General features: G+C 56.9%; 96 protein-coding genes, 2 tRNA genes, 4 pseudogenes and 1 other annotated feature (2 of these 103 running past the window's edge). Of the genes and pseudogenes, 51 read left to right on the top strand and 51 right to left on the bottom strand.

The features are described 5' to 3' along the window. The 3 genes from ACR2TX_RS16570 to ACR2TX_RS16560 form a co-directional block, all read left to right on the top strand. A protein-coding gene (locus ACR2TX_RS16570; RefSeq protein WP_434130192.1) for a lytic transglycosylase domain-containing protein crosses the window boundary here: on the top strand, positions 1-56 show its final stretch. It extends 1,390 nt beyond the left edge of the window; 56 of the gene's 1,446 nt are visible here — the last part of the coding sequence; its start codon lies off the left edge, out of view; the stop codon is at positions 54-56. A 783-nt stretch (positions 57-839) separates the two neighbouring features. Continuing rightward, the gene (locus ACR2TX_RS16565; protein WP_077730145.1) at positions 840-1,109 is read left to right on the top strand and encodes an RNA recognition motif domain-containing protein; all 270 of its coding nucleotides are present in this window, start codon (positions 840-842) and stop codon (positions 1,107-1,109) included. A 177-nt stretch (positions 1,110-1,286) separates the two neighbouring features. Beyond that, a complete protein-coding gene (locus ACR2TX_RS16560) occupies positions 1,287-1,607 on the top strand; it encodes an RNA recognition motif domain-containing protein (RefSeq protein ID WP_077730144.1) in 321 nt (106 codons plus the stop codon). 156 nt (positions 1,608-1,763) lie between these two features. Here ACR2TX_RS16560 and ACR2TX_RS16555 read toward each other — a convergent pair whose 3' ends face one another. Continuing rightward, on the bottom strand, positions 1,764-2,783 hold the full coding sequence (locus ACR2TX_RS16555; RefSeq protein WP_434130190.1) for a serine/threonine protein kinase: 1,020 nt from the start codon (positions 2,781-2,783) through the stop codon (positions 1,764-1,766). A 95-nt stretch (positions 2,784-2,878) separates the two neighbouring features. On the opposite strand from ACR2TX_RS16555, the gene ACR2TX_RS16550 reads away from it, so the two are divergent. Continuing rightward, positions 2,879-3,544, top strand: a complete 666-nt coding sequence (locus tag ACR2TX_RS16550) for a YceH family protein (RefSeq protein ID WP_434112444.1) — start codon at positions 2,879-2,881, stop codon at positions 3,542-3,544. 17 nt (positions 3,545-3,561) lie between these two features. On the opposite strand, the gene arfB is transcribed toward ACR2TX_RS16550, so the two are convergent. The 3 genes from arfB to ACR2TX_RS16535 are packed head-to-tail and all read right to left on the bottom strand — an operon-like array spanning position 3,562 to position 4,602. Continuing rightward, positions 3,562-3,975, bottom strand: a complete 414-nt coding sequence (gene arfB, locus ACR2TX_RS16545) for an alternative ribosome rescue aminoacyl-tRNA hydrolase ArfB (protein ID WP_133717297.1) — start codon at positions 3,973-3,975, stop codon at positions 3,562-3,564. Between the two features lie 6 nt (positions 3,976-3,981). After that, positions 3,982-4,188: a SlyX family protein gene (locus tag ACR2TX_RS16540; RefSeq protein ID WP_077730141.1), complete on the bottom strand. Its 207-nt coding sequence runs from the start codon at positions 4,186-4,188 to the stop codon at positions 3,982-3,984. 36 nt (positions 4,189-4,224) lie between these two features. Continuing rightward, the gene (locus ACR2TX_RS16535; RefSeq protein ID WP_434130188.1) at positions 4,225-4,602 is read right to left on the bottom strand and encodes a YajD family HNH nuclease; all 378 of its coding nucleotides are present in this window, start codon (positions 4,600-4,602) and stop codon (positions 4,225-4,227) included. Between the two features lie 50 nt (positions 4,603-4,652). Between ACR2TX_RS16535 and ACR2TX_RS16530 the strand changes: the two genes are divergently transcribed. The 4 genes from ACR2TX_RS16530 to fae all read left to right on the top strand — a co-directional run bounded on the left by ACR2TX_RS16530 (position 4,653) and on the right by fae (position 8,471). Further along, positions 4,653-7,169 carry a YdbH domain-containing protein gene (locus ACR2TX_RS16530; RefSeq protein ID WP_434130186.1) on the top strand — a complete coding sequence of 839 codons (2,517 nt, stop codon included), beginning with the start codon at positions 4,653-4,655 and terminating at the stop codon, positions 7,167-7,169. 87 nt (positions 7,170-7,256) lie between these two features. Continuing rightward, complete coding sequence (locus ACR2TX_RS16525; protein ID WP_077730199.1) at positions 7,257-7,454, top strand: YnbE family lipoprotein; 198 nt, start codon at positions 7,257-7,259, stop codon at positions 7,452-7,454. A gap of 18 nt (positions 7,455-7,472) precedes the next feature. After that, the gene (locus tag ACR2TX_RS16520; protein WP_205781147.1) at positions 7,473-7,829 is read left to right on the top strand and encodes a YdbL family protein; all 357 of its coding nucleotides are present in this window, start codon (positions 7,473-7,475) and stop codon (positions 7,827-7,829) included. A 105-nt stretch (positions 7,830-7,934) separates the two neighbouring features. Continuing rightward, complete coding sequence (gene fae / locus ACR2TX_RS16515; RefSeq protein ID WP_077730137.1) at positions 7,935-8,471, top strand: formaldehyde-activating enzyme; 537 nt, start codon at positions 7,935-7,937, stop codon at positions 8,469-8,471. Between the two features lie 732 nt (positions 8,472-9,203). Here fae and ACR2TX_RS16510 read toward each other — a convergent pair. Together ACR2TX_RS16510 and ACR2TX_RS16505 are read right to left on the bottom strand one after the other, a co-directional pair. Beyond that, positions 9,204-10,409 (bottom strand): exo-beta-N-acetylmuramidase NamZ family protein, encoded by a 1,206-nt coding sequence (locus ACR2TX_RS16510; protein WP_086135581.1) that lies wholly within the window; start codon positions 10,407-10,409, stop codon positions 9,204-9,206. A gap of 22 nt (positions 10,410-10,431) precedes the next feature. Next, positions 10,432-10,983 (bottom strand): DOMON-like domain-containing protein, encoded by a 552-nt coding sequence (locus ACR2TX_RS16505; RefSeq protein WP_434130183.1) that lies wholly within the window; start codon positions 10,981-10,983, stop codon positions 10,432-10,434. Positions 10,984-11,280: 297 nt separating this feature from the next. On the opposite strand from ACR2TX_RS16505, the gene ACR2TX_RS16500 reads away from it, so the two are divergent. From ACR2TX_RS16500 to ACR2TX_RS16490, 3 genes are all read left to right on the top strand, one after another. Next, positions 11,281-12,426: a PAS domain-containing sensor histidine kinase gene (locus tag ACR2TX_RS16500; protein ID WP_347257623.1), complete on the top strand. Its 1,146-nt coding sequence runs from the start codon at positions 11,281-11,283 to the stop codon at positions 12,424-12,426. Further along, positions 12,426-12,869, top strand: a complete 444-nt coding sequence (locus ACR2TX_RS16495) for a response regulator (RefSeq protein ID WP_077730133.1) — start codon at positions 12,426-12,428, stop codon at positions 12,867-12,869. The genes ACR2TX_RS16500 and ACR2TX_RS16495 overlap by 1 nt, the downstream gene beginning before the upstream one ends. A gap of 307 nt (positions 12,870-13,176) precedes the next feature. Further along, the gene (locus ACR2TX_RS16490; RefSeq protein WP_133717303.1) at positions 13,177-17,085 is read left to right on the top strand and encodes an EAL domain-containing protein; all 3,909 of its coding nucleotides are present in this window, start codon (positions 13,177-13,179) and stop codon (positions 17,083-17,085) included. 83 nt (positions 17,086-17,168) lie between these two features. On the opposite strand, the gene lnt is transcribed toward ACR2TX_RS16490, so the two are convergent. The 11 genes from lnt to ACR2TX_RS16435 form a co-directional block, all read right to left on the bottom strand. Then, positions 17,169-18,665, bottom strand: a complete 1,497-nt coding sequence (gene lnt / locus ACR2TX_RS16485) for an apolipoprotein N-acyltransferase (RefSeq protein WP_434130180.1) — start codon at positions 18,663-18,665, stop codon at positions 17,169-17,171. A 13-nt stretch (positions 18,666-18,678) separates the two neighbouring features. Further along, complete coding sequence (locus tag ACR2TX_RS16480) at positions 18,679-19,545, bottom strand: HlyC/CorC family transporter (RefSeq protein ID WP_077730130.1); 867 nt, start codon at positions 19,543-19,545, stop codon at positions 18,679-18,681. Beyond that, the gene (gene ybeY / locus ACR2TX_RS16475; protein WP_077730129.1) at positions 19,542-19,997 is read right to left on the bottom strand and encodes an rRNA maturation RNase YbeY; all 456 of its coding nucleotides are present in this window, start codon (positions 19,995-19,997) and stop codon (positions 19,542-19,544) included. The genes ACR2TX_RS16480 and ybeY overlap by 4 nt, the downstream gene beginning before the upstream one ends. 236 nt (positions 19,998-20,233) lie before the next feature. After that, complete coding sequence (locus ACR2TX_RS16470) at positions 20,234-21,211, bottom strand: PhoH family protein (RefSeq protein WP_086135619.1); 978 nt, start codon at positions 21,209-21,211, stop codon at positions 20,234-20,236. A gap of 13 nt (positions 21,212-21,224) precedes the next feature. Further along, entirely contained in the window at positions 21,225-22,598 is a 1,374-nt protein-coding gene (miaB, locus tag ACR2TX_RS16465) for a tRNA (N6-isopentenyl adenosine(37)-C2)-methylthiotransferase MiaB (protein ID WP_434130177.1), read from the bottom strand. Positions 22,599-22,714: 116 nt separating this feature from the next. After that, positions 22,715-23,254 carry a hypothetical protein gene (locus ACR2TX_RS16460; RefSeq protein ID WP_077730127.1) on the bottom strand — a complete coding sequence of 180 codons (540 nt, stop codon included), beginning with the start codon at positions 23,252-23,254 and terminating at the stop codon, positions 22,715-22,717. A 133-nt stretch (positions 23,255-23,387) separates the two neighbouring features. Continuing rightward, positions 23,388-24,593: a glycolate oxidase subunit GlcF gene (gene glcF / locus ACR2TX_RS16455; protein ID WP_077730126.1), complete on the bottom strand. Its 1,206-nt coding sequence runs from the start codon at positions 24,591-24,593 to the stop codon at positions 23,388-23,390. Then, complete coding sequence (glcE, locus tag ACR2TX_RS16450) at positions 24,593-25,654, bottom strand: glycolate oxidase subunit GlcE (RefSeq protein ID WP_434112422.1); 1,062 nt, start codon at positions 25,652-25,654, stop codon at positions 24,593-24,595. The genes glcF and glcE overlap by 1 nt, the downstream gene beginning before the upstream one ends. Further along, the gene (locus ACR2TX_RS16445; RefSeq protein WP_434130175.1) at positions 25,654-27,150 is read right to left on the bottom strand and encodes an FAD-linked oxidase C-terminal domain-containing protein; all 1,497 of its coding nucleotides are present in this window, start codon (positions 27,148-27,150) and stop codon (positions 25,654-25,656) included. The genes glcE and ACR2TX_RS16445 overlap by 1 nt, the downstream gene beginning before the upstream one ends. Positions 27,151-27,153: 3 nt before the next feature. Continuing rightward, on the bottom strand, positions 27,154-27,861 hold the full coding sequence (locus ACR2TX_RS16440; RefSeq protein WP_077730123.1) for a rhomboid family intramembrane serine protease: 708 nt from the start codon (positions 27,859-27,861) through the stop codon (positions 27,154-27,156). 45 nt (positions 27,862-27,906) lie between these two features. Next, positions 27,907-28,785, bottom strand: a complete 879-nt coding sequence (locus ACR2TX_RS16435) for a hypothetical protein (protein WP_077730122.1) — start codon at positions 28,783-28,785, stop codon at positions 27,907-27,909. Between the two features lie 327 nt (positions 28,786-29,112). On the opposite strand from ACR2TX_RS16435, the gene soxC reads away from it, so the two are divergent. From soxC to ACR2TX_RS16420, 3 genes are all read left to right on the top strand, one after another. Then, positions 29,113-30,390 (top strand): sulfite dehydrogenase, encoded by a 1,278-nt coding sequence (gene soxC, locus ACR2TX_RS16430; protein ID WP_434130172.1) that lies wholly within the window; start codon positions 29,113-29,115, stop codon positions 30,388-30,390. Then, on the top strand, positions 30,383-30,937 hold the full coding sequence (locus tag ACR2TX_RS16425; RefSeq protein WP_240507135.1) for a c-type cytochrome: 555 nt from the start codon (positions 30,383-30,385) through the stop codon (positions 30,935-30,937). Before soxC ends, ACR2TX_RS16425 begins: the two co-directional genes overlap by 8 nt. Positions 30,938-31,272: 335 nt before the next feature. After that, positions 31,273-31,458 (top strand): hypothetical protein, encoded by a 186-nt coding sequence (locus tag ACR2TX_RS16420; RefSeq protein WP_077730119.1) that lies wholly within the window; start codon positions 31,273-31,275, stop codon positions 31,456-31,458. Between the two features lie 176 nt (positions 31,459-31,634). Here the strand turns inward: ACR2TX_RS16420 and ACR2TX_RS16415 are convergent, their stop codons facing one another. Genes ACR2TX_RS16415 through ACR2TX_RS16385 form a run of 7 tightly spaced genes read right to left on the bottom strand, consistent with a single transcriptional unit; the run spans position 31,635 to position 38,451 of the window. Continuing rightward, positions 31,635-32,549 carry a metal ABC transporter substrate-binding protein gene (locus ACR2TX_RS16415; protein WP_434130169.1) on the bottom strand — a complete coding sequence of 305 codons (915 nt, stop codon included), beginning with the start codon at positions 32,547-32,549 and terminating at the stop codon, positions 31,635-31,637. Positions 32,550-32,560: 11 nt separating this feature from the next. Beyond that, complete coding sequence (locus tag ACR2TX_RS16410; protein WP_434130167.1) at positions 32,561-33,721, bottom strand: ABC transporter permease; 1,161 nt, start codon at positions 33,719-33,721, stop codon at positions 32,561-32,563. Positions 33,722-33,725: 4 nt separating this feature from the next. Next, positions 33,726-34,382, bottom strand: a complete 657-nt coding sequence (locus tag ACR2TX_RS16405) for an ABC transporter ATP-binding protein (protein WP_434130165.1) — start codon at positions 34,380-34,382, stop codon at positions 33,726-33,728. After that, positions 34,382-36,130: a hypothetical protein gene (locus ACR2TX_RS16400; RefSeq protein ID WP_434130163.1), complete on the bottom strand. Its 1,749-nt coding sequence runs from the start codon at positions 36,128-36,130 to the stop codon at positions 34,382-34,384. The genes ACR2TX_RS16405 and ACR2TX_RS16400 overlap by 1 nt, the downstream gene beginning before the upstream one ends. Beyond that, positions 36,127-36,837: a hypothetical protein gene (locus ACR2TX_RS16395; RefSeq protein ID WP_156881024.1), complete on the bottom strand. Its 711-nt coding sequence runs from the start codon at positions 36,835-36,837 to the stop codon at positions 36,127-36,129. Before ACR2TX_RS16395 ends, ACR2TX_RS16400 begins: the two co-directional genes overlap by 4 nt. Before the next feature lie 13 nt (positions 36,838-36,850). Continuing rightward, positions 36,851-37,228 (bottom strand): copper resistance CopC family protein, encoded by a 378-nt coding sequence (locus ACR2TX_RS16390; RefSeq protein ID WP_434130161.1) that lies wholly within the window; start codon positions 37,226-37,228, stop codon positions 36,851-36,853. Further along, positions 37,225-38,451, bottom strand: coding sequence for a sialidase family protein (locus ACR2TX_RS16385; RefSeq protein WP_434130159.1), 1,227 nt, complete (start codon positions 38,449-38,451; stop codon positions 37,225-37,227). The genes ACR2TX_RS16390 and ACR2TX_RS16385 overlap by 4 nt, the downstream gene beginning before the upstream one ends. A 994-nt stretch (positions 38,452-39,445) precedes the next feature. On the opposite strand from ACR2TX_RS16385, the gene ACR2TX_RS16380 reads away from it, so the two are divergent. The 4 genes from ACR2TX_RS16380 to ACR2TX_RS16365 all read left to right on the top strand — a co-directional run bounded on the left by ACR2TX_RS16380 (position 39,446) and on the right by ACR2TX_RS16365 (position 43,979). Further along, positions 39,446-39,829 carry a hypothetical protein gene (locus tag ACR2TX_RS16380; RefSeq protein ID WP_077730113.1) on the top strand — a complete coding sequence of 128 codons (384 nt, stop codon included), beginning with the start codon at positions 39,446-39,448 and terminating at the stop codon, positions 39,827-39,829. 55 nt (positions 39,830-39,884) lie between these two features. After that, positions 39,885-40,022: a hypothetical protein gene (locus ACR2TX_RS16375; protein ID WP_156881026.1), complete on the top strand. Its 138-nt coding sequence runs from the start codon at positions 39,885-39,887 to the stop codon at positions 40,020-40,022. A gap of 545 nt (positions 40,023-40,567) precedes the next feature. Then, positions 40,568-42,673, top strand: coding sequence for a TonB-dependent receptor (locus ACR2TX_RS16370; RefSeq protein ID WP_434130156.1), 2,106 nt, complete (start codon positions 40,568-40,570; stop codon positions 42,671-42,673). A 223-nt stretch (positions 42,674-42,896) separates the two neighbouring features. Then, complete coding sequence (locus ACR2TX_RS16365; protein WP_434130154.1) at positions 42,897-43,979, top strand: dipeptide epimerase; 1,083 nt, start codon at positions 42,897-42,899, stop codon at positions 43,977-43,979. Positions 43,980-44,372: 393 nt separating this feature from the next. On the opposite strand, the gene ACR2TX_RS16360 is transcribed toward ACR2TX_RS16365, so the two are convergent. Then, on the bottom strand, positions 44,373-44,696 hold the full coding sequence (locus ACR2TX_RS16360) for a hypothetical protein (protein ID WP_434130152.1): 324 nt from the start codon (positions 44,694-44,696) through the stop codon (positions 44,373-44,375). 389 nt (positions 44,697-45,085) lie between these two features. Here ACR2TX_RS16360 and ACR2TX_RS16355 point away from each other — a divergent pair, with 389 nt between their 5' ends. The 15 genes from ACR2TX_RS16355 (at position 45,086) to ACR2TX_RS16285 (ending at position 64,871) form a co-directional block, all read left to right on the top strand. Continuing rightward, positions 45,086-48,376 carry a VanZ family protein gene (locus ACR2TX_RS16355; RefSeq protein ID WP_434130150.1) on the top strand — a complete coding sequence of 1,097 codons (3,291 nt, stop codon included), beginning with the start codon at positions 45,086-45,088 and terminating at the stop codon, positions 48,374-48,376. A gap of 183 nt (positions 48,377-48,559) precedes the next feature. Continuing rightward, a complete protein-coding gene (locus ACR2TX_RS16350) occupies positions 48,560-49,192 on the top strand; it encodes a hypothetical protein (RefSeq protein ID WP_434130148.1) in 633 nt (210 codons plus the stop codon). A 552-nt stretch (positions 49,193-49,744) separates the two neighbouring features. Beyond that, positions 49,745-51,343, top strand: coding sequence for an acyl-CoA ligase (AMP-forming), exosortase A system-associated (locus ACR2TX_RS16345; protein WP_434130146.1), 1,599 nt, complete (start codon positions 49,745-49,747; stop codon positions 51,341-51,343). After that, complete coding sequence (locus ACR2TX_RS16340) at positions 51,336-52,571, top strand: pyridoxal-dependent decarboxylase, exosortase A system-associated (RefSeq protein WP_156881032.1); 1,236 nt, start codon at positions 51,336-51,338, stop codon at positions 52,569-52,571. Before ACR2TX_RS16345 ends, ACR2TX_RS16340 begins: the two co-directional genes overlap by 8 nt. Positions 52,572-52,664: 93 nt before the next feature. Next, on the top strand, positions 52,665-54,002 hold the full coding sequence (locus ACR2TX_RS16335) for a putative O-glycosylation ligase, exosortase A system-associated (RefSeq protein ID WP_077730106.1): 1,338 nt from the start codon (positions 52,665-52,667) through the stop codon (positions 54,000-54,002). A gap of 430 nt (positions 54,003-54,432) precedes the next feature. After that, positions 54,433-54,678, top strand: a complete 246-nt coding sequence (locus ACR2TX_RS16330; RefSeq protein WP_077730104.1) for an acyl carrier protein — start codon at positions 54,433-54,435, stop codon at positions 54,676-54,678. Next, complete coding sequence (locus tag ACR2TX_RS16325) at positions 54,675-55,514, top strand: hydrolase 2, exosortase A system-associated (RefSeq protein WP_434112404.1); 840 nt, start codon at positions 54,675-54,677, stop codon at positions 55,512-55,514. The genes ACR2TX_RS16330 and ACR2TX_RS16325 overlap by 4 nt, the downstream gene beginning before the upstream one ends. 14 nt (positions 55,515-55,528) lie before the next feature. Further along, on the top strand, positions 55,529-56,407 hold the full coding sequence (locus tag ACR2TX_RS16320; protein WP_434130144.1) for a hydrolase 1, exosortase A system-associated: 879 nt from the start codon (positions 55,529-55,531) through the stop codon (positions 56,405-56,407). Then, on the top strand, positions 56,391-57,638 hold the full coding sequence (locus tag ACR2TX_RS16315; RefSeq protein ID WP_434130142.1) for an acyltransferase family protein: 1,248 nt from the start codon (positions 56,391-56,393) through the stop codon (positions 57,636-57,638). The genes ACR2TX_RS16320 and ACR2TX_RS16315 overlap by 17 nt, the downstream gene beginning before the upstream one ends. A gap of 170 nt (positions 57,639-57,808) precedes the next feature. Further along, on the top strand, positions 57,809-59,254 hold the full coding sequence (locus ACR2TX_RS16310) for a lipopolysaccharide biosynthesis protein (RefSeq protein ID WP_434130140.1): 1,446 nt from the start codon (positions 57,809-57,811) through the stop codon (positions 59,252-59,254). Continuing rightward, entirely contained in the window at positions 59,251-59,988 is a 738-nt protein-coding gene (locus ACR2TX_RS16305; RefSeq protein ID WP_434130138.1) for a class I SAM-dependent methyltransferase, read from the top strand. The genes ACR2TX_RS16310 and ACR2TX_RS16305 overlap by 4 nt, the downstream gene beginning before the upstream one ends. Positions 59,989-60,036: 48 nt before the next feature. Then, positions 60,037-61,338, top strand: coding sequence for a hypothetical protein (locus tag ACR2TX_RS16300; RefSeq protein ID WP_434130136.1), 1,302 nt, complete (start codon positions 60,037-60,039; stop codon positions 61,336-61,338). Next, on the top strand, positions 61,335-62,270 hold the full coding sequence (locus tag ACR2TX_RS16295) for a glycosyltransferase family 2 protein (RefSeq protein WP_434130134.1): 936 nt from the start codon (positions 61,335-61,337) through the stop codon (positions 62,268-62,270). The genes ACR2TX_RS16300 and ACR2TX_RS16295 overlap by 4 nt, the downstream gene beginning before the upstream one ends. Positions 62,271-62,275: 5 nt before the next feature. Beyond that, the gene (locus tag ACR2TX_RS16290; protein ID WP_434130132.1) at positions 62,276-63,130 is read left to right on the top strand and encodes a sulfotransferase domain-containing protein; all 855 of its coding nucleotides are present in this window, start codon (positions 62,276-62,278) and stop codon (positions 63,128-63,130) included. Positions 63,131-63,137: 7 nt separating this feature from the next. Then, positions 63,138-64,871, top strand: a complete 1,734-nt coding sequence (locus ACR2TX_RS16285) for an ATP-grasp domain-containing protein (RefSeq protein WP_434112388.1) — start codon at positions 63,138-63,140, stop codon at positions 64,869-64,871. 2 nt (positions 64,872-64,873) lie between these two features. Here the strand turns inward: ACR2TX_RS16285 and ACR2TX_RS16280 are convergent, their stop codons facing one another. Continuing rightward, complete coding sequence (locus ACR2TX_RS16280) at positions 64,874-65,851, bottom strand: glycosyltransferase family 2 protein (protein WP_434130130.1); 978 nt, start codon at positions 65,849-65,851, stop codon at positions 64,874-64,876. Positions 65,852-66,183: 332 nt separating this feature from the next. Between ACR2TX_RS16280 and ACR2TX_RS16275 the strand changes: the two genes are divergently transcribed. Next, entirely contained in the window at positions 66,184-66,903 is a 720-nt protein-coding gene (locus tag ACR2TX_RS16275; protein ID WP_434130128.1) for a tetratricopeptide repeat protein, read from the top strand. A 698-nt stretch (positions 66,904-67,601) separates the two neighbouring features. On the opposite strand, the gene ACR2TX_RS16270 is transcribed toward ACR2TX_RS16275, so the two are convergent. From ACR2TX_RS16270 to ACR2TX_RS16190, 17 genes and pseudogenes are all read right to left on the bottom strand, one after another. Continuing rightward, the gene (locus ACR2TX_RS16270; protein WP_434130126.1) at positions 67,602-68,762 is read right to left on the bottom strand and encodes a glycosyltransferase family 4 protein; all 1,161 of its coding nucleotides are present in this window, start codon (positions 68,760-68,762) and stop codon (positions 67,602-67,604) included. Continuing rightward, positions 68,763-69,719, bottom strand: coding sequence for a polysaccharide deacetylase family protein (locus tag ACR2TX_RS16265; protein WP_434112384.1), 957 nt, complete (start codon positions 69,717-69,719; stop codon positions 68,763-68,765). It lies immediately after the preceding gene. A gap of 16 nt (positions 69,720-69,735) precedes the next feature. Next, the gene (locus tag ACR2TX_RS16260) at positions 69,736-71,571 is read right to left on the bottom strand and encodes an asparagine synthetase B family protein (protein ID WP_434112382.1); all 1,836 of its coding nucleotides are present in this window, start codon (positions 71,569-71,571) and stop codon (positions 69,736-69,738) included. A gap of 2 nt (positions 71,572-71,573) precedes the next feature. Beyond that, positions 71,574-72,785, bottom strand: coding sequence for a TIGR04063 family PEP-CTERM/XrtA system glycosyltransferase (locus ACR2TX_RS16255; RefSeq protein ID WP_133717336.1), 1,212 nt, complete (start codon positions 72,783-72,785; stop codon positions 71,574-71,576). Positions 72,786-72,806: 21 nt separating this feature from the next. Beyond that, positions 72,807-74,699, bottom strand: a complete 1,893-nt coding sequence (locus ACR2TX_RS16250; RefSeq protein ID WP_434130124.1) for an XrtA/PEP-CTERM system amidotransferase — start codon at positions 74,697-74,699, stop codon at positions 72,807-72,809. Between the two features lie 12 nt (positions 74,700-74,711). Beyond that, a complete protein-coding gene (locus ACR2TX_RS16245) occupies positions 74,712-75,854 on the bottom strand; it encodes a TIGR03088 family PEP-CTERM/XrtA system glycosyltransferase (RefSeq protein WP_434130122.1) in 1,143 nt (380 codons plus the stop codon). Between the two features lie 4 nt (positions 75,855-75,858). After that, positions 75,859-77,436, bottom strand: coding sequence for an exosortase A (gene xrtA / locus ACR2TX_RS16240; protein WP_434130121.1), 1,578 nt, complete (start codon positions 77,434-77,436; stop codon positions 75,859-75,861). Further along, positions 77,433-78,629 carry a TIGR03087 family PEP-CTERM/XrtA system glycosyltransferase gene (locus tag ACR2TX_RS16235; RefSeq protein WP_434130120.1) on the bottom strand — a complete coding sequence of 399 codons (1,197 nt, stop codon included), beginning with the start codon at positions 78,627-78,629 and terminating at the stop codon, positions 77,433-77,435. Before ACR2TX_RS16235 ends, xrtA begins: the two co-directional genes overlap by 4 nt. Positions 78,630-78,646: 17 nt before the next feature. Next, complete coding sequence (locus ACR2TX_RS16230) at positions 78,647-79,669, bottom strand: FemAB family XrtA/PEP-CTERM system-associated protein (protein ID WP_434130118.1); 1,023 nt, start codon at positions 79,667-79,669, stop codon at positions 78,647-78,649. Between the two features lie 18 nt (positions 79,670-79,687). Next, a complete protein-coding gene (locus tag ACR2TX_RS16225) occupies positions 79,688-80,515 on the bottom strand; it encodes an XrtA system polysaccharide deacetylase (RefSeq protein ID WP_434132491.1) in 828 nt (275 codons plus the stop codon). Between the two features lie 132 nt (positions 80,516-80,647). Then, entirely contained in the window at positions 80,648-81,697 is a 1,050-nt protein-coding gene (locus ACR2TX_RS16220) for an XrtA/PEP-CTERM system-associated ATPase (protein ID WP_434130116.1), read from the bottom strand. Positions 81,698-82,088: 391 nt separating this feature from the next. Then, positions 82,089-82,610 (bottom strand): annotated as a pseudogene (locus ACR2TX_RS16215) (pentapeptide repeat-containing protein); the annotation flags it as partial. Positions 82,611-82,816: 206 nt separating this feature from the next. After that, positions 82,817-83,692, bottom strand: a pseudogene (locus ACR2TX_RS16210) (TIGR03016 family PEP-CTERM system-associated outer membrane protein); the annotation flags it as partial. Between the two features lie 10 nt (positions 83,693-83,702). Beyond that, positions 83,703-84,620 (bottom strand): XrtA-associated tyrosine autokinase, encoded by a 918-nt coding sequence (locus ACR2TX_RS16205; protein WP_077732354.1) that lies wholly within the window; start codon positions 84,618-84,620, stop codon positions 83,703-83,705. Positions 84,621-84,634: 14 nt separating this feature from the next. Further along, positions 84,635-86,185, bottom strand: a complete 1,551-nt coding sequence (locus ACR2TX_RS16200) for an XrtA system polysaccharide chain length determinant (RefSeq protein WP_156881046.1) — start codon at positions 86,183-86,185, stop codon at positions 84,635-84,637. Between the two features lie 26 nt (positions 86,186-86,211). Then, on the bottom strand, positions 86,212-86,817 hold the full coding sequence (locus ACR2TX_RS16195) for an XrtA/PEP-CTERM system exopolysaccharide export protein (protein ID WP_077732352.1): 606 nt from the start codon (positions 86,815-86,817) through the stop codon (positions 86,212-86,214). Positions 86,818-87,179: 362 nt separating this feature from the next. After that, positions 87,180-88,337, bottom strand: a complete 1,158-nt coding sequence (locus ACR2TX_RS16190) for an aminotransferase class I/II-fold pyridoxal phosphate-dependent enzyme (RefSeq protein ID WP_077732351.1) — start codon at positions 88,335-88,337, stop codon at positions 87,180-87,182. Between the two features lie 134 nt (positions 88,338-88,471). Between ACR2TX_RS16190 and dksA the strand changes: the two genes are divergently transcribed. From dksA to ACR2TX_RS16140, 10 genes are all read left to right on the top strand, one after another. Next, a complete protein-coding gene (gene dksA / locus ACR2TX_RS16185) occupies positions 88,472-88,912 on the top strand; it encodes an RNA polymerase-binding protein DksA (protein WP_077732350.1) in 441 nt (146 codons plus the stop codon). A 3-nt stretch (positions 88,913-88,915) separates the two neighbouring features. Then, positions 88,916-89,872, top strand: a complete 957-nt coding sequence (gene gluQRS, locus ACR2TX_RS16180) for a tRNA glutamyl-Q(34) synthetase GluQRS (RefSeq protein WP_434130113.1) — start codon at positions 88,916-88,918, stop codon at positions 89,870-89,872. A gap of 170 nt (positions 89,873-90,042) precedes the next feature. After that, positions 90,043-90,624 (top strand): electron transport complex subunit RsxA, encoded by a 582-nt coding sequence (gene rsxA / locus ACR2TX_RS16175; RefSeq protein ID WP_077732349.1) that lies wholly within the window; start codon positions 90,043-90,045, stop codon positions 90,622-90,624. Positions 90,625-90,637: 13 nt separating this feature from the next. Continuing rightward, positions 90,638-91,177, top strand: a complete 540-nt coding sequence (rsxB, locus tag ACR2TX_RS16170) for an electron transport complex subunit RsxB (protein ID WP_077732348.1) — start codon at positions 90,638-90,640, stop codon at positions 91,175-91,177. Beyond that, entirely contained in the window at positions 91,174-92,856 is a 1,683-nt protein-coding gene (gene rsxC / locus ACR2TX_RS16165) for an electron transport complex subunit RsxC (protein WP_434130110.1), read from the top strand. The genes rsxB and rsxC overlap by 4 nt, the downstream gene beginning before the upstream one ends. A 60-nt stretch (positions 92,857-92,916) precedes the next feature. Beyond that, complete coding sequence (rsxD, locus tag ACR2TX_RS16160) at positions 92,917-93,948, top strand: electron transport complex subunit RsxD (RefSeq protein ID WP_434130108.1); 1,032 nt, start codon at positions 92,917-92,919, stop codon at positions 93,946-93,948. Continuing rightward, the gene (gene rsxG, locus ACR2TX_RS16155) at positions 93,945-94,589 is read left to right on the top strand and encodes an electron transport complex subunit RsxG (protein ID WP_077732346.1); all 645 of its coding nucleotides are present in this window, start codon (positions 93,945-93,947) and stop codon (positions 94,587-94,589) included. The genes rsxD and rsxG overlap by 4 nt, the downstream gene beginning before the upstream one ends. After that, positions 94,586-95,299, top strand: a complete 714-nt coding sequence (locus ACR2TX_RS16150) for an electron transport complex subunit E (protein WP_077732345.1) — start codon at positions 94,586-94,588, stop codon at positions 95,297-95,299. Before rsxG ends, ACR2TX_RS16150 begins: the two co-directional genes overlap by 4 nt. Continuing rightward, positions 95,296-95,952: an endonuclease III gene (gene nth, locus ACR2TX_RS16145; protein WP_086135637.1), complete on the top strand. Its 657-nt coding sequence runs from the start codon at positions 95,296-95,298 to the stop codon at positions 95,950-95,952. The genes ACR2TX_RS16150 and nth overlap by 4 nt, the downstream gene beginning before the upstream one ends. A 78-nt stretch (positions 95,953-96,030) precedes the next feature. Then, a tRNA-Phe gene (locus ACR2TX_RS16140) sits at positions 96,031-96,106 on the top strand. 421 nt (positions 96,107-96,527) lie between these two features. Here the strand turns inward: ACR2TX_RS16140 and ACR2TX_RS16135 are convergent. From ACR2TX_RS16135 to ACR2TX_RS16125, 3 genes are all read right to left on the bottom strand, one after another. After that, complete coding sequence (locus ACR2TX_RS16135) at positions 96,528-97,577, bottom strand: hypothetical protein (protein ID WP_139841175.1); 1,050 nt, start codon at positions 97,575-97,577, stop codon at positions 96,528-96,530. Positions 97,578-98,362: 785 nt separating this feature from the next. Next, a complete protein-coding gene (locus tag ACR2TX_RS16130; RefSeq protein ID WP_143735288.1) occupies positions 98,363-98,623 on the bottom strand; it encodes a hypothetical protein in 261 nt (86 codons plus the stop codon). Positions 98,624-98,886: 263 nt separating this feature from the next. Next, the gene (locus tag ACR2TX_RS16125) at positions 98,887-100,383 is read right to left on the bottom strand and encodes a multicopper oxidase family protein (RefSeq protein ID WP_434112357.1); all 1,497 of its coding nucleotides are present in this window, start codon (positions 100,381-100,383) and stop codon (positions 98,887-98,889) included. A gap of 692 nt (positions 100,384-101,075) precedes the next feature. On the opposite strand from ACR2TX_RS16125, the gene ACR2TX_RS16120 reads away from it, so the two are divergent. The 5 genes and pseudogenes from ACR2TX_RS16120 (at position 101,076) to ACR2TX_RS16100 (ending at position 107,057) form a co-directional block, all read left to right on the top strand. Continuing rightward, on the top strand, positions 101,076-102,491 hold the full coding sequence (locus ACR2TX_RS16120) for an L-serine ammonia-lyase (RefSeq protein WP_077732339.1): 1,416 nt from the start codon (positions 101,076-101,078) through the stop codon (positions 102,489-102,491). A gap of 306 nt (positions 102,492-102,797) precedes the next feature. Then, on the top strand, positions 102,798-103,931 hold the full coding sequence (locus ACR2TX_RS16115) for an aminotransferase class V-fold PLP-dependent enzyme (RefSeq protein WP_077732338.1): 1,134 nt from the start codon (positions 102,798-102,800) through the stop codon (positions 103,929-103,931). A gap of 524 nt (positions 103,932-104,455) precedes the next feature. Further along, on the top strand, positions 104,456-104,740 hold the full coding sequence (locus tag ACR2TX_RS16110) for a hypothetical protein (RefSeq protein ID WP_086135632.1): 285 nt from the start codon (positions 104,456-104,458) through the stop codon (positions 104,738-104,740). Then, positions 104,737-106,137, top strand: coding sequence for an efflux transporter outer membrane subunit (locus tag ACR2TX_RS16105; protein ID WP_434130105.1), 1,401 nt, complete (start codon positions 104,737-104,739; stop codon positions 106,135-106,137). Before ACR2TX_RS16110 ends, ACR2TX_RS16105 begins: the two co-directional genes overlap by 4 nt. Before the next feature lie 212 nt (positions 106,138-106,349). Next, positions 106,350-107,057: pseudogene (locus ACR2TX_RS16100) on the top strand (IS6 family transposase). Positions 107,058-107,735: 678 nt separating this feature from the next. On the opposite strand, the gene ACR2TX_RS16095 reads toward ACR2TX_RS16100, so the two are convergent. Then, positions 107,736-108,041 carry a hypothetical protein gene (locus ACR2TX_RS16095; RefSeq protein ID WP_077732335.1) on the bottom strand — a complete coding sequence of 102 codons (306 nt, stop codon included), beginning with the start codon at positions 108,039-108,041 and terminating at the stop codon, positions 107,736-107,738. Positions 108,042-108,420: 379 nt separating this feature from the next. On the opposite strand from ACR2TX_RS16095, the gene ACR2TX_RS16090 reads away from it, so the two are divergent. Then, positions 108,421-110,100: a hypothetical protein gene (locus ACR2TX_RS16090; protein ID WP_434130103.1), complete on the top strand. Its 1,680-nt coding sequence runs from the start codon at positions 108,421-108,423 to the stop codon at positions 110,098-110,100. 72 nt (positions 110,101-110,172) lie between these two features. Next, positions 110,173-111,404, top strand: a pseudogene (locus ACR2TX_RS16085) (IS3 family transposase). Further along, positions 110,451-110,570, top strand: a sequence feature (AL1L pseudoknot). (Overlaps the previous pseudogene by 120 nt.) A 223-nt stretch (positions 111,405-111,627) precedes the next feature. On the opposite strand, the gene ACR2TX_RS16080 reads toward ACR2TX_RS16085, so the two are convergent. The 4 genes from ACR2TX_RS16080 to ACR2TX_RS16065 form a co-directional block, all read right to left on the bottom strand. Beyond that, positions 111,628-111,704, bottom strand: a tRNA-Arg gene (locus tag ACR2TX_RS16080). 21 nt (positions 111,705-111,725) lie between these two features. Further along, entirely contained in the window at positions 111,726-113,735 is a 2,010-nt protein-coding gene (rep, locus tag ACR2TX_RS16075; RefSeq protein WP_434130101.1) for a DNA helicase Rep, read from the bottom strand. Further along, a complete protein-coding gene (locus ACR2TX_RS16070) occupies positions 113,735-115,252 on the bottom strand; it encodes a YifB family Mg chelatase-like AAA ATPase (RefSeq protein WP_434130098.1) in 1,518 nt (505 codons plus the stop codon). The genes rep and ACR2TX_RS16070 overlap by 1 nt, the downstream gene beginning before the upstream one ends. A 20-nt stretch (positions 115,253-115,272) precedes the next feature. Beyond that, positions 115,273-115,343 carry the 3' end of an accessory factor UbiK family protein gene (locus ACR2TX_RS16065; RefSeq protein WP_077732357.1) on the bottom strand. 181 nt of this gene lie beyond the right edge of the window, so 71 of the gene's 252 nt are visible here — the last part of the coding sequence; its start codon lies off the right edge, out of view; its stop codon occupies positions 115,273-115,275.

Raw genomic sequence — 115,343 nt, 5'->3', positions numbered from 1 at the left:
TAAGCCCCAAGAACGGCAACTACAAGCTGGCAAAAACTCAGGCGTTCGCTCGGTGAAAAAAGCGGACGGTTGTGGTTGATCGAAAGGTTAAAGTGGTACTTGCCATACCGCCGTGCTGTCGATGTTCCATGTTCGAATACGTTTTCTACGATCGGACTAGCTTCTTTGACGAAATTGGAGTAGGCTGCACATAGTTTGTCGCGGCGCAAGACCGGTCTTCGCCACGAGGATACGGAATTTTCCTTTCAGTCAATGCCTTAACGGCACCTGCTAGTCCCCGCCTCCTCCCGCAAACCGCACGCGGTGCGTCCTTCGGGTCCGCCCTGTGGTCACAGCAACAGTGCTCGTGCTCGACCGGTGCCACGCTCGTCGTGGCAGGCAAGAGCCAGGAAAGTTCGAATGCCCTTTGAGTCTCTCAGCCTATCCAACATCCCGTCACGCATTGTCGCCGATCAAGCCCACACGGCTCCCACGCCGATCCAATCGCAGACCATTCCAGCCGTACTAAATGGAGGTGATTTGCTAACCGAAGCCCAGACGGGTATCGGCGGCAGAATACGTACGTCGCATAGGCCGTACCGGCTCGAACAACGATGCAGCATCGCCGGTCTTTCGACACGAAACTTTACAGCTGAAAAACATCGAGCAGCTGCTTGGCCGCAAACTTCCCGCTCTTCCTTCACCGGAAGGCTATACACCGCAAACAGTCGGAAATCCTGGTCCACAGATTACCCGGCTGATGCGGCAATCAACGCCGAGGCGCGGATCGATCGGTCCATGCCCTCGGATCATTCAACCATGACGCCGCCTATCTTGGTTGCGCCCACAGGAGACAATCCATGCTGAGAATTTATGCCGGAAATCTGCCGGCCGATACTACCGAACGGGAGTTCAACGAACTTTTTGCGGAATACGGCCGGGTACGCTCGATCGAACTGGCTCGCGACATTTTTTCCGGTCGTTGCCGCGGCTTCGGCTTCGTCGAGATGGAGGGCCACGAAGCGCGCGCGGCAATCGCCGGACTGAATGGCCGCAACTTGAGGGGCAACAGTCTTCGGGTTAATCAGGAGCGTCCCCGCGAGCGGAGCGGCCGCGGCCGGCGACGTTAAGTACCGGGCGAGTGAACCGGACTAATATACGAAAGCTTTCGTGTCCAGCACGAACTTTTACCTACAGAATCCTTTCCAGAAAAGGTGTTTATTAATAGACCCAGCGCACCCGCGATTACGGGCTCGATCTGTGTTTATTAAGTGTTTTTTGTTTGTTTTCCTATCGAGGAATTTTTGATGAGTACGAAATTGTATGTCGGCAACCTGAGCTACAGCATTGACAACAGCGAGCTGGAGCAACTCTTCGCCCCACATGGTACGGTGCAGTCCGCGAACGTGATCATGGATCGCGAAACCGGCCGCTCCAAAGGCTTCGGCTTCGTAGAAATGGGTACCGATCAACAGGCCCGAGCCGCAATCAGCGCCCTGCATGGCAAAGAGGTCGGTGGACGTAGCCTCACCGTTAACGAGGCCCGCCCCCGCGAAGAAAGATCCGGCGGCGGTTTCGGTGGCGGCCGACGCAGCGGCGGATTCGGCGGCGGCGGACACCGCTATTGATATTCGCTAAACCGGCGGCAGAGCCCCGCCTCGGCGCCGGTTAGAATCCGTTCCGGCCTCTCCGAACTCGGAAAGGCCGGAACGACTTACCCGCTAAGTCACTCTTCGGACAGCACCTGCGATCGCAGGGCGCCATTCTTCATCGTTTGCCCGTTTTCATGCCGGGCAAAGCGGTGGTACGTCCATTGCGGCAATCTGTTCGCGCAGTTCAAGTATCCGGTCGTGCCAGTAACGCGGCGTATTGAACCACGGAAATGCGATCGGGAAAGCGGGGTCATCCCAGCGTCTTGCGATCCATGCGGTGTAGTGAATCAGCCGCAGGGTGCGCAGCGCTTCGATTAAATGCAGCTCGCGGGTATCGAACTCGAAAAAACTTTGGTAACCGGAGAGCAAAGGACTCAATTGCTGCGTCATCTCCGTACTGTCTCCCGACAACAGCATCCACAAATCCTGGATCGCAGGCCCCATGCGGCTGTCGTCGAAATCGACGAAATGCGGACCATCGTCCGCCCACAACATATTTCCGGGATAGCAATCTCCGTGCAGCCGCAGCGTGCGCACGGAACCCGCGCGCTCGAAACAGCGTCTCACGCCCGCTAGCGCTTGATTCGCCGCTTCCCGATAAGCGTCGACGATGTCCGCCGGAATCACGCCGTGAGACAGCAGATAATCTCTGGGCTCTTCGCCGAAACTGGCGATATCCAGGGCAGGACGGTGCCGATACGGCTTGAGCGAACCGACAGCATGAATACGGCCGATTAGCCGCCCCATTCGCATCAATGCGGCGTGGTCGTTGAATTCCGGAGCATATCCGCCTTGGGTCGGAAACACGGCGAAGCGAAAGCCGCCGAACTCGTGCAATGTCGAGCCTCCGGCACCCGGCAAGGCCGGCACGACCGGCAATTCGGACTCCGCAAGCTCCCGAACGAAGGCATGTTCTTCGAGAATGGCGGCTTTGCTCCACCGTCCGGGTCGGTAGAATTTCACGACCACCGGCGATCCGTCTTCCATGCCGACCCGATAAACACGGTTCTCGTAGCTGTGGAGCGCCAACAGGCTGCCGTCGCTGTGAAAGCCTGCGCTGTCCAATGCGTTCATGACGCAATCGGGTGTTAAGGACGAAAAGGGATGGACGTCTGTGACCGTATTCATGAACGCCATTCTACAGGTTGCCATCCTCGTCTCTCCCAAAAAGCGCAATCTAAGATTAGATTTTTGATTATCCTTGAGCCGGCAACGCTCCGCACTTCAAACTCTACGTATAAACCCTAATGAAAATTAAGCTCACGCCTTATGAAGCCCGCGTCATCGGTTGTTTGATCGAGAAGGAAATCACCACCCCCGAACAATATCCCCTATCGCTCAACGCCCTGACCAATGCGTGCAATCAGAAAAGCAATCGCGATCCGGTGCTCGATCTCGACGAAGCGACGGTGCAGCAGATAGTCGATGGACTCGTAAAGAAATACCTCGTCAGTGCCGGCAGCGGATTCGGCAATCGAGTCACCAAATACCAGCACCGGTTCTGCAATGCGGAATTCGGCGATCTGAAGCTCTCCAAGCAAGAGACTGGTATCGCCTGCGAGTTGCTACTTCGTGGGCCGCAAACGCCGGGCGAATTACGCACCCGGACCGAGCGCCTATGCAAGTTCGGCAACGTGCAGGAGGTCGAGAACACGCTGGCCAAGCTGATGAATCGGGAAGAGCCTCTGATCGCGAGATTGCCGCGCGAGCCGGGAAAGCGCGAATCCAGGTTCATGCATTTGTTTTTTGGCGAAGACCAGCTAACGGCGAACAGCGAGGATACGGAAAGAGAGCTTGAGCTTTCGGTTTCCGAGCGCGAACGGCTGGATCGCCTGGAGCGATTGGTCGATGAATTGAAGACAGACGTGAATCGGCTCGAATCGAAATTGGCCTCGCTCACGCGTGGGTCATAGGATCGGCATCGCCCGCCCTACTCGGCTGGTTTGCGTCTCGATGCCTTGAGTCGTCCGTGTTTATTCTTGCTGTCCAACCGCCTTTTCTGAGAGCTTCTGGTCGGGCGAGTCGATTTTCGCGTCTTGCGGGTGGCCGCGGCGCTTTTTATCAGCGAAATCAGCCGCGCAAGCGCATCCTCCCGATTCTGTTCCTGGCTTCGAAACTGCTGAGCCTTGATAATGACGAAGCCTTCGCTCGAAACGCGCTGATCTTTCAGCGTCAGCAGTTTTTCCTTATACATTTCGGGCAAGGACGATGCCCTGATATCGAAGCGCAAATGAATGGCCGTCGACACCTTGTTAACGTTCTGCCCGCCCGCTCCCTGGGCACGCGTGGGGTTGAGTTCCACTTCGGAGAGCGAAAGGCAGACCTGGTTCGAAATTTTCAACACGGCATTTCAATAGTGGGGCGGTTTCTCATCCACGATCTTGCCCAGCTCGGCAGCTGCCGCCAACTGCCCGATGCGGTCGATGAGAAGCTTGCAAGTCGCCTCCAGTTGATCGATCTGTTTTTGCTGTTCGCACACGACGTTATTCAATGCCTGAATCGTATCTTCCTGATAGGCGAGTTTGGTTTCCAAGTCTACCAAGCGTTCTTCGATCATGCTTCGACCTTCGAGATGGAAAACGCGGATTAGGCCTCATGATTCCTGCTTTTTCAACAGGGCATCGAGGTTGGCGAACGGCTTGAAGGTGATGCTCGCATTCTGCCGTTCTTCTCCGCTCGATTGCCCTGCGTTCAAATAACGGGAATGTTCGTTATCGTGGCAGTAGATGCAAAGCAGTTCCCAATTGCTTCCGTCCGGCGGATTATTGTCGTGATTATGATCTCTATGATGGACCGTAAGCTCGCTGAGATTTTCGCGTGAAAACTCACGGGCGCAACGCCCGCAAACCCAAGGGTATAGTTTCAGAGCCTGCTCCCGATAGCCGCGTTCCCGCTCCTCCCGGTTACGCCGGGCTTCGGCAACGACCTGATCGAGCCTATTGCTATCGGACCCGGTTTTCATGACGGTCATGATTCGCCCTCCGATCGTTCATAGCCAAGTTTGATTCAAGAATACACCCGATGTTCGCGATGAAAGCAACCGGTCCCGCGGCTCAAAAACGGCGCTATTTCGTCCTGCTGGCCGGCATGCTGGCGCTCATCACGATATATTGGGCGGTCCCCGCAGTCATTGCGGAATTTCTTCGATACCGACTCGCCCTGGCCGGGTTTACTCGGATCGACGTCAATTCCGGACGCCCGTCCTGGGATGAACTGCGCTTCGACACCATTCAAATGAGCCGCCGTTCCGGAAACCGGGCGCTTACCCTGCGCGCGACGGGATTGAAGGCTCGCTATCGACCCTTGGAATTGCTGTCGGGGCGGCTTGTCAGCATTCGGATCGCAAGAGCAGAGGTCGAAAGCAGCTTTGTCGATAGCCAGGTGCCGGCTCAACATGATGCCGGCAAAAACATCGCACCTACCGCTTTCGCACCGAATCATTGGCTGTCCCGTTTGCCGGCGGATGAACTGTCTCTCGAGCGCTTAGACCTATATTTCCGAACTCCAGCAGGCGGTAATTACACGGCGCACGCGACGGCCCAGATCCGAAACGGACAGGGGACACTGACCGGAGAAATCCGTCCGGCGGAGGAACAAGCGTTCACGTTCTCGGCACATGCCGCCGTGAGCGGCGAGTTCGAACTGGATATCCGGCCTGCCGAAACTTCGGCACCTCCGGTCCTTCATGTCGCCAACCGTGCCGACGAAACCGAAAAAGGCCGCCTGAACATAGCCGGCTCGGCTCGGGCAAGGCTGGACGCCGTCAACGGTTTGCTGCGGCCTTGGTTCGGACCCGACCAAAAACTCCCGTTGCTGGCGGGCAGCGTCGAAAGCCGCTGGCAAGGCGCCGTTCCGGTTGAGGGCAAAACATGGGAAGGCGTGAAGATCAGCAGCGATCATCATCTCGAGATCAGGATCGAACCGTCGAGCGGCGCCATCCGAACCGCCGCGTCCAGCATCGAAGCTAGCGCTTGGATCGAAGGGAGCCGAATCCGTTGGCGCATCGGGGATAAATCGGAGTTGTCGGCGCGCATCAAGAGTCCGATGAACTCTCCGGCTGAGCCCATGGTCGCGATGACTTTCCCGAAAGGCCTGGCTGGCCTCGTCGAAATAGCACCGGAGAATCTGACGTTTAACTTCACGCCCGAATTTCCGATACATCTTGCCCCAGTCGACTGGAATGGCATCTCATCCTCCGGAATCGATGTCGAACTCGCCAATGGAGCGAAACTCCACTACGGCACGGAACCCACCCGATGGGACTTCGAGCCTTTTACGCTCTTGACCCGGCCGGCAGCCCTAACTGCGCCGAAGGGCGCGATCGAGGCCGATGCGCTCAGCTTCGAGGTCGCCGAGCTCGGTGGCGGAAACGCCGGTTGGAAAGCTAGAGGCGATCTGCGCATTAAGGGCCTCAAACCGAAATTTCAGGGCAAGCCCTTACCCGCCGGCGACATACTGATCAAATTCCAGGGAGATTCGAAGCAGCTTGATCTCCAGAGTACTGCAACGCTTTCCCAGGGAAAATTGCTCCTTAACGGTCGGGCACGCCACCGATTCGCCAGCGGCCAAGGATCGGCGCAGTTCGAACTGGCACCTGTCGTTTTCGGTGAATCCGGCTTCACGCTGAGCCGATTGCTGGAACCCTGGCCTTTTCCCATCGACTTCCATGGGGGCCGTATCCACGGCTTCGGGGGCAGCTCCTGGAGGCGGTCGGCCAAGCATGGCGCCGGCGAAACGCTGCGGTTCGAAAACGAGGTCACCGTCGACGCAAACGGTCTGGCCGGCCGATTCAAAACAATCCGGTTTGAAGGCTTGGACGCCCATCTCGTCCTGTCTGACCGAGACGGTTTACGAACCGTCGATCCCGCTCGAGTCAGTGTCGAACACCTGGATTCGGGAGTTTCAGTCACCCACCTGGACATGAAAGCGGCGGTTACGAGTTACGCCGGAAGCGCCGGCCCGATAATCGACCTAAGGCAGTTTGGCGCCAATATCCTCGGCGGAACGATCCATGCCATTCCCGTTCGATGGGATACCGTCCATCCGGGGACCCCGGTGACCCTTACGCTAAAAGGGTTGTCCCTGAGTCAAATCATCGCGCTTGAAAGACACCAAGGCGTGGAAGGTTCGGGCCTCCTCGACGGACGGCTGCCCTTGGAAATCACCAATACCCACGTTGCGCTCCGCGGGGGCGAGCTTGAGGCGCGTCCGCCCGGAGGCTGGATTCGCTATCGGCCGACGGAACAAGTCAAAGCGATGGCGAAAGACAATTTGAGCCTACAGTTCGTGAATCAGGCCCTGAGCAACCTCCAGTACAACACACTGAAGGCCAAGGCCGACAGCACCCCAAAAGGCGACTTGACGCTACGGGTCGAACTGAAGGGGCACAACCCGGATTGGCAGTCCGGCCGGCCTATACATCTCAATCTAAACCTCCAGGAAAACATCTTGATGCTCCTGCGCAGCCTGAGCGTCGCCGACGATTTGACCGACCGCATGAACCAGCAAATCCAGGAGCATTACCGGAAAATACATTAGACGGAATCGATAAGGCGGCTAGATCTCGGGAAATCCCGATGCTATCCTCAGCCGCTCTTTTCGGCCTCGATACAGAAAACAACAATGATGCGAGACACTTTTTTTGCAAAGGTCTCTTCTGTCGCCGTGATGGCGCTCTTGGCAGCATGTACCCCTCGAGTCGAGTTGGCTGCGCCGCAGGAGCCCATCACCATCAATCTCAACGTCAAGATCGATCACGAAGTCCGGGTCAAAGTCGAAAAAGACTTGGAAGAGATTCTCTCGAAAGAGAGCGGACTGTTCTGATTCGAACGAGGATTTGCCATGTCCAAATATTTTCCTTTGCGTGGGGTCATTGCTCCCTTATTGGCGTTGCTGCTAGGCATGGTCGGCTGGCCGTCGCAGAGTTGGGCGATCGGTCTCGACGAGGCGAAGAGGCAAGGTTTGGTGGGCGAACAGCCTAACGGTTATCTTGAGGCGGTCGTGCCCAATCCGCCCGCGGATGTCAGGGCTCTCATCGCGGATATCAACGCAAAGCGCCGCCAGAAATACGAACAGGTCGCCAAAACCAACGGCACCAGTTTAAATGTTGTCGAGACATTGGCCGGGAAAACGGCGATCGAGAAAACTCCGCCGGGTCAGTACGTCAGATCGCCATCGGGGCGCTGGATTAAGAAATAGAGTGACGACGGTCCGAAAATATTCCGGCGGCGTCGGGATCGCGCACACCTTCGGTTCCCTACCCCGGATATCGACTTTTTCAAAAAACAATTAAGGAGACAGACCATGTCCGACAAGATCATCTTCAAGACCGGCGAAGCCACCGTACTCGCCGCCGAGGGACAATATACCGACGCCATGCCGGAAATTCTGATCGGCGATGTGAACGGCCCGGTCGGACAAGCCTTCGCCAACATGATGGGGCAGACCGCGGGCCATACCCGCATGTTCGCGATCAGAGCCTGCAATCAGCAGGTGCGCCCGGCCACCCTGATGGTGCCGAAAGTCACCATGAAAAGCAGCGCTTACGTCAACCTGTTCGGCGGCGTGGTTCAGTCGGCCACGGCGGATGCCGTGCTGGATTGCGTGATCGAAGGCATCATTCCTCGCGATCAGGTCAATGACCTCTGCATCATCAGCCTGGTCTGGATCGATCCCGAGTGCGCCAAAGATCCCAATCTGGACGAAAAGGACCTGTACCGCACCAATTACGAGGCGACCAAGCTGGCCATCAAGCGAGCGCTCAACGACGAACCGTCGATCGACGAACTGATAGCCAACCGCCATACGATAAAGCACGATATGTACGATCCGGAAGCTTAGAGTCATTTGGCCGAATCGAAACAAAAACGCCGGCTTCCTGCCGGCATTTTTTTCTCTTCTAAGCGCGTTTCAGGAGCATTCAGCCGGCTTTCGTTTATTCAACCGTATATCACGCGATGCTCCGCGGCAAAGGCGGACGATTCGTCTTTTCTCACGATGAGGGCAGAGCCGTTTTCCAAAAACTCGCTGCCGATGGCGTTTCCTGTTTCGGCCGCTGGATTCACGTTTACTGCGGTTGGCGGTCGGTGAACATTCCCTCAACCTGCACATCTTGCTCGACAAACGGCTTCTGCCATGCAGCCTCGGACCCGTAAAAATCTTTGACGCGCTCTTCAAAAAAACGAGGCCAAAGGAGCCCTTTATCCGACCGGAAATGTTTCACAATAGTGATATCTGACCGGCTTCTCACACTAAAACAAGGCGTTAGATACGTAAAATTCCCTGACGCCGCAAACGGGAAAGCTGAGATGGAAATTGCATCATTTCCGTTACAAATAATGGGCCCACGGCATGAACCGCTCCCGTCAGCTCGTTTTGCTCTATCTCGCAAAGCTAGATGATACGGCGCCTGCGAGCTATCAATAAGAATTTACGTGCTATTGCCCGAGGTCCAAAAGCCGCAAAAACAAACATGTTACGGTAAAGAAACAAAGACTTGGACCGAGGACCATTTGAAACGTCGGCTGTTTTTGGCCGTATCCCCAAAACGGAAGAATACCGGCTGGAAACTGATCACCGATACAGCAGTACCTCTTCCCGCTCTTCCTGCCATGAGCGTTCATCCGGCAATGTCAGCGCATCGAGATCGCGCGGAGCGGCATCGGCGTCGTCCACCCATTGGCGCAGCAGTTCGCTACCGTTAATCAGATCGATGGCGAGACGATCGTATTCGTACTCGTAAGGAAAATCGCGCCAGAGATCGTAGTCCGGCCAGAGATTGCGAATCGCTTTGAATGCCAGTGCCTGCAGGCGCCAGGGCCGAAATCCTTGATGATCGTAGGCGCCGTCCTCGACGTGAATCTGCACGCCTTCGCATAGCTTTCCGGCATGCTTGTGGAACGTCGGTTCGAACCAGCAGACGCGCAGCCGACAGCCTTGCAGCCAGCCCGGAGCCAGCGCCCGCATCTCGGCGACGATCCGGTTCGCGTCCAGATCGGGCGCGCCGAAAAGTTCCAAGGGACGGGTGGTGCCGCGGCCCTCGGACAAGGTCGTGCCTTCCAGCATGACCGTGCCGGCGTAGCAGCGCGCCATCCATAGATTCGGCGCGTTAGGGCTGGGATTGATCCAGGTGCGTTCGCCCAGCGGCCAACCGTAGCCCGGCGCATTCGCCGGGTCCCAGCCTTCCATCGTCACCACGTGGTAATCCACGTCGAGGCGCAGGCTCTCCACGAACCAGCGGCCCAACTCGCCCAGCGTAAGTCCATGCCGCATGGGAAGCGCGCCGGCCCCCACGAAACTCTCCCAACCGGCTCGCAATCGCAGCCCCTCGATCGGACGGCCCGCCGGATTCGGCCGGTCCAGCACCCAGACTGTCTTGCCTTTCTTGGCCGCCTCCTCCAGTACGTATCGCAAAGTCGTGATGAAGGTATAAATTCGGCAGCCGAGATCCTGCAGATCGACCAGCAGCACGTCGAAGCTGTCCATCATGGCGTCGGTCGGGCGCCGGACTTCGCCGTATAGGCTGAAGACCGGAATGCCGTGCGCTGGATCGGTGTAATCCGGCGACTCGACCATATTGTCCTGCTTGTCGCCGCGCAGACCGTGCTGAGGTCCGAAAGCGGCCGCGAGCTTGATGCCGTCGAGCGCGGCCAGCGCGTCCAAGGAATGAACCAGATCGGCGGTGACGGAGGCTGGATGAGCGAGCAAGGCCACACGGCGGCCCCGGAGCGGCTTGCGAAGATCCGGGCTGTCGAGCAGCCGGTCGATGCCAAACTTCATCGATGTCTCCTTGTGGCAAATCTCAGTTGTTGCCGGCGGAATCGAGCCTGAGCGCGAAACCGTCCGGGTGATGGAAATCCGGCTGGCCCGGCGGGTGCTTGAACGCCCAATACGATAGCCTACCGTCCTGCTCTTCGATCACGGCAGACAATGCCAGGCTCAGGGTTGCGTTCTCGATCTCGGTCGATAGACCGTTCAGGTCGATCATTGCATTCAGCCCAAGCCGATAGGCATCGAGCGTCAGGGAAATTTTCGGAGGTGGGGCTTGTCTAACGACCGACATGCCGTCTCGATAAGACTCAAAATGATAGACGGCCCATTCGCTCGACGGCGCGAAATTGAATTCATAATACCCTTCGCGGTGCATCAGAAATGCCTCGAAGCAAGTATGCCGCCAAAGGCCGTCGGTGCGTCGTGCAACCCGAGGGCGCGGAATATGCAGACCCGCCACATCCCCTTCGACCGTATACTCGAGGGCGAGCACCCCATCCGATGTCTTCTGCACACGCACCGTGAAACGGCGGATGAGCTCGCAGGGCGTGGACGGGTGACTATTCAACGGAATCGTTTGCATGGGAGGATTATATCCCGAGCCGACCGGGAGCCCGTACAAACCGCGCCGATTGAAGGTCCATGGCTATCCAGTACCGGCTAACCGGATCGACGATTGTCACGGAGCGTATGCGGGTAATGACTTTTTTACACCTAAAAAGGGGATTTTTTCAGATGACAAACGGTCTACGAACCAATAGCGGAACCGAGTACTGAGAACAGCGTTCGTTCGCCGCCTTGGACAGCGGACGAAGTCCGACCAGGAACACCATTATCTGCTTGAGGCATGTCGTCACTAATCGAGTCCGATAACAATCCGATGACAACGGGCTGCCCGTCCGGCGCGATCACCGGAACCGAGAGCTTCCGGGAATTACTGGAAACGGCGCCGGACGCTATAGTCATCGTCGACCGCGGTGGCCGGATCGCATTCGTAAACTCGCAAACCGAGAAATTGTTCGGCTACGACCGCAGCGAACTGCTCGGCCGCAACGTCGATATTCTGATGCCCGATCGTTTCCGCGGCGAACAGGCCGGGCGCAGCAATCCTTTTTTGGACGAATCGGGGGTTCGGCCGATCGATGCCGCATTTGACCTACACGGCCTGCGCCGGGACGGCTCCGAGTTCCCGGCCGATATCGGGCTCAGCGCGCTCGAATCCGAAAACGGCATCCTCGTTATCGCCTCAATCCGAGACATCACGGAGCGCAAGCATTTTGACGAGTCCCTGCGCGAGAAGATTCTCGAATTGGAACGGGCCAATCTGGCCAAGGACCATTTTCTGGCCGGCATGTCCCATGAACTGCGCACGCCGCTCAATGCCATCATCGGCTTCACCGGCACCATGCTGATGAGGCTGCCGGGGCCTCTCACCGCGGCACAGGAAAAACAGCTCCGGATCATTCAGACCAGCGCCAAGCATCTGCTGTCGCTGATCAATGATTTGCTGGACCTCGCCAAGATCGAATCGGGCAAAGTCAAATCCAATCCGGAACCCTTTGTGTGCCAGGAGGCGATTCGGGAGGTCGCCGAAACCCTGCGTCCGATGGCGGAACAAAAAGGCCTCGGACTCGAGATCGAGCTTCCGCGGGACGACATCGTCATCGAAACCGATCGGCGCGCGTTCGTACAAATCCTAATCAATCTCGCGAACAACGCCGTCAAGTTCACCTCACAGGGCAAGATATCGATCGAGTTGAGCCGGCGCCATGAAAACGGCAACACGATGGTCGACGTCAGCGTGCTGGACACCGGCATCGGGATCAAACCGGAAGACCAAGCCAAGCTGTTTCGGGCGTTTACCCAAGTGAACGCCGCCGCCAACCGTCCCTCCGAAGGCACCGGACTGGGCTTGTACCTTTGCCAAAAGCTGGCTTCCCTAATCGGCGGACACATCGATGTACGGAGCGAATACGGTGCCGGCAGTACATTCACCCTAAGCTTGCCGTCAAAGACATCTGGCTGATGCCGGCGCGTATACTCCTCATCGAGGACAATCCCGACAGCATGGATCTAATGGCCTATCTGCTGGAAGCGTATGGGCATGTCACGCTTGCCGCCCGCGACGGCGAAGCGGGTGTGGAGATCGCCCGCCGGGAGCTGCCCGATCTTATTATTTGCGACATCCAGCTGCCCAAGCTGGACGGCTATGGCGTGATTCGGGAACTCAGACGCCGTACCGACCTCCGGAACATTCCCGTGGTGGCAGTTACCGCTTTCGCCATGGCAGGCGATTGCGACGCTCTGCTTGCTGCCGGGTTCGACGGCTATCTCTCCAAACCCATCGAGCCGGAGTCTTTCGTCGGGCAACTGGAACGTTTCTTGCCGAACTATTTGCGTTCCAACTCGCTGGGGTTCGATTTTGACCGACCTGAAGATGCCCAACATGAACGACCGGAGCATTCCTAGAGCGGCCAGAGCCGCGCCAGTCATTCTCATCGCCGCCTGGGCGCCTGGTGCCAAGGCACGGGAACTCATGCCGAGCCAGGGCGTCAACCGCTTGAAACCAATTAATCAGGCCCCTAAATACCCTCCTGGCGTTTACTGGCCATCGCCCGGGCCGGTACACGCCCGGCCTGGGCTCACGCGGCTTGTCGCCGCACCGGGGCGTCCTTGCCCCGAAATAACTCGGCCTACATTTATGGGCCGGGTTAATAAACCCATCGAACCGCTGACTTGCTGAAAATGATCGAGCATTGTCTGGACGGAGCCCGGTATGGCTAAGATTCTGATCGTTGACGACCGCCCCCTAAACCGAGAGTTTCTGGTAACGCTCCTCGGCTACGGCGGCCATCGCCTGCTCGAGGCTTCGGACGGCGCGGAAGCTCTGGACCTCGTCCGAGCCGAGCATCCCGATCTGGTTATCACCGATATCTTGATGCCGGCTATCGACGGATACGAACTGGTAAACCGTCTCCGCGCCGAACCGTCGCTCGCGGATACCCGCGTGATCTTTTACACCGCAACCTACCGCACGCCGGAAGCGCGAAGCTTGGCCGAGGCCTGCGGAGTGACCGCCGTGTTGGCCAAACCCTCCTCGCCCGAGGAAATTCTCGGCGTCGTACAAAACGTGCTCGGGCTGCCCGCGATAGAACCCGACCGTCTGCCCGAGACGGCGACTCAGCGCGGTACGGAGTCGCTCGGCGACATAACCGGCCAACTCACAGGCTACTTCTCCGATATCGAGACGATCCGCCAGTCGGTAGCGCGGATCATCGAGTCCGCACCGGCGGCAGTCGGAGAGCCCGAGTTACGCGACATTGCCGCACGCTTCTCGATGTCCCTGACTCGTCTGCAGGAGATCAGTCTCAGGCTCGCCACGCTCATCGAGTTGGGACTGGAACTTACCTCGGTCCGCGATCCGGAACGGCTGCTCGAGACCTTTTGCCGGGCAGCCCACGACGTCTGTGCCGCCCAATATGCCGTCGTCGGCTTGCTGGAGGAGGACGAGGTACACCTGTGCCGGGTCTACACTCGCGGCATGGAAGACCTAACGATAGATCTTTCGAACTCGTTGCCGCCCAAAAGCGGAATTTTGGCCCGTTTGCTGACCGAACGCCGTCCACTGCGCGTTGCCGGATTGAGCGGCGATCCCGAGGTCTTGGGTCTGCCCGCCGCACACCCGCCGGTCTATTCCCTCCTCGGTTTGCCGATTGCATCCTCGAGCCGACTCTATGGCTGGGTTTATGTCGCCAATAAGGTGGGAGCGGCGGAATTCGACGAAATCGATGAGGATATCGCCGCTACCGTAACGGCCCAGGTGGCGACCGCTTATGAAAATCTCGGATTCTACGACGAATTGCAGCGCCGGGCCGTGGCCTTGCAGCTCGAAATCACCGAACGTAAGCAGGCTCAGGAGTCGTTGCGCAAAACCTTGCGTGCGCGCGCCGTGATGGCCGAATGCAACCACGCGTTGATTCATGCCCGGGAGGAGCACGACCTGTTCGATCAGATGTGCCAAACCATGGTCGAAGCGGGCCACTATCCGATGGCTTGGATCGGCGTGGTCCGCGACGAAGAACACAGAACGCTGGTCCCGGTCGCCCACGCAGGTTGCGAAGTCGGGTGCCTTCAAGAATGGCGATTCACCAAGATGGACACGGACAGCTGTTGCACGCCCGTCGGCAGGGCGATCCGCAGCGGAAGAACGGTTGTCGTGCCGGACCTGGCGATCATTCGGGAATGGCCCGGTTGGCGGGAAAACGTTCTCTCGCGGGGCTATCGCTCCGTCATCGCCCTCCCCCTCAAAACCGACTCCCATACATTTGGCGCCTTAAGCATTTACGACAACGTGCCGGGCGCGTTCGGTCCCGATGAACAGGCCCTGATGGAAGAGCTGGCGGACGATATCGCATACGGCATAGCCAACCTCCGAACCCAAGCAGCCCGCGATCGCGCGGAACGGCGTCTGACGACGCAATACGAAGTAGCCCGGATTTTGGCCGAGTCGGCAACGGTAGCGGAAGCGAGCCCAAAGATTCTGCAAGTGATTTGCGAGACTCTGAACTGGGATGTGGATGTGGGGGCGCTATGGGTGGTGGACGACAGGGCGAAAGTGGCGCGCTGCGCGGGCCTCTGGCGCAGGGACGGTTCCGATACCGAGGAATTCGCAGCGTCCAGCCGGTCGATGAGTTTTGCGCCCGGAGCAGGACTGCCGGGACGCATCTGGATGTCCGCAAAGTCCATCTGGATTGCGGATCTCTCACGGGACCCCAGCTTCTTGCGAGCCTCACTCGCCGGAAATGCCGGGCTCCGCGCCGCATTCGGCTTTCCGATACGCTTCGAGGGCCGGGTGCTCGGAGCCATCGAGTTTTTCAGCCGGGAAATCCGCAAACCCAAGGAAGATTTGATGAACATGTTCACCGCGATCGGCAGCCAAATCGGCCTGTTCGTGGAACGTAAACGTACCGAGGAAGAACTCAAGATTTCCGAAGAAAAACTGAGCAGCATCCTCGGCTCGATAGACAATATCGTTTGGTCTCTCTCGCCGACGACCGGCGAAACGCTTTACGTCAACGCCGCGGCGGAGAAAGTTTGGGGCCGGCCCGTCGCTGACTTCATGAAGAACAAGGACCTCTGGCTGCAAAGCGTCCATCCCGATGACCGGGAGCGGATGCAGAAAACCCTGGGAGAGCTATTGGAGACGGGTACGTTGACCGCGGAATACCGTATTCTGCGTCCGGACGGCGAAATACGCTGGCTGGAAGACCGGGTCAAGGTCATTTACGACAAGGCCGGAAACCCTATGCGTCTCGACGGCGTCGCAAGTGACATTACCGAGCGAAAGAAATATGAGGCCAGCATCGAGTACCTGGCGACCCACGATGCCCTGACTCATTTACCCAACCGCACCCTGCTCGCCGACCGCCTGTCCCAGGCGCTGGCCCATGCCAAGCGCACCGAGCGGCCTTTAGCCTTGCTGTTTCTCGATCTGGACCGGTTCAAGGATGTCAACGATAGCTTCGGCCACGCGCTCGGCGACGCCTTGCTACAGGCCGTCGCCGAGCGTCTCCAGGCGTCCGTCCGCGAGGGCGATACGGTAGCCAGGCAAGGCGGCGACGAATTCCTCATCTTGCTCTCGGATCTCGAAAGAATGGAAGACATCGAGTTCGTAGCCGTCAAGATCTTGCGGGCTATCGCCAAACCTTTCCTGATCGAGGGACGCGAACTGTTCATGAGCGGCAGCATCGGAGCGAGCGTTTATCCCGCCGACGGCGAAGACATGGAGACGCTGCTCAAGCATGCGGACACGGCGATGTACCGAACCAAGGAGGAAGGCGGCAGCGGTTTCAGGCTTTATGCCCGCGAAATGAGCCAGCGCGCGATCGAACGCATCAAAATGGAAAGCGCGTTGCGGCGGGCTTTGGAACAGCAGCAATTCGAGCTCTTTTATCAGCCCAAGGTCGAACTCAGGGGCGGAAGGATCATCGGCTCGGAAGCGCTGATCCGGTGGCGCCATCCGGACTTAGGCTTGGTGTTGCCTTCCCGGTTTATCCCCATGGCCGAGGAAACCGGTTTAATCCACGCGATCGGCTCTTGGGCTCTGAAAACCGCATGTTTGCAGAGCAAAGCCTGGCAGGATGCGGGACTGTCGCCGTTCGACGTCGCCGTCAATCTTTCGGCTAAGCAATTGAAACGCGGAAATCTCGTCAAACTGGTCAACCAGACGCTACGGGAAACCGGACTGGAAGGCCGCTATCTGGAACTGGAATTGACCGAAACCATGGTCATGCACGATCCCGAGCGTTTCATTCCGATTTTGGAGGAATTGAAAGAGTTGGGCGTAAAGCTTTCGGTGGACGATTTCGGAACGGGCTATTCCAGCCTGAGTTATCTCAAGCGGCTACCGTTCGACCGGCTGAAAATAGACCAGTCCTTCGTCCGCGACATCGCAACCGACACCAATGACGCCGTGATCGTGCAGACCGTCATCTCGCTGGGCCACACCCTTGGTCTCAAGGTCATCGCGGAGGGCGTGGAAACCCTGGAACAATTGACTTTCCTCTGCCGGCACAGGTGCGACGACATGCAGGGTTATTATTCGAGCCGTCCGGTCACGGCGGAGCAATTCGGCCGTCTGCTGCGCGAGAACCGAAGGCTGCCATTGCCGTCGATCGCGGCGTAGGGCGTCATGGGATAGGCGCGGATCAACAAGCCTTTGCCGACGAACGCCTAACCAACCCGTGATGTCGGGAAAGGATTCCCGACCTACTCGGCTGACGAATCCGTCTGTAGGATGCGCCGACGACGCCAAGCGGCGAAACTCAAGCCCGTTACCAGAACCACGACGACCGGCCAGTCGCCCCACCGCGCGTAAGGCGTGCTGCCGTCGATGGGCGTGATCGTCCCGGTCACCTGAGTACGCTGAAACAAAGGCGCGGCGACATCGATTTTGCCCTTAGGGCTGATAATCGCGGTTATACCGGTGTTGGTGGCGCGCAGCATGTAACGTCCGGTTTCGAGCGCCCTCATCCGTGCCATCTGCACATGTTGGTGGGGTGCGATAGAGTCGCCGAACCAGGCGTCGTTCGTAACGTTCACGAGATACGCCGCCTGAGGTAGAACGGCCAGCGACTCCTGGCCGAAGATGTCCTCATAGCAGATCGAGGCTGCCAGAGGATGCCCCGCAGCGACCAGAGCCGCTTGGCCGCCGTTTCCGCTGGCGAAATCGGACAGAGGAATTTCCAGAATGTCCAGTATGAAACCCAGCACCGGCCGCAGCGGCAGATATTCTCCGAAAGGTACCAAATGCCGTTTGAAATAGATCCCCGGCGTTTCCCCCAGCGCAACGACCGCATTGAAATAGCGGTCTTGGGTTTGATCGTAAAACGGTACGCCGATCAGGAGATCGGTACCCCGCGCCGCCGCTTCCGTCTCCAGATCGGCAAGAAAGGTCTCCTTGACCTGATGGTAAAACGCCGGAATGGCGGTTTCCGGCCAAACGACTAGCCGCGAACCCCACGATTTCCGCGTCATCTCGGTGTACATTTGCAGCGTTTCCCGCTGGAATTCGGGCTGCCATTTCATGTCTTGAGGCACGTTACCCTGGAGCAAGGTCACCTTGAACGGCTCACCCGCAGGCTGCGTCCAGGAAACGCCGCTCAGCACCCTACCCATGCCGAGCACTAAGACGATCGCAACGGCTATGAGGGTCCGCGGTTTGCGCGCCGAGTGAAATGCCGCGAGGACTCCTCCCGCCACGAAGGCCACCACCCAGCCGATACCGTAGACCCCGAGGACGGGGCCGTAGGCGGCCAACGGGGTGTCGATTTGGCTGTAGCCGACTTGCAGCCACGGAAACCCTGTCAGGAACCAGCCTCGTACCCATTCCCCCAAAATCCAAACGGCCGGGAAAACGATGAGCGATTGATAGATCCGGCTTCCGATGAAAAAGCGACGCGAAAGCCAACCTGCCAGTGCCGGATAAAGCGCCAGGAAGGCCGTGAACACGAAGGTCAGCGCTGCGGCCTCCAGCGGACTGGCGCCGCCGTAATCGTGCATGCTGACGTAAACCCAGGAAACGCCCAGGCCGAATTGTCCCAAGCCGAATAGATAGCCGCGCAAAAACGCCCTCCCCGGCGAGACGTTCAGCCAGCTTGCGAACAAGAGAAATAAGCCGATGACGGCAAGAATGGGATAGTCGAACGGGGCAAACGCCAGCGGCAACAATAGACCGCCGATCAGAGCCAGGATGTCGTAAAACACGGTCAGAATCTTATCAATCCACGCGAGCGCTAGTCTCGGATTGACTTTCGGGCTGGGGCAGAAGGATCAGCTTCAGTAAGTGCACGCGGCGACTGTCGGCCCGCAGCACGATGAAGCGGAAGCGATCGATCTCCACTTTCTCGCCCCTCTTGGGGACATGGCCGAGTTGGTGAACGATCAGCCCCCCGATGGTATCGAATTCATCGTCGTTGAAGTCGACGTAAAAGTAATCGTTGAACTCGTCGATCGGCGTCAGAGCCTTCAACGTATATTCGCGATCGTTCTTCCTGAAAATGTATTCCTCTTCGCCGAAATCGTGCTCGTCCTCGATCTCTCCGACGATCTGTTCCAAGACGTCCTCGATCGTCACCAAACCGGCCGCAGCGCCGTACTCGTCGACCACGATAGCCATGTGACTGCGGGTCGTACGGAATTCTTTGAGCAGCACGTTGAGTCGTTTGCTTTCCGGGACGAATTGGGCGGGACGCATGATTTCCTTTACCCGCTTCGTCTTGTCCTTGAGGCTGTGAATCAAAAGGTCCTTCACCAGGAGAATGCCGACCACTTCGGTACGATCCTCTCCAATGACGGGATAGCGGGAATGGGCGGACTCGGCCACCAACGGAAATATCGTCTCCAGTTCCGCATCCTGCGAAACCACGACCATTTGGGCTCTGGGAATCATGATGTCACGGACCTTGAGTTCCGAGACTTGCATGACCCCTTCGATCATCGAAAGCGCTTCCAGCTCGATCAGATTCCGCTTCTGAGCAGCGCGCAACAATTCCAATAAATCCTCGCGGTCCTCGGGCTCACCCGTGAAGAAAAGGCCTAGTCGTTCGAGCCAACTTCGATGCTCGCCCGTTTGCTCCTCGTTCATGACGTGATGATCTCCTCATAGGGATTGGGAAATCCTAGATCATTGAGAATAGCGATCTCTTCCGCCTCCATGACGGCGGCGTCGCTTTCCGAGATGTGATCATAACCTTGCAGGTGCAGCACACCGTGCACCACCATATGCGCCCAGTGGGCTTCGAGTGTTTTGCCTTGCTCGCGCGCTTCGCGCTCGACGACGGCGGCACAGATGACGAGATCGCCCAGCAACTGATTGGGAACGCCTTCCGGCACTTCAAAAGGAAAACTGAGAATATTCGTCGGTCCGGCCTTGTGCCGGTAATGCTCGTTCAATTCGGCGCTTTCCGTCTCGTCCACAATCCGTATGACTAACTCGGCATCCTCCCGTTTCGCCGCCGCGCTCGCCCAGTGCAGAAATTTTCCGTCTTCCGGGACCCACTGCCGCACTGTGGCGTGCTGGACTTCGACGCTTATCATCCTAGAAACGGCAGTTGGACGCGCGCGAGTGTGCGGCGGACGGGCCGGATGGCAAGGCGCGACGCCGCCGTGGGGCCGTCCCCCACAAGAAGGAGCAACGCCGCCAGGCGGCCCGTCCGCCGTGCAATCGCGCGCGTAGTGGTTTCACCGAACAGGTGAGATCGGTACACGGTTGGACACTTATAATTCATTGGACTTTTCTGATGCATCGAAGCGGTCAACTGCCGTTTCTAGGATCATGCTGATCGATCGGTCACATTCGCTCGCTCGTAGGCCTCGTAAGCGGCGACGATACGTTGCACCAGAGGATGGCGCACGACGTCCTGAGACGTAAAGAAGGTAAAGCTGATGCCTTCGACATCGCGCAAGACCTCCAAGACATGTCTTAGCCCCGATTCCTTGTTGCGTGGCAGGTCGATCTGGGTAATGTCGCCGGTGATCACGGCCTTGGAACCGAACCCCACCCGGGTCAGAAACATCTTGATCTGCTCGACGGTCGTGTTCTGCGCCTCGTCCAGGATGATGAACGACTCGTTCAAGGTGCGTCCGCGCATGAACGCGAGAGGCGCCACCTCGATCACGTTGCGCTCGATGAGCTTGGCCACCCGCTCGAAACCCAGCATTTCGTAGAGAGCGTCGTACAAGGGCCGCAAATAAGGATCCACCTTTTGCGCCATGTCGCCCGGCAAGAAGCCCAACTTCTCGCCGGCTTCGACCGCCGGACGCGCGAGAATCAGGCGCCTGACTTCGTCCCGTTCCAAGGCGGCAACGGCACAAGCCACGGCCAGATAGGTCTTGCCCGTTCCGGCGGGGCCGACGCCGAAGTTGATATCGTGGCTCTGGATATTCTTGAGATAACGCTGCTGATTGGCGCCTTTCGGCTTGATCGCGCCACGCTTGGTTCGGATGGCGAGCGGTTCGACCTCGTCGCCGGCACTTTCCAGCATGGCGGCGATATTGGAGTCCTGCAAGGACAGATGGACGCGCTCGGGCGTCATCACCTCGTGCGAGGTCGCATCGAACAGGCTTTGAAGCACTTTGTACGCGGCCTGCACCGGTTTGCCGGAGCCTATGATTTCGAACTGATTGCCGCGGTTGGCGATCTCCACGCCCAGCCGTCTTTCGATCTGGCGCAGATGTTCATCGAATTGGCCACACAAACTGGCCAGCCGCTCGTTGTCGGCGGGTTCTAAAGTGAGATGCAAGGAGTTCAGATGATTAAGCAAGTTATGCGGTGAGACCGCTGGTCTCGTGGGTTGAAAAATCGGGAGCCGAGGTGTTTACCCATCTGCCCCGCAGCGAGTTGGGCAGTGCTTCGACGATCAGGACATCCAGAAATTGACCGGTTAGCTTCGACGGGCCCGAGAAATTGACTACCCGGTTGTTCTCGGTACGTCCGCTCAGTTGAGCGTAATCCTTTTTCGAAAGGCCCTCGACCAATATACGCTGCACCGTATTGACCATGCCGAGGGAAATTTCCGCCGACATTTCGTTGATTCTCGTCTGCAACCGGGCCAAGCGTTCCTTTTTCACCGTCATGGGCACATCGTCTGTCATTTCGGCCGCCGGCGTACCGGGACGGGGACTGTAAATAAAGCTGTAAGAATGATCGAAACCCAGAGTTTCTATCATATCCATGGTCTCTTCGAAGTCCTGTTCGGTTTCGCCGGGAAATCCGACGATAAAATCCGACGACAAACTGAGGTTGGGTCTGACCTCCCGCAGCCTCTGCATTTTCTCGATGTACTCTTCGCGGGTATGTCCGCGTTTCATCAAGCTCAAAACTCGGTTGCTGCCGCTTTGTACGGGGAGATGCAAATGGTCTGCCAGTTTTGGAATTTCCGCGTAAGCTTCGATTAGACTGTCGGTAAATTCCACCGGGTGAGACGTGGTGAATCGAATGCGCTCTATACCGTCGATCGCAGCCACGTAATTCAGCAGCAAAGCAAAATCGGCGATTTCGCCGTCGGCCATCACACCTCGGTACGCATTGACGTTCTGTCCCAACAACACCACCTCGCGCACGCCCTGCTCCGTCAAAGCGACGATTTCCGCGATCACGTCGTCCAAAGGACGGCTGATCTCTTCGCCCCGCGTGTAAGGTACGACACAAAACGTACAATATTTGCTGCACCCTTCCATGATCGAGACAAAGGCTTTGGGTCCTTCCGCGCGCGGCTCCGGAAGCGCATCGAACTTTTCGATCTCCGGGAAAGAAACATCGATGGCGGGCGCTCTATCCTTTCTTACTTTGTCCAGCAGTTCCGGCAGCCTATGCAGGGTCTGCGGACCGAAAACCATATCGACATAGGGGGCGCGCCGCTGCAAGGCCTCCCCTTCCTGGCTGGCGACACAACCGCCGACGCCTATGACGACGCCGGGTTTCTTGTCCTTGAGCGGGCGCCAGCGTCCCAATTCCGAAAAAACCTTTTCTTGTGCCTTTTCCCGGACTGAACAGGTATTCAGCAGCAAGACATCGGCTTCCTCGGGGTCGTTGGTCAGCTCGAAGCCATGGGAAGCATGGAGTACGTCGCGCATCTTCGCGGAATCGTACTCATTCATTTGGCAACCAATGGTTTCTATGAAAAGTTTTTGGGTCATTCTCGGCAGGAAAACGGATCGGTGGCCAAATTTTACCAAAATTAGCCACCGATCGTTTGTTCCAAACGACCTAGTATCGCGTGAATACCGAGGGCCAAGCGTAAAGGATTAATAATTCAGGCAGGTGTCGTTTTGGCAAACTCGAACGGATTGACGAAAGTCGAGCCCACCCGCATCAGCCGTGCTTCCGGATGCTTTTCCGCCATCAGCGAGCGGACGCTCTCCTCCTGGTCGCGGCGCACGTCGATCATGATCAGATATTTCCCGGCGTTAATGTCGTCGTGGTACTGGGCTATGGCGTGATTCTCCGTAGCCAAGCCGCTCAAACCGCCTACCCAGGCTCCGAAGAGCGTGATGAAGCCGAAGATCGCAACATAGACCAAGCCGCTGACGTCCGATCCGAAGGGCTCAGCGGCCATGACATACGCCGTAGCTAACAATGCAACGATGCCGCCTATCACCGCCCCGCGTTCGCCGGATCGGATAACGTCATGTTTTTGAATGAGATTTGCAGCGTGTATATGACGTCGGTAAAGGCCTGCCTCGTCTTTGCTGACGACATGAAAATGCCAGTCGGTAATGCCTGCCTGGTGCATATCGTTCGAAATCTGCTCGGTGCTGTCGAGATTACTGGTGAGATAGTACATACGCTTCATGACCGTCCTCCTGATTGCTGATTGACACAACTCGCTACATGAAGGAAACAATTCATTTCTTGATATCGGCGTCGGTTTAGCATTCGACAATCGAGCTTGTCAAGAGGTCAGCGTCGCGACAAAAGTTGCGGAATTACGGCTGAAGCAATTCGATCCAGTGACGGACCGGCACCTTGGCCCTGGACCGCAAATGAGCCCAGCAGCCTATGTTGGCGGTCGCGATGCACTCCGGCCGGCCTTGTTCGAGACCTCGGATTTTCTCGACCAAAAGCCGCCGGGAAAGCTCCGGCTGCAGCAACGAGTACGTTCCGGCCGAACCGCAGCAGAGATGGGGCTGGTCGACGGGAGTCAGCTCGAACCCCAATCCCGACAGCAGGCTTTCGACCAATCCGCTCAATTTCTGGCCGTGCTGGAGCGTGCAGGGCGAATGGAACGCGATTCGGCGTTCATTCGATCTCCTGAGCGGGGACAAGTCCTCGCCGGCCAAGACCTCGCCGATATCCTTCGCCAGCGCGGAGATGCGTTCGGCCTTCGCGGCGTACCGTGGGTCGTGCTTGAGCACGTCGACATATTCCTTCAGCATCACCCCGCAGCCGCTGGCGGTGCTGACGATCGCCTCCGCCCCCCGTTCGATATGCGGCCACAGGGCGTCTATGTTGCGCCGCATGAACGCCGCGCCTTCCTCGTGTGCCGCCAGATGATGGCTCAGTGCCCCGCAGCAGCCGCTCCCCTGGACGCGAATCGCGCTGATGCCGATTCTGTCCAGGACATTCGCGGCGGCGGCGTCGACGGCCGGTGCCATCACTGGTTGCACGCAACCTTTCAGGATCAGCACCCTGCGGGCATGTCTCGCGGGCGGCCACGCCGGGCTCCAAGTCTTGGGGGGGATCTTGGCACGGACCGCCGCCGGCAGCACGGGCCGAGCCAGCCTGGCAAGCCCCACGAGCAGGCCGAAGCGCTCGGGATACGGCATCAGCTTGCGCAGAGCCAGCCGCTGAACGCGTTGCAGCCAGGGACGCCGGACTTTCTCCTCGAGTATTCCCCTTCCGATATCGGCCAGCCTGCCGTACCGAACGCCGGACGGGCAGGTCGTTTCGCAAGCCCGGCAGGTCAGGCAGCGGTCCAGGTGCAATTGCGTCTTGGCCGTGACCGGCTGTCCTTCCAACATCTGTTTCAGCAGATAAATGCGGCCGCGCGGACCGTCCAGTTCATCCCCCAAAAGCTGGTAGGTCGGGCACGTGGCCGTACAGAATCCGCAATGCACGCAATTTCTGAGAATCGCGTCAGCTTCCCGACCATCGGGCGTGTCTTTGACGAAATCGGCCAGCCTGGTTTGCATCAGAGGTCCTCGTAAAGCCGTGCGGGGTTGAACAAGCCCATGGGATCGAAGGCCCGCTTCAGACTCGCATGCAAAGCTTTCAAACCGTTCGGCAATGGCTGAAACACCCGCCCGTCGCCGGATCGACCTCGAAACAAGCTCGCATGACCGCCGGCCGCTTCCGCCGCCCGGAATACGTTCTCCGACGGAGCGCCGGTCTTCAGCCAGCGCAGCGCGCCGCCCCAGTCGTAGAACCACGTACCCGGCAAATCCAGAGCCGGGGTGGCCGGTGCCAGGGATATCCGCCAAAGGTTGCCGTCGGCGCGGAAGAATTCGTGACGCTGCTCGCGCAAGTCCCGCCAGAACTCGTCCCCCTCGGCGCAAACGTCGCCGCCGAATTTTCGGTATACGGCATCGACGGCCCGGTCCGAACCCGACAACCGCGCATAGATTCGGCTGCCGTCATAGGCCAATCCTGACAGCGGCCACGGCTGGGAACACCACAGATTCATGGTGTTCAAGGCTTCTTCGATGCTCCGTTCGAAACACACGGTCAACTCGCGCTCGGGTTTGGGCGACACTTTGAGCGACGCCTCCAGGATCACGCCCAACGTGCCCATGGCGCCTACCATGAGCCTTGAAATGTCGAAACCGGCGACGTTTTTCATGACTTCGCCGCCGAACGAAAGCATTTCGCCCTTGCCGTTCAGGATCCTGCAACCCAGCATGCAATCGCGCGCTGAGCCCGCGAAAGGCCGACGGGGACCGGAAAATCCGCAGGCCAGCGTGCCTCCCAGGGTTGCGTTCTCGCCGAGATGAGGCGGTTCGAAAGGCAGCATCTGGCCGCACTCGGCTAGAACGGATTCGATGTCGGACAGCCGCGTGCCGCAGCGCACGGTCAGCACCAACTCGGTCGGCTCGTAGCGCAGGACTCCGGCGTGTCCGGCCGTTCCCAGCACGCTGCCGGACGACGGTCTGCCATAAAAGGTCTTGCTCCCGCTGCCGACGATCGTGAGCGGCGTTCCGGAATCCGTCGCCTCCGCTACGGCTTGACGAAGGCTCTCGCTGAGATCGGCGTCCATCAGAAACGTTCCAGCTCGGGATGAGCGACACGTCCGCGATGAACGTGCATCGCGCCGAATTCGGCGCATCGGTGCAGCGTAGGGATCGCTTTTCCGGGATTGAGCAGCCCGGCGGGATCGAAAGCCGCTTTGACCGAGTGGAATTGCGCCAGTTCAGCGGCCCGGAACTGAACGCACATCTGATTGATCTTTTCGATCCCGACGCCGTGTTCGCCGGTAATGGTCCCGCCGACCTCGACGCAAGCCTCCAGGATTTTCCCGCCCAGCTCTTCGACGCGCTCCAGGTCTCCGGGATTGTTTGCATCGTACAAGATGAGCGGATGCAGATTGCCGTCGCCGGCATGAAACACATTGCCGACGACCAGCCCGTATTGCGCCGAGAGTTCCGAAATCCGGCGCAATACTTCGGGCAAACGCTTGCGCGGAATCGTGCCGTCCATGCAGTAATAATCGGGAGAAATGCGCCCAGCCGCCGGAAATGCCGCCTTGCGGCCCGCCCAGAATGTCTTGCGCTCGGCCTCGCTGGTCGATTGACGGACCTCGGTCGCGCCTTCCGCCCGGAAAATTTCCCGCGCCTTGAAAAGATCGCTTTCGACCTGCTCGGCAATACCGTCGAATTCGCAGAGCACGATCGCCGCGGCGCCGGTCGGATAGCCCGCATGCACGAAGTCTTCCACCACCCGAATGGTGATGTTGTCCATCATTTCGAGGCCGGCCGGAAGCAAGCCGGCGCCGATGATGGCGGCCACCGCCCCGCCCGCCTCCTCGACGCTGTCGAAGGATGCCAAAAGCACCTGTGCGCAAGGGGGAATCGGAAGCAGCTTCACGGTAATCTCGACGATCACGCCCAATAAGCCCTCGGAACCGGTGATCAGCGCCAGCAGATCGTAACCTGGACTGTCGTACCCCGATCCGCCCAGCACAACGAGCTCGCCGTCCATGGTCACGACCCGGACCTGGAGGACGTTATGGACGGTCAATCCGTACTTGAGACAATGGACGCCGCCCGAGTTCTCCGCGACGTTACCGCCGATGGTGCAGGCGATCTGCGAGGACGGATCGGGCGCGTAGTAAAGCCCGTAAGGCGCGGCGGCTTCCGAGATGGCGAGATTGCGGACGCCCGGCTGGACTCGGGCGGTCCGGTTCGCGCGGTCGATTTCGATGATCCGGTTGAATTTGGCGAGGCTCAGCAAGACGCCGTTGGCGATAGGCAAGGCCCCGCCGGAAAGCCCGGTACCCGCACCCCGCGCGACCACGGGCACGCCGTGCTCCCGGCACAGCCGAACTACGGCTTGCACCTCTTCTATCGTTTCCGGCAAAGCGACGATCCAAGGCAGCTCCCGATAGGCGGAAAGCCCGTCGCATTCATAGGGGCGGAGATCTTCCGTATCGAACAGCAGGCGCCCTCTCTCAATATGCTCGCTCAAGAGGCAGAGAAAATGGTTCCGGTCGACGCGATGGGCAATCCGTTCGGACGGATGGACGCGATAAGTCATGAATCAGGTCGAATGCCTTCTGTAATACGAGTCGTCCTTCCGTCCGGAGAGCAAAAAGAGACGATACGACAACATACCGGCTATGAAACCGCCGAGATGCCCGAACCAGGCGACATCGGCGAAAGGCTCGTCGGACGGCAGACCGACGGTGACTTTATAAAGCTGTATCATCACCCAAATTCCCAAAAAGGCGATAGCCGGCACCTCCACGAACCAGGGCAGGAAGAACATCCAGATCACCACGCGAGCGTACGGAAACAGGAAATAATAGGCCCCCATGACACCCGCTATGGCGCCGGAAGCTCCGATCGTCGGGATATTGGAGTGGGAATTGGTGTAAATATGCACCGCTCCGGCAATCAAACCGCAGAGCAGATAAAAGGCCAGAAACCTCACGCCCCCCATGCGGTCCTCGACGTTGTCTCCGAATATCCAAAGCAACCAGAGGTTGAGAACCAGATGGAGCGCTCCGCCATGAATGAACATACTGCTCACGAACGGCGTGTAGTCGCCGGCCGGGTACCCCACCCTGGCCGCCCACTCGGGATTCGTATACCGCGCCGGCACCAGCCCATGGAAATTCAGAAAAAAGTACAAGTCTTGTTCGGACAGCGACTGGGTGTAGGCAAAAACGGCCAGATTCAGCACGATCAGCGTCCAGGTCATCCATGGCGTATACCGGGTCGGAATGGTGTCCCGATAAGGAATCATCGCTCGATCCTGATTAGCAATCCGCGCGCCTGACGCATCACCGACTCACCTTTTCCTCACTCGGGTCCGAAAATCGATCAAGGCATCGAAGGCACCGACCAAAGCAAGTCCCACGACGGCATATTGAGGCGCGAATATCAAAGCCACATACGGCGGTGCCGACCATGTCCAGTGCAAACGGCGAAAGGCGACCAGGGCGTGCACGATCGCCAATCCGGCGAAGAAATAAATCATCACGGCGACCATGAGGAGATCGGCGACCAAGATCGGGCTCACCGTACCCGACGCCCAAATTGCGCCGACGACCACCGGTAAAGCGAGCCGTGGCAGTCGAAGACGCTGAAACTCGGGACCGAATCCGCCGGGATTGTAGACCAGGGATTGCAGCCAACGGGCGCACAACAGGCTGAACATCAGGCCGATCCCGTAAAGCACGGCGATCAGACCATTCATCAGGCGCAAGGTTCCGTCCCGCTCGAACCCCTGAACGGTGGCACCGGGCACCGCGGCGACAGCCCGCCTCAGCCATGACTGCCAGAAGGCGACCACATCGCCGGTAACCAAATGCATTCCCAAGACGAACAGACCGACCGTCAGTCCCACCACAAGCAGCGCCAGTCCCTGGGACTCCGTGCGCCGCAAAACTTCCGCGCAAATCAGCAGCGGCAGCCAGAGCGCAAACACGACCGGGAAATTCAATCCCGGCCTGAGCTCCATCAGAAAAAAGCCGGCCCCGACCACGACCGCGGCACCGATCGCCACGACCGCGCCTTCCAGCCAGCCTTTGCGTAATGCGACCAAACCGAGCGCCGCAGCGCTGAGCAAGGCGAACGGAAGTACCTTCAGCGACAAAACACCGAACAACCCGGCTATTGCGATCGCATGCAGCCGGCTTCGCATGATAAAGGCTGCAAAGTCACGCATCGTCGGACACCCGTTTCACGGTATCGACAGAACTACGGCCGCTCTGACCAGGTTTCTTGTTTTTTTGTATTGCCTTAGCCATAGATGTTTCATCAAAAATTATTCTTTATCCGGCCGCAGGCCATCCTGTCCTGCATCCGCACACCCATTCGGTTTTCGATTTCTGAACGAATCTTACTGATTCTCGCCTGAAAGGCGAAATTTCTTATCGTGGCCGACGACGACAACATGGCGTCCGGAGATCGGCGGCCACGAAAAACCGTGGTGCTTTGCGCCTCCCGATCGGAGTAAGATCGACAGCCGATTTCTTCCGAAAAAGGATGCGCAATGAGCGACCAAGAGGCACGCGAGCCGGGGCTGTTGCAGCCCGTGGCGGGTGGCGGTTTGCTGGACCGCAGGCTGTTTCTGAAAAAAGGACTGGCGTTCGGCGCCGGCGCCGCACTCGTCGGGCACATGCGCCAAGGTCTGGCCGAAGAACCGCCTTGGATGAAGACGCCGGGCGAACCTTTCACCAATTACGGCCGCCCCTCGCCTCACGAAAAAGAGGCCATACGCTGGATCTCGGCCAATTCCGGCGCGCCGGGCAATGGCATTTCCTGGACCCCTCTGCATAAACTCGAAGGCATCGTCACGCCCAACGGTCTTCATTTCGAACGGCACCATAATGGCGTGCCGCAGATCGATCCGCACCAACATCGCCTATTGATTCACGGGCTGGTCGAAAATCCGCTGTCTTTCGGCATCGAAGACCTGTTGCGCTACCCGATGGTCTCCCGCCTCTGCTTCGTCGAATGCGGGGGCAACAGCAATGCCGGCTGGCACGAGGAGCCCATACAGACGCCCGTCGGCTATTTTCATGGTCTGGCCTCGTGCAGCGAGTGGACCGGCGTTCCGCTCGCCGTCATCCTGGACGAGGCCGGCCTGCGGCCCGACGCCCGCTGGCTCATCGCCGAAGGCGCGGACGCCGCCGCGATGAACATCAGCATTCCGGTCGAAAAAGCCATGGATGACGCGATTCTCGCGCTTTATCAGAACGGCGAACGCTTGCGCCCGGAGAACGGTTACCCGTTGCGACTGATACTGCCGGGATGGGAAGCGGTTCTCAGCGTCAAATGGCTGCGCCGCTTGCAGGTGGCGAATCAGCCGGTGATGGCCCGCAACGAAACCGCCAAGTACACCGAATTGCTGCCTTCCGGCAAGGCGCGGCAATTCACGTTCGTCATGGATGCGAAGTCGATCATCACCTTTCCCTCGCCCGGCCAGCATCTACGAGGTCCAGGCCTTTACCGGATCAGCGGCTTGGCCTGGAGCGGCCGGGGCCGGATCAAGCGGGTCGACATCTCGGCCGACGGCGGACGCAGTTGGGCGGAAGCGGCGCTGCAGGAACCGGTTTTGCCGCAATGTTTTACCCGTTTCCGCCTGCCGTGGCGCTGGGACGGCTCTCCCCTGGTGCTCAAAAGCCGCGCCGTGGACGAAACCGGCTATGTCCAGCCGGAGCGCCGGGCGCTCATTGCAGAACGCGGGCGGCACGGTTATTTCCACTATAACGCCATCGTCAGTTGGGCCGTGGCCGCCGATGGCACTGTGAGCCATGTCTATGCGTAACGATCGTAACCGAAGCGGGCCACGGTGGTTGGCCCCGGCACTACTTTTGTTCGGCATGAATGCCGCGGTCGCCGCCGCGCCGGAAAGCCCCAAGCTGGGCCGTCCCGCGTCGCCCGGTGAGATCGCGGCTCAGGACATCAACGTCTTCCCCGACGGCGCCGGTCTTCCGCCAGGCAAAGGCACGGCTCTCGAAGGCAAAGCCATCTTCGACATGAAGTGCGTATCCTGCCACGGGCCCAAAGGCATGGGCGGAAGTGCTGGCGAACTGGCCGGAGGCGGCTCTTTGACCGGCCCTCATCCGGACAAAAACGTCGGCACTTATTGGCCTTACGCAACCACTCTGTTCGATTTCATCCGCCGCTCGATGCCCTTGGACGCACCCCGCAGTCTAAGCGAGGACCAGGTTTACGCGGTCACGGCTTACCTTTTGCATATTAACGGTATTGTCGACGAACGGGCGGAAATGAATGCGGGAACATTGCCTCGGGTCGTGATGCCGAATCGGGATGGTTTCGTGCAGGTTTGGCCCGGCGAAAAAGCGGAATAAAAACCCTCTCGGCGCTTGAGGCCAGGGCTCGCACCGAGCTTGTCGAAGAGTTTCAAGACCTGCTTGGATAGGCTGTAATTCAAAATCGCTTTCAATCAGGAATTCATTTTGTAGGATGGGTAGAGCGAAGCGAAACCCATCGATGGTGGGTTAGGCCGCGCGGCCGTAACCCACTGAGCAGTCTCGGATCGGTGGGTTACGCTCCGCTAACCCACCCTACATAATGTTCACTCGAATGCCGAACGGAATAAGCCGATCCAGCCCCTCGCATAGATGGCAATGGTCCTGTTTTTGCATGATTACCTCCTTGGTCTCGTCAGAAGAGGAAAGGACGCATGCATAACCATAGCCCTTTGTGCTGGGTCGGCGAGCAATGCCGCAAGCCGGCGGTTTATGATCTCAGAAAGCCCATGAACGTACCCGGACTCACCGGCGAACACCGTTTCTTGTGTGAGGAGCACGGGCAACGGTTGTCGAAGCGATATCGGCAAAAATATCGAATGCACAAGGCGCATCGGTAGCGCCATTCGGACCGCCGATGGTGCCGAAGAATCCGGCAGAAGGATTTTAGAGCCGGACTATTATGACGCCGATTCCCGACAGCAATCCTTTTTCTCCGTTACAGCCTTGTACCGGAAGCCGCGACGACGCCGAATCGTCGTGACTGTGCTCAGTTTCGTAAAGTCCGCCCTCTTTTTCACCGGTACGCCGTCTTCAATTCCTCCATGTTTCGCTTCATCACCATCAGAAAATCACCGTCTTCCGGTCGATTGGCGCAGGGGTCGAACACGACGCTTTCGATACCCATAGTCTTCAGCTTCGCGGCAATCTCCCGAGCGGGTTGGGCTTCCCAGATCATCCAGCGCGCCGAATGGTTCGCCCGCAGGCCCCGCAAGGCGCTCCACTCCGCGGCGGGCGGCATTTCGTCGGGCTCCCAGTGAACGCTTTTCAGATTCAGACCGTAGCGGCGGGCCAGGTACTGATAGACAGGGTGGGAGGCAAGCAGCGGCCGGCGGGAATCCGCGGCAACCGTTTGTTTCATTTCGGCATCCAAGCCGGCAAGGTCATCCAGCAGTGGCTTCAGGTTTCCAGTCACTACGCTCTTCCATTCCGGCCGCTTTCGGACGATCGCATCGGCGACGGCCTGCGCCTGCTTTCCGGCCTGATCGAAATCCAGCCAGGTAGTGAAGGCTGAACCTTCGTGGGCGTGTCGGCCACCGGGTCCGTGGCTATGGACGACGGCGTTCTCGATCCGGAGATAAGCGTTCCGGAACGCCAGGGATGTGTTCGCCAGCCCGAGGCGCGGCAGGCTTACTTGAGGCAGCCATTTTTCGTAACCGGCACCGTTGAGGAGAATCAGGTCCGCTTTCTGCATTTCGCCCACCGTTTCGGCGCTCGGTTGCCAAAACGCCGGATCGGCGCCGGTCGGAACCGGTAGAACCACACGCGCCCTGGCGCCCGCCAGCCGCTCGGCGAAATAGGCCAGAGGATAGTTTGCGGCGACGATCTTCAATCCGGGTGAGCCGGCGGCGCTCGCCTGACCGGTAGTCGCCGCGACGGTTAAAAACAGCAAGTACGGCGCGACTCGGCGCCATGAAAAAGAGATAAACACGGATAACTCCCTCAGGCGATAACGAAATGGCGGACGAATTCGGCTGCACCGGCACGGACCGCTTGCACCAGAACCAAGCCGAGGGTTCCGGCGCCCAGCGCGATGAGCGCGATTTCCGCGGCCATCAGCCGGACCACGGTCAGCGGCGAACAGCCGATCAGATGGATGGTCTCGATTTCGCGCTGCCGCAGTCGGAGCGACAGCGCGAAGACCAGCGCGACCATGAGCAGCGCGGCAGCGCCCAATGGCAGAAGAATGGCATCGAACAGCGCGCCGATGCGGAAGATGTTTTGTAGCAGGCTACGGGTCACGTCCAAGGGACGGACGATTTGCGTCTTGGCTTCGCTGTCCGGATAGCGTCCACGCAGCAGGGCGGCCGAACGCACGTCGCGCGGAACCGCGATCACCGCGCTGATGGGAAAGTCGGCCGGATCGCCGTGAAAGTGGAAGGATGCCAGGTTGTCCGGGGTGATTTCGGTGTAGGCCGAGACATCGCCCGATAACGGCGCGAACGCCGCATCCGCCCTGCCCACCCCCGGCCCGGTCTCATGGCCGTGCCCCAATCCCTCGATCACCCAGGCCGTCTGAAGATCCACGAACACGGCCCGGTCGTCGGGAGCGCGGGATTTCGCCAGGATGCCGACCACTTTCAACTTGAGCGGATGGACGCCGGCCAGGTTGAAAACGTTTTCCGGCGTTGTCGGAAGAACGTCCCCCGGTGCGAGTTTCAGACGCTCGGCGGCTTCGGCCCCCAGCACGCAATCCCCCAGCAGGGCCGGAAGAACGCCTTCCGCCGGGGCCAAGCCGCGGAATACGAAGTAGTCCGTCGTGACGCCCACCAGGGGCAGGCCGCGAACCCGGAACCGGGCGTAAACCGGCAGCGGATCGGCCCAGCTGGTGGCCGCGATACGGTCGGCCTCGCCCATGCTGATGAACGCCGGAGCGTCGGTGAAATAAAGAGCGTTCAGCACCAGGTCCGCCGCGCTGCCTTGGGCCCCCACCAACAGGGGCGTAGCTTCGGCGCGCGCCGACATCCAGCGCTCGGCCTCGTCCAGGAGGCGGTGCAGAGCCTGAGGCAGCGCCGTGATCATGGCCAGACAAGCGGCCAGAATCAGGCTGCGGATCTTGTTGTGGCGAAGATAGCGCCAGGCGAGATAAAAATCGTGCTGCATCCGGTCAGCGGCGAAAAGCGCTCAGATCGATTACCCGATCGAAGCGCGGCAGGAGTTCGTGGTCGTGCGTGACCGCCGCCAGCGTCGCGCCGTTGCGCTCTGTCATCCGGAACAAAAGGCCGAGAATCCGACTCTTGTTGCCCGGATCGAGACTGCCGGTCGCCTCGTCCGCCAGGATCAGCCCCGGCTCCGGCAACAGCGCCCGGCATACCGCGACCCGCTGCCGTTCGCCTTGCGAAAGTTCCCGCGGCATCCGCTTTAGCTTGCCCATCAAACCCGCCGCCTCGGCCAGTTCCGCCGCTCGCTCCCTCACTCGCCCATTGAGCTTGAGAACCCTATTGATCCGGTAGGTATGCACGATGTTGTCGAGTACGTTCAAATATTCGAGGAGTTCCAGTTCCTGGAACACGAAGCCGATGCGCGAAACACGGAAGTTGCGCCGCTGACGGTCGGTGAGCTCGCGCATAGGCACGCCATCCACGCGGACGTTCCCGGACTGCGGGACCGCGATGCCGGCCATCAGCTTCAGCAGGGTCGTCTTGCCCGCCCCGCTGGCCCCGATCAAGGCGATTTTCTCGCCGTGGGAAATCCGGAGCTCGGGAACGGCGAGGCGGAATTCGGCGCCCGGGTAGCTAAATTCGAGGTCTTCGATTTGGATCATTACGTCGCCGGGTCCGTCCTGCGCCCTTCGATAAATTCGAGGTCCGTGATCTTCAGGCGGCCATCTTCCGCCTGGCGCAGGACCAGCCGCGCCGCGTAAAGCGTAGTCCGCGGGTGGGAATGGCCCCAATGCGACACCGCGCCGTGGGCGATCCAGCGGGCGGCGACCGTGCAGCGTCCGGATTTCGGGTCCACCGATTGGATTTCGCTGGAGAGAATCTCGACCCGCTCGACCCGACCGTCGCCGCCGAATCTCTTGCCCCGCTGCAACAGAGCCCGGCGCTGGCGAAGATAAATGTCGTCCAGAAGCTCCCCCGACAGGCTCATGGCCAGGCGGTCGTATGCCGCTTCCTCTTCCGGCAATTGAAAGGCCCGATAAACATTATGCAGCAGGGCCCGCAGCTCGGTTTTCATCGTCTCCTCCCCGAGAAGCGCCGGGATAGTGCTCCCGGCATGGGCGGGAAAGTGCGCGATCTCCGGGTAAAAGGCGACGCACCCGGCCACGGCCAGGGTCACGCCCAGTTGGGCGCCGGTGCCCGGCGGCAAAAACCGGCGCCGTCGCCAGCACCATCCGACGGCTGCCGCGAGGGCAATGCCGGCAGTGCGGAGTAATACGGTGCCGGGAGCGGATGCCACCGCCAAGGGTTGTTGGATCATCGAGGCGGCTTCCGGCACAGCGGGATTTTTCAGCGCTTCCTCCACCGACCAGCGGAAGACCGGATCGCGCCGCGTCATGTCGGCTTCGAAAGTTTCGTCGTTCAGTTGCAGGCTGACCGGCCGCGATGCCCCGCCGGCGTCGAACAGCTCCCAGCTCAGCTCGACGGCCGCAGCGGGACGCTCGGTCAGATAGACCAGAATCGCTCCCACGACCGCGGTGGCGCTGTCGACGGGCTCGCCGTCCGCAACGGTTTCCACGCCGCCGCGCCCATAACGCATGAACTCGACCCGGTCCAGCTGGGGCGTCGCCGCCTCACCGTCCAGGCGCAGCGAATTGCGATGCAGCAGCAGGTCGCCGATCGCCTGTTTCAGCCTTTCCCGCTCCGCGCCTTCGATGCGGTACGGATTCACGGGCGCAAAGTTCAGCCGCGGCAGAAGATCGCACAGCCTCAGCAGCAATTCGTGCCGCACTTCGTAAGGCTCGACATAGACGAAGGAGCGCGGTTCGGTGTGGCGGCGCGCCATTTCAGCATCATCGAATCGGGACCGCCACGAATCGTTCCAGTCCAATTGCAGGCGGGCCGGTTTCGACAAGGGCGCTAGATCGGTCACGGGCACGCCCCGGTGCAGAACGATCAGACCCAAGTCCTTGCCGGCGCGCTCCGGGGGCAGCAGGTGCAAGGTCCTCGGCCGCCGGACCAAGGGATAATTCAGATCGGCCTCGTAATATGCCTCCGCGGTTCGGCGCCGGTCTTTCGATGAGTCGACCCTCGCCACGGACACGGGTTTCGCTTCCGGCAGCGGCTGCCGATCCGCCACGATGCGCAGAAGTTGCCCCGCAAGCTCCGAAGCGGGAGTATCGTCCGCACGGCCGAGCAGCGAGCGCAACCGGGGCAAACCGCTTTCCCGAAGGCGCAGGTTGACCGTGATCGAGTCAGCTTCGACGGCGACTTCGGCGAGAGCCGCGTAACCGCCGAATTCCGCCCAATCCGCCCGAGTCGGCCACGCCGAACCGAACAGCAGGAGCATCGCCAGAATGCCGCTGCCGTGTGCGCATCGGCCGCAAACGGGTCGAACGACCGGCGCTTTCATGGAATCTGGCGCGCCGGCGCCGGCCGTTCGGCGTCATCATTCGCCGCGCGGACCGGAAGCTTGGGCCTTATTCCCCGATAGACGCGCCAGCATACGACCGACAGAACAATGGCGACGATCAGGGCGAACAAGGCGCCGGGCCAACGGTTGGACGGGTTCGGAACGGCGATGCCGACGCTGAACGGCACCCTCAGCCGATCGTCCTCGCTGACGAAGCCGTCGTTTTCGCCGAACACGGCGATCACGGCATAATGGCCGGGTTCCGTGATGTCGGTGTGAATTTCCGCCGTACCGTTCCGGTAGACCGCAGCCGGCGTTTCCGCCAGGGTACGTTTTTCCTTCGGAAGTCGACCGTCATCGCCGAACTCCTCCTCGACCACGCGCAAGCTGACAGGCATGTTGCGAACATCGCGGTCGAGCAGGTCGAGGGTCAGATAGGTCTTGCCGGGCCGCGGGACTTCCTGGCAGTACTTGACGAAATCGGTTTGCTCCCCTTCATGACGCCCTTCCTGCAGAGCGGTGAAGTGCACGGCGTAGAAGTCGTTGGCCACCAAACAGCTCATCGACGCGCCCTGATACATCTGGCGGCCGTTGGAACTGTCGCGCGGAATGCCGGCGGCGGATGCGGCGCCCGCCGCCAGGACGAGCGCGGCAACGGCCGCGCGGTTCGCAAGACGCCGAAAGAAACCCGGCTCGTGGAGAATCATCGGAAAGCCCTCCTTACTTGGCTTGAAGCTGAAAGAAATACTTGCCGCTCACGACGTGACCGTCCGCGGACAGCACCCGGTAGCGCACCATGTACCGGCCGGGCGCCAGATTTTCCACCGATGCCCGCAGCCGCGAACGGTCGGTGAAGTCCAGCCGGGCATCATGCTTGTCCACCCGCTTGCCCTTGGCGTCGATGACCGCGACTGCCAGGAATGCGTCGCCCACCCTTTCGTTGAAGGTCAACAGCACCTCCGAGGGAGCTTCGGAAACGACCGCTTCACGGTCGGGTACGGCCTTCACCAGAATCGCGTGCGCCGCAAGCTCGGGACTGGCCAGTGCCGATCCTGCCAGAATCAGTAATAAGTGCCGTCTTAGGGTGTTCATCGTCATAGGGAGAGAATGGCCATCGCCAAAGCCTTGCCGCCGCCGGGCCGCGCCATTGTCCAAAACGCCCTGAACCCCCAGGGCGTCGCCACGATTCGGGGGTGATCGGCGTTGGCATCCGGCGGCGTCAGGGCAACCGGGACCGACCAATGCCTACCGCCATCCCTGGACCTGACCAGGTACACGGCGGCGCCCTCGGCGCCGGCTCGGCTGAACACGATGGCCAGATCGGACGCGGACAGCGCTGCAATGTCGCTTTCCCGGCTTTGCCCGTCGCCCAGCAGAAAAGGCGGCTCCCAGTGTTTTCCAAGATCGGGGGATCGCGAGTAGAAGAGCCCGGGCGATTCCTCCTTCCCGGTCCAGGCGACGCTGTGCAATACGGTTTGCCCGCCGGTTCCGGTTATGGCCAGCCCGCCTCCGCAATGAGGACAGCCGGTGAAATTCCAGCCGGCGATCCCGACCGGTCCGAGATCGAGCCAACCGCCGCCGTTCAACGGGCCGCGAAGGAGGCGCATGTCGTGCGGATCGGCGTCCCGGTACAGCACCGCCACGCTGCGATCCGGAAGTGCGCCGATCCGAGTCCAGCAGCAGGTGCAGACCGCCGGATCCAGGGTAGTCCGGCTGCTCCAGTTGAGGCCGTCCCGAGATGCTGCGTAGCGGAGCCCCTGGGTGTTGCCGTTTTCCTCGCGGTCGTCGAGCCAGACGAGGTGAAAGCGTCCATCCCCGCCGACGGTGAGCGCCGGATAGCTCTGATTGTTCAGAGGGTCGCCCGCAGCCGGATTCTGGCCACGGCGCCAAGTCCGCCCTCCATCCTCCGAAGCGGCGACGATCAAGGGTCCCGTGCCCGGCAGTTCGCCCCGCGCCTGCCAGACGGCGACGATGCGCCGGCCGTACACAGCCAGGCGGGCATCGTTGCCGCGCCGGGAAATCACGGGGGCCTCTCCGCTCCCGTCGAGAAACCTGGGCTCGCTCCAGGTTTTCCCGCCATCCGCCGACCCCAGGTAAGCCACCCGGTTGCGCTCGCCGAAACGTCCAGCCAATAGCCCGTGTATCGTCCCCTGCTCCACGACCAGGTCCAAGCTCCTCGTTTCGGCCAAACCGGCGACGGCCACAAGAAGTTGCCGCTCTGCGATCGCCTCGGCCGACGCGGCCGCGAGACAGCCGAGCAATACGATCCCCATGGACAGCGGCGTCCGAAAGGCCGGATTCGATCGGTCAATGATAAGCACATTCATATCCGTGAAAATGATGGTTCCAACGTTCCAACGGGCGGCACACCCCAATGCCGTTAAGTTAAGGCGTCATTCCGGCAGGGATTGCTCGCCCCTTCCCTGGGGCTCGTCCTTCGGACCGTGCTTAGCACGTCCAAATTCGCTCCTTGCGAATTTGTGCCGGAATCCAGAGCACAGGGAAGTGACACGCCTCTGCCATCCATGGCTTCTGGACCCCGGCATTCCCTGCCGGGGTGACGTCCTTCGCCTTAACTTAACGGCATTGCGGCACACCCAGGATGCGCAAACGCCAAAATACCAATCAATTCCTGTGCCAGCAGGATATCGGCTTAAAAACAATCGGTTATAAATGAGTTAGGTATTAGGTATAAGGGAAATGACAGAGGTATTGGGGGAAATCGCGGATCGGATAACAGCAAATAGAAGTAGGTTTATTGGCATCTCCTTTCGATTACTGCAACATATTTGATACATATTAAAAACCTGTTGCCTCGAGTGATATACATAATGCCGCTCGAAAAATATTCTCATCTCGGCCCGACCTTTACCTACCATTTATGTTTTTTCACACAGCACATTATGGGGTTTCGCATAGTCCTCGCAAGAGCTCTAATAAGCGGCATGATAGGCGCGCATAATAGTCCTGTGATATCCAACAGTATTTCATTAGATAATGCGTCATTTCCCATAATAGAATTTCCTGATACGTCTTTTATTTCGGCATTACAACCTTAATTTTCAGTTCGTTACAGAGACGGCAAGCCATTCTTAGACAGCACCGTCAATACAGACCACTCCAGCACTGAATCGTCATTTGACGCAGCGACATACCAAGGCACATAACTTGCCTTATATATGGCGGCTGAATGCGGGGCACGTTCTCCCTCTGATATTCATGCCGCCCGCGACCGCTTTTTCGGTGTTACGGACCACCGAGAATTCACCGCGGTCGCGGGCTATTTTTTAATCGTATCGATACAAGGAGCATTACATGAGAGGCAATTCGATGATGCGTATTATCTTGGCCCTGTTTCTCAGCCTGAGCGCGGGCGTCAGCATTGCTGGCGGGCGTTATGCCGATCCGCCGCCGAATCTGGTGGAAGTGCAGAAAGCCAGCCAATCGGCTTTGGACGCGGCCAAGCAGGGCAACAAGGATGCGGCTTTGGACAGCGCCAAGCAGGCGCGCAAATTGGCGGTGGCTTCTTATAAGGAAAAAAGCACGATGCCCATGCAGAATTCCAGCAGCCGATTGAAAGCGGTGATTGCCGATCTGGAAAACGGAGGGCAACCTACGACTGCCGTTACGACGCTGGAAGAAGTCGTCAAATTGATCAACGACGAGGTCGAATACTATAAGAAAGAAGGAAAGCTCTAGCGATTATTCAGGCCAACCACACACCCGAAGCATGCGATAGGAGACCAGCATGGACATGAGCAAGCACTTGGCGATCGTCATTTCGATCGGTTTGATCTTGGCGGGATGCGGCAAGGAAGGCCCGTTCGGCAATACGCCGGGGCCCAAGAAGCCGGAGCAGCACGCGGCGCCTTTGGGCGAACTATCCCGCTAGAGCGGTTTCGGGGAGGATTGGATGATTGGGGTAGCTGTGCGCGTTTTCTTCCACGATAGCGCGTACGGTGCACCCCATCACCTCGTCCAGCTTCTAGGGATGTATAAGCTAATGGATGATTTTTTAAGGAGGCGGCTTTATTAACCCGGCCTATATTTATAGGCCGGGTTAATCCGGGGCAGGGATGCCCCGGCGCGGCGACAAGCCGCGTGAGCCCAGGCCGGGCGTGTACCGGGCCTGGGCGGCGGCCCGAAATACCAGGAGGGTATTTACGGGCCTGATTAACAACCGGGTCCGCTCCCGCACAAACATCTGGACACTTCGCCATAACGCGGCGCGACGGCCGCACACACTTACAGGCACTCCTCGAAAAATACCGGATTGTTTACATCGAGATTTGATCCCTCGGCTAGGTTTCGCGGGACGGAAGCCGAAGCTTCAGCGGTCGGAATTCGCAGCATACCGACGATTCCCGTTCTTGAGTCCCTGAACGATTCCGTTCGGCACGGTGGTTGCTGTCATTCTTGAAATATTATTCTGAGCCCATGAAAACCCGACTCCATTTTTCCATTCATTCAATAGTTGGCTGGGGACTCGGTATCGCGCTGGGCACGCTGGCCGAACCCGTGCTGGCCCACCCCCAACCCGAAGAGGAAAATCCATCCTCTCTACTTGTTTTGGATACCGTGGAGGTCCAGGGCCGCGCCACCGATCTTTTGGGGGCCGCCAATTCCGCGTCGCAAGGCGTGGTAGGACAGCCCGAATTCAAATACCGCCCGCTGTCCCGCGTCGGCGAACTGGTGGAAGTGGTGCCGGGCGCCCTCGCCACCCAGCACAGCGGCACCGGCAAAGCGAACCAGTATTTCCTGCGCGGCTTCAACCTGGACCATGGCACCGACTTCAGCGTCACCGTGGACGGCGTCCCCATGAACCTGCCCACCCACGCTCACGGGCAGGGTTATCTGGATCTGAACGGCATCATTCCGGAACTGGTGGACCGGGTGGAATACGGCAAGGGGCCTTACTACGCCGACGTGGGCGATTTTTCCTCCGCTGGCTATGCGCGCATGCACACCCTGCACCGACTACCGCAAGGATTCGTGAAGTTCACCGGCGGCGAATACGACTATTACCGCGTCGTGGCGGCGAACTCGAACGCGCTGGGAACGGGCGATCTCCTCTACGCCGCCGAAGTCAACTTCAATGACGGTCCCTGGAAGCGGCCGGAAGAACTCGACAAGTTCAACGGCATGTTGCGCTATACCATCGACCGTGAAGATTGGGGACTGGCGCTGCACGGCAAGGCCTATCGCGCCCAATGGAACGCCACCAATCAGATCCCGGAACGCGCCGTGCAATCCGGGCAAATCGATCTTTACGGAACAATGGACCCCAGCGATGCCGGCAAGACCGACCGCTACAGCCTATCCGGCGACTTCTGGAGCCGCGGCGATTCGTACAAGAATCAGCTTAACGTGTACGCGGCTTACTACGATGTCGCCCTGTTCTCCAATTTCACCGGTTTTCTCGACGACCCCGTCCACGGCGATCAAATCGGCCAGAAGGAACGACGCGTGATCGTGGGCGGCAGCGGAGAGCAGACCTGGTTCAACCGGTGGTTCGGCTTGGATATGGACAACACGCTGGGTTTCCAGGTCCGGCACGATGCCATCATGGACCTGATCCTGAACCGTACCGAACGGCGCCGCACCATCGGGTCGGTCAGCCGGGGCGATGTGGACGAAACCAGCCTCTCGTTCTACTTCAGCAACCAGACCCACTGGCTACCGAAATTCCGCACCGTGGCCGGGCTCAGAAGCGACACCTTTTTCTTCGACGTGGCCGACCGTCTTATCCCGCAAAATTCCGGCAGCGAGACCGCTTCCATCGTCAGCCCCAAGCTCAGTCTGATCTTCGGCCCCTGGCAAGATACCGAATTCTTCGTCAACCTGGGCTACGGCTTTCACTCCAACGACGCCCGCGGCGTGACCACGCGAGCCGACCCCACCGACCCCACGCTTCCGCAAAGCAGCGTGCCGCCGCTGGCCAAGCAACGGGGCGCCGAAGGCGGCATACGGAGTCAGTACGTGAAAGGACTCAACACCACCCTCGCGGTGTGGTGGCTGGAGTCCGACTCGGAACTGGTGTTCGCCGGAGACGCCGGCACCACCGAGCCCACCGGTAAAAGCGAACGCTACGGAGTCGAGTGGACCAATTTCTACAAGCCGGTCGACTGGCTGACCCTGGACGCCGATTTCGCCTTCACTTCGGCCAGCTATCGGGACGCGCCGCGCGGCGCCAACGACATTCCCAATTCCGTGGGTCGGGTCATCAGCGCCGGTGCGGTCGCCGAACTGCCTTACAACTTTTTCGCCACGGTGAGGCTGCGCCACTTCGGTCACGTGCCGCTCACGGAGGACGGCAGCGTCGACGCGGGCGACACGACCCTGGTCAATCTCGGCGCGGGCTATCAATACCGGCAACTGAAACTTGCCGTGGACGTCTTCAACCTGTTCGATTCGAAAAGCAACGATATCGCCTACTACTACACCTCGCGACTTCCGGGCGAACCGCCCGAGGGGGTCGACGGCGTTCTCAAACATCCGGTCATGCCGCGGCAGGTACGGGTCACGGCATCGGTCAGCTTTTGAACGAATTGAGACCCGGAAGCGTCCCGATCGATCCAGAGGCAAACCGGTGTGTCGGCAAGGGGTTGCCGACCTACTGACCTATAATGGCTCGACACGAGGCAGAAATTCGTAGGTCGGCAATCCCTTGCCGACATATCGGGTCCGACGGGGCGCTTTTGACGGCGATTCTTCCTAAGTCCTGCCTATAATGCCCCCAATGCGAACATAGGCAGCGAACGACGCCATGAACAAAGACCTCGAAATCAGACGAGTCGATATCCACAAACTCGACGTGCCCCTGATCGCACCGTTCACCATCGCCTCGTCGAGACTCGATCGCGTCCGCAACGTCGCGGTGCAAGTCACGCTCGCGGATGGATCGGAAGGATGGGGCGAGACCTCGACCTTGCCGCCGGTGACGGCCGAGGATCAGGCGATCGCGCTGGACACGCTGAAACAGGAGGCCGGCCGCTTGAGAGGACGACACGCCGGGGAATGGCGGCGGATCTCGGCGGAACTCCTCGAACGTGTCCCGAACTTCCCGTCGGTCCGGGCCGGCATCGAGATGGCGCTAATCGATGCCTTGGCGCGCCATTGCGGAATTCCGCTGCTCCGGTTTTTCGGCGGGTTTCAAAACCGGCTCGCCACCGACATCACCATACCCATTTGCGCCGCCGAGGACGCGGAAATTCTGGCCCGGCAATACCGCGGCGAAGGTTTCGAAATCCTCAAGGTCAAGATCGGCCTCGATCGCTCCGACGATATCGGCCGGCTCCTGGCCATCAGGCGCGGGCATCCGAGCAGCCGTTTGATTCTCGATGCCAATGCCGGCTATTCGTCCGACGAAGTCTTCGCCCTGCTAAGGGAACTTCGCCTCGCCGGCATCGAGCCCGCGCTGCTCGAACAGCCCGTCGCGCGAGAGGATTGGGACGGTCTCGCAAAGCTTGCCCGCGAAGCCGGCGTACCGGTGGCCGCCGACGAATCCTGCAGGACGCCAGAGGATGCTCTGCGAATCGTACGGGACCGCCTGGCCCAGGTGATCAACATCAAGCTGGTCAAGTGCGGCGTGGTCCGGGCGCTCGAAATCGCCGCCATCGCCCGCGCCGGCGGGCTGGACCTCATGATCGGCGGCATGGTCGAAACTCGGTTGGCCATGGGCTTCAGCGCGCATTTCGCGGCGGGACTCGGCGGCTTTCAATGGGTCGACCTGGATACGCCGATGCTGCTCGCGGACGATCCGGTGGAAGGCGGCTGCAAACCGGCCGGCCCCAATTATTTGCTGGATGCGGAAACCGCAGGGCATGGGGGGCGGCTATGCAAGTTTTGATTAATCTCTGCGCAGAGTTTGAAACGATACGCAATGCGTACTGCCTAGCGACACGGCTCTTTTCGGCGGGCTCAGGAAACCGGGATTTCGTAGGGTGGGTTAGGCCGCGAGGCCGTAACCCACCGAGCGACCTCGAATCGGTGGGTTACGCTCCGCTAACCCACCCTACGATGAGTGTTCACTCGAATGCCGAATGGAATTACGCGCACTCCCGCACCGCCCGGCCGTTGATCACTGCGCTTCAAGTGCGCCGTAACCCACGAAAGCAACGCTCGGTGGCCTTGCCGCTCGCTTTGATGGGTTACGGCGCACGCCTGGCTTGCTGGGTTGCGCGGATGGTCCGGGCGCACCCACCCCACCCCACCACGGGCCCTCGGCAAGCCCGAGTGAAATTCAGGAAACGAACGTCCCCTTGTTCCGCGACTTCGTCTGTTCCGCATATTCCCGCTCGTTGCGCTGCCACTTCGACCGGCCGTAGAGATAACCCACGAAGGTCCAAACCAGGGCGCCCAGCATCAGACGAAACGGAAGATTGCCCTGGGTGCTGAAGATATCGCCGAACACCTGGTGTTGATACACCACGGTAGAAAAGACAAACATGAACCCGCCCCATTGCAGCACGCCATGAGTCCAAACGAAGCGGCGTTTCCCGCGCGCTCGGGTTTGCTCCCATTCAGCCAGGCGTTGCGGCGTCCAGGTTTTTTGGGTGTTTTTCATATCGATTCCGATCCAATGGGCTCTGTACGAAATTTCGCATAGGCCGATCCGCGCCGAAAAACGCGCAGTAACTCCAAATCGCCTTCGATAAGGCATTCATTTTGTAGGATGGGTAGAGCGAAGCGAAACCCATCGATGGTGGGTTAGGCCGCGCGGCCTCGAATTGGTGGGTTACGCTCCGCTAACCCACCCTACGATTAATGTTCACTTGCATGTCGCATGGAATAAGGATTCTTACCGGCGCAGCTTTTCACTGATACAGTCAGCAAATCGAAAAAGACCGCATCGCGATTGAACAAAAACGAAATGCGGCGTACGGTTTCCCCTGTTGCTGCCCGAATATTACCACCGGCCTTTCTCCAGCACCTGACGAGCTTGATATCCGACCGATGAGCATGCCCACAGCCGACCGTCGCCACGCCTTCTTCGCGTTCCTGGTCTACCTGGTTTTCGTTGTGTACGGAAGCCTGGTGCCTTTCGAGTATCGCGCCTACACGTTCGATGAGGCAGTCAAACAGTTCTCCGCCATTCAGTATCTGGACCTGGGTATCGAATCGAGGGCCGACTGGGTGGCCAACATCGTGCTCTATGTGCCGTTGTCGTTCCTGGGCTGCGCATGGGGCGTCGGCATACGGTCGACCGGGGCACTGCGTCACCTGACGGCGCTGTCGATCTTCGTGTTCTGCCTCGCGGTCGCGGTCGCGGTGGAGTTCACCCAGATATTCTTCGCTCCCCGCACAGTCTCGCTGAACGATCTTTTGGCCGAGACGCTCGGCTCGGCCGGCGGAATCGCCCTCTTCGTCTTGGGACGATGGCGCATCGCGCGGCTGTTGGATGCGTTCGCGGAAGGCGGACGCGCATCGGTATATGCAGCGATGATCGCCTACCTGATTCTGTATCTCCTGCTGTCCCTGTTTCCCTACGACTTCGTTGTCTCAACCCAAGAACTTGCATGGAAGTTGAGCTCGGACAATTGGGGGTGGCTGATCGCGGGAAGCTGCAACGGCTGGCTGCGGTGCACGGCGCGTCAAGCGAGTGAAATTGTCGCGATTGCGCCGCTCGGCGTCTTCATCGCTCTCGCCGCTCCGGGAATGGGTTACCGCCGCATCTTCTTGATCGGAGCGATGCTGAGTCTGATCCTTGAACCCTTTCAATTGCTGCTCGCGTCGGGCGTGAGCCAAGGGCTTTCGGTACTATGGCGCGGAGCGGGACTGGTGGCGGGTGCCGCGATAGGCCGAATCCTGCTTCGGCATGGCCCCTCGCCCCTGGCCTGGATTATCAAGACCACGATACCCTTCGCCGCGTTGCCGTATATCCTGGCGCTGCTGGCGCTCGGCGGCTGGTTCTCGACCGCCTGGCTGCCGTTTGCCGATGCTATGGCGCGCCTCGCGGGCATCCGGATCATGCCTTTTTATTATCATTATTTCACTACCGAACAGGCCGCCCTGGTGAGCGTGCTCGCCCAGGCCGCCATGTACGCCCCGATCGGTCTCGCCGGGTGGGCTTTACGGACTCGAAGCCTAGGGGAGAAAACCCCCAGCATGCTGCAAGTGGCGTTTTTCGCCGCCGCGCTGGCGTTCCCCATCGAATTCGGCAAGCTCTTCGTTCCACCCAAGCACCCGGATTTCACCAATCTGCTGATCGCCGCAGCAAGTGCCGCGGTCACCTACGCGCTGGCGCGTTGGGTCGGAGTCGTACTGACCGGCAAGCGTGACGAGCCGATACAGCCGAGCACAACCCATGATCGAGAGTTCCCTCCGGCACATCCTCCGCCAACGCATCCCGAGGTCTACGGCACGCCACATCCTTTCGGCGTGCTGATCGCTTTCGCCGCGGCGCTGCTCGCTCTGGTCGGCATATTGTCCTATTCCGTCGGCACGCCATGGCTGATCGCGGCATTGGCGGGCTACGCGGCCTTGTTGTGGCGGTATCCCAGCGGATGGCTTTTCGCCGTTCCGGCTCTCCTGCCCGCGCTCGACTTGAGTCCCTGGACCGGCCGATTGACGCTGGACGAATTCGACCTGGTCGTCCTCGTCACACTCGCCGTAACCTATCTGCGGATTTACCGGATAAAGCCTCGGCCCTGGCCGAATCGAAGTTTGTCATGGGCGGTCGCGCTGCTGTGGGTAAGCGGATTGCTTGCCGGCGCGCGCGGCTTGTGGCCGCTTTGGGGAAATGAAGGAAATTTCTCCGACAGCTCTCATTCACCGCTGGAAGCCTGGATGGTCGGCAAGGGACTCTTGTGGGCGCTGCTATTCGTACCCCTCACACGACGCATCCCTCCGGAAAACAGCGGAGCGGCCCTTCGCCAGATGGGAAACGGCTTGGTCGCCGGCCTAGCCATAGTGACGTTGGCGGTTTTGTGGGAACGCCATGTCTACGTTGGGCTGGGAGACTTCGAAAACGTGTTTCGCGTAACCGGAACCTTCGCCAGCATGCACACCGGAGGCGCCTACATCGAGGCCTTCATCGCTTTCGCCTTTCCGGCGCTGGTGGTTTCGGTACTCGCAACGTCCAACCGGATGCTGAAGCTATTCGGCGTCGCATCCGCCATGGGCGTCAGCTATGCCATGCTGGTGACCTTTTCGCGCGGCGGATACGCCGCCCTCATTGCTGGCCTGGTGCCGGTACTGTTCAGCATGCTGAGGCAGCGGAAAGAATTTCCGATCCATCGCTGGCTGGCACTCGCGGGACTTTTGACGGCCTCGGTTGCCGCCGCCGTTCCCGTGCTTTCCGGCGGATTCGCACAATCCCGGCTGGCACGCATCTCGGAGGATCTCTCCATTCGGGAAGCGCACTGGAAGCGTGCTCTAGGTTTAATGGATGACGGACCGATGGCAGCACTCATTGGAATGGGTTTCGGGCAATATCCCGTTCTCTACGCATTGGGCGCCGAAACTGCCAAAGCACCGGGCACCTATACCGTCATGCGCGACGGCGACAACCCTTATCTACGCCTCGGTGCCGGCGAGCCGGTTTTTCTCGATCAGATCGTCGACGTCGCCCCCGGCGAACATTACATACTTTCCGCCCGGATTCGGCAGGCTTCCGGCGGCGGCTTCCTCAGTGTTCCCCTCTGCGAAAAGGCGCTGCTTTACTCATTCGACTGTATCTTGCCCGAACTGCGGCCGGAGTCGTCCGAAAGCAACTGGCAAACGGTCACCGTCGAGGTGAGTCCCGGAAAACTCGGCGGGAGCGGCAACTGGCCTTACCGGCCGGTAAAACTGTCGCTGCACAACAAGAGTTCCGATACCCCGCTTGACGTGGACGACATAAGTCTCATGACCGAGAAAGGACACGAACTGGTGGCTAACGGCGATTTCAGCGACGGAGTCGCCCGCTGGCTGTTCGTCGCCGATCAGGACTTGGCCTGGCATATCCACCAGCAAGCCGTGGAGATGTATTTTTCCCAAGGCTTGTTGGGACTGGCGGCTTTGGCGCTGCTGTTGCTCGGCGTCGGAAAAACTTGCGGACCGGCCCTGGCAAGAGGGGATTTAGATGCGGCGATCCTGCCCGGCGCGCTGCTGGCGTTTCTTACGGTGGGTCTCCTCGGCAGCACGATGGATACCCCACGGCTATCCATGCTGTTCTATCTAGGGGCGTTCGGTGCCGGCTTGCTGACGCGTGCCAATCAAGCCGGGAGACCTGTGCGGCGATTCTTGCAGGATGTAGTCCCGTAACTGAAATCCCCTGCTTCCATCGCAAACGGCCGCTTTAGTCTCGCTCCTTCCCGAACGTCACGGATCGGCAAACGGGATCGTCGGCACAGGCTTGCCGATCTCCGCTTGTAGGCCGGAATAATTCCATTCGGCATTCGAGTAGACATTATGTAGGGTGGGTTAGCGGAGCGTAACCCACCATCGATGGGTTTCGCTTCGCTCTACCCATCCTACAAAATGAATGCCGGATTGAAAGCGATTTGGAATAAGCCTGTCCTGAGCGAAGCAGAAAGTGCGCTAGCGGTCCCCGGCGAAAGAGCAGAGTTTTTTCGGAGACTCCTACAGATATCGATAGAGCTTGCCGGGCTCATCCGCTATAGTTACGACCGCTTGCGCGTCAATTCACCGGGGGATAAAACCATGAAATCAATCGTCATTCGGGGCGTGATCGTGTTCGTCAGCATCGCAGGCGAGGCGATGGCAGCGTGTACCGGCCCTAATCTCAACCAAATCCAGCTTTCAACGGCGTTATCAGGCATGACGGTCTGCGCGACCCGAGGCGCCGAGCGATGGCAGGAGCAGCACCAGGGTACAGGTAGCGGTACGCTCGTGGATTACAAGAATGGCCCTTCCGACCCGGTGGACCCGTCCGAAACAGTCGGCACTTGGAGTATCTCGGGCACTGGAGCAAACGCGGTTGTCCGTTACGACTATGGCAGCGGCGGTACCTATGACTATCGTGTTTATGGCAACGGCGGCAACAGTTACAGTTTCTGCAACGCAAGCTCGGGCGAAGAAATCGTGGGCACTGTTGTAAGCTCCCCTTCTTGTCCGTAGCACGGTCCTCTCGGATAGCGATTGACAAAGAGGTGGCGGGCGACCCGAGCCCGCCGTGCGCGGCTGGAAGCCTTCCTGTACAAATAACGCCGACGGAGTGCGCTGATTGGATTCGCCGTACCCGTCCTCGGCTCCGATTCATGCCGCGCTTACTTTAAGGCAGAAAAAGCGGACATGCGCATTCATGTCCCGGAATACTTCGGGCAATGCCGTTAAGTTAAGCCGTCATTCCGGCAGGGATTGCCGGAATCCAGTACACAAGGAAGTGATAGGTCTCTGCCATCCATGGCTTCTGGACCCCGGCATTCCCTGCCGGGGTGACGTGCTTAATGGGAAAACTACGCGATTTTTGCCTGATCGACGTCCACCTGACTTGTTTTCTGCACCAGAGCAACGGGATTACGCGCGTTCACGATTCGTAGCAGACTTACCGATACCGAAATGATGATCAATAATTATGCGGAGCCATTTCTAGCAACCGGCTCCGGATATTTTCCACGCCCTACCGACGGCATTATGCCTGCAAAATCAACTAATCACGAAAAATAAGCCATGCCTGTATTAGTTCATGATTTATTGGCAAGAACCGCAGAGATAACACCTTCCAACCCTGCAATCCGCCACAAGGAGGCGAGCCTCACGTTCAGTGAGCTATCCGTCTCGGTATCGAAGCAGGCTCACGCATTATCGGCAGTCGGCCTTTTACGCCAGCAGCGCGTCGCGGTCTATCTGCCCAAGCAAGTCGAAACGGTTGTCAGCTATTTGGCCGTCTCGCAGGCCGGCGGAGTATTCGTACCCGTTAATCCCGTGCTTAAGGCCGAGCAGGTCGCCTATATTCTTCAGGACTGCAATGTCAGGGTTCTGATCACGTCTCAAAGCCGCCTCAACGGCTTGATGGGCGTACTCGCAGCGTGCACCGATCTGCACACGGTCATCGTCACCGATTCGACCGAAGAACTGCCCGCGATCGCCGGGGTTCGGGTCTTAAGCTGGGCGGATTTGTCACGACTGGCACCATCCGCCGCAAAGCCGGCCAACCCGGTCATCATCGATACGGATATGGCCGCCATCTTGTATACCTCCGGCAGTACCGGCAAACCCAAAGGGGTCGTGCTTTCCCATCGGAATATCGTTACCGGCGCCAAGAGCGTCGCTCAGTATTTGGAGATCGTCCCCGAGGACCGCATCCTCGCCGTTCTGCCTTTCAGCTTCGATTACGGGCTGAACCAACTGACGACGGCCCTGCTCAAAGGCGCCTGCTGTGTGTTGATGGATTACCTCTTGCCCAAGGATGTCGTCAATGCCCTAACGCGTTATCGCATTACCGGACTCGCGGCCGTTCCGCCGCTGTGGGCGCAGTTGGCTCAACTCCAATGGCCGGCAAGCATCGACGAACATCTGCGCTACATGACCAACTCCGGCGGAAAAATGCCGAAGGCGACGTTGGAGCGCATCCGGGATAACGCGCCTAGCGCCAGATTCTTTCTGATGTACGGTCTGACCGAGGCGTTCCGGTCCACTTACCTTCCGCCCGACCAGATCGATCTCCGGCCGGACTCGATGGGAAAGGCCATTCCGAACGCCGAAATCGTCGTCGTACGCGAGGACGGCACGCCCTGCGCGCCGCACGAGCCCGGAGAATTGGTGCACAGAGGATCTCTCGTCGCTTTGGGCTATTGGAACGACCCCGAAAAAACCGCCGAACGTTTCCGACCCGCGCCAGGCCGCCCTCATGAATTACCGATACCGGAAATTGCCGTGTGGTCCGGCGATACCGTGACCATGGACGAGGAAGGCTATCTTTATTTCGTCGGGCGCAAGGACGATATGATCAAGACCTCGGGCTACCGGGTCAGCCCGACCGAAGTCGAGGAGGTCATTTATTCGACCGGGCTGGTCTCGGAAGCCGCCGTCGTCGGCGTGCCCCACCCGATCTTGGGCCAAGCGATCGTTGCGGTCATCTCCACCAGCCAGGCCGAAACGCCGACCGATAACTTGATCGAGGTTTGTCGCCAGCGGTTGCCGAACTTCATGGTACCGGCGTCGATTCAGCTTCTGCACAGCTTGCCGCGGAATCCGAACGGCAAAATCGATCGAAAACAACTCGCGGCGCAATTCGCCCGCCTCTACGAAGAGGGTGCCCATGAATAAGGAATCTCCCCGTCACGCCGCTCTGACTCAGTTTCCGATCGAAGATGATTGTCTGATCGTCGGCGGCATGAAATTGACCCGGCTGGCCGAGCGCGTCGGACGAACGCCGTTTTACGTCTACGACCGACGGCTCATCACGGAGCGCATCGAACACCTCCGTAGGCACCTCCCCAAGGAAATCCACCTGCACTATGCGATCAAGGCCAACCCTATGCCGGCGGTCGTCCAGCACCTGGCGGGATTAGTGGATGGCCTCGACGTGGCTTCCGCAGGCGAAATGAAAGTCGCGCTCGACACCCCCATGCCTCCCGAGCACATCAGCATGGCCGGTCCCGGCAAGCGCGCCGAAGAACTGTCCTGTGCGATCGCGGCCGGAATCTTGATCAACGTCGAATCCGCTCACGAACTGGATGTCATCGCCCGACAGTCGGAGCGCCTGGGTCATCCGGCAAGAGTCGCGATTCGCATCAACCCGGCGTTCGAGCTCAAATCCTCGGGCATGAAAATGGGCGGAGGACCCAAGCAGTTCGGCGTGGACGAGGAACTGGTGCCCGAACTGTTGCGGCGTGTAGGCAAATACCAACTGGATTTCCAGGGCTTCCATATTTTCAGCGGCTCCCAGAATTTGCGGGCGGAAGCCATTATCGAAGCCCAGCAGAAAAGTATCGAGCTTGCCCTGCGTTTGGCGGATCACTGCCCTTCGCCGATTCGACTTTTGAACATCGGCGGCGGCTTCGGCATTCCGTATTTCCCGGGCGAGCAACCTCTCGATATCCGTCCGATCGGCGAGCAACTGACGGAACGTCTCGAGGAAATTCGGCCGCATCTTCCGAATGCTACGGTCGTCATCGAACTGGGCCGTTATATCGTCGGCGAAGCCGGTTTGTACGTTTGCCGAGTGGTTGATCGAAAAATGTCCCGCGGCCAAGTCTTCCTGGTGACCGATGGCGGGCTGCACCATCACCTCGCCGCGTCCGGAAACTTCGGTCAAGTCATTCGGAAGAATTATCCGGTGGTGATCGGAAACAAAGTCCAAGGCAAGGGGCGCGAAGAGGCCAGCGTGGTCGGCCCGCTCTGCACCCCCCTCGACATTCTCGCTGATCGAATGGATCTGGCACGGGCCGATATCGGCGATTTGGTGGCCGTTTATCAATCCGGCGCCTACGGATATACGGCGAGTCCGAATTTGTTTCTGAATCATCCTGATGCCGCTGAAGTGTTGGCCTAAACAGGCTCCGGAATAAGCTCGTGGCTTTCACCGAAAAACGGATCGGACGATGGTATAGCCCCGGCCCCGCAAACCTGTCGATATGAGTATTCCATGCGTGATTTGATAGTCACTCTGATCGTTTTCGGAAGTGTTCCTTTCATCTTCCGATCACCGGCCATCGGCATTCTGATGTGGTCGTGGCTCGCTTACATGAATGCCCATCGCGCCTGTTGGGGCTTCGCGAGAAGCATGCCATTTTCTTTGATAATTGCTCTATCGTTGCTGTTGTCACTATTGATCAGCAAAGAGGATAAAAAAATACCGTGGACTCGGGAAACGACAATGCTCGCCATCTTCATCCTCTGGATGCTGATCACCACGATTTTCGCCTTGAATCCGGAAGGAGCCTGGGAACAGTGGAACAAAATATGGAAAATTCAGCTTATTACCTTCCTGACGATGATGGTCATAAAGGACCAGCGCCGGATCTATCTGCTGGTTGCAACGATTGCGGCATCGCTGGGTTTTTATGGCGTGAAAGGAGGCATATTCACGATTTTGACCGCAGGAAGCTATCATGTCTGGGGGCCTGACGGAACCGTTATCGGCGGCAACAACGAGATCGGTCTGGCCTTGATCATGACCATCCCGTTGATCCGATATTTGCAAATGCACAGCAAGCCGATCTGGCTCAAGAATGGCTGCTTGGCGGCCATGATATTGTGCGTTGTGGCAGTACTCGGAACTCAGTCCCGCGGCGCGTTGCTGGGTCTCGTCGCCATGGGAACCTTTCTCGTCATGAAAGGGAAAAACCGTTTCGCTTACTCCATACTGGCGATCTTCGGCGGCTTGACCCTCTATATGTTCATGCCCGATTCCTGGCATGAGCGCATGGGGACCATCAAAAGCTACGACCAGGATGGATCCGCCATGGGGCGCATCAATGCCTGGGGATTTGCGATAAATTTGGCCATGAGCCGGTTATTGGGCGGGGGCTTCGAAACATTCGATCCTTATCTGTTCAAGATTTATGCTCCCAATCCGGACGATTACCATGATGCCCACAGTATTTATTTCGAAATACTCGGGGAACACGGTTTTATCGGTTTAGCTATTTATCTCACCCTCGCTCTCTTTACCTGGCGGAGCGCGGCCCGTATTGCCAAGGAAGCCAACCATTACCCCGAGTTAAAGCCGCTTGCCGATTTAATGCGCATGATTCAGGTGAGTTTGGTTGGATACGCAGTCTCGGGAGCATTTCTGGGAATGGCATACTTCGATCTGTATTATGCCTTGATCTCTATCGTCGTGATGTCCGGCTATGTGGTGCGGAGATACGCCACGAATACCGACATGACCGAAAATTCCCAAGCGACTATATCCGAATCGACCGTCTCGACACCCGGCAGAAGCGGCTCATTCGTGCGTAAACCGATCAGGCCGGGCTAAGTACGAAACCTTTGGATGTTACGGACGCCTCGAACCGTCATTCACCGGCGGCAACATAGGCAGTCTGGTGAAAACGAACGACAGCAGATATTTTTGTGCCAGCCGACTGGACCGTCGAGGATATTTCCGGACATCCCGCAGTGCGATGAGAAAAAGCTTATTCCAAATCGCTTTCAATCCGGCATTCATTTTGTAGGATGGGTGGAGCGAAGCGAAACCCATCGATGGTGGGTTAGGCGTACATCAGCACTGATCGACCGCCGATCACTGTGCTTCGCGTGCGCCGTAACCCACCGAGCAACCTTCAATCGGCGGGTTACGCGGAGCCTGTCGCGAGCGGAGCCGAGGGGCTAACCTACCCTACGATTCATGTTCGCTTGAATGCCGAATGGAATAATTTCAAAACAATTAACCTGGTGAGTACAAATACGTGAACGTTGAAAAACTGGTAAAAGACATACTGAAACAACATTTGCAATTGGGTGATTCCGTTAATCGATTTACGCCCGAAACTGCATTGTTAGGCGATTTACCGGAACTGGATTCGATGGGTGTCGTTAATATTATTACCGCTATAGAAGAAAGCGTGGGCTGCACAATCGATGACGACGAAATCAGTGCCGATGTCTTTGCTACGTTAGGTTCATTGATGTCGTTTGTCGAGAGCAAGCTATGAATGCTCATCAAGCTCTAGATATTAGCTTGCAACCCTTTTACTTATCCGGCACTCGAGGAAACATTTTTTGCCTGTTTGCACCGCCCCGAAACAAACAAGCGCCGGTATTGCTTTTTTTACCCTCATTCGCCGAAGAGTTGAATCGCTGCCGCGTCATGGTGGCGCTGCAAGCCAGAAAGCTCGCTGCTCTAGGCGTCGGCAGCCTGCTGATCGACTATTACGGCACCGGCGATAGCCAAGGCGATTTTTCGCAGACCGATTGGCAGCAGTGGAAAGATGACGCCGATACCGCCTACTCCTGGCTGGCGGATCAGGGATATAGCAATATCGGCTTGTGGGGACTTCGCCTGGGTGCATTGCTCGCCACGGAATTGGCGTGCCAACAGCCGGACAGATTCATCCGATTGCTCCTCTGGCAACCGGTGTTGGATGGCTCGGTCCTATTAACGCAATTTTTTCGTATCCGTTTGGCCATGCTGATGGATAGAGGCGAGCCGAAAGAGACCACTAAACAAATGCGAGAGCATTTACGGCAAGGTCACAATCTGGAAGTTGCTGGTTATGAACTAACGCCGCAATTGGTCAGCGCCATAGATGAGAAAAAGCTGTCGAATTACGACACGCTAAACCCCGCTCTACAAATCGATTGGTTCGAGGCGGTTGTCGAAGACGGGCAAACACTGTCGCCCGCCAGCGAAAAAGCCATCGCTGCTTGGCTCGAAAAGGGCATACGCGTTCGGCCCCATACCTATTCCGGCCCTTTCTTCTGGCAGTTGCACGAACGTGAGCTAACTCCAGAGTTAATCGACAAAACCACCGAATTGTTTCGCAACTGACCGATTGTAGGCCTATGAGTCCCGAAGAAATCCCTTTAATCATTAATTGTCACGGCTCGCCGCAAATCGGCATTTTGCACAAACCGTCAAACAGCAAAAATACGGCGGTCGTCGTAGTGGTAGCCGGCGGCCCCCAATACCGGGTCGGCTGTGCCCGGCAACTTATTCTTTGGAGTCGGCGATTAGCGGAGGACGGCTATCCCGTATTGCGATTCGATTATCGCGGCTTTGGTGACAGCGGCGGCGAATTTAAAGGCTTTGAGCATATAGACGATGATATACGCAGCGCAATCGATCAGCTGCAGCAGCAAGTCCCGAACATAGATGACATAGTCTTATGGGCTGAGTGTAATGCCGCCTCGGCGGTAATGATGTACGCCTGGCAAGACAGCCGCGTTAAGCGGCTCATCATGCAGAATCCCTGGGTGCGCAACGAAGCCACACAGGCCCGAACCTACATCAAACACTACTATCTCATGCGGATCATGCAAAAGAGCTTTTGGCTCAAATTGGCTACATTCCGATTCAATCCGCTGACCGCTTTGAGCTCGCTCCTGGATCTATGGCGAACGTCGATGCAAGCCGAGAAGAATTCGAACCGGATCAAAGACCGGGATTTCGACGATCTGGAAACCTATCAGGAAAAAATGCGTGAAGGATTGGCGCGTTTTAACGGCAAGGTTTTGCTGTTTATGAGCGGGTACAGCCTGATAGGCAAGGAATTCGACGAACTCGTAAACCTTTCCGAGCGTTGGCAGGCCATATTGAATAATCTCGATCTAACCCGAATCGACGAGCCCGACGCCGATCATACGTTCTCACGCGCCATCGACCGAGAAAAACTTATCGATAATGCGCTCCGATGGCTGAACGGCGATGTTCGGATCAGTTAGATTCGTTCTGGCATTGATGGTGGTTTTCCATCATCTGTTTCTGCCTGTTCTGATAGGACCCTTCGCGGTATTCGGGTTCTATATGATGAGCGGATATCTGATGAATCTGGTCATGCACGAGAGCTATGGCTTTTCGTTGCGTGGCCGACTCTCTTTCGCCTTGAATCGATTTTTGCGGCTTTATCCTCAATATTGGTTTTCCTGTCTTTTTTCCATCTTCCTGATCGCTTGGCTCGGAGAGGAGCTGACAAAAACTTATCATCATTCCATTTACCGCCCTACCGAACTTACGGACTATATATTTAATCTTTTGATGATATTTCCGGGTTGGTACCCTGTGGACGTCAATCCTCGCCTGGTTCCTCCGACCTGGGCGATAACGGTCGAGTTGTTTTTTTACGCGACCATTTGCATGGGGATCGCCAAAACCGCGGCAAGAACACTCGTCTGGTTTCTGGTATCCGTCGCTTATTTTGCCGTTTCTTATCAGATGAATTGGCCGGATGCCGACCGTTATTTCCCGATTCCCGCAGCGTCCTTGCCATTCTCGATCGGAGCCGCTCTTTATTTTCTATCGAAACACGGCGTCATAACGAACTTTTTCAAAACCTATTCTCCGTCGTCCGACTTTTATTTATCGATACTCCTGATCAATGCCGCGTTTTCAGTTGCTCTCACTAAGCTGAACGGCGATAGCGCCTCTATCGGCGACATCGCTTTTTATATCAATTTGTTGGTCTGTTTTCTTCTCTATCTGAACATCATCAACGGCAGGACTTTGGGAGTCGTGAACAAGTTTGTCGACAAGCTACTCGGTGATCTTTCATACCCATTTTATTTGTTGCATTGGCAAGTCGGCCTGGTCGCCTCCTATTTTCTCTTTTCGAAACCGCTGCATGAGTTCTCCTTAAACGGACTGATCAGCGTATCGGCTTCGATCATCCTGCTGTTTGTCATTTCATTGGGCTTGATCGCGTTGATCGACAAACCGATTCAATTGCTAAGAGCGAAAATCAAAAAACGACATTCCGACTCACGTGCATTGGGGTATCCGCTGCCCCGGCGGGAGAGCATCTCGCCGAGCGGTCAAGATTTGCGTCAGGAACTCGCGGCGCGCCCGGCCAAGTGCGCGATGCAGGCCGATCTACAGCAATTTCGAGCCGATGGAGAACCGGATTTCATGACAAGCGGCGAGTTGTCGAACGATAAATTCCGGGGCGGAACCGATTAGCGCGGTTCGAGCTTTCTACCGGCGAGTATCGAAATGCCCTTCTTCTTCCGGCAGGAACGCATCAAGATGACAAGGGCGATTCGAGACCGCGGGTTAAATGCCGAACACCAAGGCTGCGAGACGATGAGACTTAATTACCCTCGGGTTGTTTGCTACACGAAAGTTGACCTGTGACCACCGTAAAAAAATCGCTTGTCTATTCCCTGGCCGACACTTATCTGCAAGTCGCCATTCAGCTCGGCTCCAGCATGATCCTCGCCCGCCTGCTCACGCCGAATGAAATCGGTGTTTTCTCCGTCGGCGCGGCCGTTCTCGCGATCGCCCACATGCTCCGGGATTTCGGCGTGGGCAGCTACATCATCCAGGAAAAAAACCTTACCAAAGACCGTCTTAAAGCCGCGTTCGGCATCACCATGCTGGCCGCATGGAGCATCGCCCTTGGCCTGTACCTTTCTAGGCATGTCATCGCCGATTTCTACCGTGAACCGGCATTGGTGCAAATCATGGCCTGGATGAGCCTCAATTTCGTCATCATCCCCTTCAGCTCGCCGGTACTGGCCCTGTTCAAACGCGAGATGAAGTTTCATCTGCTGATGTATATAGGCCTCATCAGCACCATCGCTTCCGCCGGAACGAGCATCTATTTGGCCTGTCAGGGCCATGGCTTCATGAGCCTGGTCTGGGGCTCCTTGGTCAATATCTTGACCACCGCGCTGACGGCGACAGCCCTTAGACCCAAAGACTCGTTTGTCTTACCGAGCTTAAAGGGAAGTAAGCATGTATTTTCGTTCAGTGGAAAATCGAGCCTAACCAACGTTCTCGGGCAAGTTGGCTACAACGTTGCCGAGTTAGTGATAGGCAAATCTCTCGGCTTTTCCAACGTCGCGATCTACAGCAAAGCGCAGACCATAGTCAGTATGTTCTCACAGCAGTTCATGGGTTCTATACGGAATGTCTATTACCCGGTGATTGCTCGGCAAAATCGCGAGAACAAACCCCTTGGCCCGGCTTTTCTCAATGCCACCGTCTACGTTACGTCTATAGCTTTTCCCTTTTACGGATTCCTCGCCCTTTATGCCGATGAAATCATATTGTTAATGTTCGGCGACCAGTGGTTAGCATCTGCGGAAATCGTAAGAATTCTGGCGTTAGGAGGTGTAATTTATTCCGTATGGTCATTTGCTCCTAACACATTATATGCGCTCAATAAACCGGGATTGGTTTTGAAAGCCGAAATTTTAATTCAAAGCTTAAGAGTTCTCGCCATAATTCCAGCTGCATCTATTTCTTTGAATGCCCTCGCCCTGGCGCAAGGTGCAACCTATGTTATCGGCTTTATTATTTACCTATTTATCCTATCCCCGCTCATACGTCTAAGATTTTGGCAATTCTTATTCCAATCCACGATACCCGGATGCCTCATTACCATCGTTTCACTAACCATCCCGCTTTACATCAAGCAAAGCCTCGGACCCGTGGTAGACAACTCATTTCTACTGCTAGCCTTGGCGGGAACTGCATTCGCGCTATCCTGGTTAGCAGCCATGTTTTTAACAAAACACCCAATCAGAAAAGAACTCATTAATCTGATCTTTTTAAGAAAGGCAACCACATGACTTTTGTTTACATATTACTTGCAGCCCAGTTTTTATTGCTGCTGTATACCTTCCATAAGGTCCGGCAAACCCATTTGATGGCATATGGAATAAAGGACCTAATAGAAAACCAAACCCTGGAGCTGAACAATATCTATAGACAGGTTCAGGCTTATGATGCGCTTCAGCGCAAACTAAAATTCGAAGAACATCTTCCCCCACTGAGGGGTTGGGCGGCTTCACCCGATTTTTTATTAACGATTGCTGAGCATGCACTAAACAGTAAACCTGACACCATCGTCGAATGCAGTTCTGGTGCATCAACGATTACATTGGCACAGTGCGCAAAACTGAATAACCGCGGGCACGTATACAGCTTGGAAAATGATGCCTTCTATGCGGAAAAAACGCGTGCCTTCTTAAAAAAGCACCACTTGGATGATTGGGCAACAGTCTTACACACGCCGTTGATCGAGATTGAAGGCAATCGCAAATGGTACGACCTAAGCAATATCCCTGAAATTCAGGAAATTGACATGTTGGTGATAGATGGGCCACCAGCCTTTATTTGCCAAGATGCGCGTTATTCAGCGCTACCAAAACTGATAGATAAGTTGAAAAATGCCACGGTCTTTTTAGATGACGCAAATCGGCCAGAGGAAAAGCGAATTATTAAACTTTGGACGGAAGAATATGCTATCAAAAATCAAATGGCACACGAATGTGAGAAGGGGTGTGTCTCGTTTACCGTATAATTTAATCCGTATACAAGATATACAATAATACTAAACTAAACACCCCCAATGTTTTTAGACACCTTATTGATTTATTCAAAATGGCTTAATACGATTGCAGAATCCAATCTTTCTCTTGGCCAAAAAAAAACCGCCAGTATCGGCAACAAAACGCTATTTCTTATTGCATCTCACTTACCACCAAACTCAGGCGGCGGCGTTTTCCGCCCTCTTTCATTTATTAGGTATTCCAGCGAAAACAACTGGTCGTCCAAAGCTTTCAGCCTCGATTATAAAGTAGAAAATCAAGATGCCGGAAACTTCCTCATAAGGCAGATTCCAGATCCCTCCTGCCTCGAACGAATCGAGTTAAACCGTTTAAAGCCATCCTGGTCTTTGACACCACGCATCGACGGCGGCTTCAACAACTGCCTTAATATGTTTAGGCATGTCATTAGAACCAGCGCGACAAGACCTGACATCATTTTGTCGACTGGCCCATCTTTCCATACATTTTTGACTGGGTTTTACTTATCTAAATACTATCAATGTAAACTGGTCTTAGACTACAGGGATGAATGGACTTTGTGTCCTTTCTCATGGGTAGAAAAAGACCAGTTGAATCGATTTTTCGAAAAAAAGTGCTGTCTGCAAGCCAGCAAAATCATTTTTACGACCAAAAGCCACCTTGATAATCATACGAAACATTTCCCTGATATTGACCCGCGCAAAAAGCTTGTAATAAGTAACGGATACGAAGACGGCGATCTGTCGGTTTTATCATTTAATAAAGTAGCTCCGCCCCACACTTTTACGCTATCTTTCGTAGGGAATTTGACAGCACATTCATTGCCCAATCATTTCTTGCGTGATTTGGAAGAGATATTTTCAAAATATCCTGACTTAGCAGACAAGATAAATTTTGTCTTTGCGGGCAATAAGTCAAGAGATGCCATAGAGGCAATCAATTCTTTTCCATATAAGAAATCAGTTATTTCGCTTAACCACATGCCAAAACATCAGGCGCTGGAGTTGATTGGCCAAAGCGATGCCCTACTTATCTTGGCCGGTGAGGGTATGAAAAGCTATATTCCCGGAAAGCTATTTGATTATGTGGCCGCGAAAAAGCCTATCCTATACTACGGCGAGCAGGGAGAAGTGACCTCAATCATCAATCAACTTGGAATTGGTGTCAGTGTTACACCTGGTGATACCGGCACTTTGGGCAAACATTTGTTGTCTTTGCTCAAAAAGGGACTCTCGGTCAAGGATGACGCTGTAGACGAATGGTTGAAATCCCATACCCGAAGAGCCTTGGCTAAGAAGTTGTTCGATGAACTGGATAGCTTATTGGAAGCTAGAAACCAATGAAATTTGAAATTTCCGTCGCCATCCCCGTTTACAACCGCGCCGATTATCTCAAGGAAACCCTGGATTCGGTCTTGAATCAGACCTATCCACCTGCCGAGGTCGTCGTGGTGGACGATGGGTCGACTGACCATACGCCCGCGGTATTGGCGAGTTACGGCAAGCGCATCAAATCGATCCGCATTGAAAATTCAGGGCCCGGCGTCGCCCGGAAAACGGCCGCCGAAGCGACCACATGTTCCTGGTTGGCGTTTTGCGATAGCGACGATATTTGGCTTCCGGAGCACCTGCAACGCCGAGCATCCCTGCTCGCCAAGCATCCTGAGGTAAATTTCAGTTTCTCGGATTTGATTCCTTTCGGCCCGGCCGCCCTACCCGATCGGACTTATTTTTCGGACGCACCGGAAAATTGGTGGCAACGATTTGGTACACCTGACGCCGATAATTGCATCGTGATGGGAAATAACGCCTATCGCTCGTTCTTGGTGTATAACCCAGGCTCCCCCGTCACAACCGTGATGACTCGCGATCTATACGACAAAATCGGCGGAATCGACCCTCGTTATTCACGGATGGTGTCCGAGGATGCCGATATGGCGCTTAAAGCGGCGTTACACGGCTATGTTCTTTGCGATCTCACCGTAACCGCGAAACAGCGTCGCCACGCGGGCAACATGTCAGGCGCGGTTTTGAAGAACTATCTCGGCGCCTGCCGCATACGGGAAGACCACATCAAGTTGAAAGTCGCGCCTGAAGAGCATCACGATGCAGTCGATGACGCCATACGAGTCATGCTGCAAAACGCTTTTCTGGCGGCGTATTACGCAGAGGACGAAAAGGCTTTAAGAGAAATCGTCGGCAGACTCGGCTTCGCCCGATTAACCACAAAGAACAAACTGCGGTTTATTCGATCCCTCCTGCGCCGCGCTTTTTGAGTTTTATGATTACATTACTTCAGAACATCAAATATCACCCGGCCGTTTCCGATCAGGTTCGTCGTTATTATCGATTCCGCTGCCGAAATTTAAAAAAAATGGTTTTTGTCGCCACCACCGGCCGCAGCGGAACGATGACCTTGGGCGACATTTTCAACGCCATCCCCGGCTGCAAAGCGGAACACGAACCGTATCCCGCGATGTTCGACGACGTACTTACCGCAAAATCCCTAGGTAATGAGGATTACGTCAGAAATATTTACTGGCGAATCAAGTCGATCAATCTTTGGCGCGCCGCCTCGGGATACGAATTTTATTTCGAATCCAACCACATGTTCGTTAAGACCTATATCGAATATGCGACACAGGACTTCGGCGAGAGGGCTTTGATTATTCACCTGGTGCGCGATCCGGTGAAAGTGGCGAATTCCATTTACGCTTTGCAGGATTTTCCGGGAACGGTCGAAGGCAATAAATGGTGGCTCGATTACAGGACAGCGGACAATTTACTGGCCATCGCGGATATTCTCGATGCCGACGAGGAGTTCAGGCATCCGTTTTATAAGGGCCTTTGGTACTGGTACGAAATGGAGGCGCGCATCGCCTCGTGGAAACAAAAGCTGCCCCAGGTGACGTTCTTGCGTTTTCGGACGGAAGATTTTAACGACCACGAAAAAACCTGCACGCTCCTAAGAGACATCGGTGTTGACTTCGATCCCGATCGGGTCGCGGCGAGGATCAGCACGAAATCGAACACCCGCCCCGATCAAAAAATTGCCGAGCCCTTGCCGGCCAGCGAAGCCGCGGAACGGCATCAGCGCTTTCGTGAATTCTTACTGGCCCGGGGTTTGATCGCTTGACGCCTTTATGAAAGATCCTCATCGCGTACTCGTTCTGGATGCCGATTTCGTTTCTTGTTTGCCTATCGTTCGTTCACTGGGGCGGCGAGGGATCGTTTGTGATATTGCAAGCCCTCACTCCGCGCCCATAGCCCGATATTCCCGATACGCCAATAAGCATTGGCAATATCCCGATCCGCTGACTCAGGGCGCTGCTTTCGTCGATTATCTTGCCGAGCACCTGAGCAAGGTCTCGTATTCCCTGGTCATCCCGGTCACCGAACGAACGCTTGTTCCTTTGGCGCGCTCGCCAAAAATGGCGCCGTTTGCCGATCTATTGGCGATCGCTCCGAGGAACAGTCTGAACAAGGTGCTGGACAAAGCCGAAACCATGGCGCTTGCACGACAGTGTGACGTGCCGACACCCTTCAGCTACCCGATTGCGCGGGCCGAGGAGTTATCGGAGTTCGTCGGCGAACTGGAATATCCGGTCGTACTGAAGCCGGCCCACTCGATATCCGGCGGAGATGACCGTCGGCCCTTGAACGTCGCTTATGCGCACGACGACGGAGAACTTTTCAAATTAGCGCAGTCGATGTTGGACCATGGTCCGTTCTTGCTCCAGCGATATGCGCGAGGCGTCGGCGCCGGTATCGAGCTGTTGGCGAACCACGGCGAAATCGTTTATGCGTTTCAACACGAACGTTTGCATGAGTTGCCTTTAACCGGCGGCGGCAGCTGCTATCGCAAGAGCGTCGCCGTCAACCCGGTCCTGCTTGCCGCCTCGCGGAGATTGATCAAGGCGCTGGACTGGCACGGCGTGGCGATGGTCGAATTCAAATGGAACCCCGCGACCGGCGAATACTGGTTGATGGAAATCAATGGGCGTTTTTGGGGATCTTTGCCTTTGGCATGTGCGGCCGGCGCCGACTTCCCGGTAAAACTGTTTGATCTGCTGGTTCTGAATCAGTTGCCCACGGATTCGAATTACCGCGAGCATGTTTACTGCCGCAAATTATCGGCGGACGTGTATTGGTACGAGCAAGTGCTGCGCCGCAGCGGCGATCCGAAGCTGGTGGCTTATCCGAGCGCTCGGCAACTGCTTTTAGATGCCTTATTTATATTGCATCCTACCCGCCATTTTTTCGATGTGCAGCAATGGCGCGATCCGCTACCGGGCCTAATGGATTTCGTCGAGCTTCTTAATGGCTACCTTCAGCGGATCCGGGGCATAGTCGGTGATAAATATCTTCTCAAGAGACACGGCTCCACCGGTATGCGCACCGCATTAACAAGAAAATTGGGGCAGGCTAAAACCGTTTTATTCGTGTGCTATGGAAATATCAACCGAAGCGCTTTGGCGCAAGTGCTCGCGGAAAATGGCGTCAATCCGTCGAAGATCCGCTTCGATTCAGCGGGTTTTCATCCGGAAGATAACCGTCCCGCCGACCCGAACATGATTAAAGTGGCCCGATCCCATGGGTTCGATATGACGGGCTGTCGTTCCAAGCGCCTCGACAAGCTGACGGTGGACAGCGCCGATATTATTTTCGTTATGGAAGGGCAACAATATCGGCGCTTGGTATCCGAATATCCGGAAGCGAAAGACAGGACTTTTTTACTGGGTAGCCTAACTAAACAGCGATTTTCCGATATCGATATCGCCGATCCTTACAATCAGGCGATGTCCGAGTATGAAAACTGCTTCAATCGAATACAACATGCGATCAACGAATTGAGCAGAATTCATCGGTCAAAATAAGGTTACCGTATCGATTTGAAGGACAGCCCAAGGCTGTAAAGCCCCCATTTCAGGGTCGGAAAGACCGCGAAAGCCGACCGCGCGAAACAGCCTGCCGAGATTTTGCGATTTTCGGCCAATAGCTCCCCGGTTAGCATTTTTTGGGTATTCGCCAGGCTAACTCGGACATAATCAAGCGCGGGTTTCGCCTTGCAGATCAATAGCAAGCGTTGGTAGACGCTCATCTCCAGCAAGCGTCGGTCGCGTAGACTCATCTTATTGGAGACCGATTCGCCCTGACGCTTTTCAGGAGCAAAGTGGGTTACGCAGATTTCCGGCCGATAGAGTACCGAACCGGAACGCTCGCAAGCCCTGACGAACAAATCGACATCCTCGGCAAAGCGAGTATGTTCCCAAAATCCTTCCAACTCATCTAACAGGTCCTTTGCGAGGATAATGCTGTCCAGATGGGCGTAATCCGGATAGGACAGGATTTGTTCTAGGGATAAGCGATAAACCTCGTGGTTTCCAAGTTTTTCAGCATTCTCTAAATGGCGCTGCACCTGGGTCATATGCCGTTCCATGATGACCTGATTCTGTTCATTTTTAATTTGTAAGCCAGCGATATAAACTCGCTCGCCTTGTTCTTTTAACACCTCCGCGGCAACGGCCAAATGGTCGGTTCCGTGCCAGCAATCGTCGTCGTCGCAAAAGGCAACATACTGCCCCTGCGCATGGCTTAAACCGATGTTTCTAACGGTCGATGGCCCCGAGCCTCCGGTCCCCGCGGCATTGATCGCGTGCCAGCGATAGCGTTGATCGTATTGACCAAGCAACGCTTGATGGCCTTCTCGAACGGATTGGGATGATCCGTCATCCAAAACCAGCACTTCGTAATCGGCGTATGTTTGTTGCCAGATGCCGTCCAGACAGTTTTTTAGCTCCTGACCTCTATTCCGGGTCGGAACGATGATCGAAAAAAAGGGTTTCTTGGTATTCATGCCCAGGTATGCTATTGATTTTTATATTGTTAAAAAATTCTTTTAAGGCTTTGTAGCGCCGGTACAGCAATCCTCTCATGCGCCCGATGTTTTTTGTTCGGAACCCGCATTTTGCCAGCCGTGACGGTGCCCATCCCGCTCTTCTCTATTCCCGCCCAAGGCTATTTTGCGTACACCGCGGGTTTTGCCCAAAGCGTAATAATATAAAATGACCGCGACCCGCAGGATGCATTGGGGAAAATATAAAAAGCTCTCTCGAACTTTCCGACTCAATTCCGCTACATCGGCGCCGTACCGGTTTGTCGCGTGGCTGAGGTCGGCGTGCCGACACCTTGCATCGGCTGCCGATCGAGCGGATTTCGTATATTCATAAAACACTTTCAAAAGGTATCGGCATGAGGCAATCTTCCTGGTGGATCAAGCTTTCCCTTCTGGCCGTATTTCTTTATTCCGGTGAGGGCTCGGCGTGGAACAGCGGCAGTCCTACGCAGCAGGAAATCGGCATGCTTCCGCCCTACTGTCAGGCTCAGATGCACACGGACTCGCAACATGTGATCCCCAAATCGGAACAACAAAGACGAAACGAGCACCGCCACTGGCAGAGTATCGTCGGAGACGGTTATGGCCATGTCCATCACTACTGCTGGGGCCTGAATTACATTAACCGCTACTATCGGGACTTCCGTGCCAAGGATCGTGAGGGCTATCTCACAGCGGCTATCAATGATTTCACCTACACCATCACAAGGGTCCCGAACACGTTCCCCCTGCTCCCCGAGATGTTGACCACCCGTGGAAAAACGTTTGCCATGATGCAAAAGCCGGGCGATGCGTTCAAGGACCTGCGGAAGGCCCTCCAGCTAAAACCGAAATATGAAAGGGCCTATATCGTGCTCGCTGATTTATACGAAAAAGCCGGACAACAGGATGCGGCCAAGGAAGTAATACAGTTGGGATTACGCTATATTCCGAATTCGAAATTGCTGTTGAAGCGGTCCAAGGCAGTAGGCTCGACTTCAACGCAACCAAAAAATGGGGAGCGGCCGAAATGAGGATTCGTCTCGGATAATTCAGGGCCGCGCGATTCCCCGCGTGCCGTAACCCGCCGGTTTCGCGGTCTTACTCCATTCGGTATTCGAGTGAACATGAATCGTAGGGTAGGTTAGCCCTTAGAGTGTTTTTCATCCCGGTGTACGGCTTCGTGTCGGGCGGGAAGAACGTAGGTCGGCAATCCCTTCCCAATCGCAAACAGTCGCTTTAGTCGCGACCCTTCCAATCGCAAACGGTCGCTTTAGTCGCGACCCTTCCAATCGCAAACGGCCGTCCTGGGAGCGCCAGGACGCCCCTTCCGACAAAGTCCTTTGCCGAGCCGATAAGTCGGCAAGGGATTGCCGACCTACATATCCGGCTTCCTGACACCGAGTCGGACAATGCTCTAGTCTCCGCTCGGGACAGGCCCTTCGACAAGCCTGTCCTGAGCATCGTCGAAGGGCTCGGGACAGGCTCCGCGTAAGCCACCGATTGAAGGTCGCTTGGTGGGTTACGGCGCACGCGAAGCACAGTGATCGGCGGTCGATCAGTGCTGATGTGCGCCTAACCCACCATCGATGGGTTTCGCTTCGCTCTACCCATCCTACAAAATGAATGCCTTATTGAAAGCGATTTGGAATTACTCGCGATAGAGCCTTACAGGCTGGCAAAAAAGTCAGTAGGCATACATTCAGCCGTAGCTTAGAACCAAGCCAATGATTTACCAGCTTTCAGATAGGGCAGAATCATAACCAGCCAAGGCACAATAGATACGCACCCATTCCGGTACGATCGCGTCTATTCCGTATCGGGTCACTTCTGCCAAGCCGTTTTCCGCGAGGCTTTTGTAAAGCGCCATATCCGAGGTTACCCGGACTAACTGTTCAGACATGGCATCCGGATCCTCGGGGGGAACCAACAATGCCGTCTTCTCATGCTCAACCATGTAAGGCACGCCCCCAACATGGGTGCTGACGATCGGCAAACCCGACGCCATCCCCTCGAGAATGGAATTGGGCATGTTATCGACGGTGGTCGGATTCAGCATCACGTCTGCCTGCCGGTAAAGTTCGGCCATTTCATCCGGACTCAAGCGTCCGGTGAAGGTCACGTTTTGGCCGATCCCTAGCGCTAACGCTAAATCTTCCAATTCCTGTCGTTGCGGACCTGAACCTGCAATGGAAAGGCGCGCCCCTGGCTTTTCTCGCAGCAACAAAGCGAACGCGCGGAGCGCGGTCGTGAGTCCATAGATCGGTTCCAAATTCCGCGCAATGACGACGTGCGGCCTTTGCGTGTGGAGAGGAGACAATTCGGGTTTCGGCCTAAAACGCTTCAAATCGACGATATTGGGCACGACGGTCGTATCGAAGCCAAAGCGTCCGAATACTGCCTGCAAGAACCCGGACGGCACCGCAATTAGGCTCGCTTTTTCGAGGCTGGGCCTGACCCAACGCATCGAACGAACGAAGAAACGCTCGGCCTCCCCCCCTCGATAGTTGAGGACGACGGGAACCTTGTTCAGCCACGCGATCCACAACGCGGGAGCGGCGAACAAATGCCATGACCATCCGGAATTCGCCATGACGTGCAACACGTCAACCTGTCTCGCTACACGCCGGAGTCGGGCTATATAAGCCATTAAACGCGGGACGGCTCGAATGCCCTTAAGCTTTCCCACCCAGGCGGGGCGATAGGGTTCATTCACCCGCACGAGGGTAACGGCGATACCGCGCGAAACGAGCAATTCCATGAGCTGGCGGGTCTGATTCGCCATGCCGCCCGAGGGAGGCGGCAAGGGACCCACTAGGCCGACGCGCAGGGTATTTTCCTCTGGAACAGAATGATTCGAGTTCGAACCTGCCGCTTTTTTCGACAATAGCATTCAAGCGGCTCGCGAAAAATTGGCGATCAGTCTGGCCATGAACTTCGCCGGCGAACGATCCCAGGGCGTAAACCTCGGCAACTGCCAGATATCGCTTTTGCTATCCGCAACTCCCCGAGTGGTGGAGGCCGCCGCCTGAAATCCCAAGTCCCGAACGATTGCGATCTGATCCCGCTTGTAGTCCTTGACGGGCTTGCCGTTCGGATAGGCAAAGAAGCGAATCTTCTCCCGGATAATGGCTTCGAGCGCGGCCTTTCCTTCTCCGATTTCGCTTCGAGCTTCATCTTCGGACAAATTGGCCAGAATCGGATGATTGACCGTGTGCCCGCCGATTTCCATGCCGTGAGCGTGCATCGCCTTGACTTGCGAAGAGGACATCATCAAGTCGTCCGGCAAATTGCCCGCCAGAGAAGCAATGTGGTCGACGTATTCCGCCCTTTGACGGGTGGGCAGGTGCTTCAGCCGGTTTAGCAGCTCGTGGCCGGTTCGGGCTTTGTCCTCGGGCGTCGCAATCGGGTGGACACCCTGCCCTATTGAGGAAAGATCCAGGCGTTCATCATCCAGTACGCGAACCGATTCGAGCACGGTGTCATTCCACATGCGTCCGCCGTCGAGAAATCCGGTCGCGATAAAAAAGGTAGCCGGCAGATTCCAGCGCTGAAGAATGGAGAGCGCCAGCGTTGCGTTATCCGCATAGCCGTCGTCGAACGTGATGCACACGGCTCTAGGCGGCAGATCGCCAAGGCGCAGGCGGTCCAATGCTTCCGCCAACGGCAACACGTTGAAGTTACGCGCCAGAAGCTCCATTTGCCAACCGAAGGTGTGTGCATCGATTTCGTCCCGGCGCATGAAATCCGGTTCGCTCAACACGCGGTGGTAAATCAGGATGGAGAGCTTGCGCTTTCGCCCGAAACCGCACATAAAGCCGCCGGCCACCTTGAGCAGGCCGAGCGTCATGTTTTCCATTGCAGGATTAACGGATGGCACGGGTTTGGAACCACTGTTCCAGCATCATCAGCACCCAAATCAGTTCGCCGTAGTAGGCGGCGTGAACCGACTGGTGCATGGCGATAGCGTGATCCAGGAATTCCGCCCGGAAATAGCCGCGCCCTTTGAGTTGCTGAATGCTGCCGTAGGCAAGTGCTTTGAGCTCCTCATGATTCTGCAGCCAGATGCCGAAAGGCAAACCGAAACCGTGTTTGGATTTGTTGATGATCTCGGCCGGCAGAAATCCGTGCATTGCCCGTTTGTAGAACCATCTCAGGTTATTGGCCTTCAGCTTGGTTTTAGAAGGAATCCTGCAAGACAACTCGATCACGGCATCGTCCAGCATGGGATAGGCCACCTCGACCCCTGCCAGCTCGCACATCCGGTTGACCTTGACCAAGTCATTGTCGTGCAGCGTGATTTTCCAATCCAGATAAAGCATCCGGTTAAGCGGAGAGGCTTCCTTTGGCCTGCGGTAACATGCCCGCTGGATCGACAGAGGCGCGCCGACATCGATCGATGCCAGGAGATCCGGATGGAATATCTCATTCACATCGTGGCGGTGCAGGAAATTGTAATCCTGTAGCCGATCCGGCAGCGGTGTACCGGCTTGCTCGACGTAACGCCCGGCTTTTCGGACGATACCTTTCTGCAATGCGGGTGGGATTCGATTCAAAGCCGACTCGAACGTTTTCCTCAACGGAGAAGGCACTTCCCAGAAATATTCGAACAGCAGCTGCTTGGCATAACGCTCGTTACCGGCGAAAAGCTCATCACCGCCATCGCCACCCAATAAGCGATCCACGCCATGCTCGCGCGCCAGCTTTGCGCAAAAATAGGCCGGCAAGGCCGATGAGTTGCCGAAAGGCTCGTCGCATGCCGCAGCCACCAAGGGGATGGCGGTCACCGCATCAGCCGGCGTTAAATAGTATTCGTGCTGACGGGTATTGAAATGTCTGGCGGCGGTGCGCGCATAGGCGATTTCGTCATAGCCTTCTACGGGAAAACCGATGGAAAACGTATCGGCCTCACCTTCGCTCTCTCGAGCCAATAGCCCGGAGACCGTAGAGCTGTCGAGTCCGCCGCTCAGGAAAGCGCCGATCTTGGACGCGCCGTGCGTTTCCCGCCGCACCGCCTCGGTAAGAAGTTCCAAAAGTTTTGTTCCTTCGCGCTCGACAGTGGCATCGCTGTCCTCCCTGAATTCGGGCAGCCAATAATAGCGGCGGCTCACCGAACCGTCGCGCCAAACGAGGCATTCGCCTCCCTCGAGTTTGTAGACTTTCGTATAAATGGAGCCGGGACTCGGACAGTGATGGAAATAGACGTAATCGAACAGCGCTTGCAGAGAGAGCTCAGTATTCACGCCGGGATGACGGACCAGATCATCCGCGCGAGTCCCGAACACCAGCCCTGCCGGCGTAACGGCATAAAAAAGGTGGCGCTGTCCGATGCGGTCAAGCGCCAGCATTACGCTCTGCGCGTTAACGTCGATGACGGCGAGCACGAAACTCCCGCGCAGGTCTCGGAGAAACCCTTCAGGGTCGGCACGATACGCTTCCACAACCGACTGAGCCATGCCGTTACCCGTCGCCATTTGCGCATAGCGCCGATTGGTCCAGTAAGGCCGACCGCTGACGACCGTCGTGATCGAGCCGTCACTCGATTGATAGAGCGACGCTTTAGGTCCCACGCAGCCCGCCCTTTCGCCGATCACGGCACGGACCGAATCGGGTCGACCGCTACGGTCCTGGAATCTCTTGAGAAAATCCGCGGTAGTTTCCTGATCTGCGGGTACCTGATACCAACCCAGCATGTCCTGCATGATCAGTTACTCCGGTTCAGCAGGCTTTCATAAATCGGCTTATAGCGCGAAACGCTGTGCGCCCAAGTGCGTTCTCGCTCCACGTACTCCCGGCCGGCGACTCTAAACCGTGACCACTCGTCCCGGCGATTCAGCGCGCTTACCACCATGTCGGCCAAGGCGCCCGGATCGCCTGCCTTGAATAACCATCCGGTCTCTCCGTGTCGAATCAATTCCCGATGACCGCCCACATCGGACGCGATGACCAACTTTCCGTGAGCCAGGGCTTCCAGCGGCTTCAATGGCGTAACCAACTCGGTCAAGCGCATGGACATGCGGGGATATACGAACAGATCCACCTGGTCGTAATACTTCTGAACCTGGTCATGGGGAACGCGACCGGAAAAGATCACTTTCTGGGACAACCCGAGCTCTTGCGCGCGCTGCTTGAGCAGATTCTCCTGGGGACCGCCGCCCACCAAGAGAAGCCGAACCTCGGGATTGACTTCGAGAATTCTAAGCAGAGCCTCCAGCAGCAACATCAGGCCCTCGTACGCGTAGAACGACCCGATAAACCCGAGAACAAGGTTTTCCTCTAACCCCAGTTGCTTCTTCAACTCTGCGTCTGCCGGACCGCTCAGGGAAAAGCGGTTAATATCGACGGCATTGGGTATGACCGTAACGTTTTGCTCTGGAATGCCTCTTTCGACGATGTCTCTCTTGAGTCCTTCGCAGATCGTCGTTACTGCATTGGCCCTTCTGAAGACGTAAGTCTCGAGCGACCGGGTTACGCGGTAGCGCAAACCTCCCTCTCGGCATGTCCTGTGGTCGACTGCGGCATCTTCCCAGAAGGCTCGACATTCGTACACGACGGGAAGGGAAAACCATTGCGCCACGCGCAAAGCTGCCAATCCGTTCAATACGGGCGAATGGGCGTGGATGATATCGGGTTTGACTTCTTCCACGGCTTCGCCGACTCGTTCCGCCAGACTGTTGATGATTGAAAATTGGTTCAGCACAGGCAGGGTGGAAAAAAAACTTTTCGGTTGGGCCGTTCGGTAAAAACGAAAACCGTCCACTTCCTCGACCAGCACGTCGGGTCCCTTGTGCTTCGCCGAGGTGATGTGAAAGGTTTCGAAGCCCAGAGCGCGCTGGTGCTCCAAGATAGCGCGCGTTCTGAACGTGTAGCCGCTATGTAATGGGATCGAATGATCAAGTATATGAAGAATACGCATGGCTGCCTTTCGTTAACTTGGTCAGGCGTATCGGCGTAGGAAAGATTCGTACATCAACAGCGACCATAAGCCTGCGCTGTAATCGCGCAAACCCGACTGGTGCTGGTCGAGCATAGTCTTGAGAAAATCCATCTCGAACACGCCCGATTCCGCCATGGCGGATCCCAGTACGGCATCGCGGATCCTTTGTTTGAGCGGCCCCCTGAACCAAGCGGCCAATGGCACGGCGAATCCCATTTTTGGGCGGTAAAGAATGTCGTCCGGCAAGTGAGGTTCCATCGACTTCTTGAATACATATTTTCCCTCCCTGCCTCTAAGCTTGAGATCGGGTGGGAGTCCCGAAATCCATTCGACGAGCTTGTGGTCCAGCAGCGGCACGCGAACTTCCAAGGCGTGCGCCATGCTCGCTCGGTCGACTTTCGTGAGGATGTCCCCGGGCAGGTAGGTTTTCATGTCCAAGTACTGCACCAGCGACAACGGGTGCCGAGTCGGAGCCGACTCGGCGTGATGGCGGAGCACTTCGACAGCCTGATAGCCTTGAAGACTGCGCTTGAACCCGGCGCTGAAGATCTTGCCCTGACGCAAGCTGTCCGGCAGAACCGAAACCGTATGGAAGTAGCCTTCGACCGAGTCGCGGGCTAAGGACTCGAAGGTGGTTTTGGCCCGAAAAACTTTCGGCGCCCAATCGGCTTTGGGATAAACCCGGCCGAGCAGCCCGAACAGCGGACGGCGAACGCCTAGCGGCAAAAACGAACGAATTCTCTCCTCATACGTGTGCCAGCGATAGCGGCGATAACCGGCCAAATTTTCGTCGCCCCCATCTCCCGACAGCGCCACCGTAACCTCCTGGCGCGCCAATTCGCACACGCGATAGGTCGGCAGCGCCGAGCTGTCGGCATAGGGCTCGTCGTACAACCCTGCAAGCCGGTCGATCAACGAGAAATCGTCCGGATCGACCTGTTTCACACGATGACGTGTGCGATAACGTTCCGCCACCATCTCCGCATACCGCGCCTCGTTAAACGCGGGATCGCCGAAAGAGATCGAGCAGGTATTGACCGGATCGGCGGATAAGCCCGCCATCATGGCCACGACGGCACTCGAATCGACCCCTCCGGACAAGAAAGCTCCCAGAGGAACGTCGGCCACCAGCCGTATACGGACAGCTTCTTGCAACCGGTTGATAAGCTCTTCCCGCGCATGTCCTTCGGTCATGCTGCCGGCCGCTGCAAACGGTACATCCCAGTAGCATTCCGGCCGGCACTTCGGCTCGCCGCGCTTGAGGGTCAGACGAAAGCCCGGAGCCAGTTTCTGGACGCCGCTAAAGATGCTTTTCGGGTCGGGCACATAGCCATAGGCGAAATAATCTTCTACCGCGGTGGGGTCGATTTTCCGCGGCACGTCCGGATGGAACAGCAAAGCTTTCAATTCCGAGCCGAAGACAAATTTGCCGTTGGGGAGATCGGCATAATAAAGCGGTTTCACGCCTAACCGGTCCCGAGCCAGGAACAGCGTCTCGCGCGGGCGGTCCCAAATGGCGAACGCGAACATGCCGCGAAACCGGTCCACGCAGGACTCGCCCCAAGCCTCCCATGCGTAGACGATGACTTCCGTGTCGCAGTGAGTCTCGAACTGGTAACCGAGGGTCTCCAACTCGGCGCGTATATCCTGAAAGTTATAGATTTCGCCGTTATAAGTGGCGACAACGCTTTTGTCTTTATTGAAAAGCGGCTGTTGCCCGTTCGAAAGATCGATGATGGAAAGTCGCCTGTGACCGAATCCGAGTCCCGGCTCAGTATGCAGGCCACCTTCGTCGGGACCTCTATGGTATTGGCTTTCGTTCATGCGTCCGAGCAGTTCGCGGTCGATCTCTTCCCGCCCGAACCTGTCGAAGATGCCAACGATTCCACACATACTGTTAGTTCCTCAATGCCTTGTATTCAATAATTCGTCATAAAGGGCGAGATAACGGCTGACCATTCCGTCCAAACTGAACGATTCGACCACGCGCTTTTGCCCCGCAGTTCCGTGAGCTGTGATCATCCCCGGATCGTTCAGATAGGTTTCTAACGCGGTTGTCATCGCGCCGGGATCTTCCTTGGGCACCAACATTCCGGTAACGCCGTTCACGACCAGTTCCGGGTTACCGCCGACCTCGGTAGCGATGACCGGCAAGCCGGAAGCCATCGCCTCTAGGATCGTGTTCGATATGCCCTCTGCCCGGGAGGGGAGTACGAAAATATCCAAGCCGCGCAGGATGTCGGCGATGTCGGAACGCTCACCGGGCAGCCAGGCCAAACGCTCCAAGGCTGCCGATTCCAGCATTTGCCGTGCTTGTTCGCGCAAAGGTCCATCCCCCACGAGGAGCAAGCGCAGTTTCGCACGAAGTTCGGGCCGCCATTCGAGCAAACCTATGAAGGCTTTTACCAGAGTGATCTGATCCTTGACACCGTGCATGCGACCCACCGTGCCGATCAGTATTTGCCCCTCTCGGCTTTGAAATGGGCAATCCGCTATCGAAGGCTTGCCGTCCGGCGCCGGATGAAATACCGATGTGTCGACACCGTTGCAGATACGGGCCATCTTCTTGTCGGGAACCCTGATCCTTTCCCGGAGATAAGATTCCAGATGGCACGATAATGGGACGTAACGATGCACAAGCGGCTTCAAGAATCGTCGCAGCCACTGATACTTGCGGTTCGTTCCGTCCGGATCGAACACATCCCACCCGTGTTCGCCGTGTACCCGCACCGGAGTGCCCGCGAACCAGGCGGGCATTTGACACTCCAATGCCGCGAGGTTGCGGGTATGCACGATGGCCGGTCTGAGCTGGCACAGCAACCGGTAAACCCGCGCGTAAACCTTAAAATCCTGGCCCTCGCTCCGGTTTAGCTCATAAACTGGAACGTCTCCGGCAACACGCTGCCTGAAGTCGGTCGCATCCTTAAGACAGATAACAGCGTGTCGGTAACGGTCCGGCGGTGTCCGGTTTATCAGATTCACCAGGCCGTTTTCCAAGCCGCCGACACCCAAGCGGTAGATGATATGTGCGACCAGCGGCGACTTCATCGGGTTACGATTGGGCCGCATCGTTCAGATTACGATCGACCGACGGCAACATCTCATCGACGAAACGCTGCAACACCTCGGAAGCCGTCCGGACATCATCTTCGTACGGTGTAACGAGGATCACAGCCGCACCGTCCTTCACAGCGCCCAAAAGCTTGTCCTTGGCTTCGAGCAATTTCCCGATATAGTCGTTTGTCGTATACCGTCCCGATATCCGGTTCCAGCGCCAGGTCAGCAATCGCTGCGTGGGTGAATGAAGCCGTCCTTGCAGGACTGTGCCGGGAGCACCGTTCAGCCGGGCTTTCATCGGCTTTTCTTCGGGCATCTTCCAGACCTGCCGGTCTTCGGGGGAAACGAGAACGTTTTGCGAATTGATAAGTTCGCCGCCTTGTTTTTGATGGCGGTAATACATCACGTATAGGCCGACTGTGTCGGCGCCACTGCGATAAAACGCCTTGGCTTTGGCATTCGGCCCTACGTAGGAAGGCTCCCATTCCGTGAAGGCCTCGGCAGTTTGCCAAAAACCGGCTGCCTGTGGCAGCTCGACCTTCACGGATGCAGCTATGTGATCAGCCAGCGAATCGATGTAGGCTGCTCGAGCCGGCCAGAATACCGAAATGACCAAAGCTATGCCGGCAGTTGCTGCAAGGCGAACGGCATTAGCACGACGCTCCGGAATTTTTGTCATAAAAGACGGCAACTCGGCGCTCCTCTGCGGAGGTTCGGTCCAAAACGAGCCGATCCAAAACATGAATAGCATGACGATACCGAAAAATATCCACCCATAGATCACATGGTCTACGCCTACCGCGAGCTTCATTCCGCTCAGATGGCCTATCATCACGATCATGTAAGCTCGCAATCCATTGGCAATTATCGGAAAACATAGGGCCAGCACGATGAATGCCATTCTGCGAACCATTGAGCGGTAGCTCAAATAGGCATAAAGGAAACCGAGCGTAATCGAGGCGATCAGGTAGCGTATGCCGCTGCAGGCTTCGACGACCGACCAATCGCCGCTGGGTATGCTGAAAAAAGTCCCTTCCCGGTAAACCGGAATACGGGTGATCTGGAGCATCTTAACCGTGAAGTCGGCGGTAAACTCCATCAAAATCGGAACAAGCGCCTCGCCGGTCGGTACGGCGAATAGCAGGAACCCAAGGGGAAACGCCAATTTGGTCAGCACGGTCCAGCCCAGAAGCAGCCAGATCAACACTGGAATCATGCCGATCAACATCAATTGCTCAATCACGAGGACGTCGACGAGCCGCGCCGCAAGCCATGCGAATCCAAGAGAAATCAAAAGCGGCAAGGCCCGATAGTCCGGGTACGGGATTATCCGGGCTAGTTCGCACCGCTCCCGCCAGATAAGCCAGATGCTTACCGGAAAGATGATGAAACCATGCGCGAAAGTCTCCGAACGCCACCAGATGGCGACCATCGATGCGAACGTGGAATGATAAATTCCCAGCAAGGCCAGAACGGCGACGCTCGTCAACCATAATGCCGCGGGCCATTCGGCGGCCGAATCCGGCGTATTGATTTGTTGCGGGCCGGCCAAAGCTTCAACACTCATTTTCATATTGCTTCCAGCACCGCCCCCAGACGGCGAAGACTGTTCGCCCAGCCGTATCGCTGCACAACGAACTCCCGGTTTCTCTCGGACTTAAACGGCAGCGAGTCGGCGCAAAGCGCCTTCGAGACGGTGTCCGCCCACTCCCAGGGAGTCTCCGCAACGAGAAGATCCAGAGGTTTTTGGATTTCGATGCCTTCGATCGCCGCCCCAGTGGAGACGATGGATTTCCCCATCGCCATGGCCTCCAGCACTTTGTTCTGAATTCCTCGTGCGATTCTCAAGGGCGTAACCGCACAACGGGCATGCTTCAGGAAAGGCCGCACATCCTCAACCGCACCGGTTACTGCAACACCCTCGATGCGAGCGAGGTTCCGGACCGCCTCAGTAGGGCGCGCACCAACGATGTAAAAGCGCGCCGTATCCATCTGGCGGCGAATTTCCGGAAATATATCGCGCGCAAACCAAGTGACCGCGTCGATGTTGGCCCAATAATCCATAGCTCCGGTGAATACCATGACATGCTCGCCGGGCGCGTAAGGATTGGCGTAATCTGCTTTATCCGAAAAATAAGCCGTGTCGACACCGTTCTCGATACTCATAATCCGCTCTTTCACTTCTGGAGCAAGGCCTTTGAACAAGCTCGCCTCGTTTTCCGACACGAAGAGAGAACAGCTAAACGAATTCGCGATCTTGCGGTCATAGCGCGCCAAATACGCCGCCTCCCGCCGGTAAACCCAATTCATCGGCCAGGTTTTTTGGGTTGCATATTGCCGCCATTTGTCGGAATCGACATCGACGAAATCGATGATCCGCGGCACCGACGCATGCTCTACCACATATTGGGCCATCGCCGACGAAAACACCAAGACCGCATGAATGGGGCGCTGCTTCAAAATACCGGCTACCCAAGCGCTCATGCGAGCGTCGGAATAATAAGGCACGGTTAAAGGGAGTCCGACCGCTAATCCCTTGAGGCTCTTGAGTTTGGCGCGTCCTGGGTGCAGCGGAAGCAGACACGCTTCCCCGCAAAAATTTCTTACATCGGATGCGTAACGCCAGTCGTTCGGATCGTCCACGAACGCGCCGAGATGAACGCGGTACGACTCCGATAAATATTTGAGCAAGTGAAAGGATCGTATCTTGTCCCCTTTATTCGGCGGGTAGGGAATCCTGTGGGCGAGGAGCAAAATCTCCTTCATAGGCGGTGCCGTAACGTTCAGCCGAGGTTGCGGGAAATCCAGGGGCCCACCAGATTGCTGACCGGCAAAGGCAGACGCTGCCATGCAGCGATGAAATATCGATATTTCGGATTGAGCGGATTTATCTCGGGTACCGCCTTCGCTTTCACCAACTCGTACTCGTAAGCCAATGGTTCGGGCTCGAAGCCCCAGTGCGTCTTGAATCGGTACGAGCCGGTACCTTCTTTGCTTCTACCGTAGTCGAATACCCGCACGTCTTTTTCCGTCGCCCGCCGCATGACCTCCCAGTACATGAAATCGTTACCCTTGAGATCCCTGGCTTCTTCGGTTCCGCCGCCATAATACGGGAGCACCTCGTCGCGAAAATAGAAACTCATCACGCTGGCGATAACGCGCCCTTGATGCTCGATGCTGAGGATTTCGCAAGAATCGCCGAATACGTCCTTCAAGATTGCGAAATAGCGTTTTGAAAATACCGGTGTTCCGAGATTGCGGACGCTCTCGGCATAGGCTCCGAAAAACCGGTCCACACCGGGATCGATGATGCTGCTTAAGCCGGCGGCAATGCCCTTTCGGATCATCGCGCGCTGTTTACGCGGAACGGCGGCGAGATTCTTCTCGGGATCGGGATCCAGAGCTTTCCGGAACGTGACATAGAGCGATTTGGTCGGCCGCCCGGAACCGTGCGGTTTTTGATTGCGAAGCTCCAGATAATCCACCTCGAGTTCCCGTGCAAGATCGCAGGCTGCCTGCTCCAGCGCTTTACGCGCTGCATCGGATTCGGTCGCGGCGCCGCCATACACGCAAAAGGGGTTCGATATCAGCGCATTACCGAATAGAAAGCTTTTCACGTGGCCGAGCGGCAATACCCCGACGATCCGACCCTTTTCTTCCGCAAAGAGATAGTGGGTTTCATGGCCGAAGGCGCGTTCGATGACGTCTTGCCAACCGGCGCGATGAAAAAAACTCGCCCCGGTACAATTATTTACGAATGCATCCCAGTCAGACTTGCGGCTGCCGTCTAATCGCTTAATTTCCATGCAAGATTTCGGTCCGGGTTAATTGTGGTATGGAGATAAAAACACATGAGCCATCGTGTTCCAGCGAAAGTCGTGTAAAAGACGGCGCAAGCGCGATTCGGTCCGAGAAAGGTTCAGGTAGTGGCGAAACCGTGTTTTCAGATTGATGCCTCGCTGCCTCGGCTGATCCGGATCGATTTCCCAGGGGTGAAAATAAAACACGCATGATTGCCGGTCTTTCCGATTCACTCGCTCGATGGCCCAGCGAGACACCCGATAGGGCAGCAAACGGAAATAGCCGCCACCGCCGCACGGCAATTTGTTATTGCTTAATTCGACCGTAGTTACGGGTATTTCCAGCAACCCGTCCGGTCTGCACGGCCTGAACGAGAAGCGCGGCGCTTCCGGCATGCCGTACAAATCATGCTTTACAGGATAGATGCTGGAGCTGTAACGGAACCCGGATTCTTCCAGAACCTCTAGCGCCCAGAGGTTTTTGGAACCGATCGAATAGCTGGCCGCACGATATCCCAGAACCGGGACTCCGCCGAGATCTTCGAGCAAACGCTTGGTCCGCAAAACATCGTCACGAAACTCATCAGGAGTTTGTTGAGTCACTCGTACATGGCTATAGCCGTGACAAGCCAGCTCATGGCCGGCTTTTACTATTCGTTTTATGAGTGCCGGGTAGCGCTCGGCCACCCACCCCAACGTGAAAAAAGTGGCTTGCACTCCCGCTTCGGCAAAGATCTGAAGTATCCGGTCGGTATTTCTTTCCACCCGGCAGGGTAAATCGTTCCACTTATCCCTTCCAATATAGGGTTCGAATGCCGATACATGGAAATAATCTTCGACATCCACTGTCATCGCATTGACGATGGGATTGCCAGCGGCCGACGGATTAGCCAAAAATACCCCCTAACGCGCAGTAACGGCGCGCAATTTATAATTGTTTTTGTTAATTCGCAGCGAGAAGCTTCAAGCTAGTTTTTTCGCACTTCAAGATTCGTCAAGCGGCTCCTGATAAACTTCATCAAGATCGAGGTGCAAGAGAATGGCTTTTCGCAACAAAGCCCGTTCTTTTTGCACGGTTTTCCGCAAACTGAGCACCAGGTGTTCGAGTTGAACGACCCTCTCCTCTAGGCTTCCGGTAACCGCCGGGACGTATCCCGAGTCGATCGGGTACAACGACGCCTCGATATTGGTCGTTCCTTGACAGGATGGGCGCTGGACTCGCACGGCATCCTGCTCCATCTCGTTTATCACCAAGCGAACCGCATCCAAATCCAGCATGTGGAGTTCCTCCAAGTATCCATACAATAAAAGCCGGTCGCACAAAGTATTAATTATTCGTGGAACCCCCTGGGTATGGCGATAGATTTCCTCAAATGCCTCTTTCGTAAATTCCGGATCGTGTGCCCAATCCGCCGTAGTCAATCGATGAAGGATATACTCTTTGGTTTCTTCGAGCTCTAACGGTCGCAAGTGGTACATGGCCGTTATTCGCTGCCGTACCTGTTCCATTTTGCCTCCCTGCAATGTCGCTCGCAGTTCATCCTGTCCCAACAAGAAAACCTGAAAGATCGATCGTCCTTCCGATTCGAAATTGAGCAGCATGCGCAGTTCTTCCAAAGACTGGGCCGGAAGATTCTGTGCTTCATCGACGACCAGTAGGACTCGCTTTCCCTCGCGAGACTTAAGTTTGAAAAATTCTTCCAGATTCTTGAGGAGAACCGCCTTCGCATCGCCATCGTAAGAAAGGCCGAACGTGGCAGCAATGATCCGTAGAGTATCCTCGGCACCGACCTGGGACGTCACCATCAGGCCTGCAACAATATTTTCGTTCCGGAGCGCGCCGAACAACTCCTTTACCAGCATCGTTTTCCCGGTGCCGGGCTCTCCGGTCACGACAACAAACCCTTCGCCCTGGGCTAAACCATACCGCAAATATGCCAACGCCCGCTTATGAACCGCGCTGTTGTAGAAAAACTCGGGGTCCGGATTGAGCTGGAAAGGTTTTTTTTTCAGATTGTAAAAGGCATCGTACATGAAGAATCAGAACCTCATAAGCAAACTGGCCGTTACCCGATTCTCGTCAAATTCATTTTGTGACCGATTCGAATCCTGCTGCATGTGCCGCAACTCCAAAGAGCCTATCAAATCGGCCCAGATCCTTCGGTTCAATGCTAGTGACACGGTCATAAACTTGTTGTCGGAACGCCCTAAAGTCTCGCTCTGATTATCGATCGCCTGCCAGACAAAGTACAAAAGGGATTGGGTTCGTGCTGCGAACTGCCAACTCCACAACGCCGTAAATCCAAGCACATCCTGATCACCGGAAAATTGATAGTTTCGATCCTCCTGATAGCCGGTCAAGGTTACGGTGCTCTTGGCAGTGTGACCGGAGACAGATGCTTGTCCCCGTTTTCGAGTGATGACCTCATTGGTCAAGATAGGCTGATCGATCGGCAACAAGAATGGTTGACTGGTCAACGGATCGAACACCGGTTGATCGAGCAGAACCTGCTGAATTGTCGTGGTGTTGACCGTATAAGTTGCTATCCAACTCGTTCGGCGAGTTCTGTGACTTAGCAGCGCGTTCCAAGTCGTTCCGGCGTTGAACCCTCCTAAGCCGGTCCCACCGAAACCTGCTCCGCCGAAACCTGCTCCGCCGAAACCTGCTCCGCCGAAACCTGCTCCGCCGAAACCTGCTCCGCCGAAACCTGCTCCGCCGAAACCTGCTCCTCCGAAACCTGCTCCTCCGAAACCCGCTCCGCCGAAACCCGCTCCGCCGAAACCCGCTCCGCCGAAACCCGCTCCTCCGAAACCCGCTCCTCCGAAACCCGCTCCTCCGAAACCTGTTCCGCCGAAACCTGTTCCGCCGAAACCTGTTCCGCCGAAACCTGTTCCGCCGAAACCTGCTCCGCCGAAACCTGCTCCGCCGAAACCTGCTCCGCCGAAACCTGCTCCGCCGAAACCTGCTCCGCCGAAACCTGCTCCCCCGAAACCCGCTCCGCCGAAACCCGCTCCGCCGTAGCCTAACCCGCCGAAACCACCTCCACCATAAGCCCCACCTATGTCGCTATCGCGGTAGATGATCTGAAACGTAGTTCTTTTGCTCGGCTCCCATGCCACAGATATGAAATGATTGTTGCTACCCCACCCGCCTTGTACAGCTAATTTAGCACTCGGCGTCCAAGCCAGTCCCGCAGTCCAATACCCCCCGTTTCGAGCCCCCGAAATGTTTGTCTGACCTAAAAAATCGTTTTCGAAACGTCCTGCCTGAATAAACGGGCTGAATTCCTTGGAGAGACGGTATCTCAACTCGCCATTGTAGTTTCGATATTTTACGTCGCCTGTAGCGCTGGCGCCTCCGACACCATTGTCACGCGTGTTTTCTTGATTATAAAAGTTGGCACGCCAGGCAAGCGAATCGAACCAGTTGCCACTACGCAAATCTATTCTTTGTTCGAAAATATTCGAATCGAAGTTTCCTCCGCCGATGTTACTGTACGTGACACGGGCAGTACCTTCTGCATAACCGCCCAAGTGCGGCTTCCAATAGGGGCTGATTCGAAAAGTTCTGTAATCGCTGGTATTGCCAGTTTGCGAGACATTATCAAACGCAAAACGGCCAGTAGTCGAGTTATTGTATTGCCCAATCGTACTTGTAGAATCGATGAATACCGAATTATCCCACAGCTCGGTAGTCGAATTCATTTGAAGTTGGTTATTGATCCGCGGATCTGTATCCGTTCCCGCATAGAATAGATTCTGCATGCGATAATCCAAGTTAAATAGATTTCGGCCCCGGCGCCGGACTGATACGCCAGGACTTAACTCAGTCACGAATGCATCATCGCCATTCTGCCCCGCCGAACTGCTAGACCGTTGTCCGCTACCGGACAAATTGATATTGTCGGAATATATTCCTCGCGCAGTTAAATTGGGAGTTACAAGCCAATCCACGGCGAAGGCAGGGGCCAACGGAAAAAGAAAAGGAAGAACGGCTATACCTTGACCGATCTTCCTAATACTTGGCATGGACGCTGGGTCACCCATCAGTTCTCTGCTGACCATAAGATCCATACCCATAACCGTACCCGTAGCCATAATATCTGAATCCAAATCCCTTTTTGGTCTTGTTCAATACACAGCCAATGACCTCGCAGGACTCTAATTTGGAAATGGCCTCCTGAACAATGTATTGGGGCGTTGATTCCGACTCAATTACCAGGACGACCTGCCCAACCAACGTGGCTAAAACGGAGCCTTGACTAGCAGCCAACAATGGCGGAGAGTCAAAAATCACTACCCGGTCCGGGTAACGGGCAGATAATTCATTGGCTAGTCGTTTCATCGCATCACTAGCTAAGAGCTCGGTGGAATGGCGATCCAATTTACCTGCCGGCAACAGCGTGAGGTTGGGAATATCCGTTTTGATCAAGACATCGGAAAAACGGATCGATTTATCCTGAAGCAGATCGGTCAATCCTATCTTCGCAGGGATCCCGAGTAATTCAGCTATCGATGGTTTCGCCACGTCAGCATCTATCAACAGTACGGTTTTATCCCGCTCCATCGCTATGCTGAGCGCCAAATTTACGGCCGTAAAGGTTTTCCCCTCGCCGGGAACACTGCTGGTGACGAGAATCAGATTCGCACGGCTGAGACCATTATCACCATCCGGGAATGCGTTCATCAAAAGCGGCCGTTTGATTAGGCGATACTCCTCCGCTATCTGACTATAAGCCATCTCAGGCCCGAGCATCCCTTTTTCCCGCAGGTGACTCCAACCGATCGAATGTATTTTACTGGCCTCGGCAGTAGCTTTCCTGGTTGGCTCGGGGACTGGCTCGGCCGCCTCAATGTTTTCCAGTCTTTCGGGAAAATTCTGTTGATCCGCCTTTTTATTAGTCGAAGACTGCTCGAGCTCTAACGCTTTATTAAGTGCCTTTTCAATAATGCTCACGTGGCTGCCCCCGACTAAATGAAGGACGGAAGATGATAACCCCTAATTTCCAGCAAGATTACCCCAACGAATACTACGAATAACATGGCAAATACAGCCGTAAAAGCTAGAAACTCACGCCATTTCCGTTCCTTAATTTCCGGAATCCAATTCATGGAAACGCTGCCAAGTACAGGCAGTCCTGTAACCTCTCGAACTTTATTCATGGTATTGAATGCCGGCCGGAGCAGCGCCAAAAACACAGCCAACCCTATACTCACCACTATACCTGCCGCGAAAACCCCAACCGATAATAGAATGCGATTGGGAGCAGAAGGTTTCGTAGGTACTTGAGGTGGGTCGACAATCTTGAATTTAACGCTATCCGTGCTCTGCTCTACGCTTTCCGACATTCTCGCTGTCTCGCGCCGTTTCAGGAGTGCATCATAATTTTCCTTAATCGCTGCATAATCTCTATTGAGACCCTGCAACTGAGTCTCCACTTTTAAACGGTCATCCATTTGTTTCTTCAGGTTCTCTATCTTTTCCTCGAAGATTTTGACTCGTGAGTTCAAGGAGGCGACATTAGCGTCCGCCTCGCCAAGCGCAATTTTCTTCTGTTGAAAAACCGGATTTGTCTCGCCCCCCATGCCAGAACTGGTATCTTCTTCCGATGCGGCCTCCTCCTCTTCCTTTTTTTTCTGCCGTTCCAATTCGACTATGCTCTTTTTAATCGCCATAACCTCGGGATGTCCCTTCGTGTATTTCAGCAACAATTCATCCAATCGAGCTTGCAACGCTTGAATACGCGTATCCAAAGGACTTGCTGCAACTTGGCTCCCAAAATCCGTGAATGACGGCTCCTCTTCATCCAGCTGCCTCTGCATTTCTTCGCGCCGATAGACAGCCTCTTGCAGAGCCATCTTAGCCTCCTCGAGCTGTCCGTTAAGCGTGCCGAGCTGTCCATAAAGGTCGCCCCCGTGCTCCGGCAACAATCCATAATTGGCTCGCTTGAAATCCTCTCTTGCCTTCTCAGCGGCTTGCAAACGTGTTTCATACTCCTTTAACTGCTGGTCCAGAAATTTCTGCGCAGAATTTGAATCTTCCCGCGACTCTCCGAGTGTTTGCTCAACAAAAATAGTTAATAATGCCTGAACAATCTTCTTTGCTACCGCTGGATTTTGGTCTTCTGCGCTAATCGTAAATAGATTATTTTCTCCGCCAGTAATGCTCATAGCCGATTGCAGGTGACTGACTAACTTTTCCATGGATGCTTCATCCTTCGCGCCTAAATCCAAGTCGGTCATCCGAGCCACTTTCTCCAAGTTTGGGCGACTGAACATCAATTTCGACATTAATCGAATTTGGCCGGAAACATCTGGCTGAATAGCCAAGCCGGAAAGCAGAGGACGCAAAACAGAGCGAGTATCCACATGTACGCGCGCACTTGCCTCATACTTGTTAGGCATTTGCGCGACAAAAACCCAACCCGCAAGACTAATTACCCATGCCAAAGCAATAGAAAGCCATTTATAACGGGTTGCGCCTTGGATATGACCGAGAACCTCGGCGATTAGTTCATGCATGGAAATTAGCTCCTATGCGAAACAGGCTAAAAATAAGCTTCCGGAATAATTAAAACATCTCCTGGTAGAATATTTACATTAGCCGTGATATCGCCATCCTCGAGCAGATCATCGATACGAACTCTAAGTTGCTGCTTAACACCATTTAATGTCCTTACGATAGTAGCTCGGTTGCCAGCCGCATAATCGGTAACCCCACCAACTAAAATCATTAAATCGAGCAGAGACATATTTTCTTTATAAGGTACAGCCTGAGGTTTTGCAGCTTGCCCAACAACTCTAACTTGCTCACTGTAAGGACCGACAAAATTACTCACAATTACGGTTACTAGCGGGTTTCGAATATATTTTGCTAATTCCTTTTCGATATCGCGCGCGAGCTGAAAGGGCGTCTTGCCCGATGCAGGTAGTTCCTCAACCAAAGGGGCGTTGATTTTTCCGTCCGGTCTAACCGGTATGGTGCGAGATACTTCGGGATTTCCCCAGACAAACATTTCAATGCTGTCGCCTGGCCCGATGATGTAGGTATATTCCGAGGGCGGGTCTACGTTTGGTGCGAGTGGAGCACATCCCACGAGTAAAGAGGCGCAGAATAAAATTCCGCACAAAGCTCCATAATTAAAAAGACGCATAATATCTATCCCCAATTAGCTTTTTCTTAAAACAGCTCGCTCACGAAACCCGAGGTGAAAACAAGGTCAGCCGAAACCCTGACATAAAACCAACATTTGTTTTGTTTAAGCGGCGCGGTTTTGTGGAACGTCGGGTCTGATGCAAGCACAAAAAGCCTGGCTCTTCGCTCTCGATTTACAATGCGGCGCCCCATCTCGCCGGCTCAGGAAGCATACAAAGTCTAGCATAGCTGTTGCGCGCCCCTAAGACTGATTATTTCACCCAGAGGATCGCTATCACGCCAGCCAGGATGCGCTAACCGATTGATTTAACAACTTATATTTTAAATATCTCATTATGCAGTCTAGCGTCGCATATAGGATTAGCGCTGCACAAACTGTCTTATCCGAGTTATGGCCGCAGCCAATCGCTCAAGAGTGACCGCATATGAAAATCTAAGATGACTTTCGGGCGAATTTTTTCCGAAATCCTTACCCGGAGTTGTCGCCACGCCGGTTTCCTCTAACAAATTCAATGCAAAATCAAAGCTATTCGACGTAAACCGCCGGCAATCAGCGTACACATAAAAAGCACCATTTGGGATGGTGTTTAATGTAAATCCAATGCTCAACAGCTGCTCACAAAGAAAGTCTCTTCTTTCCTGAAAAACGCGTCGTCGCTGCTCCAATTCTTGTAAGTTCGCTTCGGTAAAGGAAGCCAGGGCGCCATATTGTGAAGGGGCGGGCGTAGAAATAAAAATGTTCTGTGCAAGTTTTTCGGCACTTTCGATGTAGTCGGCAGGAACCACAAGCCAGCCGACCCGCCAGCCTGTCATGCCAAAATATTTCGAAAAGCTGTTGACCACGAAAACCCGATCCGAGAGCGATAGAGCCGTCGGTGAAGGCTCGTCATATTCGAGTCCGTGATAGATCTCGTCTGATATCAAAAACCCCGATCGCCGCTCCAATTCAATGGTGAGTCTCTTCAACGCATCCGATTGCATTACGGTTCCAGTGGGATTCGAGGGCGATGCGATCACAACGCCCTTTGTTCGGCTGTCCCAGTGGGCGGACAGGACGTCCGAATTGAGCTGGAAGCACGTTGACGCGTCTACGGGAACCAACGAAGGAGTGCCACCAAAAAGTCGAACAAAATTCGCATAACATGGATAGCCAGGATCCGCCAACAGAACCTCGTCGCCTTCATTAAGCAGCAATCCCATCGCCAACAGAAAGCCGCCCGAGGCGCCTGGAGTGACAAAGATTCGTTCACTCGCGACATATACGCCGTAGCGGTCGCGGTAATATTTCGATATAGCCTCGCGAAGCTCGGGCAGCCCGGCAGCCGGCGTATACTTTATTTCTCCGCGGCGCATGAATTCGGTCGCGTGTTGGATAACCAGCGGAGGCGTCGGAAAATCCGGTTCGCCGATTTCCATATGAATAATGTCCCGCCCCTGGCGCTCCAATGCATTGGCACGCGACAAAATTTCCATCACGTAGAAGGGCTGTATGCCAGCCATACGATTCGAAATCATCATTTTTGCATCCGTAACACGGCGGAATCGCCTTAAAGTGTCCCAGCAATCTCGTTAGCAGACGCCGGCCATCTTGCAGAACCGCGATTTGTCTGCTAGTAATATCCGGTTTTTGAACTTGGTTTAGGAGTTTACGGATGTCCAGCGCCCAAAAAGCCGATACCCATGTGACACCTTTCAGCTTCACGCCTTACCCGCTCAAGGAAGGCGAAGAATACATGAATGAGGCTCAAGTCGAGCACTTCCGTCGCATTCTACAGAATTGGAAGGCGGAACTCATGAAGGAAGTCGATCGGACGGTGCATCACATGCAGGACGAAGCGGCTAATTTCCCGGACCCGAACGACCGCGCGACGCAGGAATCCGAATTCAGCCTGGAACTGCGTACCCGCGACCGGGAACGGAAACTCATCAAAAAGATCGAAGAATCCCTGGAAAATCTCGAGCGTGGCGATTACGGTTATTGCGAGACCTGCGGCGTGGAAATCGGCCTGCGGCGCCTCGAGGCGCGGCCGACGGCGACCCAGTGCATCGACTGCAAGACTCTGGATGAAATCCGGGAAAAGCAAGTCGGCTAATCTTTGGTCCATTCATCCTCGGACTTGAACGACACCCGATTCTCGACGACCTCTTCTAAGCCAAAATACCGGGGCCGTTTCGCGCCATCGCCTACCGGCCCCCTGCATTTAGGCTCCCTCTACACAGCTCTCGCCAGTTTTCTCCAAGCCAAATCGCAGCAAGGCGAATGGTATTTGAGAATCGACGATGTCGACCCTTTTCGCACCATTGCCGATTCAGCAGACCGGATTCTTCGCACCCTGGAAACATTCGGTTTGCACTGGAACGGGCCTATCCTCTATCAGAGCGAGCGTTTGGAGGCCTATCGAGCCGCACTTGCGCGGCTCGATCATCAAGAGCTCCTTTATCCCTGCACCTGCTCGCGCAAAGACCTTGCGTCGTTCTCTGACGGAAATACGGACGCATCGATTTACCCGGGGTTCTGCCGGAACAGGAACAAGAAACCTGTGACCGACTCTCATGCCTTGCGCGTCATAACGGAAAACGCTGCGGTAACGTTCGAGGACATGCTCCAGGGACCAGTGACACAGAATCTGGCGAACGACGTCGGAGACTTCATCGTCTTCCGGCGCGATGCAGTTTATGCCTACCATTTGGCAACCGTGCTCGATGATGACGAACAAGGCATTACCGAAGTGGTTCGGGGCGTCGATTTGCTCGACTCCACGCCCCGGCAGATTTATTTGCAGCGGCTACTCGGATTGCCCACTCCGGTATACGCGCACGTTCCGGTTCTCCTAGATCAAATGGGACTCAAACTGAGCAAACAGACCTACGCCGATCCCGTGGATGGGCAAAATCCATCATCGACCTTGGTTAGCTTGTTGACCCTCTTAAACCAAAACCCGCCTCCGGATTTGCAATCGGCAAAAACGGACGATGTCCTCGATTGGGCACTCCGAAATTGGGACATTTCACGACTCTCGGCTCAGCGCACCATCCCGGTGAACTTATCGTGAGCTATCCTTACAAAACCTAAATAATGATCTCGTCTCTTACTCCGAATGCCGTAATGGCCGACGTCCCGCAAAAACAAAGTATTTCAGTCGGTTTTATGGTTTGACAAGTTATTGCTTTTCTTTAAAATTCCGTCCTCCAAATCACGACCCGCTTCCCCGATTTTTCCTTAATGAAGGATTACCTGCTCATCCTGGTCGGCACGACCCTGGTCAATAACTTCGTCTTGGTCAAGTTTCTCGGGCTTTGCCCCTTCATGGGCGTATCCAAAAAACTTGAGACTGCGATGGGCATGGGTCTGGCGACGACCTTCGTACTGACCCTGTCTTCGGTGAGCAGTTATCTCGCCAACGAATATCTTCTGGTCCCTCTGGGACTGGAATATCTCCGCACCATCGTCTTCATCGTCGTCATCGCCGTGGTGGTGCAATTCACCGAAATGTTCGTACGCAAGTCGAGCCCCTTGCTCTATCAAGTGCTGGGCATATTTTTGCCCCTCATTACCACCAACTGTGCGGTGCTTGGCGTTGCGCTGCTGAATGTCCAGTCTCAGCACGGATTCATCGAGTCGTTTTTGTACGGTTTCGGTGCCGCTCTCGGCTTTACCTTGGTTTTGGTTCTGTTCGCAGCGGTTCGCGAACGAATAGACGCATCCGATGTTCCTTTACCTTTCCGCGGCAACGCTATCGCCTTGATTACCGCCGGCCTGATTTCCATGGCTTTCATGGGATTCTCCGGCCTCGTCAAGGGCTGATCCGGTTTCATCCATGTTGGCCGTATTCGTCGTTTGCGCATTGTTCGCTTTATTAGGCTTGATCCTGGGCTATTCAGCCCGGCGCTTCAAGGTCGAGGGCGATCCCTTGGTGGATAAAATCGACGCCGTATTGCCGCAAACGCAATGCGGGCAATGCGGTTTTCCCGGTTGCCGCCCGTATGCAGAAGCCATCGCGCGGGGCGATGCGGACATCAACCAGTGCCCTCCGGGCGGCGAGGAAGGCGTTATCGCGCTGGCCGATCTGCTGGGCGTCGAACCAAAGCCTTTGAGCGCCGAACATGGCATCGAAAAACCGAAGTCCGTTGCCATCATCGATGAAAGCAAATGCATCGGCTGCACCCTTTGCATTCAGGCCTGCCCCGTCGATGCGATCCTCGGCGCAGCCAAGCACATGCACACGGTCATTGCGTCGGAATGCACGGGCTGCGAACTGTGCGTGGCGCCGTGCCCGGTGGATTGCATCCGCATGGAACCCGTTAAGGAAACCCTGGCCACCTGGCGATGGCCCGAACCCAAAGCGGTGGGTCAATGAGCTTGTTCAAACTCTGGAACTTCCATGGCGGCCTTCATCTGGATGGCCATAAGCAGGAGTCCTGCAAAGCCCCGCTCGCCGTCGCGCGTTTACCGGAAAGGCTGCTTTTTCCGCTGCAACAGCGGAATGGCGAAGATTCCAAGCCCGTCGTCGCGCCGGGCGACCGGGTTCTGAAAGGCCAAGTCATCGCCCGCGACGACCACCCGTTCTATCCGCCGATTCACGCCTCCAGTTCCGGCATCGTCCGGAAGATCGAAGACTTGCCTCTGCCCCACCCGTCCGGCCTGACTGGATCGTGCATCGTCATCGAGACCGATGGCGAGGATGCCGCCATGGACTTCGCCGGCATAGAGGATTACCGGCAGTGTTCTCCCGACGAACTGCGCCGCAGGATATACGAAGCCGGAATCGTCGGCCTTGGCGGAGCCGCGTTCCCTACCTCGGTCAAGGTGGCACCGGGCAGCGATCGCAAGGTCGACACGCTGATTCTGAACGGCGCGGAATGCGAGCCCTACATCACTTGCGACGACAGCCTGCTCAGCCACTATCCGAACCACGTGCTGGAAGGCGCCAAAATCCTGCTCCAAATCCTGAAGGCGGAACGCTGTCTCCTGGCCGTGGAAGACGATATGCCGGACGCGCTGGCCGCACTGGAGAAGGCGAAGCAGCGCGGAGGTTTCGAGGCTATTCAGCTCGTGCGCGTTCCCGCCATTTATCCCACCGGCGGCGAGAAACAATTGATCAGCGTGCTGACCGGCCGCGAAGTACCGACGCGCGGCATTCCGGCCGACATCGGTATCGTCTGCCAGAATGTCGGAACGGCCGCAGCGGTTTATAACGCCGTCGTTCACGGTACTCCTTTGATTTCCCGAATTGTGACGGTAACCGGCCTCGGCGTAAAACAGCCACAGAATGTTCTGGCTCGGATCGGTACGCCTTTCGCCGATCTCATCCAACAATGCGGCGGCTATACCAACGAAGCCGAGCGGCTCGTTCTAGGCGGACCGATGATGGGCTTTGACGTGCCGACTGATAATCTGCCTTTGACCAAATCGGCCAACTGCATACTGGTGGCCGGCCGCAACGAACTGATCGGCGAAAAGCGATCCCTGCCCTGCATTCGTTGCGGCGCTTGCGCCGAAGCCTGCCCGGTGAACCTGCTGCCGCAGCAGCTTTACTGGTACGGCCGTTCGGACCAGATCGAACGGGCGCTGGATTACAATCTGTTCGACTGCATCGAGTGCGGCTCCTGCGATGTCGTATGCCCCAGCCACATTCCGCTCGTCCAACATTTCCGCGCCACGAAAGGCAAGGCCATCGCCAAGCGGCGCGAGCGCGAAAAGGCCGATCATGCGCGCCTTCGTTTCGAGTCGCGCCAGGCTCGAAAGGAACAGGAGAAGCGCGAGCGCGCGGAAGCCGCGAAGCGGAAGAAAGAGAACCTGGGAACAGGAAAGTCGCCGGAAATCATCGAGGCTATCGAACGCGCAAAACTCCGCCGCGCGGAAAAATCGGCACCGTCAAGCGAAGGCGCCGCGCAGATTGATGGCGATAAGCAAGAAACGGTAGTGCCGCCGGCAGGCGCCGAGACTCGTCGAGAGTCCGCCAAGGTCGTTCACACCGAGACTCCGCCAGGCGGCCCGGAATCCGAAGCTCAAGCGGTGCCTTCGGAGATCGATTAGCCGGGCATTTCCAAATTCGACAGCCACTTGAAATACATCCATCATCCAACACTCGCTCACATGCGTTTTCCGACCGCCCAGGCGCCTTACCTTGCCCCCGTCAACAGCGTCAACCGCATCATGCTGGAGGTGCTCGTTGCTCTGATTCCGGGCTTGGCGGCATTGGTGTGGCAATTCGGCCCTGGAGTGCTCGTGCAGTGCATGATCGCCCTGCTCGCGGCGCAGTTGGGCGAAGCCGCCATGCTCTCCTTGCGTCGCCGTCCGATTGCGCCTGCTCTTAGGGACTATAGCGCTGCCCTCACCGCCGTGCTGCTGGCCGTGTCGCTGCCGCCTTTGGCGCCCTGGTGGCTTACGGCTTTCGGAGCGCTTTTCGCCATCGTCATCGGCAAGCACCTGTACGGCGGGCTGGGATACAATCCCTTCAACCCGGCGATGGTCGGCTACGCCGTACTCCTGATCTCTTTTCCCCAGCACATGACCGCCTGGCTTCCGCCCAAGGAACTGAGCGGTTCAGCGCTGAGTTTTGCCGATGCCTGGAATGCGATCTTCACCCGCACGCTGCCGTCGGACATGACTTTCGACGCACTCACCATGGCGACCCCGCTCGATACGATCAAGACCCAGCTCGGGCTAAACCGGTTACTGGACGAAATTCAGGCCGGGGGGCTTTTCGCAGGAATCGGCGGGCGCGGCTGGCAATGGGTCAATTTCGGCTTTCTCCTGGGCGGACTGTGGATGTTGAAACGCGGCATCATCGGCTGGCAGATTCCGGTCGGATTCTTGGGCGCCTTGTTCGGCATTTCGCTGATCTTTTTCCTGATCGATCCGGCGGTCTACCCGACGCCGCTGTTCCAGTGCTTCAGCGGAGCCGCCATGCTCGGAGCCTTCTTCATCGCGACCGATCCGGTCACGGCCTCGACCACGCCGCGCGGGCGATTGATTTACGGCGCATCGATCGGCCTACTGGTATTCGTCATCCGCTCCTGGGGCGGCTATCCGGACGGCGTCGCCTTTGCGGTTCTGCTGTTGAATCTGGCTGCGCCCACCATCGATCACTACACCCGTCCGCGGGTCTACGGACATCCGAAATGAATTTGCCCAAGCCCATCATCAATGCAGCCGCCGCGCTCGGAGTGTTCGCCGTCATCGGCATGGGACTCGTGGCCCTGGTGCACGACGGAACGAAAGAGCGCATCGAGTCCAACGAACAGGCCGTCCTGCTGCACACTTTGGAATCCTTGGTTCCGGCCGACTGGTTCGACAACGATATTCTCGCCGACACCATAACAGCCAGCGACCTCACCCTCGGCACCGATAAAGCGGTTACCATTTATCGCGCACGAAAAAACGGCAAGCCCGTGGCGGCCGTGCTCTCCCCTGTCGCTCCGGACGGCTACAACGGCACAATCAGACTGCTGGTAGCAGTCCGCACGGACGGCTCGCTAGCCGGCGTCAGGGTCGTCAGCCATCGCGAAACGCCCGGACTCGGCGATCCCATCGATACCGACAAATCGGACTGGATATTGGGCTTCGACGGCCGCTCGCTGAGTAATCCTTCAGAATCCCGCTGGAAAGTCAAACGGGACGGCGGCGAGTTCGACCAGTTCACCGGAGCGACGATCACGCCACGCGCGGTAGTCAAAGCCGTTTACAAGACCCTGATTTTCTTTGAGCGGAACCAAGAGCGCCTATTTGACCAAGAGTCGGGAAGCTCCCTAGGATCGAATCCATGATCGACTTTTCCAAATACCAGAAAATCGTCCGCGACGGCCTCTGGCACAACAACCAGGCCTTCGTCGCGCTTCTGGGATTATGCCCCCTGCTGGCGGTCAGCAATTCGGTGATCAACAGCCTGGGGCTGGGTCTCGCCACCACCATGGCGCTGATCTTTTCCAACGTCATCGTTTCGCTGATCCGCAATCACGTCGCGACCGAAATCCGGTTGCCGGTGTTCGTACTCATCATCGCCTCGAACGTCACCGTCATCGAACTATTGATGAATGCCTTCTTCCACGATCTGCATAAGATTCTCGGCATCTTCATACCTCTGATCGTCACCAACTGCGCCATCATCGGACGCGCCGAAGCCTTCGCATCCAAGAATCCGGTCGATCGCGCGCTCATGGACGGCTTGTTCGTGGGGTTGGGATTCACCTTTGCACTGGTCATGCTCGGCGCCCTGCGCGAGGCGATAGGAACCGGTGCCGTGTTGAATCGAGCGGACTTGATGTTCGGCGAAATCGCCAAGAACTGGACTTTACCCGTCTTCAGCGACTACGACGGATTTCTGCTGGCAATTCTCCCGCCTGGCGCCTTCATTGGCCTCGGCCTCCTGATCGCGGTGAAAAACCTCATCGACGCCCGGGCGAAAACGAAAGCTCTCGGCAAGACTGCGCCGGTCCAAACAGACTCGCTCCATAAATCTCCCATGCATGAATCATGAACGCCGAAAAGCGCAGACGGATTTTCGAGCGTCTGGCCGCGGCGATCCCGGAGCCGACGACCGAGCTCAGGCACTCGACGCCTTTCGAGCTGCTGATCGCGGTGGTGCTGTCGGCGCAAGCGACCGACAAGGGCGTCAATAAGGCTACCGCCGAGCTATTCCCGGTCGCCAATACGCCCGAGACCATACTCGCCTTGGGTGAAGAAGGTCTCAAGGAATACATCAAGACTATCAACCTATATCCGAGCAAGGCCAAGAACATCATCGGACTTTGCCGGTTGCTGCTGGAAAAACACGGCGGCCAAGTGCCGCAAACAAGAGAAGAGTTGGAAGCACTGCCGGGTGTAGGCCGCAAGACCGCCAATGTCATCCTCAACACCGCATTCGGCCAGCATACCATCGCGGTTGATACCCATATCTTCCGCGTCGCCAACCGAACCCGGCTCGCGCCTGGCAAAACGGTATTGGAGGTCGAAAGGAAACTGGAGCGTACCGTTCCCAAACAGTATTTCAAGGATGCCCATCACCTTCTCATCCTGCACGGCCGCTATACCTGCGTCGCCCGGAAACCGAAATGCCCCATTTGCCCGATCGCCGACTTGTGCGAATACCCGGACAAAACTCCACCCGAATCCTTTTCGGATACCAAATAATCGTCCGAGACGATTTAAAACATTAGTGCTTGACTGAGAACCTCGTAACAGGTTTAATACGCAACTCGATTCGCCACTGGCCAGGTAGCTCAGTTGGTAGAGCAGAGGACTGAAAATCCTCGTGTCGGCGGTTCGATTCCGTCCCTGGCCACCATGTAAAACGAAAGTTTGCAATATTTTCTTCTGCGCAAACCTTTCTCGTCTTTCCGAAGACGTCTCCGAAAAACGCACTCACCCAAACCGACCAATCGGGCTTGCGATCTTAAGCGCCGCCACTGCGCCCGGCTCATGCCCTAGCCCTTAGAGCTAGTCGCCTTGGTCATCCGTAATAATCTTGGCCTTTAGGGGCGTCGAGGCAATACTTTCCGGTCACATGCTAATCGTCCGGCGGCGTGGCTGGTAACGAATCCTCGCGGATCTTTTCCGTCCCCCCCTGCGGATGACAGTGAACACGTGCCACTGCGCATGCGCTTCGCAAGGAGACCATGTTGCGACAACCACGGCTCGGTGCAGTTCACGGCCGCGATGTCTTGGGGGTCATGAGGGTGGCATTTCAGTTATCCCTTATCATGCCGTCATCGGGGTGGTATAAATTCGCCGGAAGGGGGCACGGTATAGGTGATCTCCAGCGTGATGTTGGAGAGATCCGAGACACAGACCGTGTTGTCCTGAGCCGTTAGACCATCGATCGACGGGCCTCCGGTCAGCAGAACGCCATACCCCCGCATTCCGCCCAGCGGAGGCGCGGGGCTGGAGAGTTGCCAGGCGATCGGAGAGGTTACATCCCATTGACGTGCATTGATGCGCGATGTCGGCTGTCCGCTGGCGAAGGTCGGGAGTCTACCCTGCACCGTTCCACCATTACGAACCCAATCCATGGAAGGGATGCGCACTTCCACGCAGCCGTTCGCTTTCACCTCGTAGTTTCCCTCTCCGTTTTGCCAGCATCGGTAGCTGTATCCCACGACAAGCGGACAGGAAGGAGCTTCGACCTCGTCGTAGCTCAGCACGGCACGGTCGACGATCTTGTCCGGAATCATGTCCATGAGAGTGAAGTCGAATTGCACGGCGCGCTCAAGAACGAAGGCGAAGCAATTTTCGCCGAGCCATCCGATCTCCGCCTGTCCCCACCCTACCATGCCGTCCATCACTCCGGGCATCGGGGTTAGCTCTCCGCAAGTGGAACTGTAGGTTCTACTCTCCCAGGCGTTACGGCTGGTGGTGACTCCTACGAGCAAGGTGTGCTGACCTACAGTGCGGAAGTCTACCCCTCCAGCAACCGTCCTCGATGCTGCGAGTGCGTTCTCTTCCCACACCCGCTGTCGGGCAGCTGGGGTAACACAGACCGTGTCTCCCTCATATGCTTCGCGCCAGACAAAGCCCGACAAGCAATAGTAGACGCCATCGCGCGGTCCCGGCTCGCGCCTGAACGGGGCTTTGGCGTTCTCATCCGCAGCAAGGGCACGGGATTGCGGAATGACGCAGACCAAGTCGTCTGCTCGCGCCGCTCGCCAGACGTATCCGGGAAGGCAGTCGCGAGGGTCTTGGGCAACAGACTCCTCAGCAACTCCGCCGATGAATGCAGGCAGCAGCAACAATGCGAGGGTCTTGTATCCGATCAACATAGTTTTCGACCTTTCTCTTGAAGCGCAAGAGCGATCCGGAATCCCAGGAAAAATAGACGCCTTCTTTTATGTAAAGGAGGACTATAGGGGGGATAGGAAGTTCAAAGGGCGTGATCGGTCAGTTCAGGTGAATGGTTCGCTTCCGATGAGCCGCCATTAAGCGGTGAGCGTTGAGACAACGGGCGGCTTGGGCTCGCGCTCGTTCGACCTTTGACGGTACTAAGTACATTCCGCAAATATTTGCGGAATCTCGACAGATTGGCTTGATTGGCGGGGTTGTCCTGCAGGTTGTCTATGCCGCAAGACTTCCCTGAATGTACTTAGAGCGTTTTCATCTCGCTCGTACGGCAAAACAGGCCTGGCAGGAGTCGTTGGCGCCTTCGGCTCGGGTGAATGGATTCAAGCATTCGTAGGTCGGCAATCCTTTGCCGACGAACCCGTTACCCCAACGGCACCGTCGGGAAGGGCGGCTTCGGCGCTCCCGAAGACGCCGTTTGCGATTGGAAGGGTCGCGACTAAAGCGACCGTTTGCGATTGGGAGGGATTCCCGACCTACGCGCGAGTGCCCGTACAGTCGGTATGAAAATGCTCTAATTGAAGGGGCGGTTCTTTACGTGATTGATCTCATACGCAAGAAAGAAGGCGTAAGGCTTTCGCTATTTGCCTGATGCCGCACAGCTCAGAACGTTCGTTTCCGTCCGCACGTCATGCTGGCCGGGAGCCGCTCATTGACGCTCCGAGCGTGTTCGACATGAGGGGTTCGGATCGCTTTTTCGAATCAAACGTTACTCTTCCTTGATTATTTCCAATTTCATTGTGGTCGAGGCCGAGGCGCTTTGGAGGGGTTTGAAACCAAGCTTTGGATCGTCGGTTCTACCGCCGCTGCATCCGAGACGCATGCAACGCTCCTTGAACTCCCCGAGGGCTTTATTTGCAGATGCCGCAGATTCATACGGCCCCATGATGCCTTCCCTAGCCTCGAAAAACCATTCGACCTGCCCTGTCGTACCGTTACGCGCCGAAAAAACACGATTGACGTTAAACATTGTTCTTATAGTAATGATTACCAAGCATAACCAACACTTCCCGCTCAGTGGCTATACCAGAGTATTTGCTGGCAACTGATTCCGGCAGATGCATGACGAATGAGCAAGCAAAATATAGCACAAGCCCTTTTCGCCGTTCTTTTCCGGGACGGTATCAGGTTTTCATTGGTTGACTTCCTTCTATGGCCAGCCACAGCCCGACCACAGGATTAGGAAGGTGTCCGGCTTTTCCATTCGGCACTGAACCGTCCCCGTCAGCGAGATCAGGGGACCACCTCCACGGTGGCCATCATGCCGTTGTCCTCGTGCGCCACGATATGGCAGTGGTATACGAACTTGCCGACGATCACCGGATTGGTAAACGGAATCAGCAGCTTGACTCGGCTTTTCACGGGAAGATTGACCACATCCTGCCGGCCTGTAAAAGGCACCGGCTGCCCGTCGATTTCTGTGACCTGAAAATCGAGCTGATGTATGTGAAACACGTGCATTTCGTCAGTCACATTCTCGATCGTCCATTCTTCCACATCCCCTAGCTTGACTTGGGTGTCGACGCGATTCGGATCGAACTGCTTGCCCTCGATGTAAAACTGGTTGGTGTCGGGATCCTCCGAGAATTGGAAACTGCGGTGCTGGGCAACGGGATGCCCGCGCAAATCCTCCACCGGAGGGAATTGGTCCGCGGTCGGAAGCTCGACCGGTTCGCGCTCGGCACCTTCTGAAATCAAGGTCGCCAGCACCACTTCCGGATACTGATCCCCATCGGGCCCGGTATCGACGGCGAGAGTGCGCAGTTGATAGATTCCGTGGCGACCGCCCTGAATCAACACCTCGGTGCGCGATGCGGGCGGCAGTAAAATTTCGTCCCGCGGCACGAGCTCGGTATGGCGGTTGCCATCCGCGGCGATTTCATAAAGTACGTGATCGTCCAGCTTCAGACGGTAATAAATATCCGCTCCGATATTGCCGATCCGCCAAAACTGCGTTTCCCCTGGGCGAATCTTCAGGGTCGGGTTGACCATGCCGTTGACGGTGCGGGTCGTGCCGGCATTGCTATCGATGTTGTCCGAAGGGATCTCGCCGCCGATGTTCTGAAAATCCTTGAGGAGCATGATGCGCTCCTTGATGCCGCTCAACTGCGGAAACGGATCGAGCATGCCCTCGACGATCAGGCCACCCGACATGCCTCCGAAAATCTGCGCCTCGACCAAACCGTGCATGTGAGGGTGGTACCACAGAAAGCCCGCAGGGTGCTCGTCGGGAAATACGATTCGTTGCCGATAACGCGTATTCGGCATGATATCGACGAAGACATTGTCGCCATTATCCAGCGGCGACACGTTCGAGCCGTGGTGATGCAGATTCGTCGAATTTTCCAGCGAATTGACCAGCTCGAGATTCAGGGTATCACCGGGCCGAACTCTCAGCGTCGGTGGGATATAACTGTCATTGAACACCATGGCGACGACGCTCTGCCCGCCAATCTCGATTTCCCGCTTGCCGGCGGTAAGCATGACGTTCAAGGCGCCATCCGAACTCGCGACTTCGGGTGGATTTCGGAATGTTTCGGCAGAATCGCCCTGTTCTTGGCGTCCGTTTCCGTTTTCGGCGGAGTCGTCATGTTCCTCGCCCACGGATGCCTGAATGATCGACTCCGGACCGGCATGAACCCATGGATTCGGGAGCGTTGCAACGACAAGACCGACAACCGCCAGCAAGGCTGCAACGGGTAGAAAGGGAAATTTGCGGGGTGTACGCATGACCGGCCCTCCTTGGCTAAAGGTCTTCGGAGCGAATATCCGTTAGTGCATTAATTCCTAACTCACGTTCCCGCCTGTTGGGCTAAAACAAGGCAAAAATCATGTGAGGAAGCTGCGAAACGGCTGTGACATTGCCGCATTCGGACCGAACAATGAAATCAGCAATCCAGCAGGGATCTTGCTGCCCAAAAGGCTCGTCCTTCAAACCCTGGAGCATTTTCCGATCCGGTATCAGGGAGCCCGATAGGTAGGTCGGCAATCCCTTCCCAATCGCAAACGGTCGCTTTAGTCGCGACCCTTCCAATCGCAAACGGTCATCCGGGGAGCGCCCGAATGACCCTTCCAATCGCAAAACGGCCGTCCTGGGAGCGCCAGGACGCCCCTTCCCACAAAGTCCTTTGCCGAGCCGATAAGTCGGCAAGGGATTGCCGACCTACGTTCTTCCCGCCCGAACACGAATCCGTACACCGGGATGAAAAACGCTCTATTGCCTGGACGGTCGAAGACAGCCTTTACGGGAGCCATTGTTAGAAAACGGGGAACTTCTCCGGTAGCGACGGAGTATTACGAACGAGTGCGTCGCAAGAAATCGGAGAGCCTTTTTGGTGGCCGATTTCCGGATCGTGGTATGGTAAGGCCCGGTTAAGCGTTGAATCGTTCCTCCGTTCGTCTTCCTCGCAGCAGCGAAAGTTATGGATTCCATCAGTGCGTTCGAAATCATCAAGGTGGGTATCGGCCCTTCCAGCTCCCACACGATGGGACCATGGCGGGCAGCATCGCTGTTTCTGGAAGCCTTGGGCGACCCGGACCGGGTCGAATCCTTGACCGTCCGGCTGTATGGCTCCCTCGCCAAAACCGGCCGCGGGCACGGCACCGACGTAGCCGTGTTGATGGGACTTTCCGGCGAGGATTACACGCTGATCGACACGGCCGTCATTCCGGACCGGATCGCGGCTATCAAGGCCAGCGGTTGGCTGCCCTTGGGCGGAAAACGGAATCTTCCTTTCGTCTGCGAACGGGACCTGGTGTTCGAGAGCTCGACCACCCTGCCGCGCCACGCCAACGGGATGTGTTTTCGGGCGATCCTTACAGACGGCGAAATTCTCGAGCGTATCTACTACTCTCTGGGCGGCGGGTTCGTGGCCGCAGACGATGACATGGAGCAGGCTTCGGCGGCGCGCGTCGTGACGCCTTATCCCTGCCACTCGGGGCAGGATTTGCTGCGAAATTGCAGAGCGCTGGGTTTGTCGGTCTCCGATTTGACCTATTTGAACGAGCAGGCCTGGAGATGCCGGGACGAGATCGACGCCGAGGCGCTTCGGCTATGGCGGGAAATCCGGCACTGTATCTTCCGCGGCGTGCACCGCGAAGGCTATCTGCCGGGCGGCTTGCGGGTCCGGCGCAGGGCACCGGAAATGCACCGCAAATTGCTGAACGGCGCCGACTATACGACGATCGAACAATGGTCCGATCTTCTGCGGCGTCAACCCCGTGATTTCGCCAACGTAGACCGGTGGGTGGTCTGTTTCGCCCTGTCGGTCAACGAGGAAAATGCGTCCTTTGGACGAGTCGTCACTGCACCCACCAACGGCGCCGCCGGGGTGATTCCCGCGGTGTTGATGTACGCTTGGTGCTTCGTCGACGGCTTCGACGAAGACAAGGTCATCCGCTTCATCCTCACTGCCGGCGAGATCGGCACCTTGTTCAAGAAAAACGCCACCATCTCCGCCGCCATGGGCGGCTGCCAGGCCGAAATCGGCGTTTCGTCCGCCATGGCAGCCGCGGGGCTGGCGGAAGTTTCGGGCGGTACACCGGAGCAGGTCTTGCAGGCGGCGGAAATCGCCATGGAGCACCACCTCGGATTGACCTGCGATCCGGTCGGAGGGCTGGTGCAGATTCCGTGCATCGAACGCAACACCATGGGCGCGGTCAAAGCCATCACCGCAGCGACCATCGCCCTGGACAGCGATCCGGCGGACGCCAGGGTCAGCCTCGATGCGGTGATCCAGACCATGTGGGAGACCGCAAAGGACATGAATGGCCGCTACAAAGAAACCGCCGAGGGTGGTCTTGCGGTACACATTCCGGTGAACGTGCCGGAGTGCTGAGCGGAGTATCGTGAGCATCCGATGCGCAAAAACAGGATAATGAGCGGCGCGCCCGCCACGCCCCCGCCGGAAAAGGCGGAGTTGACGTCCACAACTTCTGGCGCGCTACACCATGCCATTGCAAGCTCGCGCTTGTCGTATTGCCGACAATCGGAAGCGGTGGTCGTCACCGAGCTCGGCAATGCAGAGCTCCCGCTACGACCGCGTCTCCACGAACTCGACGGGTGTACTAGCGGCGCATCAGCACAAACGTAGACGGCGCATAAATTGCATTAGTGCCAAAATCAACAACGAGGAGACAAACCCGTGCCTGGATTACTACCCAGCGTCGATCCGGATGGCCTGCTTGAGTACTCGGTGGTCTACACCGACCGTGCGACCAACCACATGTCGAAGGTGTTTCAGGAAAGCATGCGCGACATCTCGCGTATCCTGAAAACTGTGCACAACGGCCACACGGCCGTCATCGTGCCCGGCTCCGGAACCTTTGCCATGGAGGCCGTGGCGCGCCAGTTCGCCACGAGCAAGAAGTGTCTGGTCATCCGCAACGGCTGGTTCAGCTATCGCTGGACCCAAATCTTCGAGATGGGCGGCATCCCATCGGAATCCACCGTCCTGATGGCGCGCCCCGTCGAGTCCGGACCGCAGCCCGCCTACGCCCCGCCGCCGATCGAAGAAGTCGTTGCCGCGATCGGCCGCGAGAAGCCGGATCTCGTGTTCGCCCCGCATGTGGAAACTTCGGCGGGAATGATCCTGCCCGATGACTATCTTCGCGCCGTGGCGGATGCCGTACACGCGGTTGGCGGCCTGTTCGTGCTCGATTGCATCGCATCCGGCACGGTCTGGGTCGATATGCGCCAAATCGGAGTGGACATCTTGATCGGCGCACCGCAAAAAGACTGGAGCGCCCCGCCCTGCTGTGGGCTGGTGGTATTAAGCCCGGCGGCGCGCGACCGTATCGAGAACACCGCCAGCACCAGTTTTGCCGCTGACCTCAAAAAATGGCTGCAAATCATGGAGGCCTACGAACAGGGCGGACACGCCTACCATGCCACCATGCCAACCGATGGCCTGCGCGCTTTACGCGAGGTGATGCGCGAAACTGAAGCCTACGGCTTCGCCAAGGCGCGCGATGAGCAACTGGAACTCGGTCGCCGGGTGCGTGGGATATTGGCCGAGCGCGGCATCAAATCGGTCGCTGCGGCCGAGTTCGGCGCCCCCGGCGTGGTAGTGTGCTACACCAGCGACGACGCCATCAAAACCGGCAAGAAATTCGCCGATCTCGGTCTGCAAATCGCGGCCGGGGTCCCGCTGCAATGCGGCGAAAGCCCCGATTTCAAGACTTTCCGCCTGGGTTTGTTCGGCTTAGACAAGTTGCAAAACATCGAGCGTACGGTTGCGACCCTGGCGCAGGCACTGGATCGGATCGAAAGGTTCTGAACGATTGCGTCATCGCGTCGGCGACGGAGTACGGTTCGGCGTAAGGGATTAGACTGCTGGAACAGACGCACTGGCTGCACAAGAACCAGCTCATCGGACGAGTGCGATCGGAACTGCGCGGAGAAAACGGGCGACCCTATTGCCTGCCGCGCAGATGCTCTCTTCTCGGAGATAAGGATTTTCGAAAGCCGCGTTTCGGACGGCTTCATACTTTTTTTCGACCTTCGCTTGCAAATTTCGATGACGGGTTCAGCCGATTGTCATGCACGATTCAACCAGCCCATAGATGAATACAAGGACGCAAATCGCCAATGCGTCCGGTCAACACCGGACTGCAAGCTTCCCGCCATAGGCACTCCAGCATTTTTCCCGACAGGTTCGTCTGTCGGATCTTGTTTTCGCCTCACAACCTCGCCTTCCTGACTTCGAATCCAGCATTTTTTTCGTCGACGATGCGGGTTTTCGCTGGCTGATCCGTCTTAACTTGATAGACCGTTGAATTCATAAGCAGAGGATAAGGGGGGATGAAACTTACGTCGCAAACTCGCGATGCAGGCATGTCTTCGGAATTCCGGGTATTTCCGTCGGCGCGTTATTTCGAGATTTGTTTCGAGCGACTTTATCGGCTGATTCAGAATCTGATGGATACCGCTGATCGCGATCTCCTACTGGTGCCGACGCACTTGGGTATTGACGTCGCGCAATGTGAAACCATCGCACGCCCCGTCTATCCCTGCTCGCCCAGCAAAACCGTCTCGAGTCGTCGACTCTACACGCGAAATATCCCTGACGATCTTGCCGGCCGATGAGTTTTGCTATCGGTAGGATCGACCTGGTCCGGTTGTCGACTACCCTCTTGACCTTAGTCCTCTCGCTTCTGGCCGGGTGTGGAACGGCGCCAGATCGGGACGCGAAAAATGTCGGAGCGGGGATTCCCTCATTCTGGACGGCAACGTCAGGCCCTCAGGAAACGGTTTCCGAGCGTTGGGTCGAATCATTCGCCGATTCGACTTTGAGTGCCTTGGTGCATGAGGCTTTGGCAAGCAACTACGACCTGAAGTCCGCGGCCGCCCGTGTGGAGGCCGCCCGGCAGCAAGCCCGTATCGATGGCGCCGGACGCTGGCCTCAGCTTTTCTTCGCGCCGAGCTACGAACGCGCTCAGGTGCGTAGCGCGGGTTTCGGCTCGACCGAATTCGGCGCCTTCGAAGCCTTGTTCACGCTGGACTGGGAAGTGGATGTCTGGGGGCGGATACGCGCTTTCCAGCAGGCGTCCCAACAGGAAGCTGCCGCGACGGAAGCCGATTTCCACGCCGCGCGCCTATCCCTGGCGGCACGAACGGCACAGGCTTATTTCGAACTGGCAGAGGCCAAGCTCCAAGCCGAGGTTGCCGAGCGGTCGATCCGGGACAGGCGCACCATTGTCGACCTGGTGCGCGGCCGCTTCGCCCGGGGACTGGCGCGCGGCCTCGATCTGCGGCTGGCCCTTACCGACCTGGCCAATGCGGAAGCCCAGTTGGCGGCTGCGCGCAACCGGGTTCAAATCGTTACTCGCGTTCTGGAAGTCTTGCTAGGGCGCTATCCGGCGGCCGATCTGACGACGACGGCGTCTTTGCCCGATCCGCCCGCGCCGCTGTCGGCCGGGGTTCCCTCGGAACTGCTCGAACGGCGCCCTGACCTGATCGCCGCTTTCGACCGCCTGCGCGCCGCCGATTTCCGGGTGGAGAGCGCGCAAAAAGCCCTGCTGCCGCGCCTAGCCCTCACCGCTACCGGCGGCACCCGCAGCCCGGCCTTGACGGAACTGGTCGATCCCCGCGCGGCGGTCTGGAACGTCGCGATAGGCCTTCTGCAACCGCTCTTCACCGGCGGGCGGCTCAAGGGAGAGATTCGGCTGAACCAAGCTCTGGCGGAGGAAGCACTCAATCTGTACAAAAACACGGCGCTCAACGCCTTCCGCGAGGTGGAACAATCGCTCGCCGCGGAGGAATGGCTGAGGGAGGAAGAACGGGCGCTCAAGGAAGCCGTCGAACAAACCGAAGCAAGCCGAAAGCTGGCGGTCTATTCCTATCGTCACGGCTTCATCGAAATCCTGACCCTGCTGGACAGCTACCGAAGCACCCTGAACGCGCAAAGCGCACATCTCGCCGTCAAGCGGCAATTGCTCGGCAACCGGATCGATCTCTATTTGGCGCTGGGAGGGGAAGTATGAAAGCGGAGAGTTTATCGCTACGGAATATGTTGCACACCACGCAGTGTGGGCCAGACCGACGCGGATCTGGTACCTACCAACTGTCGAAGGATTTGGTCCACCTCCTGTCAAAACGCCGAATCGCGATTGCACCGGCACAAAACAGGCTCCGTTGCAAAAACTGTGTTGTCGAGCGAGGATGGCCGCGAGGGACTGAACATAGGAGGTCAAACGTGGATTCCGTATTCCGGTGGCGGCGCTTTGCGCCCGAAGTGATCCTGCCGGGCGTGCGCTGGTATTGCAAGTACGGCATCAGCTACCGCGACCTGGAAGAAATGATGCCGGAACGTGGCATCGCCGTCGATCATACGACGCTGTACCGCTGGGCGCAGCGCTACGCGCCCGAATTGGAGAAGCGTACGCTCTGGTATCAGAGCCGCCTGAGCTCGAGCTAGCGTGTGAACGAGACCTACATCAAGGTTCGCGGCGAGTGGAAATACCTGTTCCGCGCCATCGATAAAGAGGGCCGCACCCTCGACTTTTGCTTGTCGGATATCCGAAACGCCAAGGCCGCCAAGCGTTTCCTGGCCAAGGCGCTGAGGCGCTCGAAGCACTACCGGCCAGGCAAGATCAACACCGACAAGAACCCGGCCTACGGCGAAGCCATCCGCGAACTGAAGAAGGAAGGTTTGCTGCCGGCGGACTGCCTCCACCGGCAAGTGAAATATCTGAATGATCGCCTTGAATCCGATCCCGGTAAACTGAAGCGCTTGATTAAGCCGACCCTCGGCTTTCAGTCGATGCGAACGGCGTATGCCACGATCAAGGGCTTCGAGGTGATGCGCATGTTCCCGAAGCGCCAGTTCGACTTTTGGATCGACGCCGTCGGTGGCCGAACCGAGGCGTGCTTCGTCAACCGGCTATTCAGCGTGTATGCCTGACCCGGCGACAGGCCGAACGGCTCAGAAACGTGCTTAAACCATTTTTGCAACGGAGCCGGGCGCCCGGTGTGCGCGTAGCGGGCCGCGAATTCGTCCGACAGCGAGGCCAGAATGCCATCCACCAACAGCCGCATCCGGCGCAACGGATGCGTTTGAGGAACCCGGTCTTCCCGGTTCACGTAGCTAAACAGGACTCCTTGGGTGACATCTTTGCCGCGCATCGTCGTTCTCGAAAAAATAAAGCGGGTAGTTTAACCGGTCACAGTCCCACACTACCTGATTAGGTGCGACCGGCAGAGTTTTTCACCAGCCTGCTAACGTGAAAACAATAGTTTACACCGTTTCATTCGGAACTTGGGTGGCCTGTAGACAGCCGCCTTGGGCAGATCATGACTTTACGGTGCCTTTGAGTTGTTCACCCAATAAGCCCCGGTTTTGTTGGAGGGATTTTACTGCCGGCGCAATAGCTCAGGTAAAACTCGATACCCAAATGGAAATCCCCGGATACACGTCCCAACACTCTATATTGTAGAGACAGCCTAATACCTCGTTCTCTGCTAATTGGGCCTAGATACAGGGTAATATTCGGATTCATCCACCCGTCGGATGGATGGCTGGTACCGGCCATCCATCTTCCAGGCTGTCCGCTTGGGACTATATCATCACGAGACGCTTACCTTATAACCCGGTAACTTGCAGGAAATTCGCGCCTGTTACGGGTAACTGGTTAGTAACCGCAAATCCGACAGAAGCGCCGGTCGGATGCGAAATAAAAGATATCAAGCATACACCACCGTCTGGCTGACCTCCGGTCGAGGCACCACCGATGCCGCATGTCGATCCGCCTTCCACAGTGGCCAAGACTTGGTCTTGAAGGGGGGTAGCGCCCTTAATTTCACCGAGCGCATGGAAATCACTGGCGATAGCTGGAGCGGCGATCATCATGGTTGCCAACATACTCACTGAAAACATCATTTTCCTCATTGTGATTACTCCTAAATATTGCCGAGTTGGAGCGGGTAATAGGTCCCTTCAGGGTGCGAAATACCCCATCCTTAATCGACTCAAATAAACCGGGCAAAAAATACCCGGACCAAAGTTTGAAGATATCCATTCCTCCTGACTACAGTCCGTTGGTGGGGAGCATACGAAGAATTGAATGGCTGGCCTTAGGGAAATAATCTCGAAGTGAGACAGGACAATTTCCCGAACGAATGCAATAAATATCCCAGCACCGTGATACCCGCTATGGCAGCTTATCGATTCAGCAATTAAAGGGTTATTATACGAGGGCGGATAACACGGAGTGGAGTCCTTTCAGGGTCATGCCCCGCTCCGATTCCTATTGATTAGGAGCACAATAATGGAAAAAACGATATTGTTGGGTAGTGCGATCGCAGTCAATTTGGCTCTCGCTCCAATTAGCGTATATGGAACGACTCCGAGCGCCGTTTCGACTACACCAACGGATTTGACGGGATGTATTCCAATTGATGATTCGAGCACGGATGCTTGGAATACCGGAGAGTTTTGTCCCGACTCCGGCCAGGGCATCCCGACCGCCGGCTCCGCTAATATGTCGGCTGCCAGCAGCCCTCCAGCCGCAGCGAGCGCGCGGTCAATTCACAGCACGCCAGTTTCCGCCATTAACCCGGTTATCGCTTCACCGGCCCGCACCGAATGTCTGTCTGCCGGCGGTGCGAATGCCGCCGGCCCCGAAGGGTTTTGTCTGGCTTCGGAGATCGGCACCTCGCTTGCCAAGCTGGCGAATTTTGCGGCCACCAACGAGCTGGCGGCAAAGCGCTTGCAGTTTCTGCAGGTGACTTTCAAAAACAGGCCCACATTGAGCGGATCTCGGCTTCTTCCCGCGGATGACAATACCCCTTTGGTTGCGGAATGCTCGTCGGCAGGCGGTTCGACCGCGTTTACCGCCGGAGGGTTTTGCCTGAGTTCGGACCTGACCGAACTCGCAGCGAACATGGCGAAACTTTCGGTCGCGAACAGTCTCTCCGCAGCGAGCCTTAATTTCGTTCAGGTTACCTTCGGCGACCGCGAAATGCTTGGCGAAGCCGGTGAACTTTCGGGTTCTGGGACGTCGACGGGTCCGGAATGTACGTTGGTCGACGGCTCCCGTGCTGTGGCCGGAAATCCGGGAGGGTTTTGTATGGCATCGGACCTCGGCTCGTCGACTGCCGATCTGTTCGCGAATTTTACGGTAGCCAATGACTTGCCCGTGGTCGGCGTGCAATTTCTGCAAATTGCGTTTGATCAAGCGCACTCACAACATTTCCGCAGGACCGTTTGGCCTGGGGGCAAAAAGTGCGAGTCAGTTGACGGCTCGGCCGCGACTATCGGAGATGCTGACGGGGCCTGTATGGTTTCGGACCTTGCGACGCCCAGTACCGACTATTCCGCGAGTTTTTCGGTAGCCAATAGTTTAGCCATCGCGGGTATGCAATACGTACAGGCTACGTTCGGGCGCAATCAACTCCCCGCCGGCACGGCACGTTCCACGACTGTCGGCGCGCCAACCGACGGGAGATGTTCGTCGGCTCAGGGTTCGACTGCGGCTAGCACGAACGCCGGCGGATTTTGCCTTGTTGCGGATCGCGGCAGGTCGGCCTTGGGCTTTGCAAATTTTGCGATTGCCAATGACCTGCCGGTTGCAAGTTTGCGGTTCCTTCAGGTGCCGTTTGGAGACAGGGCCACAGCGAAAAAACTTGGTGCCGGGAAGGAAGGTGATCCGATCGGCGCTGTCATTACGGATTCTTCGGCTTTTAATCGTCGGCTGGTGCCGCCGAGTCTTGTGGTCAGTACCGGTAATCTGCCCTTCCATTTCCCCGCTTTTGATCCAACATTCGCCTTCAGACCCTACTCAAACCAGGATCGAAAGAGGAACTCTTTTCTTTCGCTCTCGTTAGGCTGCGAGGCCGAATATGCGGATACGCCGGCAGATCAATCGCTATTGGGGCGGTTGTTGAATCTCGGTCCGGCCCCATGTGTTCGCGATCGGGTACGCTGGGGAAAGCTTTTACTTCACTGATCTTGAAGTGCCTTACCGACAATGAACCGCCCCGGGTTTGGTGGAGGCTCCAACCTTTGAGAAGATGGAGCCATGAGGAAGTCTACGAAGTTTTCCCCCGAGGTGCGCGAGCGTGCGGTTCGATTGGTGTTCGAGTGCCGCAATGAGCACCCCTCGCAATGGGCCGCTGTTGAATCCATCGCGGGCAAGATTGGGTGTACCCCCCAGACACTGCTGGAGTGGGTGCGCCGGCATGAACGAGACACGGGTCAACGCGACGGTCTAACCTCGGCTGAACAGCAACGCATCAAGGAATTCGAGCGGAAAGTGAAGGAACTGCGCAAGGCCAATGGAACCCTCAAGCTGGCTAGCGCGTTTTTCGCCCAGGCGGAGCTCGACCGCCGACTCAAGTCCCGAGGGCCTTCGTCGACGCGCATCGGGAGCGCTTCGGGGTCGAGCCGATCTGCACAAGGTCTTTGCAAATCGCCCCGTCGGGTTACAGGCGCTATGCTGCACCGCAGCGCAACCCTGCACTGCGTTGTGCACGTGCCCAGCGCGACGATACCCTGATCCCACATATCGAACACGTCTGGCAGGCCATCCTGCAGGTCTACGGTGCCGACAAAGTTTGGCGACAAATAAACCGGGAAGGTATCGCGGTGGCCCGCTGTACGGTCGAGCGGCTCATGCGACGTCTGGGCCTGCGTGGCGCCATCCGCGGCAAGGTGGTACGTACCACGCTTAGCGATAACAAGGCGCCATGCCCGCTGGACCGGGTCAATCGGCAATTCGAGGCCGAGCGCCCCAACCAGCTTTGGGTGTCGGACGTCACCTATGTCTCCACAGAGCATTTTCATACCGACTGTACGGGCACTCGCGCGTAGGTCGGGAATCCCTCCCAATCGCAAACGGTCGCTTTAGTCGCGACCCTTCCAATCGCAAACGGCGTCTTCGGGAGCGCCGAAGCCGCCCTTCCCGACGGTGCCGTTGGGGTAACGGGTTCGTCGGCAAAGGATTGCCGACCTACGAATGCTTGAATCTATTCACCCGAGCCGAAGGCGCCAACGACTCCTGCCAGGCCTGTTTTGCCGTACGAGCGAGATGAAAATGCTCAAGCCGAAACGATCAACGGGCTGTACAAAGCCGAGTTGATCCACCGGCGGGCGCCCTGGAAGACACGGGAAGCCGTCGAATTGGCCACTCTCGAACGGGTGTCCTGGTTCAACCACTCCAGGCTACTCGAACCCATCGGCTATATCCCGCCAGCAGAAGCTGAGGCAAACTATTATCGGCAACTAGCCAATCAGGCTGCCTCGCAGACCTGACTTAAACCAACGAGCCTCCACGATTCCCGGGGCGGTTCACTTTAGTCTTAAAGGTCTTGGTGATGGGGGGCTCTCCCTTGCGGCGTACTTGGATATTCCAGGAACCGCTTGGAAGCTTTCGGAGTGTGGCCATGCAGAACCTCTCTCAATGTTCAGTGTGAACAAAATGTGAACGAGAAGGGTTCTGAGGAGAGCAAGAACTACATTAAGTTCTTGTTTGAAATGGCGCGCCCGAGACGACTCGAACGTCCGACCTTTGGCTCCGGAGGCCAACGCTCTATCCAACTGAGCTACGGGCGCATGCCGCGCATTTTACAGGAATCAGGATCGGTTTAATAGACTTCGGACGGCGGCAAAGCTGTCCATGGCCCGTTCTTTTTTCTGTTCGGGATCGAGCGCGCGCCGTTCCGGCCATTCGAGCTCTTCTTCCGGCAGTTCGTTCAGAAAGCGGCTGGGCTCGCAATCCACGATTTCGCCGTGGCGTTTGCGATGCGTGCAATAACTTAAAGTCAGATGCTTCTGCGCGCGGGTGATGCCTACGTAGGCCAGGCGGCGTTCTTCTTCGATCGTGTTTTCTTCGATGCTGGTCTGGTGCGGCAATAGATTTTCCTCCATTCCGACCAGATAGACGTACGGGAACTCCAATCCTTTCGCCGCGTGCAGCGTCATCAGGTTGACACGGTCGCCGGCGTTTTCTTCCTGGCTGCGCTCCAGAACGTCGAGCAGCAGAATTCGGGAAACGACTTCCGCGAGACTCTTTTCTTTTTCATCGTCCTTGGCGATGCGTTTGAGCCAATCGATCAGTTCGCGTACCTGTCCCATCCTGCGGCGGGCGGCGTCTTCGCTGTTGCTGGTCTCCCTCAGCCAGTTTTCATACCCGATCTTGACGATGAAATCGTCGATCACGGCGAAGGTGTCGCCGCGCTGGGCGCGATCGGCGACATCGGTAATCCATTCGGCGAAGTGGCGCAGGCGCTGGATCGCCGTCTCGCCGAGAGACTGCTGAAGCCCGAATTCGAAGCAGGCCGAAAACAGACTGATATGGCGCCGGTTGGCATAGGCGCCGAGTTTTTCCAGGGTTGTCGGCCCGATCTCCCGGCGTGGAACGTTGACCACGCGCAGGAACGCCGCATCGTCGTCCGGATTCACCAGCAATCGCAGATAGGCCATGATGTCCTTGATCTCGGCATAGCCGAAGAAAGACATTCCGCCGCTGATGAAATAAGGTATGGCGTGCTCCCGCAACGCGCGCTCGAAGAGCCGCGACTGGTGGTTGCTGCGATACAGGATCGCGTAGTCCTGAAAACGCGTGCCGTGGCGGAACTTGTGATGCAGCAGGTCGGAGGCGACCTGCCGCGCTTCGGCGACTTCTTCCTTATGCGTGAGCACGCGCAGCGGATCGCCGTATCCCAGCGCACTCCACAGGCGCTTTTCGAATACGTGGGGGTTGTTGGCGATGAGCTTGTTGGCGACCTTCAGGATCCGTCCGGTCGAACGGTAGTTCTGCTCCAGTTTTATGACCTTGAGCCGCGGAAAATCGCGCTGTAGCTGGGCAAGGTTTTCAGGTTGCGCCCCGCGCCACGCGTAAATCGACTGATCGTCGTCGCCGACCACGGTAACACGGCCGACTTTGCCGGTCAGCAACTTAACCAATTCGTACTGGGTCAGATTGGTGTCCTGGTACTCATCGACCAATAAATAGCGTATCCGGTTGCGCCACTTGTCGAGGATGTCCGCATGCTCGTGAAACAGGAGCACCGGAAGGAGAATCAGGTCGTCGAAGTCGACGGCGTTGTAGGACTTCATGTGCCGGACATATTCGGCATAAAGCTGCGCCGCGGGCTGTGCATCGCCCTGCCCTTCCGCGATAGCCCGCTCGGGGGTCACGAACAAATTCTTCCACCGGCCGATGCGCCAGATATAGTTTTCCGCCTCGTCGATATCCCAGCTTTCCGAGCCGTGCTTGATGAGTTCCTTGGTCAGCGCCAGGCGATCGTGCTCGTCAAAAATGGAGATATTTTTCTTGAGGCCGAGCGCGCCGTGCTCCTCGCGCAAGATTTCGAGGCCCAGCGAATGGAAGGTGGACACCGTCAGGCCGCGCAAATCCTTGTCGGAAAGCAGCTTGCCGACGCGGCTCTTCATCTCCCGCGCCGCCTTATTGGTAAAGGTTAGAGCGGCGATGTGCTTCGCCGGGGTGCCGTGCTTGACCAAATACGCGATTTTCTCGGTGATCACCCGCGTTTTGCCGCTGCCCGCCCCCGCAAGAACGAGCAAGGGACAATCCAAAGTGGTCACGGCAGCGAGCTGCTGCGGATTCAGTTGAGAGACCATCAAACGGCCGAAAAGATACGGTCGAGCCGCCGGAAGCCAATGGCTTCGCTGAGATGCGGAACGGCGATTTTGTCCTCGCCGGCGAGATCGGCGATGGTGCGAGCGAGTTTCAGAATGCGGTGATAGGCGCGATGCGACAATCCGAGCTTTTCGGTGGCCTGCTCGAGCAGTCGGTGTCCATCGTCGGTCAATTGGCAGTAATGCTTGACTTCTTGAGGCGCCATCGAGGCATTCGGCTTTCCGGTCCTCTGCAGAGCCACTTCCCGAGCCGCGATCACCCGCCGGCGAATGTCGGCGCTCTTCTGCTCTCCGCCGGGCGCGCCATGACGCAACATTTCTTTAGAAACGCGCGGCACTTCTATGTGTATGTCGATGCGGTCGAGCAAAGGTCCGGAAATCCGCGCGCGATAACGCTGAACCTGCTCCGACGTGCAGCGGCAGCGTCCGGAGGCGTCGCCCAAATAGCCGCACGGACACGGATTCATCGCGGCGATGAGCTGAAACCGGGCCGGGAAATCGACCTGGCGCGCAGCACGGGAAATCGTGATACAGCCCGTCTCCAACGGTTCCCTCAAAACCTCGAGCACCTTGCGGTCGAACTCCGGTAACTCGTCGAGAAAAAGCACGCCGTTATGAGCCAGGGAGACTTCTCCCGGCTTGGGATTGCCGCCGCCGCCCACCAAAGCAGGGGCCGAAGCCGTATGATGCGGCGAACGGAACGGAGGAATGCGCCAGCGTCTCGGATCGAAAGGCAAATCGCTGACCGATCCGATGGCTGCGCTTTCCAACGCTTCGTCGTCGGTCAAAGGCGGGAGAATACTCGGAAATCGAGCCGCCAGCATGGATTTGCCGGTTCCCGGAGGTCCGAGCATTATCAGATTGTGTTTTCCGGCGGCGGCGACTTCCAGGGCTCGCTTGGCGTGATAATGCCCATGCACGTCCGCGAAATCGGCGAGTTCCTCCAGGCCAACCGATGCCCCCTCGTTCGATTCGAACGGGAGCTGTTGCTGGCCATTCAAATGAGCGCATACCTCGAGAAGATGGTGTGCCGCGAGAATTTTCGCACCCTCTGCAAGAGCCGCTTCGCCCGCGTTTTCCTTCGGCGCGATTAACGTACGCCCCGCATGCTTCGCCTGAATCGCGACCGGCAATACCCCGCTGACGGGGCGCAATTCCCCGCCCAGAGAAAGCTCACCTACGCACTCGATCTCCCGGAGAGCATCGCTCCTGATTTGTCCCGACGCCGCCAAGATGCCCAGCGCGATCGCGAGATCGAATCGGCCGCCTTCTTTCGGAATGTCGGCGGGCGCCATGTTCACGGTGATTCGCTGGAGGGGAAATTCGAACTGACAGTTCAGAAGCGCGCCCCTGACCCGATCCTTGCTTTCTTTCACCGCGGTTTCCGGAAGGCCGACGATGGAAAGGCTCGGTAAACCGTTGGAAATATGCACCTCGACGGTGACTAACGGCGCTGCGATACCTTGCCTGCCCCGAGTGAAAACGACGGCCAGGGACATGAATTCCTCGTCCGTTCGAATTATCGATTGACGATCTGCTTTTCCAGCTCGGCGACTTGAGCTTCCAGTCGTTCCAACTGCTCCCGCGTTC

The sequence above is a fragment of the Methylocaldum sp. GT1BB genome, from assembly GCF_051027545.1.
Classification (GTDB): domain Bacteria; phylum Pseudomonadota; class Gammaproteobacteria; order Methylococcales; family Methylococcaceae; genus Methylocaldum.
The sequence above is the reverse complement of the archived record's forward strand: the minus strand, read 5'-3'. Positions and strand labels throughout refer to the sequence as shown.

Bases quoted from the DNA above. Each gene is read 5' to 3' on its own strand.
- ACR2TX_RS16260 (WP_434112382.1), bottom strand. From the start codon at position 71,571: ATGCAGGACATGCTGGGTTGGTATCAGGTACCCGCAGATCAGGAAACT.
- dksA (WP_077732350.1), top strand. From the start codon at position 88,472: ATGTCCAGCGCCCAAAAAGCCGATACCCATGTGACACCTTTCAGCTTC.
- ACR2TX_RS16245 (WP_434130122.1), bottom strand. From the start codon at position 75,854: ATGAAGTCGCCGCTGGTCGCACATATCATCTACCGCTTGGGTGTCGGC.
- soxC (WP_434130172.1), top strand. From the start codon at position 29,113: ATGAGCGACCAAGAGGCACGCGAGCCGGGGCTGTTGCAGCCCGTGGCG.
- ACR2TX_RS16435 (WP_077730122.1), bottom strand. From the start codon at position 28,785: ATGCGTGACTTTGCAGCCTTTATCATGCGAAGCCGGCTGCATGCGATC.
- ACR2TX_RS16120 (WP_077732339.1), top strand. From the start codon at position 101,076: ATGGATTCCATCAGTGCGTTCGAAATCATCAAGGTGGGTATCGGCCCT.
- ACR2TX_RS16290 (WP_434130132.1), top strand. From the start codon at position 62,276: ATGATTACATTACTTCAGAACATCAAATATCACCCGGCCGTTTCCGAT.
- xrtA (WP_434130121.1), bottom strand. From the start codon at position 77,436: ATGAAAATGAGTGTTGAAGCTTTGGCCGGCCCGCAACAAATCAATACG.
- ACR2TX_RS16375 (WP_156881026.1), top strand. From the start codon at position 39,885: ATGAGCAAGCACTTGGCGATCGTCATTTCGATCGGTTTGATCTTGGCG.
- ACR2TX_RS16390 (WP_434130161.1), bottom strand. From the start codon at position 37,228: ATGACGATGAACACCCTAAGACGGCACTTATTACTGATTCTGGCAGGA.
- ACR2TX_RS16235 (WP_434130120.1), bottom strand. From the start codon at position 78,629: ATGAAGGAGATTTTGCTCCTCGCCCACAGGATTCCCTACCCGCCGAAT.
- rsxA (WP_077732349.1), top strand. From the start codon at position 90,043: ATGAAGGATTACCTGCTCATCCTGGTCGGCACGACCCTGGTCAATAAC.
- ACR2TX_RS16285 (WP_434112388.1), top strand. From the start codon at position 63,138: ATGAAAGATCCTCATCGCGTACTCGTTCTGGATGCCGATTTCGTTTCT.
- miaB (WP_434130177.1), bottom strand. From the start codon at position 22,598: ATGACCCAAAAACTTTTCATAGAAACCATTGGTTGCCAAATGAATGAG.
- ACR2TX_RS16540 (WP_077730141.1), bottom strand. From the start codon at position 4,188: ATGATCGAAGAACGCTTGGTAGACTTGGAAACCAAACTCGCCTATCAG.
- rep (WP_434130101.1), bottom strand. From the start codon at position 113,735: ATGGTCTCTCAACTGAATCCGCAGCAGCTCGCTGCCGTGACCACTTTG.
- ACR2TX_RS16395 (WP_156881024.1), bottom strand. From the start codon at position 36,837: ATGATTCTCCACGAGCCGGGTTTCTTTCGGCGTCTTGCGAACCGCGCG.
- ACR2TX_RS16225 (WP_434132491.1), bottom strand. From the start codon at position 80,515: ATGACAGTGGATGTCGAAGATTATTTCCATGTATCGGCATTCGAACCC.
- ACR2TX_RS16110 (WP_086135632.1), top strand. From the start codon at position 104,456: ATGAAACTTACGTCGCAAACTCGCGATGCAGGCATGTCTTCGGAATTC.
- ACR2TX_RS16090 (WP_434130103.1), top strand. From the start codon at position 108,421: ATGGAAAAAACGATATTGTTGGGTAGTGCGATCGCAGTCAATTTGGCT.
- ACR2TX_RS16200 (WP_156881046.1), bottom strand. From the start codon at position 86,185: ATGCATGAACTAATCGCCGAGGTTCTCGGTCATATCCAAGGCGCAACC.
- ACR2TX_RS16495 (WP_077730133.1), top strand. From the start codon at position 12,426: ATGCCGGCGCGTATACTCCTCATCGAGGACAATCCCGACAGCATGGAT.
- ACR2TX_RS16320 (WP_434130144.1), top strand. From the start codon at position 55,529: ATGAGTCCCGAAGAAATCCCTTTAATCATTAATTGTCACGGCTCGCCG.
- ACR2TX_RS16535 (WP_434130188.1), bottom strand. From the start codon at position 4,602: ATGACCGTCATGAAAACCGGGTCCGATAGCAATAGGCTCGATCAGGTC.
- ACR2TX_RS16405 (WP_434130165.1), bottom strand. From the start codon at position 34,382: ATGATCCAAATCGAAGACCTCGAATTTAGCTACCCGGGCGCCGAATTC.
- ACR2TX_RS16195 (WP_077732352.1), bottom strand. From the start codon at position 86,817: ATGCGTCTTTTTAATTATGGAGCTTTGTGCGGAATTTTATTCTGCGCC.
- ACR2TX_RS16420 (WP_077730119.1), top strand. From the start codon at position 31,273: ATGCATAACCATAGCCCTTTGTGCTGGGTCGGCGAGCAATGCCGCAAG.
- ACR2TX_RS16190 (WP_077732351.1), bottom strand. From the start codon at position 88,337: ATGATGATTTCGAATCGTATGGCTGGCATACAGCCCTTCTACGTGATG.
- nth (WP_086135637.1), top strand. From the start codon at position 95,296: ATGAACGCCGAAAAGCGCAGACGGATTTTCGAGCGTCTGGCCGCGGCG.
- ACR2TX_RS16525 (WP_077730199.1), top strand. From the start codon at position 7,257: ATGCGAGACACTTTTTTTGCAAAGGTCTCTTCTGTCGCCGTGATGGCG.
- ACR2TX_RS16530 (WP_434130186.1), top strand. From the start codon at position 4,653: ATGTTCGCGATGAAAGCAACCGGTCCCGCGGCTCAAAAACGGCGCTAT.
- ACR2TX_RS16270 (WP_434130126.1), bottom strand. From the start codon at position 68,762: ATGCTATTGTCGAAAAAAGCGGCAGGTTCGAACTCGAATCATTCTGTT.
- ACR2TX_RS16230 (WP_434130118.1), bottom strand. From the start codon at position 79,669: ATGGAAATTAAGCGATTAGACGGCAGCCGCAAGTCTGACTGGGATGCA.
- ACR2TX_RS16360 (WP_434130152.1), bottom strand. From the start codon at position 44,696: ATGAAAAACACCCAAAAAACCTGGACGCCGCAACGCCTGGCTGAATGG.
- ACR2TX_RS16440 (WP_077730123.1), bottom strand. From the start codon at position 27,861: ATGATTCCTTATCGGGACACCATTCCGACCCGGTATACGCCATGGATG.
- fae (WP_077730137.1), top strand. From the start codon at position 7,935: ATGTCCGACAAGATCATCTTCAAGACCGGCGAAGCCACCGTACTCGCC.
- ACR2TX_RS16070 (WP_434130098.1), bottom strand. From the start codon at position 115,252: ATGTCCCTGGCCGTCGTTTTCACTCGGGGCAGGCAAGGTATCGCAGCG.
- ACR2TX_RS16410 (WP_434130167.1), bottom strand. From the start codon at position 33,721: ATGCAGCACGATTTTTATCTCGCCTGGCGCTATCTTCGCCACAACAAG.
- ACR2TX_RS16510 (WP_086135581.1), bottom strand. From the start codon at position 10,409: ATGAAGTTTGGCATCGACCGGCTGCTCGACAGCCCGGATCTTCGCAAG.
- ACR2TX_RS16460 (WP_077730127.1), bottom strand. From the start codon at position 23,254: ATGAAGCGTATGTACTATCTCACCAGTAATCTCGACAGCACCGAGCAG.
- rsxD (WP_434130108.1), top strand. From the start codon at position 92,917: ATGCGTTTTCCGACCGCCCAGGCGCCTTACCTTGCCCCCGTCAACAGC.
- ACR2TX_RS16305 (WP_434130138.1), top strand. From the start codon at position 59,251: ATGACTTTTGTTTACATATTACTTGCAGCCCAGTTTTTATTGCTGCTG.
- ACR2TX_RS16345 (WP_434130146.1), top strand. From the start codon at position 49,745: ATGCCTGTATTAGTTCATGATTTATTGGCAAGAACCGCAGAGATAACA.
- ACR2TX_RS16300 (WP_434130136.1), top strand. From the start codon at position 60,037: ATGTTTTTAGACACCTTATTGATTTATTCAAAATGGCTTAATACGATT.
- ACR2TX_RS16480 (WP_077730130.1), bottom strand. From the start codon at position 19,545: ATGAACGAGGAGCAAACGGGCGAGCATCGAAGTTGGCTCGAACGACTA.
- ACR2TX_RS16335 (WP_077730106.1), top strand. From the start codon at position 52,665: ATGCGTGATTTGATAGTCACTCTGATCGTTTTCGGAAGTGTTCCTTTC.
- ACR2TX_RS16500 (WP_347257623.1), top strand. From the start codon at position 11,281: ATGACAACGGGCTGCCCGTCCGGCGCGATCACCGGAACCGAGAGCTTC.
- rsxC (WP_434130110.1), top strand. From the start codon at position 91,174: ATGAGCTTGTTCAAACTCTGGAACTTCCATGGCGGCCTTCATCTGGAT.
- ACR2TX_RS16555 (WP_434130190.1), bottom strand. From the start codon at position 2,783: ATGGCAACCTGTAGAATGGCGTTCATGAATACGGTCACAGACGTCCAT.
- rsxG (WP_077732346.1), top strand. From the start codon at position 93,945: ATGAATTTGCCCAAGCCCATCATCAATGCAGCCGCCGCGCTCGGAGTG.
- glcF (WP_077730126.1), bottom strand. From the start codon at position 24,593: ATGCAAACCAGGCTGGCCGATTTCGTCAAAGACACGCCCGATGGTCGG.
- ACR2TX_RS16365 (WP_434130154.1), top strand. From the start codon at position 42,897: ATGAACAAAGACCTCGAAATCAGACGAGTCGATATCCACAAACTCGAC.
- ACR2TX_RS16505 (WP_434130183.1), bottom strand. From the start codon at position 10,983: ATGCAAACGATTCCGTTGAATAGTCACCCGTCCACGCCCTGCGAGCTC.
- ACR2TX_RS16250 (WP_434130124.1), bottom strand. From the start codon at position 74,699: ATGTGTGGAATCGTTGGCATCTTCGACAGGTTCGGGCGGGAAGAGATC.
- ACR2TX_RS16560 (WP_077730144.1), top strand. From the start codon at position 1,287: ATGAGTACGAAATTGTATGTCGGCAACCTGAGCTACAGCATTGACAAC.
- ACR2TX_RS16565 (WP_077730145.1), top strand. From the start codon at position 840: ATGCTGAGAATTTATGCCGGAAATCTGCCGGCCGATACTACCGAACGG.
- rsxB (WP_077732348.1), top strand. From the start codon at position 90,638: ATGTTGGCCGTATTCGTCGTTTGCGCATTGTTCGCTTTATTAGGCTTG.
- ACR2TX_RS16350 (WP_434130148.1), top strand. From the start codon at position 48,560: ATGGGTTTCGCTTCGCTCTACCCATCCTACAAAATGAATGCCGGATTG.
- ACR2TX_RS16280 (WP_434130130.1), bottom strand. From the start codon at position 65,851: ATGAATACCAAGAAACCCTTTTTTTCGATCATCGTTCCGACCCGGAAT.
- ybeY (WP_077730129.1), bottom strand. From the start codon at position 19,997: ATGATAAGCGTCGAAGTCCAGCACGCCACAGTGCGGCAGTGGGTCCCG.
- ACR2TX_RS16325 (WP_434112404.1), top strand. From the start codon at position 54,675: ATGAATGCTCATCAAGCTCTAGATATTAGCTTGCAACCCTTTTACTTA.
- ACR2TX_RS16520 (WP_205781147.1), top strand. From the start codon at position 7,473: ATGTCCAAATATTTTCCTTTGCGTGGGGTCATTGCTCCCTTATTGGCG.
- ACR2TX_RS16095 (WP_077732335.1), bottom strand. From the start codon at position 108,041: ATGAGGAAAATGATGTTTTCAGTGAGTATGTTGGCAACCATGATGATC.
- ACR2TX_RS16150 (WP_077732345.1), top strand. From the start codon at position 94,586: ATGATCGACTTTTCCAAATACCAGAAAATCGTCCGCGACGGCCTCTGG.
- ACR2TX_RS16255 (WP_133717336.1), bottom strand. From the start codon at position 72,785: ATGCGTATTCTTCATATACTTGATCATTCGATCCCATTACATAGCGGC.
- ACR2TX_RS16265 (WP_434112384.1), bottom strand. From the start codon at position 69,719: ATGACGCTCGGCCTGCTCAAGGTGGCCGGCGGCTTTATGTGCGGTTTC.
- ACR2TX_RS16105 (WP_434130105.1), top strand. From the start codon at position 104,737: ATGAGTTTTGCTATCGGTAGGATCGACCTGGTCCGGTTGTCGACTACC.
- glcE (WP_434112422.1), bottom strand. From the start codon at position 25,654: ATGGACGCCGATCTCAGCGAGAGCCTTCGTCAAGCCGTAGCGGAGGCG.
- ACR2TX_RS16135 (WP_139841175.1), bottom strand. From the start codon at position 97,577: ATGTTGATCGGATACAAGACCCTCGCATTGTTGCTGCTGCCTGCATTC.
- ACR2TX_RS16445 (WP_434130175.1), bottom strand. From the start codon at position 27,150: ATGACTTATCGCGTCCATCCGTCCGAACGGATTGCCCATCGCGTCGAC.
- ACR2TX_RS16370 (WP_434130156.1), top strand. From the start codon at position 40,568: ATGAAAACCCGACTCCATTTTTCCATTCATTCAATAGTTGGCTGGGGA.
- ACR2TX_RS16130 (WP_143735288.1), bottom strand. From the start codon at position 98,623: ATGTTTAACGTCAATCGTGTTTTTTCGGCGCGTAACGGTACGACAGGG.
- ACR2TX_RS16400 (WP_434130163.1), bottom strand. From the start codon at position 36,130: ATGAAAGCGCCGGTCGTTCGACCCGTTTGCGGCCGATGCGCACACGGC.
- ACR2TX_RS16355 (WP_434130150.1), top strand. From the start codon at position 45,086: ATGAGCATGCCCACAGCCGACCGTCGCCACGCCTTCTTCGCGTTCCTG.
- ACR2TX_RS16425 (WP_240507135.1), top strand. From the start codon at position 30,383: ATGCGTAACGATCGTAACCGAAGCGGGCCACGGTGGTTGGCCCCGGCA.
- ACR2TX_RS16340 (WP_156881032.1), top strand. From the start codon at position 51,336: ATGAATAAGGAATCTCCCCGTCACGCCGCTCTGACTCAGTTTCCGATC.
- ACR2TX_RS16490 (WP_133717303.1), top strand. From the start codon at position 13,177: ATGGCTAAGATTCTGATCGTTGACGACCGCCCCCTAAACCGAGAGTTT.
- ACR2TX_RS16295 (WP_434130134.1), top strand. From the start codon at position 61,335: ATGAAATTTGAAATTTCCGTCGCCATCCCCGTTTACAACCGCGCCGAT.
- ACR2TX_RS16125 (WP_434112357.1), bottom strand. From the start codon at position 100,383: ATGCGTACACCCCGCAAATTTCCCTTTCTACCCGTTGCAGCCTTGCTG.
- ACR2TX_RS16220 (WP_434130116.1), bottom strand. From the start codon at position 81,697: ATGTACGATGCCTTTTACAATCTGAAAAAAAAACCTTTCCAGCTCAAT.
- ACR2TX_RS16550 (WP_434112444.1), top strand. From the start codon at position 2,879: ATGAAAATTAAGCTCACGCCTTATGAAGCCCGCGTCATCGGTTGTTTG.
- ACR2TX_RS16315 (WP_434130142.1), top strand. From the start codon at position 56,391: ATGTTCGGATCAGTTAGATTCGTTCTGGCATTGATGGTGGTTTTCCAT.
- ACR2TX_RS16380 (WP_077730113.1), top strand. From the start codon at position 39,446: ATGAGAGGCAATTCGATGATGCGTATTATCTTGGCCCTGTTTCTCAGC.